We start from the raw sequence: 115,343 nt of genomic DNA, 5'->3' as shown, positions 1-115,343 counted from the left end.
TCTTCCCTGACTGTTCAAAAAATTATAGTGTACTAAAATAAAATAACCCCTTCTTAATAACGCAAGCACGCTCTATAGTACTATACTCATAGAGCGTACTTATTTTTAGACCAATTCCAACTTTATTGTAATCAATTACATCACACTCTTAGATTTCATCTCATAAATTGTTTCTGCACAATGAATTATTTCGATTAAATAATCAATTTTATTTATTAAATTAGTTGTTGATCTTGTAGAGAAAGTAGACTTCTAAGTAAAGAAATTACGTTATACGAACCTGTAATCATATACATTAATATGCACGGAAATAAATTACCTCATAGTAGATTAATATACATTTTAGCCATTTTGAGTTGCGTTCTATTTTGTTTTGGTGGCCTATCAATCATTTTAGCTATAATAGCTTTTATTCTTGCTAAAAAATCAGAGCAGATATACAAACAAAACCTAGAAGCTTATAATAATATTAAAACTATACAAAAAGGAAAATTTATTGCCATTGTAGGCATAGTTTTAAATATAATAGTAATAGGAATCACCATTTGGACTTTAGCAACCATTGGATGGGATGCTTGGTCTGAAGAGTTTCTTAGAAGATGGAATGAAGGATTACAAAATAACAGACCGTAACTCTACTATTTCTTCAGACCTTAGATGATCTAATAACATCGATTAAAATAGATAAGACTATCTGTAGTGATAAATCATCATAATGTTTTAAGAGTTGAAAATATTAAAGCAATAACAATAGCTTATCATAATAAGCCAAGAAGCCCTAAATATAAAGCATAAAAAAACGGTTTAGCGTGAACTAAACCGTTAATAAAAAGCTTTCGCCTTGTAGCGGGAACTGGACTCGAACCAGTGACCTTCGGGTTATGAGCCCGACGAGCTACCTACTGCTCTATCCCGCGATTTAATCTTAAAATGATTTTCTTAGCTTTTAACTTTCGGTTCATAATGCCGACACCATCATTTTAGGACTGCAAAGATAATACTTATTTTGATATATGAAAGAATAAATAAAAAAAATAACGCTCTAATTTTTTAAAGAGCGTTATTACATTAAAATTATATTACGGCAAAAAATTAATTTTCTTCATCTTCTTCAGCGTCTAAGGTTGCTAAAGCGCCATTTCTATTGACTTCATCTAAATCGAAATCTACGATATTTGGAAGCTTATCTTTTAATGCTGCAAAATTACCCTTAAACTGATTTTGACCTAACAATAATGTTTTTAAGTTGGTTAGTTGGGCTAATTCATTTGGAATATCTCCATAAAAAGCATTATTAGATAATACTAACTCTTCGAGATTTGCTAATCCTCCAATCGATGATGGTATATTTCCTAATAACTGATTATCAAAAACGCTTAATACCTTTAAAGATTTTAAACCCGATAAATTTGATGGCAGTGTACCTCTTAATTGATTACTACTTAAAATTAAAGTCTCTAGATGAGTTAAACGAGCTATAGACTCTGGAATCTCACCTGTAAAATCATTATTAAATAACTCTAATGATTTTAAATTAGTGAGTTGACCAATATCTGCAGGAATTCTACCACTAAATATATTTGAGAATAATTTTAGCTCTTCCAAATTAATCATACGCACTAAAGAACTTGGTAACTCACCACTCAATTTATTAAAAGATAGATTTAGAATCTTTAAATCAGATAATTTAGAAATTGACTCAGGAAGTGTACCTTGAAGGCCGTTAAAACTTAAGTTAATGGCAACAACTTTATCATTTTCGATAGTTAAACCATACCATTTTGAAACGGGTTGATCTAAATCCCATGAGTGACTCCAAGAATCACCGTTGGTTGAATTGTATAAATCTACAAGTGCGGCTTTTTGATCTTTAGAAACTTCTGCAAAAGCATAAATAGAAATTAAGCAGAATACTAATGTTATTTTAAGTGTCTTCATAGTGGTTGATTTTTTGTGGAGGGACACAATAACACCACGAATATAGGCGTAACCACTTTTAAAAGCAAATTTATTCGACGAAATACACTATTTTGCTAAAATTAATAATAAAACTGCTAAGAACACAAATAGTCATTGTTCAATACTTGTGCCTAGGAAACTAGCTATTTCTCCATTTTTTGTATGTGCTTTTATTTGAATGGGGTTACAACACGTTTCGCAATCTTCAATATAACTTTGATAGCTTTGAGACAAGTCTACTAACATCGAAATTTGTTCCCAGCAATATGGATATTGAAAGAAGTGTTCATCCATAATTGACTCTTCTAAAATTGAACATTCAATAGTTCACCACTAATCTGAAGTATTTCCAACTCGGATAATTTCGCAGCGAACTTGGCTTGATTTCGGCTTAATTCGGCATTGAGTAAATTTACTTGTGCTTGTCTAAATTCAATAGAATTGACCTGTCCGATTTTGAATTTCTCTTGTGTACGATCAAAATTATTCTGAGCTGTGACTATATTTTTTTCTTGAATGTTATAAATTTCTAATTTATTCTGATAATTATCCCACGCATTATTAAAATCCCTTTCAATATTTAGTAAAATACGTTCCTTTTCAAGCTTTTGTGTTTCTAAATTTATTTGGGCATTTTTTACTCGAGTTATCGTGGCGCCACCATCAAATAAATTCCAACTTAAACTAACACCTGCCGTTAAGCCAGTACTTGTAGAAACCGCTAAAAGTGATACCGCATTATTATCACTCTGATTCCATCCATAAGAGCCCGATAAACCAATAGTAGGTAAATAGGCCGATTTTCCGGAATTAATATCTAATTCACTAATCAAAATATTCTTCTCTGTTTGAAGTAAAGCTACATTTCTAGATTTAGCTTTTTGTAATAAACTATCTTTTTGAAACTGAAGTGCGAACTTCACCTCTGTTTCTACATCAAAATCATTAATGTAAGTTTCGCCTAATACTAATTTTAAATCGCGCTTAGCAACTTTTAAATCTTGTTTTGTATTAATAATATTAATACTATCGGTATTTATATCTACTTCTGCATTTAAGACTTCTAACTTAGTATTCTGACCATATTCAAATTGATATTCCGCTCTTATTAATCTGTCTTTGGTATTTTGTAAGGTCTCTTCAAGTGCATTTAAGTTATCTGAGAGTTGAGCTACGTTATAATACACAGAAAATAACTGAAGTATGGTGGTTTCTATAGTTTCTCTAGCTTGTAATTCTGATAATTGGTATTGCTCTTTTAAGCGTTTGTAATTATAGCGTCTGCCTAAGCCATCAAAAATTGTATAGTTTAAAGTAATACTGGCATTATAATTAGAACTTTCAGCACCATTTAATACAGCATCTGGACTACCATCAGAAAATTCAGCTTCAGTATTATCTAAGTTATAATTTGCTCCTGCACTACCCGTAAGGGTTGGTAAAAATCCTGTATTAAGAATACTAGTGTTATTCTCGGCAACTGAAACCGCATTTTTTGCGATTTTTACACCATAATTATTTTCTAAAGCTTTAGATACAGCCTGGTCTTTTGTTAAAACTTCTTGTGCTTGCAAACCAATGCAGCATACAAAAAACAAAAAGGTAAATATGTATTTAGTGTTCATTTGCTTCATTTTGTTCTTTTATGGCACGTTCTACTTCTTCTTTAGTGACCTTATTTCCTGTAACAAGCCATTTACTATTCGTTTTAATGGTATTACTAAATGATAAAAATAAAGGCAGAACCAGCAATGTTAAAATGGTGGCATAAGCGATTCCGAAAGAAATAGAGATTGCCATTGGTTTTAAAAATTGGGCCTGTCTACTTTTTTCTAATAATAAAGGTGCTAAACCTGCCACTGTAGTTAACGATGTTAAGAAAATAGCTCTAAAACGCGATTTTCCAGCTTCAGAAAGGGCCACATCAAATGGCATTCCTTCCTTTAAATTACCATTAAACTTCCCAATGAGCACCAAACCATCATTCACCATTATACCAATTAAAGCTATGATTCCTAGTAATGATAAAATATTCACTTGAAATCCTAATATCCAGTGTCCCCAAGCTACTGCAGTTAAACTAAACGGAATAAGTAATAAGAGCAATAAAGGTTGCGAATAACTTCTAAACGTAAACGCTATAGTGATATAAATTAATAATAAAATAATAGGACCGGCAACGGATAACGAACCAGTTAATTTATCTGCTTCTCGATTTTGCCCTTCAAATGATGCATTAATAGTTGGGTATTTCGATTGTAATTTAGGAATAAATACTGTTTTAATATCGTCTAAAATATCAGTATTACTTGTTCTAGGGTCTTTTAAATCTGCATACACTTGAATCTCGCGCTTACCTTCTAAGTGATTAATGGCCACATCTCCTCTTACGATGCTATAATTTGCAATATCCTTGAGCGTCACGCGTTCACCAGTTGGTGTAACGATTCGCATGGCGTCTAAATCATTAATGGAACTTCTATTTTCACGATCATAACGTACCCAAACTTTAATTTCATCTTGTCCACGTTGAAAACGCTGAGCTTGAGCACCGAAGAAACCAGAACGTACCTGAGACATAACTGTTCTTAAATCGAGACCTAATAAATACGCACTCTCTTTAAGCTCTAAACGTATCTCTTTTATACCTGCAGGATCGTTGTCTCCAATATCTTTAAGTAAAGGATTAGATTCTAAATACTTTTTAAGCTCTAGTTTAGATGCTTTTAGCTCTTCAATATTATTACTTAGTAACGATACCGAAACCGGACTTCCTCCAAAATTACCACCTGAACCATAAATAAGGCGTTCAGTTCCTATAACAGGGCCAACCAATTCTTCTAATCTATTGGTTACTAAATCCGCTTTAATTTCATCTGGTCGCTCTTCACCTGGCAAAAGGTTAATTCTTAATCTGGCACTAGAACTGCTGCTGATATCAACAATAGTATTTTCGAATAATTGTTTTCCGGTACCTTTTAGATATTTCTCAGTAAGTTCTTCATTAACGATAAATGACTTTTCTTCAATCATAGAAATGATAGAATCAGTAATTTTTACATTTGTACCTGCAGGCATTACCAATTCAATATTGGCAGCATCACTTGCTATTCTAGGAAAAATAGTAACACCTATAATACCACCTCCAAGAGAACCAAGGGTTAAAACCAACAGCGCAACAAAAATACCTAGTGATAAAATTTTAAAGCTTAATACAAAATTCAAAGCCGGAGTATAAACTTTATCTCTTAAAAACGACATAAAACGATCACCACCTCGATTGAGGTTTTTCATAAATGAGAAAAACTGTTTTATTTTAGACGGATTGTCATCCACTTTCTGAGCTCGTAATGCTTTAGAATGTGCTAAGTGAGCCGGTAAAATAACTAGAGCTTCAATTAACGATACTATTAAGGTTAATATCACAATGACCGCTACCTCACCAAAAAACTCTCCAATTCTACTATCTAAAAAGAAGAATAAAGAAAATGCTAAAACTGTAGTAAGAATTGCTGAAACCACTGGTGGAATAACCTCGAGAGTTCCATCTATTGAAGCTCTAATCGGTGACTTTCCTTTTTCATAGTGTTGGTAAATATTCTCTGCGATAACAATCGCATCATCAACTAAAATACCAATAACGATTATCATTCCAAAAAGTGATAATACATTGATGGTAACATCAAATTGAGATGCAAACATAAACATCCCCAAAAACGATATCGGCAATCCGAAAGCAACCCAAAGCGCTAATCTTGTATTTAAAAATATCGATAAAAACAGTAATACCAATAACATACCTGCAATGGCATTTTCTGCTAACAATTGCGTACGTTGGTTTAATGTAATCGATCTATCATTAACCACTTCTAGTTGTACATTGTTGTACATCTGATTGTACTCTTCAATGTATTCATTTACCTTATCTGCGGACGAAATTAAATCCTCGTTATTTGTACTGGTAACGGCAATATTAACCGATAAATTCTGATTAAAATATGTGGCATTCGGAGTTTCTGAAAAACGATCTCTAATTACAGCAACATCTTTTAATCGAATTACTTTACCATCAGAAGATGCTCTTACAATAATATTTGAAAGTTCCTTGCCATAATACTGACGATTGTTAGCTCTAATTAAATACTCTTCGGCAACGGTTTTTACATTTCCACCTGTTACTAAAATATTTGAACTACTCACGGCTGAAGCCACCTCGTCGAAGGTAAGGTTGTACGCTAATAGATCTAATTCATTAACTGCAATTTCTATTTCTTCTTCAGGAAAACCAGATAATTCAATTTGAGAAATACCTTTAATACCTCTTAAATCGGTTTCAATCTGACGAGCTAATTGTTTAAGCGTAACTAACGGAATATTTTTTCCGCTTATAGCAAATGAAATCGTTTCTCTTACAATTTCTTGTTTAGAAACTACCAATGGCTCCATACCTGTTGGAAAAGAAGGTACTCTATCTACCGCATTCTTAACTTCTAAAAGCATGAAATCGATATTCTCACCCTTTTCAATCTCTACAGTTATGGTTCCACTATTTTCTAAGGACGTGGACGTTACTCTATCTACACCTCTTAGTCCCTTTAGATTATCCTCAATTTGAAGTACAATACCTTCTTCTATTTCTTGAGGTGAAGCACCAGGATAGTTAATATTTACGGTAATAATCTTGGTTTCATTAAGCGGAAAGAATGATGACTTCAGTGAAAGCGCTCCAATAAGACCAAAAACAATAAAAGCAATAATTAGTACATTTACTGCTACATGATATCTTATAAAATATTCAATTATCTTTCTCATTACTGAACAGAATCAGAGGTGTTATCACTATTTACTGCGCTTTTTACATGCATACCTGCATAAGCACCTGGAACAGGTTTTCTTAAAATTATAGTACCATCCGGAACCGCTCTTAACACCACACTAGTATTAGAAAAATGAACGGGTTTTACAGGAATAACATCAAGTAAGCTATCTTTTATCACATAAATTTCTTCAGTATCTAAGAGAAGATTTCTATCGATTTCTATTGCATTATCAACCTTATTAGCATTTAAATTGGCTTCAAGATACATGCCTTCTTTAAGATCCTCATGTTTCACCTCAATATAAGCGGTTATCGTCTGAGTTGTAGCATCTATACTACCATTAACTCGAGACACTTTGCCTTCATAAGTTTTAGTACGATCTAAATTTGTTAAAGTCACAGCTTCACCTTCTTTTAGAATATCGGCAAACGACTTACTTACCGCTACTTCCATTTCGTAAACGGATGGATTGATAAATTCCCCTAATTTCTGACCGTTTCTAACTAAGGTGCCCTCTGTTACTAAGGCTTCGGTTAATATACCTGAAAATGGAGCAATAATTCTATACTTAGTGAGTCGTTGTTCTAAGTTCCTTACATTGTAATACGTACTAACGATACCTCTACCGGTAATAAAGTAATTTTCTTTTTCCCCTGAAATTTCTGGAAGGGTTGGCGTTGTTTTATTTAAATCGAAGTTATTTAAATACGTTTGCCACTTTTGAAATACATCTGGAAAATCTAAACGTAAATCTGGCATTATCGCAGCAATACTATTATAAAGGTCACTTTTAGCAGACTGCACACTAGCGTAGTATTCTGAGGCATCTAATCGAATTAATGTCTCTCCTTTATTGAATTTCTGGCCTGGTTTAAATAATTTTGAACCCGTTTGAAATAAACCTTGCACTTCAGAATACAACTCTACGCGTTGTAAAGCAGTTAAATTTCCATTCGCTGAAATAACGATTGGAATACTCGAGTTTTTTACTGTATCTACCAAAACCGTTTTAATAACCTTAGGTATTACAGGTTTGGGTTTGTTTTTGTTATCTATAAGATAATTTGCAAAAATAATGGCACCTATTATCAGTGCAACTCCTAAAACAGATAGAATAATTTTTCTTAACATAAGCTCGTTGTCGTCAATAAATTACAAAACTAACTTTATCGACATGTGCTGACGTTAAAAAAATCTTAATTATTCTTAGGAAAGCGCCTCTAATTCAAACTGAACAGCTTCCCAATCTTCCATGAGTTTGCTTAACATTTTTTTCTTGTCTTGGTAATCATCAAAAAACTTAGGATCTGATGCCGTTTTATCGTAATCTGTTTCTAGTCTAAGGTCATCGGATTTAATGTCCTTTTCTAACTGACTAATTTTAGATTCAATATTACTTAACTTATTATTTAAGGATTTTAATTTCTTTTGGTCTTCGTAACTCTGCTTATTGCTTTCTTTAGGTTTATCTGCAACTACCGTTCGTTTTTCAGCTTCTCTTAGATTTTCGAGATTACGTTGTTCTAAGTAAAAATCAATATCACCTAAATACTCTTTAATATTTTGATCTTTAAACTCGTAAACCGTATCTGTTAACCCTTGAAGAAAATCTCTATCGTGAGATACTAAAATTAAAGTGCCTTCAAACTTAGTTAAGGCTTCTTTTAAAACATTTTTAGATTTAATATCTAAGTGATTGGTAGGCTCATCCATAATAAGGACGTTTAAGGGTTGTAGTAACAACTTCGCTAAAGCTAAACGATTTCGTTCTCCACCCGAGAGCACTCTCACATATTTATCTGCTTCTTCTCCTCTAAACAAGAATGAGCCCAATATGTCTCTAACCTTACTTCTATTTGTTTCATTAGCAGCATCAATCATGGTATCTAAAACGGTTTTATTTCCATCTAGATACTCGGCTTGGTTCTGGGCAAAATAGCCAATCTGTACATTATGCCCTAACTTTAATGTCCCTTCATGTTCTAATTCACCAACAATTATTTTAGCCAAGGTTGACTTTCCCTGACCGTTTTGTCCCACAAAAGCAGTTTTAACATCCCTAGGCACACTTAAACTAACATTGTGTAATACCTGTAAATCACCATAGCTTTTAGACACATTTTCTAATTCTACAACAACTTTACCAGGAGTAATTGAAACCGGAAAATTTAAAGACATTACACTATTGTCGTCTTCATCAACTTCAATTCGATCTATTTTATCTAATTTTTTAATCAGAGATTGCGCCATGGTAGCTTTAGAAGCTTTGGCTCTAAATTTTTCAATTAGTTTTTCTGTTTGCTGAATTTGTTTTTCTTGGTTTTTCTGAGCTGCTAATTGTTGAATTTTCATCTCTTTACGCAACTCCAAAAATTGTGAATAAGGTTTACTATAATCGTATATTCTTCCTAATGAAATCTCAATAGTTCGATTTGTAACATTGTCTAAAAACATTTTATCATGAGAGACAATAACCACTGCTCCACTATAGCCTTTTAAGAAATTTTCTAACCAAATAATAGATTCTATATCCAAGTGGTTTGTTGGCTCATCTAAAAGTAATAAATCATTATTTTGAAGTAAGAGTTTAGCCAACTCAATTCGCATTCTCCAACCTCCAGAAAAAGTATCTGTTAATTTATTAAAGTCTTCACGTTTAAAACCTAATCCTTGTAGAATTTTCTCAGTTTCACCTTGGTAATTATAACCTCCAAGTATTTCATATTGATGTTGAATATCATTCAAATCTACCATTAGCTGATGGTAAGCTTCACTCTCATAATCTGTACGCTCTGCTAATTGCGTATTAATTTCCTCAAGTTTTACCTCACATTTTTTAATCTCCTTAAAGGCTTGGTAGGATTCTTCTAATACGGTTTTTCCTAAGTCGAAATCAATATCTTGTTTTAAGAAACCGATATTCATATCCTTATCTGCAGCCATTTGGCCAGAATCTGCTTCTTGCTCTTTAGATAAAATACGTAACATGGTTGATTTACCTGCTCCGTTTTTTCCGATTAAACCAATGCGGTCACCAAGACCAAGCTTAAAAGAAATGTCTTCAAAAAGATATTCTCCTTGAAAAGAAATAGAAAGGTTATGGATATTTAGCATAAGTTTTGTGAATATTACGATTGTATTTACGTTACAATTGTTACAGTGCTTCAGTTATATTATTTTATCTTCGCAATGTCTTAGAAAACGCAAAAGTAAAGGTTTTAGTTATGATTAGAAAAGGAATGAAACTTTATAGTATTCTTTTTGGTGTATGTCCAAAATGTCATCAAGAGTCCATGTATCAGAATAAAAATCCTTATGTACTTTCTGAAGTAATAAAAATGAAAGAAAGTTGTTCTCATTGTCAAACCAAATATCAGATTGAACCTTCTTTTTTCTATGGTTCAATGTACGTCAGTTACGCTGTTGGTATTGCCTTTGCAGTCGCTGCCTTTATTATTAGTTATAATATATTAGGGTCGTCATTAACTGTAGCATTTATTGCTATCGTAGCCACCCTAATTGGTTTTATGCCGATAATTATGCGATTATCTCGTAATATCTGGATCAATCTCTTTATGAGTTACGATAAAGAACTCGCTAAAAAATCTGGTGTAAAATCTGCAAAGCAGTAATTAACCAAAACGATGAATATCTATTTCAGGATCTAAGGAGTTGTTATATTCAATTAGCTCAAACAATTTCTCAGCTACGTAAGGTGCAATCATAACTCCTCTTGTCCCAAGCCCATTAAGTACATATAAATTGGCATGTGTAGCGTGCCTACCTACTAATGGCCGTCTATCTTTAACTGTAGGTCTTACTCCTGCAATATGATTAATCACCTCGAAATCGCATGTTATAAATGTTTTTAATTTTGAAATCAGTTCTTCCTTTGCAGCAACTGTAGGAGTATTTGATTTGTCGGTATTATTATAAGTAGAACCTACATTATATAAATCGTCACCTAAAGGAATGATAAATACGGATGATTTAATGGCATAGTCAATTTTTAAATCTGGGGCTTTAATAGTTAATATTTCACCCTTAGAACCAGTTAAAGGAATGGTGTTGAAATACGGATTATGTTTAACACCGAAGCCTTCTGCAAATACAATCTGTTTCGCCTTTATATTCCTATAAATAACGTCAACTTCATTAGTTTGAAAAGCACTATACATAAAGGTTTCCTCTAAAAGTTGCTCTTTAGATTTTAAAAAGTTTTTATAGCATGTAATAAGCTTCTCTGTATCTAAACGACCAGCATGTAAAACTTCTCCAAAGCCAAAAGGAGCATCAATCTCTTTATTATTATTTGTAATCAGTTGTAAAGCTAAATAAGGCTCTAATGATGGTTTATCTGAAGCCGTAAACCATTTATTCTGTTCTTGAATAGACGTAAAACGTCGTAGAATTCTTAATTTATAATCTATTTTAATCTTAAGTTCGTTTTCTATGTTAGTATATAACGGCATGGCTAATGTGAGTTGTTCTTTTGCTTTCCAAACTTCAGAAAAACGCTTTAAAATTACAGGATTATATAATCCGGCTGCCACAATAGAGGACTGTTGAGAACTATCATCAAAAACCAAAAACGTCTTATTATTAGCTCTTAATTTCTCACAGAAAGCGATACTTGCCAATCCACACCCAACTATAATATAATCTACTTCTTTCATAGCTACGAAAATATCAAAAAGATTGCTGTCAATAACGGAATGATAAATAAAAAACGCCCACTTTCTAAGTGGGCGTTTATATATATTATGTTCAAGTTAACTAGTAACTCCACATATCTTGTTCAAAGTTTCTGATCTTATCTTTGATACGTTCAGATTCTAAAAGCTGCATTAACGCATTTTCTGCAACATACTCTTTTACTTCTCTATCACCATACACATTTTCTTCTTTGTAGATTACACTACTAAAGCGTCTACTGTTTAATAAATGATCGAAAGATAATGGTACAGCACTATTCTTATTGTTGAAAGCTTTTGCTTCGTGCAGAATATCTCTTATCTCTGGAAAGAATATCCAAAATAAACCGATAGGCTCTTTATTAGCTTCGTCATCAGAATCGATAAAGTTAACATCTGGTGCTGCTGGTGCAATACCTAAGATACGATACTTTAATTCTCCTTGACGCTTGTCAAAATACCAAAGTCCTTTAACTAAATAAGAATTAATATCTGCAGGACCAATTTCTCTACGGATTTTATATTCTTCTGGCACTAAAGCCGTATCAGTAACACCTTCAGCATTCATCCAGTCAATACCAACATCAGTAATTCTCTCCATTACTAAAGCAGGAGCCAAATCTTCCATAGTACGTTCCTCAGTGAAATACGCATCAGCATATACTTTTGGTATCGTTCCATTAGTAATATTTTCCATAAGCACCATATACAATGATTTTCTATCATCACCTAGGTTCTCCTCAATAGGAAAATATAAAGGAAAATTAGCACGCTCATCTAAAACAATCTTTTCCCAAGTCATTTTTGAAAATAAGATATCTCTATCACCAACATATCCATACTCTAAAGGCTTATCGTTATCTAGAAGTAACTGCGCTTCAGTTTTCATACCAATTTCTTCTGGTATTTTTGCATTTAGGATATTAGCCTGTGCAAACATACTGTTTGCGGCTAAAACACCTAATCCTATACATAAAAAGCTTTTTAAATTCATCTTATCGTTTATTATAATTTGGGATTTTCTTTTAATAATGCTTGTTAATGCAACAATGAATTATTAGTTCGTTACCTCTACGGTAATTGTTGAAACTCCTTTTAATTGGTAGCTAGAATTTCCTTGAATTTTAGCTTTAATATTAAAGATTGTTATAACATCACCAGCTCTTGCTCTACCTATTGCTGCTTTAGCTTGACTGTTCATCTTTGTACCTGCAACATTAACTGTTGGTTGACCAGGAACTTTAACTTGGAATGAGGTTACATTAATTGGTAAATCAAATACGAAATCATCTAATTTAGCACCAATTGTACCAATTTCTAAGTTACGTTTAGGTAATCTTACCATACCATCCTGACCAGAAATTGTACCTGTAGGTTTTGGGATATCTTTAATTCTAAACGTCTTCTTATCATTAGCAGGCGTACCATCGTCTAATGTTGCAGTAACACTAATTGTTACTTCTCTACCTTTACCAGGATTCATGACATATTTACCTTTACCTAAAGGCTTAAGTCCTGCTCCTGTAGCTCTAACTTTATTATCTGGTACACCAGCAAAAGAAATCGTCATTGGGTTAGCAACACCACGATAAACAACGTTCATCTTATCTGCAGAAATCGTTGCAGAGTTAGGTCTTGGTACTACAACATAGTTCCCAATAATTGGAATATCTAATGGCTTACCATCTTCAATAAAAGTAAATTGACCTTCTACTTGGTGCTCACCAACATTACCTACGTTAAAGTCTAACTTTGCAGCACCTGTTGAATCGATAGCATTTGTTAAATCAATTTCTTGACCTTGTACGTTTAATTTTGTAGGTGTTACATTCGCGTATTTACCTAACACAACTCTACCTTGAAACTTTTCACCTGCAAAAAACGCAGACTTATCAGCTAATACAATAGCTTTATAGTTCTTTAACGATACCGCTTCAGTTACTAAGTTTCCTAAGAAACCGTTATACATATTAGTTTCTGTCGCCTTAATATCGTTTTGCATTGCTGTTAACTTCGTGTAAGAAGCAATAGCTGGAAATCCTTGGAAATGATAATCTAACCATTTCTTTTTTGCTCCTTCACTATCAACGATTGGCTCTAAGCTGAAACGCTTTTCAAAGCTTTCAATTACTTTAGACCATTTTACATCGTCGCCTACAATCTCTTTAATATCAGATTTATACTTTTCTATTGCTGCTACGATTTCATCACCTCTCTTAGTATAACGGTCACCTGTGAACCATAATTCATCAAGCTTATCTCCCTTATCCATTTCTTCGTAAGGTAATTCACCGTTCTCTTCTCTTTCGTATCCTCCTTTTTTTACAATATCTTCTTCCTTAACAGTTTCGATAAATTTGTAAAATGCATCAGATACTTTACTTATTTGTTGTGCTTTACTTGCTACAACTGCGAAGTCTTCTGGTTTCTCTTCAGCCTTTTTTTCTAACTGATCTAAAATACCTTCATTTGAAGCTGCTGCTAACTCATTAGCATTGTCAAATTTAGTATTCATTAACCCAAATGCAGAAAGTACTTCTTTTGACATGGTCATAGCGATCATGGCAATAAATACCAAATACATTAAGTTAATCATTTTTTGCCTTGCGGACTGTTTTCCTCCTGCCATTTCTAACTAGTTTTTTTAATTATTAATTAATATGATTATAAAAACCAATTAGTTCTTGTTCATTGCAGTTAACATACCACCATATACACCATTTAAAGATGAAAGGTTAGATGCTAAAGATTGCATTTGTTCTTTTAATTTAGTTGCATTTTCTACAGCTTCTTCATTGATAGCAGCTTGTCTGTTAGCGCTTTCAACTTGTAATTTGTAAAGACTGTTTAATGATTCCATTTGAGCAGCAGCTAAAGACATTTCTTCGCTATATTTCTTTTGAGCTGCCATAGAATCTACAGTTGGAGAGATTCCTTTTGCTGCACCTTCAAAGTTTTTGATGCTATCACCAAGGCTAGCCATAAGTGCTCCATCAATTTTTGCATCTTTTAATAAATTATCTAATTTTTTAGATAACATACCTTCTGCATCTTTAGGTTCTTCTATTGCTTTTTTCTTTTTACCTACTGATTGTCCACCAGCTAATTCAGGATATACTAAAGACCAGTCTAAATCATCACCTTGCTTCTCAAAAGCAGAGATTGTAAATACTATTGCTTCAACAATCATACCTAGGGTAAGGATAAGGGATCCATAAGGCCAGTGTTGGATTTTGAATAATGCTCCAATAATTACAATTGCAGCTCCAAGTCCGTAGACCATATTCATTGTTGATAATTTCTTTTGTGCCATGATTTTAAATTTTTGTTTTCAAATGAGCTTGGTTAATTAGGACTCATTTAGGATTAATATTAGGTTTAAGTTAAGTTTAATTAGTTGCTGCGTTTTTAGTTACTTCAGTTCCCATGTAATCTTGAACTGTTCTAAATCCGATATAGCTTCTCGCAGAATCCGCATATTCGTAATCTCTAGAACTTACTTGTAAGAAATAAGCAACATCTTTCCAAGACCCACCTCTTACCACTTTACGTGCATTATCTGGATCATTGACATTAGGGTTAATTGAAGATGCAAATTCGTAAGATGCAGGATCATAAGAACCGTTTACCCATTCTGAAACATTTCCAGCCATGTTGTAAAGGTTAAAATCGTTAGGATCATAAGCATCTGCCTCTACAGTATATAAAGCCTGATCTGCAGCATAATCACCACGTAATGGTTTAAAGTTAGCCATAAAACAACCTCTGTCATTTTTGGTATATGGTCCACCCCAAGGGTATGAAGCTCCTTGCAATCCTCCACGAGCAGCATATTCCCACTCCGCTTCAGATGGTAATCTGTATGAATTTACAGGCTGTCTTCCTCTTTTCTTTCTATCTGCATTGTGATATAAAGTTCTCCACTGACAGAACGCTTGAGCTTGTTTCCAAGAAACACCAACTACTGGATAATCTCCATAAGCATCATGCCAGAAATAATCATTATGCATTGGCTCATTATAAGAATATGCAAAATCTCTAATCCAAGCCGTAGTATCTGGATATACTTCTACTTCTTGCTGAACGACAACCTCAGAACGCTTTAAACCTCTATTTTTAGCAGCTTTTTGAATATCCATGTACGTATACTGAAACTTAAATTGCTTTACATCCCAAGTACGTTGACCGTTGTATGACTCTTCTAATGGTAGATACATACCATCCATAACTTCAGCATACAATTCATCTGGATAATCATCCGTATTGAAATACAACTCAGCGTCGCGATTAATTTTTCTCTGTTCGTTACCATAGGTATTAACCATATAGCTTTCGTAAGCATTAAGGTCTTCTGGGTTAGCATCTAAATATGCAAACTCACCTATATCTCCGTTTCCAGGTGTTTTTCCTTCTAAGTCAGCCATCTCAGCTAATTTTAATCTTAGAGTAGAATCTCTTACCCACTCCACGAATTGACGATACTCGCTATTTGTAATCTCAGTTTCATCCATGTAGAATGCGCGAACTGTAGCTGTTCTTGTTGGCGCGTCTTGAACTCCAGCTAAATCATCATCTGATTTACCCATTATAAAAGCTCCACCCGGTACTAATGTCATTCCGTAGGGCTTTTCTGGATGCCATTTCTTACCTTGTACACCAACCAATTGTCCTCGATCTCCAGAATTACAACTGGCTACCATAACTAGTACTGTGGTTAGTAAAATAAACTTCTTAATATTCATAGTAACTCTAGGTTAAATTAGTCCTTATTATTTTTGAGGTCGTAAACATATTTATATATTTCCGAATAAACAACTTTTTTTATCTTTTTTTTGCACTTTACCCTTAAAATTAGCATTTCATCGATTAAAAAAGTGTTAAAGTCCGATTAAGTGCTTTTTTTAAAAGCTATTCTTCCTGTAGGCTTTATACCAACGTTCTGGTATTTCACCTTGAGTTGCGTGCACATAATCGGAATGCATGCAAGGTAATAACGTATGCTTTTTTAATTTATTATTAACATTTGGTAAAAATGGAATTTCTATCCACCAACGCCCTGTTTTTAAGCTCTTATAAAAAATTAATTCGTCATCTTCTACCAATAAATTATACTTTTGGTAGTGGTTTTCGTTGTTAAAATCATCATCTTTTACTCTGCAATTCACTCCTTCTATAAAATACCAGATCATTTGAGCAATAAGCATCGATGACGCACTATCGTTCTTAGAACCGTGATATTCATAAATTCCAAATGATGATACTTTGTTGCTTATCCCAGCATATCGACTAATAGCGCAAATTTCTTTCCCAGAAAAACCATTAGGGGAATACTTTTGGTTATCGCTCACCTCAGAAGCTCTAACAGATTTTAAATCTACGGATACTATATGAGCATCTCGCATTAAAGGTTCTACTTTATTAATATCTCCAGAAATCTCTCCTAATCGGTAAGCTTCAAAATATAACTTTTCTATAAGGTCTATTTCTTCTTGAGAGTTAAAATAAGTTTGATAGCCTATGGTCGTATAATTAAAAAGATTGTACGGCTCTTCAACAATTACTTTGCCAACGTAACTATTGTTTTTAATAGGAAGATTAGCATCTCCTAAATCAAAATTAGTATCCACGCTAACCACATTTACCATGGGCAAAAGCGAATCGTAAGCCCGATAATTAGCATATGTTAAATCTTGACTACCTCCTAAGACGATTGGAATAATTTTTTTCTCAACTAAGACAGTAATAGCTGTACGAATGGCAAAATAGGTGTCTTCAACAGTTTCTCCCGGTTCAATATCTCCAAGGTCCGCTAAAGTAGTATGCCAGTTTCCTGGAAATAATGTATACAGAGTTTTACGAATAGAATCGAAATTAATAGGCGTCCCCATGTAATTGACATCATTTCTATTTTCTTGAACTCCAATAATGGCCATTTTAACGTTTTCCAAATCAGGAATACCGTTTTGACGAGAATGGACTTTTATTTTTTTTCCTAGCGCTTGCTGCGCTGTTAGTTCGTTATGAGCTAAAACCGCATCTGATACAGGCGTAAGGAAATTAAAATTCATATTCAATTACTTCTTTTTTGTGGTCGTTTTTTTCTTTGCTGCCGTTTTTTTAGTCGCTTTTTTCTTGGTTGCTCTTTTTTTAGGTGCATTCTTTTCGAGTATCGCTTTTGCTTCCTCTAAAGTCATTTCGCTTACATCTACCGTTTTAGCTAACTCTACTTTTTGCTTCCCCTTAATAACGTTATGTCTTCCCCATCTGGCTTTCTCAACTCTTACACCTTCATCTTCCCAATTATGGATAACCTTATCAATTTCTTTCTGAATCTTTTCTTCAATCAAAGTTACAATGTCTTCTTCAGATAAATTGTCCCAATCGTACTTTTTATTTACATTAATAAACATATTGTTCCATTTTATAAATGGCCCAAAACGTCCTTTTCCTTTTGTAACTTCCAAGTCCTTATACATATATATAGGAGCATCAGCTAATTCTTTCTCCTTAATATACACCATGGCTTCATCCATATCAACACTTAAAGGGTCTACTCCTTTTGGTAATGACACAAACTTTTTTCCGAATCTAACATATGGTCCAAAACGGCCGTTATTTACTTCAACTTCTTCTTCTTTATAATGACCTAAAGCTTTTGGTAGCTTAAATAAATCCATTGCCTCTTCAAAAGTAATAGAATTTAGCTGTTGATCTGGAGACAAGCTGGCAAATTTTGGTTTGTCCTCATCCTCCATTACACCAAGTTGAACCATTGGTCCAAACTTACCTAAACGCACGCTTACTTGGCGACCTGTTTTAGGATCTGTACCTAAAATACGCTCTCCAGATTCACGATCAGCATTTTCTTGAACATCTTCGACTTGTGGATGAAAGCCCTTATAGAAATCCTTCATCATTTCTCTCCAATTTTCCTTCCCTTCGGCAATATCATCAAATCGATCTTCAACTTTAGCTGTAAAGTTGTAATCTAAGATGCTTTCAAAATGCTTTACCAAGAATTCGGTAACAATCATACCAATATCTGTTGGTACTAATTTACCTTTATTCGATCCGGTCTTTTCTGAAAGTTGATTCTCTTTGATTTTTTGATTTTCAAAAACCAATTGTTTATAAGGTCTTTCGTCTCCTTCGTGAGTTCCTTTCTCAACGTAATTTCTATTTTGAATTGTAGAAATTGTTGGTGCGTAAGTAGACGGACGACCAATACCTAATTCTTCTAACTGCTTTACTAAAGAGGCCTCAGTGAATCTTGCTGGTGGGCGAGAAAAACGCTCGGTTGCCGTGATATATGTGTTTTGAAGCGCTTCACCAACTTTTAAATCTGGTAAAATACCTTCTTGTTCTGCATCCTCATCATCCGTACCTTCTAAATACACTTTAAGAAATCCTTCGAATGTTATGATTTCTCCATTAGCTGTAAATTGTTCGCTAATAGTTTTCTCAGAATTAATCTGAATTTTAAGGTTAGTTCTTTCTAATCTAGCATCGCTCATCTGAGAGGCAATGGCACGCTTCCAAATTAAATCGTATAATCTTGCCTGATCACGCTCTGCATTTACCGTATGATTTGAAAAATCGGTTGGTCTAATCGCTTCGTGAGCTTCTTGCGCTCCCTTAGATTTCCCTTTATAATTTTTTGGATTACTAAATTCTGATCCGTAAGCCGAAATAATTTCATTTTCCGCTCCTTTTTTAGCCTCATCAGATAAATTAACACTATCTGTTCTCATATATGTAATAAGACCAGCTTCATACAAACGCTGCGCATTGGTCATAGTTCTACTCACAGAAAAACCGAGTTTACGAGACGCTTCTTGCTGAAGTGTAGAGGTTGTAAATGGTGCTGCAGGCGATTTTTTTGCAGGTTTCTTCTGTAAATCGGCAATTTGATATGTGGCACCTACATTATTATTAAGAAATTCTAAAGCTTCTTTTTCGGAATCGAAATTCTTAGGCAGTTTGGCTTTAAAAGAATTCCCTGCATTATTTGTAAATTCAGCATCTACTCTATACGACGCTTTAGCTTCGAAAGCTTGTACATCGCGTTCGCGTTCTACAATTAAACGTACAGAAACCGACTGTACTCTACCAGCCGACAAACCACCTTTAACCTTTCTCCATAAAACTGGTGAAAGTTCGTAACCTACAATACGATCTAGCACACGTCTTGCTTGTTGTGCATCTACCAGATTGTAATCTATACTTCTCGGATTCTCTATCGCTTTATTAATAGCGCTTTTTGTAATTTCATGAAATACAATACGCTTTGTTTTGTCTTTATCTAATTTTAATGTTTCAGCCAAGTGCCAAGCAATCGCTTCTCCCTCGCGATCCTCATCACTTGCTAACCAAACAACATCTGCTTTCTTAGATAGATCTTTTAGTTTTTTAACAACATCTTTTTTGTCTTTAGACACCTGATATTTAGGCATAAAATCTCCTTCCACATCCACTCCCAATTCCTTGGAAGGAAGGTCTGCGATGTGTCCAAAACTGGATTCCACTTTAAAATCTTTACCTAAAAATTTTTCAATAGTTTTAGCCTTTGCAGGTGACTCAACAATAACGAGATTCTTTGACATTCTTAAAATTTTGCGTTTACAAATGTATATGAAAATTAAGATACAATCCTAATTTGGTCGTAAATACCGTACATTTTAACGTGATGATAGGACTTTAAAACACAGAAGAAGCCTTATAATTTATAAGGCTTCTTCAATTTATATTTTTTTTAAAATCTAAATTAATAGGTATACAAAATGGATTCTGGCAAACCTTCGATGTTTAAGACTACTTCATTGGCACCTTCAACTTGCAATGCAACTAAATCAAAAATTTCTTCTTTTTCTAAAACTGCTAAACATGCTTCATTATTATAAAATATCAATCTCAACTCCCGCTGTGGTGGCAAGGATTCGGTAATAGTTTCAGAATCTATTAGCGTTAAACCCCAAGTACTCGCATCGCAACCACTCGATGAAATTGTAACAGACAAACAATTTCCCTCCAAATTAGAGTCTAAGACTCCAAAATAACTTGACTCTGCAGATTCGTATAATACACTATCATTCACCACTTCAATGCCACATGATATTATCATAGCATCGTCATTGCCACTATCTTCGCATTGAAAATTCATTAAAACACAACCCAACACTAAGATGTATATCCGTTTTTTAAGTTTCATAATACCCAGTTTGTATAAAGATACAAAATAACCAATAAGTAGATTTAAAACGTAGACAATTGTTCTATACGTCTCATTTGTTCATCACCACCACCAAAGCCTACCACATCTTTATAAATAAAATAAGAAGGCAACTGACCAAATGCAGCAGTTACATATATACCGAAGCCACACATTAAAAAACCGACAATCATTGCTAGAAAACCCGAAACAAACATTAACCCGAATGAAATTAACCATTTTTTATTTCCAAGATCGAAGCCCAACTTAATAATTTTCGAAATAGATAAATCTGGATTAAACGCATATACAACCACTATAAAAGACAAAGGAACTACAGCGTATATGATAGGCAGAAAGCACAACATGGTTGCTACAAGTGCTATCCCTGTAAAAGCTACACCTAACTTTATGGTTTTACCTAGGTATGGTTTTTTAAAGAAATAAAAGTAATCTTCCTTACCAATCTGTTCTAAGTCTCTTAATTTACAAATCCTATAGAATGCCGCTTTTAAGCCAAGTCCGATAGCACTCATTGCCACAATCATAAACACATAAGCTACTATGAGGACAAGTACCATAGCAATACTCAATCCTGCTTGACCGTACGACTCATATTCTCCGTCCATAGTTAAAGCACTAATAAAACCGAAAAACAATAAGGGAATATAAACAATCATTACTACTGGAATCGCCAAAACCATATTGAGTAATACCATCACTAAACCTTGAACCCAAACTTTTTTGAATAAAGCAATGGATTGATTAAAAATAGTTCCGAAATCCAATGGGTTTGCATTTACTATTTTAGTGTTGATTTCTGTAGGGCTCATGTGTAGTATTTTAAATGATACGCCAAAAGAAATCTATTTTCATTAGAAATTCAAACAAATCTATATTTTGAAGTACTTTAACGTATAATTAAATATTATAACTGCCACTTTGTCATAATCCATAAAATAATATTATCTTTGCATGCTTATTGAGATTTGAAGTATTCACTACAGCTGATGGAAAAAATTATAGACGAGAACAAACAAGGAGAAACCTTAGTCATAGACAAAAAGGAAGGTAACGAACGAAAGCTATTTATTGAAAGTTATGGCTGCGCTATGAATTTTAGTGACAGCGAAATTGTAGCTTCTATACTTTCTGAACAAGGTTTTAACACTACGCAAACCTTAGAGGAAGCAGACCTTGTATTAGTTAACACCTGCTCTATTAGAGATAAAGCAGAACAAACGGTTAGAAAACGATTACAAGACTATAATGCTGTAAAACGTATTAACCCTAAAATGAAAGTTGGCGTCTTAGGCTGTATGGCCGAACGCTTAAAAACTAAATTTCTAGACGAAGAAAAAATCGTGGATTTAGTTGTAGGTCCTGATGCTTATAAAGATTTACCTAATTTACTCGCTGAAGTTGAAGAAGGTAGAGACGCTATAAACGTTATATTATCTAAAGAAGAAACTTACGGAGACATTTCACCTGTAAGACTAAATTCTAATGGTATAACAGCATTTGTTTCTATCACTCGAGGTTGCGACAATATGTGTACCTTCTGTGTTGTGCCCTTTACACGTGGTAGAGAGCGCAGTAGAGATCCACAAAGTATTATTGAAGAAATCAATGAGCTATGGGAAAAAGGATACAGAGAAATCACTCTTTTAGGACAAAACGTTGATAGCTATCTATGGTATGGAGGCGGCTTAAAAAAGGATTTTAATAATGCTTCAGAATTACAAAAAGCTACAGCCGTTAATTTTGCAAATCTTTTGGAACTATGCGCTAAGGCACAGCCTAGAATGCGTATCCGTTTTTCCACTTCTAATCCTCAGGACTTCACTTTAGATGTGATAGAAACCATGGCTAAGTACGATAACATCTGTAAACACATACATCTACCTGTACAAAGTGGAAGCGATCGTATTTTAAAAGAAATGAATCGTTTACATACACGCCAAGAATATTTTGAAATCATCGATAACATTAGAAGAATTATCCCAGAATGCTCCATAAGTGTCGATTTAATTGCTGGTTTTCCAACGGAAACAGAAGAAGATCACCAAGACACTTTATCTCTAATGGAATATGTGAAATATAATTTTGGTTATATGTTTACTTATTCTGAGCGTCCAGGAACATTAGCTGGTCGTAAAATGAAAGATGATGTCCCTGAAAAAGTTAAAAAGCGTCGTCTAAGCGAAATTATTCAATTAGAACGCAAGCACAGTGCCATGAACACTAGATCTCACCTTAACAAAACGGTAGAGATCCTAATTGAAAAAGCATCTAAAAAATCCGATTTGCAATGGTCGGGAAGAACTTCTGATAACACGGTAGCTGTGTTTCCAAAAGAACATTATAAGGTAGGAGATTTAGTAGATGTATTGATTACAGATTGTACAAGCGCAACTCTAATAGGTAAAGCTATTGGATATTCTAAAAATAATTAATATGAAATATTTTTTTTACATCATCTTTTTTATCTCTATGTTTTCCTGTAGTTCTGATGATAACCAAGAAACAGAAACACCTAACACATTAATTATTAAACACATTACTGATGTTAGAGAAAATAATGAGCGTAATTTTTATTTCGATTTAAACGGAAGATTAGTCTCCATTACAGATACTAATGCCCTTCCTGAATATAATTATATTCTATCTGAATTTGAATACTCAAACGACAATAAACTTAACAGTTCTTACCACACATATGGTACTGAAGAGGCGTTTATAAATCTCACTTACACTGATAATAATATTACTAATTATAAGTATGTCACACTCGGTTATAGCATAGATTCTAACGTTGTTATTAACAATAACACCCTCAACTATATCGATCTAATGGATTCAGACATAGAAGAAGATGATTTAAATATTCAATGGACATTTAGTTCAGATCAATTAAAGTATTTAGCGCAAAAAAAATCCACCTTAATAAATAATGCGAACTCTGTACAAAATTTAACAGATTACGAATATGATAACAACTTCAATATCGTTGGAAGTCACACCACAATAAGCTATGGTATTGAAGTTGATTATAGCAACACCTATACGTATGACGATAAAAAAAACCCGATAGCAGAATCTATGGACGGCTATAATTTAGCACTCTATTTTATGGATGACCATAACACCGTGGCCATGTCACCAAACAATGTGTTAAGTAAAACCGATAATCAAGGAAATACATTAGCCTACAATTATGTATACAACGATGATGATTACCCTATGTCTGTAACCATAACAAATGTAGCAACAGGTGAAGTAATAAATACGTTAACCTATACGTATTACTAATTTTAAAAGCATAACTAAAGAATTGTAGAAATTAAGCTATTCGTAATCGATTCAAAAAAGAAATTACTAAGTCCAACTACCCCTCTCATCGCTATGAGAATTAAAAAAAAATTAAACCATCAATGAAGAAACTAACCTTATTATTACTCACCCTTACTGTTATTACAGCTTGTGACGTTGAACCTTTAGATCCGGCTTACACACAAGGAGGAGGCAATCAAGGAGGTGGCACTGGTAGTGAAAGTGCAGACCTTACAATGTCTATTTATGAATTAGACACACAAGTAAATTTAGAGTTCTTTGGCGCACCAATAGAGACTATAACCAATTCTGATTTTAATATTGCAAACAGTAAAATTATCTCTGGATCCAATGCTTTATCAGCCAACGGTAGCCCTTTTGAAAATGAAAATTTAATTATTACCCGAAATAGCTCAGGGCAAATTATTAATGATGAATCCGTAAATACAGCTGGCGTAACAACTAACGAAACCACCATAACATACACCAACGGAGTCATTTCTAATATTACATACACCTATTACGAAGATGCTGAAGAAAACTATAGTTACAACTTTACGTATGACGGCAATACCATTACAAGAACAGAAGAAGGCTCTAGTATTTCTACAGTATTTACAGTAGATAATTCAGATCGTATTATACAAAAAGAATCTTTTGAAAATGGTTTTTCTATTCAATTTGAAAGCATTAGTTATGCTGCCAATGGAAATATTTCAAGTAGTATCAGAACGGGAGAAACAGATAGTAATACCACATATCAATTTGATGATAATCCTAATCCATTAAAAGTCATTTTTGAAGACAATTATTTACTTACATTTTTAGATGATGATTATTCGGATGAAATTGGAAGTCCAATTGCTCAATTTCTTTCCACAAACAATTGGAATGGAGCAACTTTCGATGGTAATGTTTTTAATTTTGATTTAGAATACAATTCAGCAGGAAGAATTGAAAGTCGAGTTATCGCCTACAACTTTGGACCTGAATTATCATTTGAATTTAACGAAAGGTTTTCATACGTTAATTAATCATGGAATCTATTCAAGCCATAAAACAACGTTTCGGTATCATTGGAAACGAGCCTAAACTTAATCGCTCTATAGAAAAAGCGATACAGGTTGCTCCTACTGATATTTCAGTATTAGTCACAGGGGAAAGTGGTGTAGGAAAAGAAAGTATTCCAAAAATCATACACCAATTATCACACAGAAAACACGGTAAATATATTGCTGTAAACTGTGGAGCTATTCCTGAAGGAACCATTGATAGCGAATTATTTGGACACGAAAAGGGCGCATTTACAGGAGCCACATCCACCCGATCTGGCTATTTTGAAGTCGCCGACGAAGGCACCATTTTTTTAGATGAAGTTGGAGAATTGCCATTGACCACACAAGTGCGTTTACTGCGCGTACTAGAAAATGGGGAATTTATAAAAGTAGGTTCTAGTAAGGTTCAAAAAACCAACGTTAGAATCGTAGCTGCAACGAACGTTAACATGTTTGATGCAATTAAAAAAGAAAAATTTAGAGAAGATCTATACTACAGACTAAGTACAGTAGAAATCAATTTACCTCCGCTTCGTGAGCGTAAAGACGATATTCACTTATTATTTAGAAAATTTGCTAGTGATTTTGCCTTAAAATATAAAATGCCAACGGTAAAATTAACCGACGACGCAATTAGTTTATTGGTAAAGTACCGTTGGAATGGTAACATTAGACAATTACGTAATGTCGCAGAACAAGTCTCTGTTTTAGAACAAAATAGAACTATAAACGGCCTCACACTTCAAAATTATCTACCAAGCTCTGGTAGCAATTTGCCAGCCATAGTTAATGACTCTAAATCTGAAAGTGATTTTAGCAGTGAACGCGAAATACTCTACAAAGTTTTATTTGACATGAAGAGCGATCTTAACGATCTTAAAAAACTCACCATGGAACTCATGAAAAAAGGTAGTGATGCCGATGTTCAAAAAGATAATGAACATTTAATTCAGAAAATTTATGGAGATGATAAAGATGAAAAATTTGAAGCAGCTGTAGAAGACTTAGAAATTCTATCGCTTGCAGAACATGCTGATGAAAATGCAACTACAGAAAGTGAAGATAAATATCATTTTGCCGAAGAAATAGAAGAAGAAGAGACATTATCTTTACATGATAAAGAATTAGAATTGATTAAAAAATCACTAGAACGACATGGCGGCAAACGTAAATTAGCTGCTGCAGAGTTAGGCATCAGTGAACGAACGCTTTATAGAAAAATAAAACAATTTGATCTTTAAGATAAGTTTAAGAGCTGTACAATAAGATAACCTTTTATTTTTGAGTTATATTATTGTTCAGGCTCACATTACTTGTTCAAAACAAATCGACATAAGTACATCAAAGTTATCTTTGCTTATGTGATTATTAAACGATTTAAAATACAATAAATGAAGTCATTTAAATACATTATTATAGCTGCAATTTGTTTGGTATATTATGGTTGTAAGGTTAATTATTCTTTTACAGGAATAACAGAAACACCTGAAACTTTTCAGGTTAACTTCTTTCAAAATAATGCAGATTTAGTAGAACCTGGTTTAGACCAATTATTTACAAACGCACTTCAAGATCTTATTGTAAATCAGACAAGCGCACAGCTCGTAACTTCTGGAGGTGAAGTTATTTATGAAGGTGAAATTGTAGAATACCGCATTGCTCCAATGACAGCAACTGCAGAAAACACTGCTGCACAAAACCGATTAACCATTGGAGTTAGAGTACGCTATATAAACACAAAAGACGAAGAAAAAGATTTTGAACGCACCTTTTCGTTCTTCTATGATTACGGAGCCAGCGAACAGCTTACTGGTAGTATAAAGGATACTGCGTTCGATGAAATTTTAGAACGATTAACACAAGATATTCTCAATGCTTCTCTAGCAGATTGGTAAAAACTATGCAGCTTCAAGACCTCACTTATTTATTACAGCATCCAGAAGCGGTTACAGCATCTCAAACCGAGGTACTTTCTGCAGCAATTAAAGAGTACCCTTATTTTCAACCTTTAAGAGCTTTATATCTCAAAGGTTTAAAGCAAAAAGAAAGTTATAAATATAACAATGCATTAAAGACTACAGCTGCGCATACTACCGATCGCAGCGTACTGTTTGATTATATTACCTCGAAGATTTTCAATCAAAATGAAATCTCTAAACAGATTAAACAAAATACAGAGCATCTAAAATCTATAGATGTTAATGAGGCTGATGACATTTCTGTTAACAAAAGCGTCACTATAGATGATGCACTCAAAGCACATATTAAAGCAACTGAAGGTGTTTTAGATCCTGGTTTGTTTGAAGTTAAACCGCTACCTCCACCAAGATTAGAAACTAAGTTACCAAAAATTGAAGACTCTATTATCTCTGTAGATGTCAAAAACATTACACCCGAAAAAGAATTAAAGATAGGTGAACCATTAGAATTTGATAAATCTGAAAACCACTCATTTACAGAATGGTTAAAAATTACCAGTTTTAAGCCTATTGTTAGAGAAGAAAACCAAGAAAAGGAAACTCGAGATAATGCAGAAGTTCTAGAAGAAAATAAAAAAACAACTGCAACAACAGCGCAACCAGAAGTGCCCAAAAAGACATCTCCGCTTCAAGAAAAACTATCTATTATAGATAAATTTATAAGCGAAAATCCTAAGATAAAACCTGTTTCTCACAACGCACCTAAACCTAAGTTAGTCAATAACGACAACCCTATTTCAGATAGTTTAATGACTGAAACTTTAGCGCGAATTTATTTAGAACAAAAAAACTATGACAAGGCAATTCAATCTTACAAAATTTTAAGTTTGAAATATCCAGAAAAAAGTAGTTTCTTTGCACACCAAATAAAATTGGTAAAAGAATTAAAAGATAATAATACAATATAAAATGAGTGCATTTTCAATTTTTTTAATACTAATCGTAATCGTTGCCTTCTTACTTGTAGTAGTAATTATGGTTCAAAACCCTAAAGGCGGAGGATTATCATCATCTTTTGGCGGTGGCGGAACACAACAAATGGGTGGAGTAAAGAAAACAGGAGACTTTTTAGATAAAAGCACTTGGTTTTTAGCAACCGCTTTAATCGTTTTAATCTTAGCATCTAATGTAACTATTAATTCTGGTGGAAATATAGAATCTAAAGCTTTAGATACTAACGAAACTACTGAGATGCCAACATTACCTGCTGCAACAACAGATTCTGAAACATCAGATAGCACTCCAGAATAATAACAATCAGTTATATTCATAAAGATATTTAGCCAACTTTTTAAGTTGGCTTTTTTTATTCCATCACTTTCGTCATATAGGTCTGAAACTTTGTCAGACTTTCTCTATTGGCATAATTTTCGAAATACGCTAAAGCGTAATTTATTAAATAACTAAAAAAACATATAACAAATGAGTTTAAACATTAAACCTTTAGCAGACCGTGTTCTTGTTGAACCAACAGAAGCTGAAACTAAAACAGCTTCAGGTATTATTATTCCAGATAACGCCAAAGAAAAACCTCAAAGAGGGACTGTTGTTGCCATAGGTAATGGTACAAAAGACGAACCTTTAACGGTTAAGGTCGGAGATACTGTACTTTATGGTAAATATGGTGGAACTGATCTTAAACTAGAAGGAAAAGATTATTTAATGATGCGCGAGAGTGACATCCTAGCGATAATATAATCATTTAAACTATTAATTCTGTCATTCCGCTCCTAATGCGGAATCCATTATAAACTTAAATAAATTAGATTCCTGCCTTCGCAGGAATGACAAAAACATAATAAACATGGCAAAAGATATAAAATTCGATATTGAAGCACGCGACGGTTTAAAACGTGGTGTTGACGCTTTAGCAAATGCAGTAAAAGTAACATTAGGACCTAAAGGTCGTAACGTAATTATTGGAAAATCATTTGGTGCACCTCAAGTTACTAAAGATGGGGTTTCTGTAGCTAAAGAAATTGAGCTAGAGGACGAACTTGAAAACATGGGAGCGCAAATGGTTAAAGAAGTTGCTTCTAAAACTAACGATTTAGCTGGTGATGGTACAACTACAGCAACCGTATTAGCACAAGCAATTGTAAAAGAAGGTCTTAAAAATGTTGCCGCTGGTGCAAACCCAATGGATTTAAAACGTGGTATTGACAAAGCTGTTGAAGCACTTGTAAACGATTTAGATAAGCAATCTAAAAAAGTAGGTAGTGATTCTGACAAGATTAAACAAGTCGCTGCTATTTCTGCAAACAATGATGATACTATTGGCGATTTAATTGCTAAAGCTTTCGGAAAAGTTGGTAAAGAAGGTGTTATTACTGTTGAGGAAGCTAAAGGTATGGAAACATACGTTGATGTTGTTGAAGGTATGCAATTTGACAGAGGGTATTTATCTCCATACTTCGTAACAGATGCAGATAAAATGATTGCGGATTTAGAAAATCCTTATATCTTATTATTCGACAAGAAAATTTCTAACTTACAAGAAATTCTTCCAATATTAGAACCTGTAGCACAATCTGGCCGTCCGTTATTAATTATCGCAGAAGATGTAGATGGGCAAGCTTTAGCAACGTTAGTGGTAAATAAATTACGTGGTGGATTAAAAATTGCAGCTGTAAAAGCACCAGGATTTGGTGACAGACGTAAAGCCATGTTAGAAGATATCGCTATCCTTACAGGTGGAGTTGTAATTTCTGAAGAAAGAGGTTTCTCTTTAGAAAATGCAGATTTATCTATGTTAGGTACTGCTGAAACTGTAACTATTGACAAAGACAATACAACCATTGTAAATGGTGAAGGAAAAGCTGCAGATATTAAAGCGAGAGTAAACCAAATTAAAGCACAGATAGAAACTACAACTTCTGATTACGATAAAGAAAAACTTCAAGAACGTTTAGCTAAGTTAGCTGGTGGTGTTGCTGTACTTTATGTTGGTGCTGCATCTGAAGTAGAAATGAAAGAAAAGAAAGATCGCGTTGATGATGCTTTACATGCTACACGTGCAGCTGTTGAAGAAGGTATCGTTGCTGGTGGTGGAGTTGCTTTAGTTAGAGCTAAGAAAACTTTAGAAAAAATAACTACAGACAACTTAGATGAAACTACAGGTGTACAAATTGTAAATAAAGCTATTGAAGCACCTTTACGTACCATTGTAGAAAATGCTGGAGGAGAAGGATCTGTTGTTATTAATAAAGTCTTAGAAGGTAAGAAAGATTTTGGATATGATGCTAAAACAGAAACTTATGTAGATATGCTTAAAGCAGGTATTATTGATCCTAAAAAAGTAACACGTATCGCTTTAGAAAATGCGGCATCTGTTGCTGGAATGATCTTAACTACAGAATGTGCATTAGTTGACATTAAAGAAGATGCACCTGCTATGCCACCAATGGGTGGAGGCGGAATGCCAGGCATGATGTAATAGTGAAACATCATTAATACTTATTGACATAGGTCAAATTATAAATTTAAAGCCTTTGATGAGAGTCAGAGGCTTTATTTTATATTATATTTAAAACTTACAGCAATTAAAATGAAAAAAATCACAATTCTATTTTTACTGTCACTAGCTTCACTAAATCTTTTTTCGCAGACAGACAGTACCACAACAAAAACCGGTAGAGTATGGAAACACCTTAAATATGACGCTGGCATAACCTTAAAAAGTGTTGGGCATTCATTTACCCAACCCCTTAAGTGGAAAAGCGATGATTTTATAACGGCTGGAGGTATTTTAGCAGGAACAACGTTGCTGTATTTAAGTGATGAGCAAGCAAACCCTGTTTTTATAAAACAAGGCTCTGGTGCTCCTGAAATAGTAAAAGACTTTGGTTGGTATTTTGGGAGTCCTCAAAACTTCTTTATGGTATCTACTGGGATTTATGGTTTTGGACTTCTTACAGATAATGAAAAAGTCCGTCATACAGGAATCTTGATCTTTTCATCTGCGATTACGACAGGTCTTATACAATCGATATCCAAAACTGTTGTAGGTCGCGCTAGACCTAACAGTGGCGATTACAACGAATTTGAACCCTTTAGCAATAAGCCTGGCTTCCACTCTTTTCCTTCTGGTCACAGTGTTTTATCTTTCACTATGGCACATGCCATAGCCAAACAATTTGATAATTTTTGGGTTAAAGCAGGCATTTATGCTGTTGGCTCAATTGCTCCAATCTCTAGGTTATGGGAAAATGCACATTGGCTGAGCGATGTTGGTTTAGGTATGGCAATTAGCGTTGTCGTTGTCGATGGCATTGAAAATTTTATGACTAAAAACAACTTTTATAACACTGCAAAACCTAAAACTATGAGTTGGCGCATAAGCGCTGGTGCTGGCACTATAGGTTTAACGGGCACGTTTTAAACCCTATTGAAAAAACATATTAAACAAAAAAGCCTGAATCTTAAAACTCAGGCTTTTTAAATTTTTGTGTTTGTTATTTTCCGTCTTCTTTTTCTTTTTTGTGATCGTTTTTAACCACCTCATCACGATATCTACAGCATGGATGTACAGCATTGTATTGTTCTTCCGTTGCTTTTATCTCTTTGGTGTCATGCCCCACGGAAGCCACCTTTTTAGAAATCGCTAGTAAATCTATTTTACGTTCGTCAAAAATAAGTTTTAACTCGTGTGTATCAATACTCCATATAGCAGATTTAACTCCTTTGGTTCTTATCGCTGCTTTTTCAATACGATCTTTACACATACCACAAACACCATCAACTTCAATACTTGCTTTTTTGTTCTTGTCTTGGGCAAATGATAATGTTGTTATTAACACTGTAAAAATTACTATTATTTTTCTCATCTTATTTTGTTTTTAATTGTGTTTCTGCAATAGCAAAAAACCTATTTATTTTAACTTAGTTTCTATTTCTGTAATCGTTTACTTTATTCTAAAACGTAAACCAGCATAATACATACTTCCGTATATTGGACCATACACAAAATTACTATCAAAATTTGAACCAAAAGGATTATCTGCACTAACAACAGGATCATCTTGACGCACATTTGTCACATTTTCCCCACCTAAATATACTTCAAATTTTGGAGAAAACACTTTGGTGATTTGTAGATTTAGAGTTCCAACTGTAGGCGTTTCATCTGCTAACTGAAATGCCGTTGCGCTCACATCTGTACTTGGAAAACGCTGGGCACTCAACCAATTATATGTAGCATCAAATTTCCATTGACTATTATTTTTTATTTCGGTTTCATAAGATGCATTAGCAAATAGACGATGTTTTGGCACCAATGGTTTTTCTAATTTACCAGATTCATAATCGGTCTGTATGTCATAATACTTATAAGCCATTCTTACATCAAAATGTTTAAATGCATTATAATTAAATTCAAATTGAAAACTATTAGCATAACTTTCACCTTCCAAATTATAAAAATTAACTTCATAAGGATTTTCCCAATCTACAACCACTTGATTTTGAAAATCGGTTCTATAAAAATCAAAAGTAACATCAGCTTTTCTATTAAATAAGTTGAATCCTTGTAAATAGCTTACACCATAATTCCATGCAATTTCAGGATCTAAACCGTAAATAGCTCCACCTGAATTCAAAATATTAATTTGTCTAGAACTCGCAAACATATTCTGGTTTTCAGCAAAAATATTAGCACTTCGTTTTCCTCTTCCTACTGAAAATCTTAATGCTGATTTTTCCCAAGGTGTATATCGCAAATGAAAACGAGGTGTTACAAAAAAGCCTAATTTATTGTGCTGATCGACACGCACACCAGCCGTCATGGTCAATTTATCTAAGTTGTCGAAAGCATATTCAAAAAATCCACCAATAGAGTTTTCTTTACGCTCATAATTGGTAGTGTTTACCAATTCATCATAATGATCATAAGTAAAACTCAATCCTGTTTTGATTTTATGACGTGAATCTCCAATAATCGAATTATAAATTAAATTAGAGTAAAAACTGTTATGCTCTATATCGTATAGGTTTAATCCAAAATAAGAATCTTGATTGTGATGACTAAATGCCAACTGAAGCCCTAAAGTTTGATACGGAATTTCAGGATTAACATAACCTAGCTTTGTTGTGGCTTCAAAACGTTCCGAATTAATTTCGCTTCCCCAAAAATTGGTTGTACCCTTATCCGTATCTGGATTAAAATCGACTTGGCCAGCTTGTTTTTCATCATTAAGGTATTTCAAATTAATAAAAGACACAAAGCCTTTCTCGGGATTGGTATACTGCCAACGGTTCATCAGATTAATTTGATTATAAAGTGGCATATCTAAAAACCCATCATTATTAACATCATGTTTTTCTTGATGTGTATTACCATGTACATATAAGCCAGTACTCCACTTCTCAGAAACTTGTGTGTTAAAATGTGTATTGAGTTCTAAACGCTCGCTAGAAGCACCATACAAATTAACAAACAACTTATCATCGGTCTCTGGTTTTACCAGCTCTGCATTAATTTGACCAGCAATACTTTCAAACCCATTAACCACACTACCAGTCCCTTTGGTTATTTGAATGCTTTCTACCCAAGTGCCAGGAATAAAACTTAAACCATAAGCTTGAGATGCACCGCGTATTGCTGGGATATTTTCTGTTGCAATTAAAATATAGGGAGACGTTAAGCCCAACATTTTTATTTGTCGTGTTCCTGTTACCGCATCGGCAAAATTAACGTCAATAGACGGATTGGTTTCAAAACTTTCTGCCAAATTACAACAAGCCGCCTTTAGAAGTTCGTCACTTGTTACTGTAAATGTATTTGTGGCTTTTAAATATGATTTTTGCGTGGCTTGTTTACGTGAGGTAATTTCCACAGCATCTAACTCATCACTTGTTTGAAGAACATGTTTTACAAATCTGTTTTCATTAACCGTAATGGTGTCCGTTTTAAAGCCCACATAACTCACCACTAATTGATTGTATGAAAACTTATAAGGAATAGCAAACGTACCATCCGCTGCTGTAATAACGCCAATTGAAGAATCTAACCAATAGACATTGGCACCAGGTAAAGGCATTTCTTGCCCACTACTTGTTTCTAAAATAACACCTTTTAATTGATCTTGCGCAGACAGCATTAACGACAAGAACATAAATTTTATAAATAAATATTTTTTCATTTTTTTTTGAATTTCAGATATAACTAATTACACATACATATGTGTTCTTTTATTTTACTAAAAGTTATAACTGAATCAAATGAGGTAGACTTCATCCAAAAGATGAATATCCTTAACTAAGGTTGGAGGTAAATAATCTGCATGCGGAATAACCAAGTTTGGTAAACCCTCAAAAAGATTGATATAAGAATAGCTATAAGCTATTAAAACCTGTTGATGAATAAGGTCTAAATCTTCAAATGAATTAAGTGTGGTTTCGGATAGTCCGTCAATAACATCTATCTCATCTTTACAACAACTCATTTTAATGATACTGGCACTAGAATCATCGTGCTTCACAATATCATCAGCACACTTATCCGTTTTTGTAAATATGGCAACATCCACTAACGTATCTCCACAAAAGTGCTTTTCAATCGTTAATGATAATGTAGAAAACAACACCAAAAAGGATAGAATGACAGAAAATATTTTATGTGCGTATGAAAATTTCACGATGCAAAGCTACAAAATTATTAAATTGATGTTGTAAGAATTATTAAACTATTAACGGTTTAGCTTATAGTAATAAAAAGCTGGTAATAGTAATATTAAAATTATAGGCTGAATTAAAAAACGTCTAATATTAAAAAACAAATAATAATCTTCTTGCTTAGGGTTTACAACAAAATACAAAAACGGAATAAGTAGTAACACGTATGCCAATCCATAAATAAGAGCCGAAAACTTTATAATACTCTTATCTTTAAATACAAGGTATAAAATCCCCAAAGAAATAAGCGAATTTAAGACAAACCTAAACGTTGTATTTAAAACTAATTTTGCGATTTCGCGTCTTGGGCTATCTATATATAAATAGTCATTTTCAAAAAAGGTAAGGTACGGATCGTAAAACAGAACGTGCTCATAAGCTCTTATCAATATTAACAATAATACTAATACACCTACCAAACTATAAGTAACAATCTTATTCATTAGGCCTTATGTTTTTAGAAAATCGATTGACCCAAAACATCCAAAGTAAAAATACTGTACCATAGATTAACATCGGAAAAATAACAGTATGCAACACTTCTCTTCTCCATGGATAATGATAGAGTCCGATGGATAAAATAACAATACGGATTAAATTAAAAGCATAAATAATTATACTACCAGCCAAACCATACAATACTGTTGTTTTCAACTTCCCTGCAAAAGCAACGATAAATGAAAGAAATAAAATTATTACGCTCATGGCATTACAACCTTCAATGACTCTTGCAATGTACTTACCGTTAATAATAATTTTAATAGAAGCTTCATGTGGATGTGGTGTAATACTGGCATCGTACCCTAACCCGTTTAATAAAGCATCTGTTTGCACAGCTACCAAATGGGTTATATAATCAGGATAAAACTTAGAACCATCCGAGACACTTAAATAAAAATGATACCCGAGCGTTAAGATACCATACACCGTTAAAAAAGTAACGATAAAACGAATTACAGATTTATATTTTATGAGAAGTGACTTCAAAAATCAAGAATGTTAGTTTGTTGTTAAATTTATAAAAACCCTATTTTAAAACAGTGTATTTTAAATACTTTTGCAAAAAGTTTTTTTCACCTATGGATTTACACGACTTACGACCTGAAATAAAATCAATCTTATCTCAAGAAAACTTAAGTGTTGACGAACGCTTATTAAAGGTTTGCGAAACACTAGAAGCAAATATAAGTTATTATAATTGGGTTGGTTTTTATTTTAAAAATGGAGATAAGGACGAATTAAAATTAGGACCGTATGTTGGTGAACCAACCGATCACACCATTATTCCTTTTGGAAAAGGTATTTGTGGGCAAGTTGCGGTGAGTAACGAGAACTTTGTAGTACCAGACGTTAGTGCTCAAGACAATTATATAGCCTGTAGCATTACAGTTAAAGCAGAGATTGTAATTCCTATTTTTGTAAATGGAAATAATATTGGACAAATTGATATTGACTCAAATACTCCAGATCCGTTTACTAAAGTCGACGAACAGTTTTTAGAGTTTGTTTGCGAAGCAGTTGCCACATTATTAGCATAAACATTAAGTATTACACTTTAATAATTCGATTTCCAAATTGTAGTGCATTATTGTAAATCTGGATGGCATTTTAAAGTGGCATTCCAATCTCGAATACATTATAATAAGATGTTTACATCCCAGTTCTAATGGCTTCCACAGGATCTAAACGTGAAGCTGCAAGCGCAGGAATTACACCAGAAATTAATCCAATAACGGAAGAAATAAAAAATCCGAGAAACATATTTTGTATCGAAAGAACAAACTCAAAGTCTTCAACGAGACTACTGCCTATAAGTGTACCTATCCAAACTAAAAATAAACCTACCAGTCCACCTACAACAGCCAGGATAACAGCTTCAAACAAAAATTGAAATAAGATAAACTTATTTTTGGCACCTAAAGATTTTTGAATACCTATAAGATTCGTTCGCTCTTTTACACTCACAAACATAATGTTAGCAATTCCGAAACCACCTACTAAAAGCGAAAAGCCACTAATCACCCAGCCAATAACATTTAAACTTCCAATTATAGTATCTATTACATCTTGCAATCCAGACATTACCCTAATAAAAAAAGTATCAATTTGATCTGGCTTTAAACCTCTTTTACTTCGTAGTACCTGAGTAATCTCAGCCTTCACACCTTCAATATCCGCATCTTTCTCTGGTTTTACAATTACCACATACTTAATAAACGGATTATTATCACCATATCTATTTCTAACGTAATTAGCAGGAAGAAATATAGAAACGTCATTACTATCTCCAAATATACCAGAGCCTTCTTTTTTAACCACACCAATTACAGTAAATTTCTGACCATAAAGTCGTACTTTTTTACCTATCGGCTCTAAGTCACCAAATAGCGATTTTGCAATTTCAGAACCTATAACCACTACAGGTCGACCGGAATTAGATTCTACTTCATTATAAAAACGACCTTTTTCAAATTGCATGGCCTGAATATCTATAAACTCATGCGATACCACAACTGTATTAACACTACTTACTAATTCAGATTCGTATCTAATATTTTCACGCTTTACAAACAATTGCAATGCCACATGCTCTACATCTTGAACGGTAGTTTGTATACTTTTAAACTCATTATACGACACTTCTTCAAACGTTTCTCTTTGCCAACGTGGTACTTCTGTTGGTCCAAAAGACATACTAGAAATATACATTGTATTACTGTCTAAAGAGCTCAATTGTCCTTGTATCGTTTTATCTAAAGAATCTACGGCTGCCAAAACCGCTATAATAGAGAATATCCCTACAGTTACACCTAAAAGAGACAAGAATGTCCTGAGTTTATTGTTCCGAAGTGCATTTAAGGCAAATGAAAAACTCTCTTTTAGTAAACGTAAATAGACCAGCATGCAAGGATTATTTTATATCATTTTAAAGATAGGACGTTTTCAACAATTTATTGTTACAAAAAACTTAAAGAAACTGCATTTTACATCGAGATATTCTTTGTGAATATACGTATTTTTGCCGCATCTAAAACACAACACAACATTATGAGCAACAAATCCATTTCGTCAGCACTAATTTCGGTATTTAGTAAGGACGGATTAGCACCAATTGTACAAAAATTAAACGACCTCAACGTTACAATTTATTCTACGGGAGGCACTGAAAAATTCATTAAAGATTTAGGTATCGATGTGGTACCAGTAGAAGATGTTACATCTTACCCATCTATCTTAGGTGGACGAGTAAAAACATTACACCCTAAAGTTTTTGGAGGCATTTTAAATCGCCAAGATCATGAAGGTGATGTTGCTGAATTAAAAGAATTCGAAATTCCACAAATCGATCTTGTAATTGTAGATTTATATCCTTTTGAAAAAACTGTTGCTTCTGGAGCGAGCAATCAAGATATTATTGAAAAGATTGATATTGGAGGTATTTCTTTAATTAGAGCTGCAGCTAAAAATTACGCAGATGTCACTTGTGTATCTTCTGTGGATGACTACGCTGAATTTTTAGAGTTATTAGCGACTAAAAACGGTGAGACTTCAGAAGAAGACAGAAAACAATTTGCAGCTAAAGCATTTAACGTGTCATCACATTACGATGCTGCAATTTTTAATTATTTTAATAAAAATCAAGACATCCCAACCTTAAAAATTTCTGAACAAAAAGGCAAGGTCTTGCGTTATGGTGAAAACCCACATCAAAAAGGCTTTTTCTTTGGAGATTTTGATGCTATTTTCAAAAAACTACATGGAAAAGAACTTAGTTACAACAACCTATTAGATGTTGATGCAGCTGTAAATTTAATGCTAGAATTTAAAAATGACGCTCCAACATTTGCGGTATTAAAACATAATAACGCTTGTGGATTAGCACAACGCGACACCTTACACCAAGCCTACTTAGACGCTCTTGCTGGCGATCCGGTTTCAGCTTTTGGAGGGGTTTTAATTAGTAATTCTGAAATTGATGTTGCCACGGCAGAAGAAATCCATAAACTCTTCTGCGAAGTTGTTATTGCTCCATCTTTTTCTCCTGAGGCTTTAGACATTTTAAAAGGTAAGAAAAACAGAATTCTATTAATTTTGAACGATATTGAAATGCCTGAAACCAACATTAGAACGTGTTTAAATGGTGTATTAGTTCAAGATAGAAATAACGTTACAGATACGCTTGAAGATTTAAAAGCAGTAACTAAAACAACGGCAACTTCTAATGAATTAGACGACCTAATTTTTGCGTCTAAAATATGTAAGCACACTAAATCTAATACTATTGTCTTAGTAAAAGACAAACAATTGTGTGCTAGTGGCACCGGACAAACGAGCCGTGTGGACGCGTTAAACCAAGCTATACACAAAGCAAAATCATTTAAATTTGATTTAAAAGGTTCTGTGATGGCTAGTGATGCATTCTTTCCATTTCCAGACTGCGTAGAAATTGCAGATAAGGCAGGTATTACGGCTGTAATTCAACCTGGCGGCTCTATAAAAGATCAGTTAAGTATTGACTATTGTAATGACAATAATATAGCCATGGTAATGACTGGCACACGTCATTTTAAACATTAAATATTACACGTATTCAGAGCCCAAAATAAAGATGTTAACCATCTCATTTTTGGGTTCTTTGTTTTTATTAAACTCCTAATCATATTTATTTTATAAATTAAGCCAAAGAAAAAACGAAAAAAGTTTAGCAATAAACATCTTTAAACATATAAATAACGTATATTTTACTACTTTTACAGATAGTCTTAAAAATAAGATACAAATAACCCAAATAATTAAGAATAGCACATGGGATTTTTTGATTTCCTAACGGAAGAAATAGCCATAGATTTAGGAACCGCAAATACACTGATAATTCACAATGACAAAGTTGTTGTAGACAATCCATCGATAGTCGCAAGAGACCGCATCAGCGGAAAAATCATAGCTGTTGGTAAAGAAGCCAACATGATGCAAGGAAAAACACACGAAAACATTAAGACTATTCGTCCCTTAAAAGACGGAGTGATTGCTGATTTTGATGCTTCAGAGCAAATGATTAGTATGTTTATTAAAAATATTCCGGCATTAAAGAAAAAGTTTTTTAATCCTGCGTTACGTATGGTAGTTTGTATTCCTTCCGGAATTACTGAAGTCGAAATGCGAGCAGTAAAAGAATCTTGTGAACGTGTAAATGGTAAAGAAGTTTACTTAATACACGAGCCTATGGCTGCTGCTATTGGTATTGGTGTAGATATAATGCAACCCAAAGGAAACATGATTGTTGATATCGGAGGCGGTACCACAGAAATTGCTGTTATTGCTCTTGGAGGTATTGTATGCGATAAATCTGTAAAAGTTGCTGGTGATGTATTTACTAACGACATTATTTATTACATGAGAACGCAGCATAACTTATATGTTGGAGATAGAACGGCTGAAAAAATTAAAATTCAGATTGGTGCAGCTACCGAGGATTTAGAATTACCTCCTGAGGATATGAGTGTTCAAGGACGTGATTTACTAACAGGTAAACCTAAGCAAGTACAGATTTCATTCCGTGAAATCGCTAAAGCTTTAGATAAATCTATTTTACGTATCGAAGACTCTGTTATGGAAACATTGTCTCAAACTCCACCAGAGTTAGCCGCTGATATTTATAACACAGGTATATATTTAGCGGGTGGTGGCTCTATGTTAAGAGGTTTAGACAAACGTTTATCTCAAAAAACAGATTTACCCGTTTACATAGCTGAAGATCCATTAAGAGCAGTTGTTAGAGGGACAGGAATTGTACTTAAAAATTTACCTAAATACAAAAGCGTATTGATTAAATAAGCCGTAAATAATGCAACAAATATTCAATTTTGTTATACGAAACAAAACCTTTCTGTTGTTTTTATTGCTATTTAGTATTGCTTTAGCATTAACCATTCAGTCGCATTCTTATCACCGAAGTAAATTTATAAATTCAGCTAATTTTTTAACTGGTGGAGTTTATGGCACCATGAATTCGGTAGATCAATATTTCGACTTAAAAACTACCAATGCTATTTTAAGTGAAGAAAACAGACAGTTAAGAGAGCAACTTTTTAATCTACAAGGCACTAAAGACTCATCATATATCGATAGCTCTTATTCAAAAGGTCATTATAAAATTACAATAGCAAATCTGTACAAAAACAGCTATTCATCGACACATAATATTCTTACCATAAATAAAGGAAAAAACGACAGTATTAAGCAAGATTTTGGAGTAATGACGTCTAATGGTATTGTTGGTATTATTGATAATACCTCAAAAAATTACGCCACAGTGTTATCAATTTTAAATGTAAAAAGTCAAATTAACGCTAAGATAAAATCTACCAACCATATTGGTTCTTTAACTTGGGATGGAAAATCTCCTGTGTATGTTCAGTTAGAGGACGTGTCTCAATTTGCACCTATTAAAGTCGGAGATACTATTGAAACAGGTGGAGAATCTTCTATTTTCCCAAAAGGCATTGGTATAGGAACTATAACGAGTTTTGAAACTGACATCAGTGGAGACACATATAAAATACAAGTAAAGTTGTTTAACGACATGACGAACATTGGAACGGTATATATTTTAGAAAATCTAGATCGTGCAGAAATTCAATCTTTAGAAAACAAAACTAATGAATAGTGTTGCTGGTATAAATATTGCCCGATTTATTTTGCTGTTGCTCCTTCAAGTTGTCATTTGCAATCATATTGATTTTTTAGGGTATATCAATCCCTACATCTATATCATTTTTATATTTCTGTTTCCAATCCGCGAAGACCGTCTCGTTCTCTTATTTGTCAGTTTTTTACTGGGTTTAATGGTCGATATGTTTTCAGACTCTGGAGGAGTGCATGCCGCAGCTGCCGTTTGTTTAGCCTATGCTAGACCAATACTTCTTAAAAGCGCATTTGGCATGTTATATGAACACCAAAGTATAAAGTTTAGTTCTACAGACATTGGTAGCCTTATTACCTATATTTCATTAGGAACCATAATTCATCATACTATATTATTTTCACTAGAAACATTTAACATTTCAAACATACTTTCAATATTAAAAAAGACGTTATTCTCTAGTATTTTCACTATAATATTAAGTGTTTTAATTATAATTCTATTTAGCCGAAACCGAAAATGAGAAAGTTGCTATTATTAACATCGGTAATTCTTGTTGGTCTCGTTTTTATTGCCCGTTTATTTTATCTTCAAGTTTATGACAATACGGTTTATAACATTTTTGAAGACAATGCCATACGAAAAGAATATAACTACCCAAAACGTGGCTATGTGTATGACCGAAACGGAAAGTTACTTGTAGCCAACCAACCATCTTATGACGTTATGGTTATTCCTAGAGAGGTTAAACCATTAGACTCATTAGAAATTAAAGAATTTTGTAGCCTTTTAAAAATAACACGAGAAGATTACGATAAAAAATTAGATCGAGCAACACGATACTCGCCAAGACTTCCCTCTCCTTTTGTACCACAACTCTCTAAAAAAGATTATGCTGTGCTTCAGGAAAAGATGAGAAAATATGACGGTTTTTATATCCAAAAACGTTCTTTGAGATCTTACCAAACCAATATTGGTGCCAACGTATTAGGTGATCTCGGTGAAGTCAATCGCAAAACCATTCAAAATGATCCTTATTATTCTCTTGGCGATCTTATAGGAAAACAAGGTATAGAAAAGACTTACGAAAAAACCTTACGAGGTGTAAAAGGAATAAAGTTTATTCAAAAAGACCGATTTAATAAAAATATAGGCCCTTTTAAGGAAGGGAAGCTAGACACCTTACCACAAGCCGGAAAAGATGTTACCATTACCATTGACTCTGAGCTACAAGCTTACGGAGAGTTATTAATGACCAATAAACATGGAGGTATAATTGCTATAGAACCTAGTTCGGGTGAAATTTTAGCCATGGTTACAGGTCCATCGTACAATCCTAACCTATTAGTGGGAAGAGATCGTTCTAAAAATTTCACCAAATTATATAACGATAGCATTGCAAAACCTTTATTCGATAGAGGCCTACAAGCCATGTATCCTCCTGGTTCGCCTTTTAAGACCTTAAATGCATTAATTGCATTACAAGAAGGAGTTGTAACCCCTGAAGAACGTTTTAGCTGTGCCTTAGGTTACAGATATGGGAACCGCAAAATGGGATGCCATCATCATATTAGTCCAGTAAATATGAATATTGGCATATACGAATCTTGTAATTCCTATTTTGCCAATGTATATAGAAGAATAATGGATAAATATGACTCTCCAGCTGAAGGTATGGACAACTGGAGTAAGCATATAAAAAGTTTTGGTTTAGGAAATTATCTCAACAATGATTTAGCAGTAGGACAACCAGGTAAAGTGCCTTCAGCTGAAACCTATAACAGAGGTTATGGTAAAAACCGATGGTACACCACCTTTACCTTATCTAATTCTATTGGTCAAGGAGAAGTGCTAGCAACACCTATTCAGCTAGCTAATATGGCAGCAGCAATTGGAAATAGAGGCTACTATTATACACCTCATATCATTAAAAATATTGAAGGAGATACTATTCCTGAAGCGTTTAGAACTCCTAAATATACAACCATAGACAAACGTCATTTTGAACCAGTTGTACAAGGTATGTATGACGTATACAATAAAGGAACAGCCAGATCACTACAAGTAAAAGGTATTGAAATCAGTGGTAAAACTGGGACAGCAGAAAACTTTGCGATTATTGATAGTGTAAAAACGCAGCTTACAGATCATTCAATTTTTGTGGCCTTTGCACCTAAGGACAACCCTAAAATAGCCATCGCTGTATTTGTAGAAAACGGCTATTTTGGAAGTCGATTTGCGGGTAAAATGGCAAGTCTTATGATAGAATACTACATTAAAGGTGAGATTACAAGAAAGGACTTAGAAAACTTTGTATTGCGTTATTCTCTCGAACACGAATATGAAAAACCATATTTAGATGAACCATTTGGCATTAATAGACAAACAAAATTAGATCCTATAGAAGAAGAGGAATTTCAAAATCTCTTAAAACTTAAAGCCGAAATCCCAAAGTCTTAAAAGCATGATAAGAGAAAATCATAGAGGTTTTAAATTCGATTGGGTTACTATAGTTCTATTTCTATTATTGGTAGGTTTTGGCTATCTTAATATTTTATCAGCATCGCATGTTGGTGAGGTAACCAACTATTTTGACACTTCAGAACTTTACGGTAAGCAACTTGTGTTTTTAGGCTTAACTTTTGTTCTTATTATTTTCATTCTTTCGTTTGAAGCTAAGTTCTATGAACGCTTTGCCAGCATTATATACTTAGTGGCCATTTTATCACTAATTGGCTTATTTATCTTCGGAAAGGACGTTAATGGTGCTCGCTCTTGGTATGGCATTGGTAGTATGACAATTCAACCCAGTGAGTTTGCCAAATTTGCTACAGCTTTAGCGGTTGCAAAATACATAAGCGATCTTCAAACCAATATGACAACTTTAAAAGATCAAGTTAGAGTTGCAGCAATTATTTTTATTCCAGCGTTATTAATTTTACTACAAAACGATGCCGGAAGTACTATTGTTTACCTAGCCTTTTTCTTTGTTTTTTATCGCGAAGGTTTACAACAAGTGTATTTAGTTATTGCTTTGTCATTAATAATCTTAGCTGTACTAGGGCTAAAATTTGGCGTTTTAATCACAGTACTTGTGGTGGTCACGGTTCTAACATTTGTGTATTTTTTTAGAAAGAAAAAAAGAGGTTCAATATTACAATATGTTGCTGCACTCATTGTAGCAATAGCGTTTTCTTATGGTATAAAATTATTTTATGAGCACGGCTTAAAAACACACCAGCAAAACAGAATTAGCCTTTGGTTACGATTAGAAAAAGATCCGGCAAAACTGGAGCGCATGAAAAAAGAAGAAGCCTACAACCTTATTCAATCTGAACAAGCTATTAGTTCTGGCCGTATTACTGGGAAAGGTTTTTTACAAGGCACAAGAACTACAGGAAAATTTGTACCCGAACAAGAAACCGATTATATTTTTAGTACCGTAGGAGAAGAATGGGGCTTTATAGGGACAAGCTTTGTAGTCATCATATTTGTAGTACTCATTGTAAGAATTTTGTACTTAGCTGAAAGTCAAAAATCACAATTTAGTAGAGTTTATGGATATGGAGTAGCTTCAATTCTATTTGTCCATTTTACCATTAATATTGGTATGGTAATGGGTTTAATTCCAACGGTTGGCATACCACTACCTTTTTTTAGTTATGGTGGCTCCGGACTTTGGGGTTTTACTATTTTACTGTTTATTTTTGTAAAATTAGATAGCAACAAGATTAATGAATGGTAGAAAAAGACATTTCTACCCCTTTGCTTTTAGATTAAAGAAGATCCTCGATTAGTTTTATTCTACTTAATGAAGATGTTAATTCATCTTAAAATAAACCTACAAGGCTTTAGAAACCTTGCAGGTTATATTTATTACTTCAAACTTGCCAAACTAGCGTTTATAGTTTCAATCTTAGCTAAAGCATCAGCTTCTTTCTTTTTCTCTGCTGCCACCACTTGTTCTGGTGCACCTGCTACAAAACGCTCATTAGATAATTTCTTCTGCACTGATTTTAAGAATCCTTCGGTATAATTTAATTCTTCAGTTAACTTTTTAATTTCAGCCTCAACATCAATACTTCCTTCCATAGGAATAAAGTACTCATTAGACTTTACTCTATATGTTAACGCACCTTCTACTGCTTCGGTAACATATTCAAAACTTTCAAGGTTTCCTAGTTTTGAAATCACTTCATCAAATGTAGAATTTACATTTTCATTATTCACTACAGAAAATCCAATTGCGTCTTTGAAAGCAATATTTTTTTGTTTTCTAATATTTCTTATTCCAGAAATTACTTCGGATGCAAATTCAAACTCAGAAATCAAATCTTGATTAATTGGTTTTGACTCCGGCCACTTAGCAATAATCAAGGCTTCTTCTGGTGAACGCTCCTTAATATAATGCCATATATCTTCAGTTAAAAATGGCATAAAAGGATGTACAATTTTTAAATTATCTTCAAAAATAGACATAACTTTCTCATAGGTCGTTTTGTCAATGGGCTGTTGATAAGCTGGTTTTACCATCTCTAACATCCAACCGCAGAAATCATCATAAATCAACTTATAAATTGCCATTAAAGCATCACTTAATCTATATTTGCTAAAATGATCTTCGATCTCTACAAGTACAGATTGAAATTTAGCCTCGTACCACTCTAAGGCGATTTTGCTAGAATTTGGCTGCTCTATATCTGCTACTTCCCATAAATTAGTTAATTGAAAGGCATTCCATATTTTGTTACCAAACCCTTTTCCTTGTTGGCAAAGTGCTTCATCAAACATTAAATCATTTCCTGCAGCGGAACTTAACAATAACCCTACTCTAACACCATCTGCAGTGTATTCCTCAATTAATTTTAAAGCATCTGGAGAATTACCTAGCGACTTAGACATTTTTCGTCTTTGTTTATCTCTTACCAAACCAGTAAGGTAAACATTCTCAAATGGCTTTTCATCTTTGTATTCGTAACCAGCAATTATCATACGTGCTACCCAAAAGAATAAAATATCTGGTCCAGTGACTAAATCGTTTGTAGGATAATAATATTTTATCTCTTCGTTTTCAGGATTACGAATACCATCAAACACACTCATTGGCCATAACCAAGAACTAAACCAAGTGTCTAAAGCATCGGTTTCCTGTCTTAAATCTTCTGCTGATAATGCAAAATTATTCGTTTTTTCTTGGGCAAGTTTTACAGCAACTTCTCTGGTCTCTGCAACCACAAAATCTTCTTTTCCGTCTCCATAATAAAATGCAGGGATTTGCTGTCCCCAAAGTAATTGACGAGAAATATTCCAATCGCGAATATTCTCCATCCAGTGACGATATGTATTTTCAAATTTCTTTGGAAATAATTTTACATCTCCAGTTTTTAAAACGGCATCAATAGCTGGTTGCGCCAGTTCCTCCATTTTTAAAAACCACTGATCACTTAATCTTGGTTCTATAACAGCTTTAGTACGTTCAGACGTTCCAACTTTATTAATATGAGTTTCAGTTTTTACTAAAACTCCTAATTCTTCAAGTTCTTTAGTAATGGCTTTTCTAACTACAAAACGATCCTGACCTTCATAATGCATTCCGAAACTATTTAAACTTGCGTCTGCATTAAAAATATCAACTACTTCCAGTTGATGCTTATCACCTAAAATTTTATCATTTTCATCGTGTGCAGGTGTAACTTTTAAACATCCTGTACCAAATTCCACATCCACATATTCATCTTCAATAATAGGTATTACGCGTCCACAAATAGGTACAATCGCTTTTTTTCCTTTGAGATGTAAAAAACGTTCATCCTTAGGGTTAATACATATTGCAGTATCTCCAAAAATGGTTTCTGGTCTTGTGGTGGCGATGGTTAATTTTTCATCACTCCCCTCTACTTTGTATTCTAAATAATAGAGCGCCCCTTGTTTTTCAACGTGAATAACCTCTTCATCAGATAAAGTTGTTTGGGCTTCTGGATCCCAATTCACCATACGATAACCTCTGTAAATAAGTCCTTTATTATAAAGATCTACAAACACTTTAATTACAGCTTCTGACATATCGTCATCCATAGTAAATTTAGTACGATCCCAATCGCAAGAACAGCCTAACTTTTTAAGTTGTTCTAAAATAACACCTCCATACTCTTCAGTCCATTCCCATGCATGAGCTAAAAATTCGTCGCGAGACAAATCGTTTTTATCGATCCCTTGCTCTTTTAGTTTAGCCACGACTTTAGCTTCAGTGGCAATTGAGGCATGATCGGTACCAGGCACCCAACATGCGTTTTTACCCAATAAACGTGCTCTACGAATTAATACATCTTGAATAGTATTATTCAACATGTGTCCCATATGCAAAATTCCTGTAACGTTAGGCGGAGGAATAACGATAGTATAGGGTTCTCTCTCGTCTGGTTTAGAATGAAAGTAATTGTGCTTCATCCAGTAGTCGTACCACTTATTTTCTACTGTTGAGGGGTTATATTTAGATGGAATTTGCATGTTTTGGTATTGTTTTTGTAATAGAACTGTCAAAAGTACTTATAATTCCTTTTTTGAAAAATTATTAGCGTAAGAATATAAGTTTAAAAGTCAAATTTTCTGTTAAATGAAGTGTTATACGTCTAATAAATTTTGCTAGGAATGAAAAAGTAACTAAGTTTGACTAATCAAAATTATAGTGATGAAAAATTTAATAACAGTATTATTTGTAGGATTAATAAGTCTAGGTTCATTTGCTCAAGAAAAAGTAGCAAAAATTGAATTTAAGACCGATGTAATAGATTACGGTACCATTGAAAAAGGTGCTAATGGAGTAAGAGTCTTTGAATTTACCAATACAGGAGATGCTCCTTTAGTAATTTCTAATGTAAAATCTACTTGTGGTTGTACCGTTCCTAAAAAACCAAAAGGACCAATTATGCCTGGTGAATCTGGTGAAATAGAAGTAAAATACGATACTAAAAGAGTCAACCCAATTAGAAAAACAATTACTGTATTTTCTAATGCTGACACACCAACAGTAGCATTAAAAATAAAAGGTTTAGTAATTGATCCAAATAAGACTAGTGTCTTAGAAAAGAAAAGTAAAAGTATGCTAGAACAATAGTAAAACTTAACCTTTTAAAAATTTTAAAATGAGCGCTCAAATTGAGGGCTCATTTTTTTATGTATTTTTTCCGATTAACATTAAGATTTTTCAGAACTTAGCACTTTAAAACCATTATTAAATGCCATTAATATCAAACAAAGGCAACCAGATGCCAGAATCGCCAATTAGAAAATTGGTACCCTATGCTGAAGCAGCACAAAAAAAAGGTAAAAACATCTTCTATCTTAATATAGGTCAACCAGATATAAAAACTCCTCAAGTAGCCTTAGATGCCATAAAAAATAGCACCATTGAAACCTTAGCTTATAGTCGATCTGAAGGAGCAGAGAGTTATAGAATAAAAATTGCTGAGTACTACGAGCGTAACTCAATAGCAGTGTCTCATAATGACATTATTGTAACAACAGGAGGCAGTGAAGCTCTTCTATTTGCCTTTGGTAGTATTATGGACCAAGGTGATGAAATTATTATTCCAGAGCCGTTTTATGCCAATTATAATGGATTTTCAACAGCTTCTGGCGTCAATGTTGTACCAGTAATTTCTAAAATTGAAGATAATTTCGCTCTTCCTCCGATTGAAGAATTTGAAAAATTAATTACTCCAAAGACCAAGGCTATTTTAATTTGTAATCCTGGTAACCCAACTGGATATTTATATTCGAAAGAAGAAATAAAACAACTTGCAGACATCGTAAAAAAACACGATTTATTTTTAATCGCAGACGAGGTCTATAGAGAGTTTGTGTACGATGATGTATCGCACTATTCTATCTTACAAGAACCTGGTTTAGAACAACACGCTATTGTAATAGATTCTGTATCTAAACGCTACAGTATGTGTGGAGCTCGTATTGGGTATTTAGTTTCTAAAAATAAAGACTTTATAAAGACGGCCTTAAAATTTGCTCAAGCCAGATTAAGTCCACCGACCCTTGCACAAATTGCAAGCGAAGCAGCCTTAGATACACCGCAAAGTTATTTTGATGATGTTAAAGAAGAGTACGTAAAACGTAGAAATACTTTGATTGAAGCATTAGAAAAAATCGATGGCGTTAAAGTTGCAAACCCAAATGGTGCTTTTTATTGTATTGCAGAATTACCAGTAAAAAACTCAGATCATTTTGCAAAATGGTTGTTAGAATCTTTTGATTATAATAACAACACGGTAATGGTAGCACCTGCAGCAGGTTTCTATTCTACACCAGGAGTAGGTTTAAACCAAATCCGTATTGCCTATGTTTTAAATGAAGATAGCTTACGAACTGCAGTTAAAATTTTAGAAGAAGGATTAAAGGTATATAAAGACTAATGACAATAATTAACAACGCTTCCTTAAAACCTTTTAACACCTTTGGTATCGATGCTAAAGCGCAATCTTTTTGTGATGTGAGTACTATTGTTGCTCTAGAAACCATTTTAAAAGCGCATCACGGCACTCCTTTATTTGTTCTTGGTGGAGGAAGCAATATGTTGTTAACTAAAGATATTAAGGCTTTGGTGCTTCATATTAACTTAAAAGGCATTGAGATTGTTAGTGAAACTGCAGACACGGTAGTTATCAAAGCCATGGCTGGTGAAAACTGGCACAACTTTGTACTTTGGTGCTTAGCGCAAAATTACGGAGGCATTGAAAATTTATCTTTAATACCCGGAAATATTGGTACGGCTCCAATACAGAATATTGGTGCTTATGGAGTTGAGCTAAAAGATGTATTTGTAAGTTGTGAAGCCATAAAAATAGACAATCTATCCGTAAAGACATTTACAAAATCTGATTGTAACTTTGGCTATAGAGAGTCTATTTTTAAACAAGCTTTAAAAGGACAATACATAATTACTAGCGTTAATCTTCAATTAACAAAAACCAATCATAACCTACACACGGATTATGGTGTTATTAGACACGAATTAGAATGTGCGGGCATTGTAAACCCAACCATTCAAGATATATCAAAAGCTGTAATTGCCATTAGGCAAAGTAAATTACCAGATCCTAAAGAAATTGGTAATAGTGGTAGTTTTTTTAAGAATCCAATAATAACAGCTGAAGCATTTATGGAATTACAAAATCAGTTTCCTGATGTGCCTTCCTATAAAGTATCTGATAACGCTATAAAAATACCTGCAGGATGGCTCATAGAAAAAGCCGGATTTAAAGGTAAACGTTTTAAAGATTACGGAGTACACCAAAAACAAGCCTTAGTCTTAGTTAATTATGGCAACGCTAATGGTAAAGATATTTTTGAATTGGCGCAATTAATCCAAAAAACGGTAAGACGACTCTTTAATATCAGTATTGAAACGGAAGTGAATATTATATAAAACAAAAGTCACAATTTAGAATTGTGACTTTTGAATCTAGAATAATTTCAATTTGAAAACGCTATTAATCAACCTCTTATGAAGACAAAATCATTCTAAAACTTTATATTTATCACCTTTAAGGTGTATTTAAGTATATTTACGTTCAGAAATTAAATTTAGACGTTTTAACTATCTAAACAATAAGATTTTAACACTTTGAGTATATCACCTACAGAACAAAAGATCATAGATTATCTTCAGCAAGGAGATAAACGAGCTTTGAATTTGCTTTATGAAAATTATTCTAACAGCCTTTACGGTGTTATTTTAAAAATCACGGTAAATGAAGAAGTTGCTCAAGATGCCTTACAAGAAACCTTTATTAAAGTATGGAAAAACGCATCAAAATATGATGCCTCTAAGGCTAAACTCTTTACTTGGTTATTTCGTATCGCCCGAAATACCGCTATAGATAAACTACGAAGTTTTAATAATCGTTATCATAAAGAAGTCCAAATTGAAACATCTAACGTATATATCTTACCAACAACAAATTTTAATCAAGATGTCATGGACATTAAAAAGCATGTTGGTAAACTAGAAGAAAAATATCAAATTGTGTTAGACGCCTTATTTTTTCAGGGCATGACGCAACAAGAGGCAAGCGACGAATTAGATATTCCGCTTGGCACAATTAAGTCTAGATTAAAAATAGGATTACGAGAACTGAAAAAGGTTTACAATCCATAAATTATTTGATCATGGAAAAAAATTTACAGAACTTTTTAAATTCCGACTTGCTTAACAAGTATTTGGTTGGAGACCTTTCTTTAGAAGCATCTAAAGACGTAGAACACTTTATTTCTACTTATCCTGAAGTAGCACAAGCGTACAAAAAGCTTCAAGATAATTTAGAAATTGTAGCAAAGGCAGGTGCCGTTGAAGCGCCGCAATATATTTTAGGTAATGTTTTAAAATCTTTAGAACAGACTAATGATACCAAAGTCATTCCATTAGCACCACGAAAAAGAACTCCTTGGTACAGTATTGCAGCAAGTGCAGCAGCAATATTATTTGCAGCAACTTCAATAATGCTTTACCAAAAGAATATGGCCTTAAATAATGAAAACAATATTGTTGTTGAAGAAATTTTTGACTTGCGAAGCGATATAGAAAATAACAACTCTAAATTAGAAGAACTATCTAGGGAATTGTTAAAGCTCAACAATCCTGATTCTAAAAAATATGTATTTAATGGTAATGGACGTGCTAAGAATTTAAAAACTGTAGCCTACATAAATCCTGTTGAAAAAACATCTATGATAGATGTGATTACACTTCCTCAATTACCAAAAGAACAACAATACCAAATTTGGGCCGAGTTGCAAGACAGAATGGTTAACTTAGGTATTTTAGATGAATCTGATCGTAAGTTGAAACAAATCCCATACATGGAAGATGCTTTAGCTTTGAGTATTAAAATTGGTACTAAAGGAGATAATGCCAACGAAAATGATACTGAAGTTGCAGAAATTTCTTTAAAAGAAAATTAAAAAATAAAATCAAAGCCAAAAAAAGAGGTGCTATTTACATTGCACCTCTTTTTTTTGGATATACAGTTTTGAATATTATTCTTTTTCGAAAAAGGACTTATGAATAATTCCACCAATAACCGCACCTACTATCGGAGCCACCCAAAACATCCAAACTTGAGATAAATAAGCACCATCAGCAAAAATAGCTTGACTTAAAGATCTTGCCGGATTTACAGAAGTATTGGTCACCGGAATACTAATTAAGTGAATAAGAGTTAAAGCCAAACCAATTGCAATAGGTGCAAATCCTTTAGGAACTCTATAATTAGTACTGCCTAAAATCACTATTAAGAAAAAAGCAGTTAAAATTACTTCAATTACTAGAGCAGACAGCATACTGAAACCACCTGGCGATAACTCTCCATAACCATTAGCTGCGAAACCATCTACTCCACTAAATTCGGCTTTACCAGATACAATAAGGTACAATGCACTTGCTGCAGCTATAGCTCCTATCACTTGAGCCAAAATATATCCTAATAAATCTTTTGCCTCAAATTTTCCTCCTACCCAAAGACCAATAGATACAGCCGGATTAAAATGACCACCAGAAATATGTCCAACAGCATAAGCCATAGTTAATACTGTAAGTCCAAATGCTAGCGCTACTCCCATAAACCCAATTCCTAATTCGGGAAATGCAGCCGCAAAAATCGCACTACCACAACCTCCAAACACAAGCCAAAACGTTCCTAAGAACTCCGCGAATAATTTTTTCATAATTGTTTAATTAATTAGTTAGTAAAAAATCTATATTTAGTAATAAGACACAGCATCAACAAGTTAAGTCACACAAAAATGAATAAGAAAATAAATGTAAAAGCATTATCTTTGCATTTCAGTAAGCCTTTAAGAGAAACACTTTAAAATTTAATGCTAAACCAATATCATTAAGTTTAAGAAGGTGCTATAAGGCAATTAATACAAAAAGAAAGATAAACCGATGAAATTATTATTACTTACATTAGGATTATTAGCTATCGGAGTGGCAGGTATCGCTATAAAAATATGGGCAAAAAAAGATGGCAAATTTGCAGGCACTTGTGCCAGCCAAAACCCTATGCTTAATAAAGAAGGAGAAGCTTGCGGCTTTTGTGGAAAAACCCCAGACCAATACAAAGACTGTAGCGAACCTCAACATTCTTAAATATTAATGACCATTCCCTCAATGCTATGTTATGCATTTGTTGCAGTAGTTAGTATTCAAATCGCTTATTACCTTAGTTTTCTATTCTTTTTTAGTTTAAAACGTGCAGAAACACGACTAAAAAAGCACATCCCAATATCTCTAATTATCTGTGCTAAAAATGAATCAGAAAATCTAAAAAAAAACATTCCTCTAATACTAAATCAAAACTATTCAAATTTTGAAATTGTCTTAGTGAATGATAGTTCGTATGACGACACCTTAGAAGTCATGAAACGTTTTGACGCGCAATACGACAACATAAAACTAGTTGATGTTAAAACAAATGAAGCTTTTTGGGGAAATAAAAAATATGCACTTACCTTAGGCATAAAAGCTTCTAAACATGATTTTTTAGTATTCACTGATGCCGATTGCACACCAAACTCTGAACAATGGCTTGCGCAAATAAGCAGTCATTTTTCTAACGATAAATCCATTGTTCTAGGTTATGGAGCCTATGCTAAAAAGAAATTTTCAGTATTAAACAAACTTATCAGGTTTGAAACTGTAATGACCGCTTTACAGTATTTTTCGTATGCAAAAATGGGTGAACCTTATATGGGTGTAGGTCGTAATATGGCTTACAGAAAAGCTTTGTTTTTTAATAACCGTGGATTTAACAACCACATGTCTATTAAATCTGGAGATGACGATTTATTTATAAATGAAGTAGCTAACGCCTCTAACACCTCTGTTTGTTTCACTAAAGAAAGTTTCACTATTTCTGAACCGAAAACACGTTTTAAAGATTGGATTCACCAAAAAAGAAGGCACATTAGCACTGCTAGTCTCTATAAATTAAAACATAAATTTTTATTGAGTCTATTTTATCTTTCAACATTATTGTTTTGGGTACTTGGAAGCTATTTATTACTCATCGGATTTGCTTGGCCATGGATTGTATCTTTAATTGGATTGCGCTTTATCATTCAATGGTTATCATTTGGTTTTACAGCTAAAAAATTTGAAGAAACAGACCTCATTATTTTAATGCCAGTTTTAGAATTATTTCTCATTACTACACAATTAAGTATCTTTATAGCTAATTTGATATCTAAGCCAAAACATTGGAAGTAAAAGAAGCCATAGACAAAGCCAAAAATAATAACCAAATAGCATTTAAATTTTTATTGGATACGTTCTGGAATGACGTATATGCTTTTCAGCTTAAACGCACAAAAAATGAAAATGATGCTGAAGACATTACCATACAAACTTTCTCTAAAGCTTTTGATAAGATTAGCACTTATAATGAAGCCTATAAATTTAAAACGTGGTTGATTACTATCTCGAAAAATATTCATATCGATTTAGTCCGGAAACAGAAAAAAACAATTAATAATACTTCTAAAGACAACGAAGATCAATATTTTGATATTGTAGATAACTCACCTTCACCTGAAGACAAAATTATTACGGAACAAAACCTTGCTCATCTCTTACGCGATATAAAAAAACTAAAATTGCACTATCAAGAAGTTATTAATTTGAGGTATTTTCAAGAATTAAGCTATAAGGAAATTTCAGAAGAGCTAAAAGAACCAATCAACAATGTAAAGGTTAAACTTCTGCGCGCCAAAAAACTATTAGCAGAAATTATTGTTAAACGCTAGAACTATACCAAACCTTGCCAGCTTACTATTTCACCTCACAGCAATCCATTTTTATCACTAAAAACAACATTTCCAAATAGATATTTCTCACTAAGTGCCACTTGCTGCAGTCAACTATTTTAATTATTTAGTTTGTATCTTTGTCCTTAGAAATTGAAAATTGCATGGAAACAAAAGTTGCTTCAAATATTTTACCAGAACGTAAACCAAAATGGTTAAGAGTAAAATTACCTACAGGCAAAAAATATACTGAACTAAGAACCTTAGTAGACAAGTATAAACTAAATACCATTTGTACCTCTGGTAGCTGCCCTAATATGGGTGAATGTTGGGGAGAAGGTACAGCTACTTTTATGATTTTAGGGAATGTCTGCACGCGTTCTTGTGGCTTTTGTGGAGTTAAAACAGGACGACCAGAAACTGTAGATTGGGATGAACCCGAAAAGGTAGCACGATCAATAAAACTAATGCAGATTAAGCATGCCGTTTTAACCAGTGTAGATCGTGATGACCTTAAAGACATGGGAAGTATTATGTGGGCTGAAACGGTAAAAGCTGTAAGACGCATGAATCCTGAAACCACACTTGAAACACTAATTCCTGATTTTCAAGGTATAGAAAAACATATTGATAGAATTATTGATGTCGCTCCTGAAGTCGTTTCTCATAACATCGAAACTGTAAGACGTTTAACGCGCGATGTGCGTATACAAGCGCAATACGATAGAAGTATGGGTGTTTTAAAATACTTAAAAGCCCAAGGCCAGCGAAGAACTAAATCTGGTATTATGTTAGGTTTAGGTGAAGAACGCGAAGAAGTGATACAAACCCTTCACGATTTAAGAGCTAATGATGTAGATGTTGTAACCATTGGTCAATATTTACAGCCAAGTAAAAAACACTTACCGGTAAAACAATTTATAAACCCAGACCAATTTGACGAATATAAAGCCATTGGATTAGATTTAGGTTTTAGACATGTTGAAAGTAGTGCCTTAGTAAGATCGTCGTACAAAGCACAAAAACATATTAATTAATGATCACAATAGCCATTAACGGTTTTGGCAGAATTGGCCGTCGTGTATTTAGACTTGCTTTAGCACATCCGCAAATCCGTGTGGTGGCAATTAACGACTTAGCAGATGCAAAAACATTAAGTCACTTATTAAAATATGATAGTATTCATGGTGTTTTAACAGACACGGTTTCACACGATGATAATCATATAATTGTTAATGATGTGGCTATACCTTTATATAGAGAAACGCATCCTAAACATATTAATTGGCAAAAAGTACAGCCCGACTTTACTGTAGAGTCTACAGGAAAATTTAAGACTAAAACCGACCTTCAGCACCATATTTTAAATGGCGCGAAGCGCGTTATTCTATCCGTTCCAGCTTTGGAAGACGATATAAAAACCATTGTTTTAGGAGTCAACGATCACAGCATCGATGGCACGGAAGCAATCCTTTCTAATGCATCCTGTACTACCAATAATGCGGCACCAATGATTGCTTTAATAAAAGCGCATTTAGGTATTAAACAGGCTTATATTACAACGATTCATTCTTACACAACGGACCAAAGTTTGCACGATCAGCCTCATAAAGATTTAAGGAGAGCTAGAGCAGCCGGACAATCCATTGTGCCAACAACAACTGGCGCGGCCAAAGCATTGACAAAAATTTTCCCTGATTTATCAGATGTCATTGGTGGTTGCGGTATTAGGGTACCTGTGGCTAATGGGTCTTTAACTGATATTACTATCAATGTTGAACAACCTACAACTATAGAAAAGGTCAATACCATATTTGAAAATGCTTCAAAAAATGCATTAAAAGGAATTCTTGAATATACAGAAGATCCTATAGTATCTATTGATATTGTCGGTAATCCACACTCCTGTATTTTTGACGCACAAATGACCTCTGTGATAGGGAACATGGTAAAAATAGTAGGCTGGTATGATAATGAGACTGGATATAGTTCAAGAATTTTAGATTTAATTTGCAATTTATCGGACAAATAACCACTTTTGTCGAATAAATAATTATATTTGTTTAAATTAAAATGAGCTGAATGTCCCAGATCAAATACTACATATTTGTTATTTTAGCATGTTTTTGTGGTCTTATTTTCGCACAACAAGAAAGCGTAGAAGATGAGGATATGCTTACTTTAAGGCTTGCGGAACACTTAAACCAAGCCAAGTTAGATAATGATCGTGGTAACTATTATAACGCCAAAGACAATCTAGATAAAGCGCTTTTAATCGCTGAAAAGATTGACGACAAAACGAGTCAAGGTACGATTCATACAAAAATTGCCAAAGTACAATTTTTAGTTGGTGAGGAAGACCAAGCTACCGTTTCGCTCAGTAAAGCCATTCAACTACAACGTGAAAATGATGATTACAGCAACCTTGCAATCACCTACAACATAAAAGGTGTAATTTTTAGTACGCAACGCAAATACGACAAAGCTTTAGTCTATTACGAATCTGCTAAAAATCTCTTTGAACAAGAAGATTTAGAAGAATATATTTCTGATGTAACCCTTAATGAAGCCAAAGCCTATATCGCTCAAGAAAAATACGAAGAAGCGAAAACGAAACTCGAAAAAACAACGATTATAGCTAAAAAATACGATCAGAAGCGTCGTTTAAGTAGCGCCTTAATTCAGAGTGGCAAAGTTTATAGTGCTTTAAATAATCCGAAGATGGCTTTGGCCCAAACAGAAGAAGGCTTAGCAATTGCACAAGCTGAAAAGATTATAGAAAACATTGATGAAGCTTATGTTATTCTTAGTGATATACACGAGCAAAATGGCAATTATAAAAGTGCTCATAATTACATTAAAAGACATATTCACTTATCAGATTCAATATTAAATGTTACCCGAGAAAACATCGCCTCAGGTGTATCTAACGCATCCATTAATAATTATAAAGACGCTGAAAACGCACAATTAAAAGCACAAATAGATGAAGTTAGTGCAGAACATGCTTTTACTAGAATCACAACAATCTTAAGTATCGCTTTAATTACAATCTTATCGTTACTAACCTTGTCATTGTACAAAAACAATAACATAAGACTGAACACCAACACAATGCTTCATAAAAAAAATGATGAACTTATTGTGGCTAAAGAAAAAGCTGAATTAGCCTCTAAAACCAAAGCTAATTTCTTATCTACAGTTACGCACGAGCTGCGTACACCATTATATGCCGTAACCGGATTAACGAATATGTTGTTAGACGAAGATCCAAAAGAACATCAAATACCGCATTTAAAATCATTAAAATTTTCAGGCGACTATCTATTAACGTTTATTAACGATATTCTTCAAATTAATAAAATAGAAGCCAATAAAGTTGAAATAGATCCTGAGCGATTTAACCTTAAAACCAAATTAGAAAATGTAATCTCGGCATTAAGCAATTCTGCAAAAGACCAAGAGACTCAAATTCATTTTGAATATGAAAAAGGGTTACCAGAAACATTTGTTGGTGACCAATTAAAGATTTCCCAAATCCTAATTAACCTACTTGGTAATGCTATTAAATTCACAAAAGGTGGAGACATCTGGGTGAGAACACGCAAAGTTGACCTCAAAGACAATGTGTACACACTTCGCTTCGAAATTGAAGATAATGGCATTGGTATTACAAAAGAAAAACAAGACCACATGTTTGAGAGTTTCTCTCAAGGCTCTGTACAAATCAACAGAAAATACGGAGGTACTGGTTTAGGATTATCTATTGTAAAAGGACTAATTCAAATTCTTAAAGGAACTATTCATTTAAAGAGTGAGCTTGGTAAAGGCACCACATTCTTTTTCGAAATCCCATTAGAGTTTGATGATGTTGTTGAAAAAACCGAAGTAGTTGAAGTTAAAAAAGAAAATAAAATGGAAGGATTGGATTTAAGTAACGTTAAAATTCTGATTGTAGAAGATAATAAAATCAACCAAATGATTACGAAAAAGATTCTTAACAAAATGAATCTTTATTGTGATGTGGTTGATAATGGTGAAGCTGCAGTTGAGCAAGTAAAAGAAACCACATATGATGTTGTTTTAATGGATATCCATATGCCTGGTATTAGCGGTTTAGAAGCCACTAAAATCATTAGAACTTTCGATAAGGAATTAACCATTTTTGCCCTCACAGCAGTAACATTAGAAGATAAAATGCACGAGTTTGGTGAAGCCGGTTTTGATGATATTATTTCTAAGCCATTTAAACAAGATGATTTTGAAGACAAACTACATGCGGCACTATCTGGAGAAAAAATAGTATCTAGCTTTTTTAATTAACAAATCCCTTAACCATAGCATTAAATTCTTCCTCCTTATCTAACTTAACTTCAATAGGTATATAAAACAACTTTCCTTCTAAACTATTATAATCCTTCAGTCTTACATAATCCTTTTCAGTTGTAAGAATTAATGATTTTGAAGCTAAAGTCTCAATATCAGAAGCCCTAAAATTATAGTGATCACCATACTCTAAATGATCAAATTTTAACCCCTTACTCGCTAAGAAATCCACCAATGGTTTTGCATTGGCTATACCTGTAACCAAAGTAAACTTAGGTAATGTTATTAAATCTAATGATTTAGATACTGACTCCACTTTCGTTGCATAATCGACATAACTAAAGAAGAGCTGTTGATTACTATCTATGCGTAATTTAGTAGCAATACTTAGTTTTTCACTTTCCGACATATCTTTGCGACACTTGGTAACAACAATTACATTAGCTCTATTGGCACCAGAACGCGGCTCTCGCAGATTCCCTGTTGGCAAAACAATATCTTTATAATAAAGATTATTATAGGCGGTTAATAGGATATTAAAACCTGCCCTCACCTTTCTATGTTGATAAGCATCATCTAGCAGTATCACTTTGGGTTGCCGTAACAATGCCTTAAGTTTTTCAATACCATGTTGCCGATCTGCATCAACTGCCACAGTAAGGTTTTTAAATTTTCTATAAAACTGAAATGGTTCATCACCAATGGTATCGGCATTTGCAGTGTTGTCTGCCAAGATAAATCCTTTCGTTTTTCTTTTGTAACCACGACTTAATGTGGCGAGCGATTTTTCATCTTGCAACAATCGAATTAAATATTCTATCATTGGTGTTTTTCCTGTTCCACCTGTACTGAGATTTCCCACACAAATCACAGGAAAATCATAAGACTTGGACTGCTTTATACCTACATTATATAACCAATTACGTAACCAAGTAATTACAAAATAAATTGGTACGATAGGAAACAATATGATGCGGATAAATTTCACGATGACTAAATTATATTATTTTTGAAACAAATATACACTTATGATTATACAAGACGTAATTAATCACTTGCACAACTTAGCTCCTTTAGCTTATGCCGAAGATTTTGACAACGTAGGACTTTTAGTTGGCGATAAAAATGAAACCGTGTCTGGTATTCTTGTAACATTAGATACCCTTGAAGCGGTTGTAGATGAAGCTATAGAAAATAACTGTAACCTCATTGTAAGTTTCCATCCTATTATATTTTCTGGGTTAAAAAAATTAACCGGTAAAACATATGTAGAACGCGTGGTAATAAAAGCGATTCAACATAATATTGCTATATTTTCTATTCATACCGCTTTAGACAATGCTTTACAAGGTGTTAATTCAATTATATGCGACCAATTAGGATTGACAAATAAAAAAATTCTCATACCTCAATCTGGAACGATTAAAAAGTTACAAACCTACGTTCCAAAAGCAAATGCAGAAGCGTTAAGGAAATCATTGTTTAATGCTGGCGCAGGAGATATTGGCAACTACGAATCGTGCAGCTTTAATGTTGAAGGAGAAGGGACTTATTTAGGCAACGAAAATTCTAATCCTGTTTTAGGTGAAAAAGGAAAATTACATATAGAAAAGGAAATTGCAATTTCTGTAACATTCAAAAAACATTTAGAATCAAACGTATTAAAAACGCTTTTTGATGCGCATCCCTATGAAGAGATTGCTTACGAAATTTCAACATTAGATAATACCAACCAACATATTGGAATTGGTATGATTGGAGAGCTCAATGAGGCGATGACCACCGAAGATTGTTTAAAATTCATTAAAGATAGAATGAATACGGAATGTATACGACATTCAAAGCCATTAAATACCTCTATTAAACGCATCGCTGTATTAGGCGGCTCTGGTAGCTTTGCAATTTCTGCTGCTAAGGCCGCAAAGGCTGATATATTGGTTACTTCAGATCTGAAATATCACGATTTTTTTAGTGCAGAAAACAGCATAGTGTTGGCAGATATTGGACATTATGAGAGCGAACAGTTCACAAAATCGTTTTTAGTAGACTATCTATCAAAAAAAATCACTAATTTTGCAATCATTTTATCAAAGACAAATACAAATCCGATAAAGTATTTATAATTATGGCAAAAAAAGCTGAAGTTTCTGTTGAAGAGCGTTTGAGAGCACTATATGATTTACAACTAATTGACTCTAGAGTAGACGAAATAAGAAATGTCAGAGGAGAACTTCCTTTAGAAGTTAGAGATTTAGAAGACGAAGTTGAAGGGCTTAACTTAAGAATGGAAAAGCTAAATGATAGCCTAACTATTATTGATGAAGAGATTAAAGGGAAGAAAAACCTCATCGAAGAAGCTAAAACTTTAATTAAAAAATACAGTGAGCAACAAAAGAATGTTAGAAATAACAGAGAATACAACTCATTGACTAAAGAAATAGAATTTCAAGAATTAGAAATTCAATTAGCTGAAAAGCACATTAAAGAATTCAAAGTTCAGATTGAGCAGAAAAAAGAAGTTATTTCTGAAACTAAAGAGCGTTTAAAAGACCGTACTGCACACTTAAAGCACAAAAAAGGTGAGCTTAATGAGATTTTAAAAGAAACTGAAAAAGAAGAAGAAGCTTTAAAAGAAAAGTCTTTAGATTTTCAAAAGAAAATTGACGAGCGTTTAGTAAAAGCTTACCAAAGAATTAGAAACAACGTTAAAAATGGTTTAGCTGTTGTAGCGATTGAACGCGGTGCTTCTGGTGGTTCTTTCTTTACTATTCCTCCACAAATTCAAGTAGAAATTGCTTCTCGTAAAAAAGTAATTACAGATGAACATAGTGGTCGTATTCTTGTTGATGCTGGTTTAGCCGAAGAAGAAAAAGTAAAAATGAATAAATTATTTGCTAAGCTTAGCAAGTAAACATTTTAAATATTATATAATTAAGCCTTTGCATTTGCAAGGGCTTTTTTTATTAATATTAATAAAATTTTATAAAAATTACAATTAAGGTTTTATAACTTTCTACGACTACAACTAAAAGAAAAATTAAAGCATGAAAAAGTTATTTAGTATTTTAACGATCTCACTAGTATTTAGTTGTCATAATCAGGCACAAGTTAACCCTAAGCAACAAGCGATTATAGATGCAGAACCCGTAGTTGTTCCCTTTAAAGACGGCAAGGCCAAAGCGTATTTTGCAAGCGGTTGTTTTTGGTGTGTTGAGGCCGTATATGAAAGTGTAAAAGGGGTCGAAGAGGTTATCTCTGGATATTCTGGTGGATTTACAGAAAAACCTACCTATGAAGCAAGCAATACTGGTAAAACAGGTCATGCTGAAGCTGTAGAGGTTATTTACAATCCTAAAATCATTAGCTTTTCGGAATTAGTAGATGTGTACTTTGGTTCTCAAAACCCCACACAAGTTAATGGTCAAGGTCCTGATCATGGCTCACAGTATCGTTCCATTATTTTTTATCAAAACGATGAGCAAAAAAAGATTATTGAGGATAAAAAAGCGGCATTAGCCCAAGCATTAAATGCAACGATTGCAGCAGAAGTTTATCCATTTCAGAAATTTTGGATTGCTGAAGACTACCATCAAAACTACGAACGTTTGCACCCAAATCAAAGTTATATTAGAAATGTGTCTATACCTCGATTAAACAAATTTAAGGCTAAGTTTCCTGGGTTGCTAAAAAAAAATGAAGAGCACTAGGAAATTAATTTTCTCACCTCAAACCTATCAGGTTTTAAAAAACTTGATAGGTCTCAATTTATATTTTAGTAGCCTTAATTTCAAAAATCATAGGATATAATTGATTTTCCATTTTATACATTCCAGATTCCGTTTTAATTAAATTTGAAAACACATCGTACGGACTTTCATCATATTCATTGAGATATTCAATTTGTAATCCGGCTTCAATAAGTGAATTAACGACTTCGCCTAAACCGTGATTCCAACCATATTCTTTACTCACCATTTCTGAATCTTGATTGGCATAAGTCCCTTTATATTCTTCATATATCACTTCATCTTGACTATAGTGATACTTCATTTTGGATTCACCATCTACATAATCAAACATCCAAGCAATAGGATGAAACTCTACGATGTAAAATGTACCACCTACTTTCAATCTTTCAGAAATCATTTTTGCCCAAGGTTTTAAATCAGGCAACCAACCAATAGTTCCGTAACTTGTAAACACAATATCAAATGTATCCGAAATATGTTTAGATGTGTCTAAAACATTACAACAGACAAACTCAGCATCTAACTGTAATTCTTCATTTAACTGTTTTGCTAAGTTTACACCTTCATCACTTAAATCTACACCAACACACTTCGCTCCCATCCTACTCCAACTCAGCGTGTCTTGTCCAAAATGACATTGTAAATGCAATAAGGACTTTCCTTCAACCTTACCAAGAGCCTTTAATTCATATGGCATTAAGGAAGATTTCCCGTTTTTAAAAGCTTCTAAATTATACATGTCACTTTGGGCATGTATAGCTACCTTTTTGTTCCATGTCGCTTTATTAACGTCAAAATAATTAGTGTTGTCTTTCATGGTTGGTTAATTTTGTCTGTAATTTAAAACAACTTTTTAATATGAAGACATTATATATAAGTTTGATTTGTCTATTACTGATGGTTTCTTGTAAATCGGATACATCTAAAACACCAATTTCTGAAACGGTAAAAGAATTATCAATTACAGAAAAAATAGCCAATGCTCATGGTTTTAAAAACTGGAAAAATGTATCTGAAGTAAAATTTACATTTCAAGTTGATAGAGATACCATTAAAGGTAAAGGAAGGTCTTGGACTTGGTTTCCTAAAGAAGATAAAATAAAAATGAAAACTGATGAAACAACTGTTGAATACATCAGAAACCAAATGGATAGCACACACGTTAAAGCGGACCAAGCATTCATTAACGACAAATATTGGTTATTAGTGCCATTTCAATTGGCATGGGACAACTCTGCAACAATTTCAGAACCTGTAATCATTAATGCACCAATTAGCAAAACACAGTTAAATATGTTAACCATAGCGTACCCTAACGAAGGTGGCTATACACCAGGTGATGCTTATGATATTTATTACGACAATGATTTTATAATTAAAGAGTGGGTTTTTAGAAAAGGAAATTCTAAAGAACCGTCTTTAACCACAACTTTTGAAAATCACAAAGATTACAACGGTATTAAGATTGCCACAGACCATAAAAAAGCAGATGGCAACTGGAATCTCAATTTTACAGATGTGCGTATTACTTTGGATAAGTAGTATTATGGCACTACTTTTGCAATCTATAATGTAAGATTCGTGTTCTTAGGTGTCACTTAAAAACGCATAGCTTACATTTTCCGCCTTATGGCGTCTATATATACAAAGCACTTCAACAATTTTGTTAAAGTGCTTTTTTTGTATCACGTATTTAATTGAACAGTTGTTCTTTTTATGAATCTAACGCGATGTAAAAATGAAAGTTTGTACCTTTTTCTAGTTCACTTTCTAATACCAACTCACCTCCTAACATCTCAATATATGCTTTAGATATGGACAAACCAATGCCAGATCCATGTAGTGCTTTTTTATTACCAACATCAACTTGATAAAATGGATTAAAAATAGTGTCAATTTTATCTGCAGGAATTCCAACTCCTGTATCTTTTATTGAAAACTTTAATTGAGAAGCCGCCTTATCGATACTACAACTCAACAAAATAGCATCTCCTTTTGAAGTATACATTACTGCGTTTTCTATTAAATGTTTTAATATGGCAGTCAACTTATCACTGTCTGTATATATTTGAACGTCTTGCTCTGATATAAAATTATTGATGGTAAACTCTACATGCTTTAATTCTGCTTCTGGTAAAAACAAGTTGTAAACTGCATCTATAATATTAAGAACATTAAAGTTCGATTTTCTAACAGTCATAAGACCTGTTTCGATCTTCGATATATCTAAGATATCTGTAATTACTTCTAGTAATTCATTACCACTTCCTTCTATTACTTTAACGTATTCCTGGTATTCTTCATCCTCTTGATGGTACGATTTTAGAAGTTCTGCACACCCTAAAATCCCATACATCGGTGTTCTTATCTCATGACTCATATTCGTTAAGAATGCAGATTTTAACTGATCGGATTGCTCAGCGCGCTCTTTTGCTATAATCACCTTCTTATGCTTCTCAATAAGCTCTTCTTGTAATTCATTTTCTTTTAAAAGTGCATTGTGTATACGACCTATTAAAAACGACACAGAAAGTACAGTAAGCAAACTAAAAACGATATTATTCACAAATACAATAAACAAAACCTCTATAGGTGATTCTAAAAAAAAGTTGAATTCTATCCACTTAGTATAATAAATAACTAAGATTATAAAGTAAAACACTGCCGTAACTAAAACCGAAAGAACCCCAGCTCTTTTACTACCAAAAAGGGTTATTAACACACTTAGCATAAACAGAAGAATGGTCCCATTTCCACTAAGACCAAGTTCAATAATTAAAGCGAAAGACAACAGAAACAAATTGACAGAAAATATAATTTTCTTTGTCATTAAACCCATCTGCTTATTAAAAAACAGAAATAACATCACCAATACAGCTACAGTGTCTAAAACAACCACAAACCATTTATCAAGAACTATTGCAGTGCCAACACTAGGAATGTAAGAGAATAAACTTAAGGCAAGGGTTAATATTAAAATAGAAATAAATAACTTATCTCTAAAATAAGATAAATCTTCTCTTTCATTTTGATTTGAAAAACCGATATACTCAACATACCATTGACGATAGGCCGACCAAAGTTTTTTTAGAATATTCAAAATAATTATTGATAATTAATTAACCGAGTAGAATATACGCAAAACTATTTAATTCTTTTTAATTTTCTGCCGCTTTCTACATAAAAGGGTTAACGGAAATTCCATATAATTATGCTATTTTTGTTACAAACCGAAAAACATTTTTACTTTGTCCAACTATAAACTAAGTCTTGATTATGCTCAAAAACAAGACCAATTAGATCCATTATCAAGCTATAGAAATCAGTTTCACATCCCAAAGGGTAAAGACGGGAACGACCTTATTTACCTCTGTGGCAACTCTTTGGGTTTACAGCCGAAATCAACAAAAGCTTATATTAATCAAGAACTAGAAGATTGGGCAAATCTAGGTGTTGAAGGGCATACAGATGCTAAAAATCCTTGGCTACCATATCATGAATTTCTAACAGAAGCCACAGCCAAACTCGTTGGTGCAAAACCCATTGAAGTGGTCACTATGAATTCCTTAACGGCAAATCTGCATTTTATGATGGTGTCGTTTTATCAACCTACTAAGGAACGCTATAAAATCTTAATTGAAAGTGATGCTTTCCCTTCAGATAAATATGCTGTTGAATCACAATTGCGTCATCATGGCTATGATGATAAAGAAGGTTTAATTTTATGGAAACCGAGAGAAGGCGAAGAATTATTGCGTTATGAAGATTTAGAAGACATTCTTGAAGCTCATGGTAATGAAATAGCACTAATTATGATTGGTGGAGTCAATTACTACACAGGTCAGTTTTTCGATTTTAAACGTATTACAGACCTTGGTCACAGTTACGGTTGTAAAGTCGGATTTGATTGCGCACATGGTGCCGGAAACGTAGATTTAGATTTACATAATTCAGGAGCCGATTTTGCCATTTGGTGTACCTATAAATACTTAAATTCAGGGCCAGGAAGTTTATCGGGTTGTTTTGTGCATGAAAGACATGCGCACGATAAAGACCTCAACCGATTTACAGGTTGGTGGAGCCACAATAAGGATACGCGATTTAATATGCGACATGAGTTTGATGTTTTACCAGGAGCCGAAGGTTGGCAACTGAGTAATCCACCAATTTTATCAATGGCAGCAATAAAAGCCTCTTTAGATATGTTTCATGAAGTCGGATTTGATAAAATTCTAAAAAAATCGAAAAAGTTAACGGGTTATTTTGAATTTTTATTGAAAACTTTAGGCGAAGATACCATCAGAATTATCACACCTGAAAACCCAGATGAGCGTGGTTGTCAACTATCTATTCAAGTTTTAAATGCAGACAAATCATTACATGATAAATTAACGGAAGCTGGCGTTATTAGCGATTGGCGAGAACCAGACGTTATTAGATGTGCACCTGTACCTTTATATAATTCATTTGAAGATGTGTATTTGATGGTTGAAAAAATGAAAGAAATTTTGAATTAAACTAAAGGTCAACTCGAGCGCAGTCGAGAGTTTTTAATTAGGTCTCGACTGCGCTCGACCAGACAAAAGCATATGAGTAATAAACAACAAAACATTCTAATCATAGGCGCAGGACTCTGCGGAAGCCTTTTAGCTCTAAGACTAGGGCAAAGAGGCTACGACGTAACCGTTTACGAAATGCGACCTGATTTAAGAACCACAGACATTTCGGCTGGTCGTTCTATTAACTTAGCATTTTCGGACCGTGGAAACAAAGCAATCAAACTCGTTGGCCTAGAAGACAAGGTCAAAGAACTTTGCATACCAATGAATGGTAGAATGATTCACGATAAAGAAGGAAAGACTTTCATGTCTAATTATAGCGGAAGAGATTACGAATACATCAACTCAATTTCTAGAGGCGACTTAAACGCTTTACTTCTCAATGAAGCGGAAAAACATGATAATGTCACCATTCATTTCAATAAAAAATGTAAATCCGTAGATTTTGAAAAAACCACGGCTTTATTTCAAGATTATAACTCAAAAAACGAATTTATAGAAGATGCCGATTGCATCATTGCCACAGATGGCGCAGGTTCGGCCTTGAGAAAAAGTTATTATTTAAGCAAGAAATTTTTATTCAGTTTCTCACAAGAGTATCTAAGCCATGGTTATAAAGAATTAACCTTTTTACCAACAGAAACTGGCGATTATAAAACCTATAAAAATGCCTTACATATTTGGCCAAGAAGTAGTTTTATGCTTATTGCGCTACCCAACTTAGATGGTAGTTTTACCGTAACGCTATTTTTAAGTTATGATGAAGGCGAATACAATTTTAATAATTTAACAACACCTGAAGTCGTAACGGAATTCTTCAAAAAAGAATTTCCAGATGCTTTAGCAATTATGCCGAATTTGGTTGATGATTTTTTTGAAAATCCAACAGCTGCTTTAGGTACGGTAAAATGCTCGCCATGGCATTACAAAGGAAATACACTATTAATGGGAGATTCCGCACATGCCATTGTACCGTTTTATGGTCAAGGTATGAATGCTTCGTTTGAAGATGTGGTTGAATTCGATAAAGTTTTAGACCAAAATTTAGAAAATTGGGAAGCAATATTTAAAACTTACGAGAAAAACCGAAAGAAAGATACAGATGCCATTGCCGATTTAGCTATTGACAATTTCCATGAAATGAAAGGTCATGTGGCAAATCCTATATTTCAAGAAAAACGAAAAATTGAAATGGCACTAGAAAAAGAATTTCAAAATGCGTATTCCTCAAAATATAGTTTAGTAACCTTTAATGAAAACATAGGTTACCGACTAGCCATGTTAAAAGGAAGAGCACAAGATAAGGCGATTTTAAACCTATTAACAGATAAGATTATTTCATCAGATGATGATTTAAAAGACATTTTAGACAAAGTAAACGCAGAAACTGAGGCGATTTTAGAGGATGATAGGATTGCTGGTTTGTAAGCCTACCCTAACCCCTCCAAAGGAAGGGAACCAAATGCGCTTAAAAAATAATATAATATAAAAACTCTTTTTCGCCCGAGTAAGAGTTCCTTCCCATTGGGAAGGCTAGGATGGGCTTTTAATTGACATGAGTGAAGTAACACCAAGAGGAGCATATCCACACATAAAACAAGTAGGCGATTTCATATTCGTCTCAGGAACAAGTTCGCGTCGACCAGACAACACTATCGCAGGTGTAGATATCATTGACGAGATGGGAACCAAACGTTTAAACGCATACACCCAAACCCAAGAAGTCCTAAAAAACATAGAAAAAAACTTAGCAAAAGTTGGAGCAAGCTTAAAAGATGTCGTTGATGTCACATCATTTTTAGTGAACATGAATGACTTTGCTGATTACAACAAAGCCTACGCTGAATTCTTTGAAAAAGAAACAGGACCAACTAGAACAACTGTTGCGGTTCATCAGTTACCGCATCCTGATTTAGTGGTTGAGATAAAGGTTATGGCTTATAAACCAAAATAAAATATTCTGTCATTCCGACAGAGCGCAGCGACGAGAAATCGCATCATGAGATTTCCCAATCGTTCCTCTTTTGGAAATGACAAAACAAGATAAATAATCGTGAATTCATGATAACTATCAAAAACTACATAAAAGGAAAATTCCAAAATCCAATTCAAGGCAACTGGATAGACAACTACAATCCAGCTAATGGGGAAATCTACGGACAAATTCCAAACTCATCAAAAGAAGATGTAGAAAGCGCATACAAAAGTGCAAAATCAGCATTCTCTAGTTGGAGTCAAACCACATTAGAAGAACGTAGCAGAATATTAATTAAAATTTCAGAATTATTAGAAGCCAACTTAGACCGTTTTGCAGAAGCCGAAAGTAAAGACAATGGCAAGCCTATTTCATTAGCAAAAGCCATTGATATTCCTAGAGCAGCAAGTAATTTTCGATTCTTCGGAAATGCGGTAACACAATTCGCGAGTGAAAGTCATGAATCTGTAGGTCAAAATGCTATTAATTACACCTTGCGTCAACCCATTGGTGTTGTAGGTTGTATTTCACCATGGAATCTTCCTCTCTATTTATTTACCTGGAAAATAGCACCAGCACTAGCCGCAGGAAATTGCGTCGTTGCCAAACCAAGTGAAGTCACGCCAATGACAGCTTATTTACTTGGCGAAATTTGTAACGAAGCAGGTTTGCCAGAAGGTGTTTTAAACATTGTTCATGGTTTAGGAACAACTACAGGACAAGCTATTATTGAACATCCAGACATTAAAGCCATAAGCTTTACAGGAGGCACAGCAACAGGAGCACATATTGCCAGAGTTGCAGCACCAATGTTCAAAAAATTATCATTAGAATTAGGCGGGAAAAACCCAAATATCATTTTTGCCGATTGTGATTATGAGGACATGTTGAATACCACTGTACGTTCCTCTTTTGCTAATCAAGGACAGATTTGCTTATGTGGCAGTCGCATTTTTGTGGAAGCGTCTATCTATGATAAATTCAAAAAAGACTTTGTTGAAAAAGTAAAAGCCTTAAAAGTTGGACATCCATCGGAAGCAGATACCAATATTGGAGCATTAGTCTCTAAATCGCATTTGGAGAAAGTAAAAGCATACATCAACATTGCGAAAGAAGAAAAAGGAACTGTTTTATGTGGCGGCAATGAAGTCACAATTAAAGGTTTTGAAAACGGTTATTATTTAGAGCCGACGGTTATTGAAGTGCCAAATGACGACTGCAGAGTAAACCAAGAAGAAATTTTTGGACCAGTCGTAACCATCATGCCATTCAAATCAGAAGACGACGTTTTAGAAATGGCAAACAAAGTAAAATACGGTTTATCAGCCACATTATGGACTAACAGTTTAAAACGCACTATGCGAATGAGTAACGAACTACAAGCAGGAATTGTTTGGGTAAACACTTGGATGATGCGCGATTTAAGAACGCCTTTTGGAGGAGTAAAAGCATCTGGCGTAGGACGCGAAGGTGGATTTGAAGCTTTGCGTTTTTTTACGGAAGCTAAGAATGTTTGTATAAAATATTAAAAGAGCAAGGTCTCGACTGCGCTCGACCAGACATAAAAAAAATAAAATTAAAACTAAAATGTCGCCTCGAGCGCAGTCGAGAGGTTGCTTATGAAAACCTATTATATTTACATATTACAATGCTCAGATAACCTCACTTATACAGGAGTAACAAATGACATTTCAAGACGTTTTGAAGAACATCAAAAAGGATTAAATAAAAATTGTTTCACGTATAAAAGAAGACCTTTGAAATTAATTTTTCATCAAGAATTTAATGATATTGAACAAGCAATATACTTTGAAAAGAAAATAAAAAAATGGAGTGCTAAGAAAAAACATGCTTTAATAAAAGGAGATTATGATTTGTTATAAATTCTATCTGAATGCAGAAATGCAACACATTCAAATTATAATCCTGAAAACTAAGTAGGTCTTAACTACGCTCGACCAGACAAAATATTATGAATTTAGAATTAAACAACAAATACGCACTAGTCTGCGGCAGCACAGCAGGCATAGGAAAAGCAACAGCAATGGCTTTAGCAGCAGAAGGTGTACAAATAACCCTTGTCGCTAGAAACGAAGACAAACTGAAAACGGTGCTTTCAGAATTACCACAACAAAGACCACATGATTATATTGTAGCTGATTTTTCAAATCCTGAGGATTTAAAATCTAAAGTTTCAGATTATATTTCAAACCATCATGGGTTTCATATTTTGGTAAATAATACAGGAGGCCCAAAAGGAGGTCCTGTTTTTTCTGCTGAAGTAGATGAATTTGAATCGGCATTCACCCAACATTTAAAATGTAATCATGTCTTAGTTCAAACTACCGTTCCTTTTATGAAAGAGGAAGGTTTTGGTCGCGTCATTAATGTGATTTCAACATCTGTAAAACAACCTTTAGATGGTCTTGGTGTTAGTAATACCATTAGAGGAGCCGTTGCCAATTGGAGTAAAACATTGGCTAACGAATTGGGGCAATTTGGTATTACCGTAAACAATGTTTTACCTGGAGCTACTGGTACAGAACGTTTAACTCAAATTATAAAAAACAAATCGGCTAAATCTGGAAATACTGAAGAAGAAGCTGCAAATGCCATGAAAAACGCAGTACCAGCAAAACGCTTTGCGCAACCAGAAGAGCTTGCCGATGCCATTACATTTTTAGCGAGTGAACGTGCTGCTTATATTAACGGAATTAACCTTCCTGTTGATGGCGGACGAACAAAATCTTTGTAACTTTATGACTTGTCATTTTTGTGAACATAGGAATCCAAAATAAAGATTGATAATAACATAGATTCCTGCCTGCGCAGGAATGACAAAAAACAACATAACCATGAGCAAACTATTTCCACCCATAAATTTTAAAGAATGGATTGAAGAAAATCGTCATTTACTTAAACCTCCTGTTGGTAACAAAGTGGTTTGGAAAGATGGCGACTTTATTGTAATGGTTGTCGGTGGACCTAACGACCGTACAGATTATCATTATAACGAAACACCAGAATTTTTCTATCAAGTAGAAGGCGACATTGTTTTAAAAGTCATTGATGATGGTGTACCAAAAGACATTCATATTAAGGAAGGTGACATCTTTTTATTACCACCAAAAGTGCCGCATTCGCCACAACGTGGACCAAATACTGTTGGTTTAGTTATAGAGTATCCAAGAGATGAAGGCGTAAAAGATAAGTTACAATGGTATTCTGAGAAAGATGCTAGTTTGCTATACGAAGAGGAATTTACTTTGGACAATATCGAAACCGATATGCCTGCCATTTTTGATAGATATAACAAGACTATTAAAAAAGACTAAACTAGAAAAAAAATATTCCATAATTAAATCTCTCGCAATCCAACCCAAATATGAGTAAACGCAAACTAAGAATAAACGGTCACTCACACCTTCTTCCCTACCCTGAAGAAATTCCTCAGTTCATGAAAGACAAAGGTATTTTTTGGGTCGATAAAGACCGAAAATTTATGCTTCAGAAAGATTGGAATCGTCCTATTACAGATTCTAGTTTTTTCTTAGAAGAAAAGCTAGAATGGATGGAGCGCAATAAGCTAGACCATGCCGTTGTTTTAAATTTATCTCAACTTTACGGCAATGGTTTAAGGGTTGAAGAAATGAAACAAGCCTTACGATTTCAGAATGATTTTAATGCTAAAGTGCAACATAATCATCCTAGTAAATTCACCTGTGGTTTTGTAGTGCATCCTGGATTTGTAAGAAGTGCTTGTTGGGAAATTGAACGTTGTGTTGAAGTTCTAGGTATGCAACTTTTATGTTTACCTACGCATTATATGGATTCTATTGGCACTTGGCGTTGCATTTTTGATGAAGAAAATGAACCTATTTTTGAAATGGCCAACAAATATAATTTGGCTGTTGAAATTCATCCTTACGATGGCGAGAAGTTTATAAAATTAGAAAACACATCGTGGCGGTTTCATTTAATTTGGATGTTAGCACAATGTGGCGATGCGTACCACTTTTTAACCTTAAATGGTTACCAAGATAAATATCCTAACATGCGTACTTGTTTTGCGCATGGCGGACAATTGGCACAAATTAATTTAGGACGACGGATTCAAGGCTTTGATGGACGACCAGATTTATTTGAAGGTAAAAGTCATCCTAGAAAAGCTGTAGGACATAAAAATATATTCTTTGACACTTTAGTGCATGACACAGGTGGTTTAGAATTATTAATTAGAAATCAAGGTTCTAAACAAGTAATTATGGGACTAGACGACCCTTACCCTTTAGGGGAAATGGAAAGCGAAAAGCAATCCTCTTATCCAGGTAAAATTATAGATTTAGCCATAGAACGCGAGATAATTACTAAAACCGAAGGAGATGCTATATGGGAAGACAACGTTATTCAATGGTTATGTGGAGATGATGATGCAGCTAAAAAGAAATTAATGGATAGAATTTTGTCTTAATAGTTCTCTGCATCTTAAGGTTTTAATTTAAATTATAATTTATGTTTTTCTTGCCCGATAATTTAGACAAATATGTAGTTGACCATTCTGAACAAGAACCTCAATTACTGCAACAACTCACTAGAGAAACCTATCAAAAAGTACTACAACCGATAATGCTTAGTGGCCCTTATCAAGGCCGTGTTTTAAGTATGATATCGAAATTAATTCGTCCCAAAACGGTTTTAGAATTAGGGACTTTTACCGGATATGCGACATTATGTTTGGCAGAAGGACTTCAAGAAAACGGTAGGCTTCATACAATTGATATTAATGAAGAACTCGTCGATTTTCAGCGAAAGTATTTTAACAAGTCGGAATATGGACAGCAAATCATTCAGCATACAGGAAGCGCTTTAGATATCATTCCTGAGTTAAATGAGACCTTCGATTTAGTTTTTATTGATGCCGATAAGCCTAATTATTCCAATTATTTTCATTTAATAATTGATAAGTTAAAACCAGGAGGTGTAATTCTTTCTGATAACGTGTTATGGTATGGAAAAGTGGTAGAGCCTTTTGACGCAAAGGACAAATCGACAAAAGCAGTTTTAGATTATAACACACTTCTTAAAAACGACGAACGTATTGAAACTGTTCTTCTCCCTATAAGAGATGGTTTAACCATTAGCCGAAAAAAATAAGCCTAGCTATGAGTGACATTGACATAAGAACCGTAGATGTAGTTAAATACATCACTCCTTTAAGAGAAGGCGGATCGTTACCTGCTATTATTGAAGCTAGCGATGGTTTTCTATACGTTCTAAAATTTAGAGGAGCAGGCCAAGGAACCAAAGCTCTCATTGCAGAATTTATTGGAGGTGAATTAGCAAGAGCAATAGGTTTAAAAGTTCCTGAATTAGTGTTTCTGAATTTAGACGATTCGTTTAGTAAAACTGAACCTGATGAAGAAATACAAGATTTATTAAAATTTAGTGTAGGTTTAAATTTAGGTCTGCATTACCTAAGTGGTTCTATAACTTTTGATCCTTTGGTATCAGTTGCAGATGCTTTAACCTCATCTAAAATTGTGCTTTTAGACAGTATTATCAGTAATATTGACCGTACCGTAAAAAACACCAATTTATTAAATTGGAATAATGAATTATGGGTTATAGATAATGGAGCGAGTTTCTATTTTCATCATAATTGGAGCACGTGGGAAAATCACCTAAAAGGAACATTTTCTTTGGTTAAAGATCATGTTTTATTAGAACGTGCTGCACTTTTACAAGAAGCTTCAAAAGACATTATAAAAGTATTGAACCAAGAAACGATTGAAGATATTATTTCTAAAATACCAGATGATTGGTTGAAAAATGAATCTGATTCATTCAGTCCTGACGATATGAGAACTGCCTATAAAGCGTATTTAAACTCTAGACTATCAAAAATTGAAACCTTAGTAAAAGAAGCTGAAGATGCAAGATAAAGTGACGTTTGAATACGCAATTATTAGATTGGTGCCTAAAGTGGAACGCGAAGAATTTTTTAATATTGGTGTGATCTTATTTTCGAAACGGAAAAAATTTCTGGGAGTAAAGTATAACGTTAACCCGAAAAAGCTTCAGGCGTTCTCATGTGAACTCGGATTGGAAGCTATTCATAATTATTTAAAATCCTGGGAATTGATTTCTAAAGGCGACCCTTCCGGAGGTGCGATTGCCCAATTTGAATTATCCGATAGGTTTAGGTGGTTAGCAGCATCTCGTAGTACTATAATTCAAAGTTCTAAGACACATTGTGGTATTACTGATAATCCAGAACATGAATTACAAACGATTTTTGAAAAACATGTGTTAGATTAAATTATTTCAATCAAAAAAAAGAAAAGCCTCACAACATTTTGCGAAGCTTCCTATTACATTTATTATTACGTTCTATCTATTGTACAGCTTCTAAAGCATCAATATTTCCATAACCAAAATACTATTTTTACTAGGATAAAATTCAGAAGATTGCTTCAGTCTATTTAAAACCTGTGTTCTGCTCCAACTTGGATATTTAGACCAAATTAAAGCTAATTTTTAAGAAATACGTAATTATTTATTGCGTTTTAATGATCCTGTGAAGTCTTCGAGATCATCTTTAATTTTATTGATTTCTTCTTGAACATTTTTTGTAACATCAGAATCTATGATGTTATTTTCTTTTGCGCTTTTAGAAACTTCTTGTTTAATATCATTACTTGCATCTCTTAACTGACGCATACCTTTACCAAGTCCTCTTGCTATTTCAGGAAGTTTATCTGCACCGAAGACTAATACCACTATTAGCAGTATCACCATTATCTCGGCAGCTCCAATAAATAATATTGTTAGTTGATGTATCACGATGCAAATATAGAATGAGTTTGTGAATTAAACGACTTGAATTTAAATAAAAAAAGCCAACTTAGAAAAGTTGGCTTAAATTTATCAATTGATAGGTGGTACTAATCTCTAGCTCTCGCTTTAAACTTATCAAATTCACTTTCCTTTACCTCTTTAGGCCATGCGTTGTTGGTGGTATCTACATCTGCTGTTTCTAAATCTGGATCAATTTGTATTGATACAATTTCTTTATCACTAGCTACAGCTTTTGTCACCTCCTTATCGTTTAATCTCCATACTTGAGCTGGATAAGTTTCTCTAGATGCTGTGCCATCAGCATAAGTATATTCTACGATTAGCGGCATCACTAACCCACCTGGTTTCTCAAAAGTAATTTGATAGAAAAACTGAGGCGCTTTTTTCATAGATTTTTGTTCTTCTGGTGTAAAATTATCCATAATATATTCTTTTACAGTCGGTAATTCATCAATAGATGTATTGGCTTTCATGGCATCATCAAAACCTTCAGCGCCTTCTTCTATGAAATAAACTAAGCTGTTAGGATCTCTATTATACCTTTCAGCTAATCGTTTTCCGTTATCATTAGGCGTCGTAGTTACAGCAAATTTCTTTACATCTTTGATTCCGATATCCGTATAATCTGTGGTGTAGAACCAACCCCTCCAAAACCAGTCTAAATCTACAGCTGAAGCATCTTCCATAGTGCGGAAAAAATCTTCGGGAGTTGGATGTTTAAACTTCCAGCGGTTTGCATATTCTTTAAATGCATAATCAAACAAGTCGCGTCCCATTACTGTTTCTCTTAGAATATTTAATGCTGTTGCAGGCTTACCATAGGCATTGTTTCCAAACTGATAGGTATTTAATCCCTTAGTCATAATTGGTGCAATATAATTTTGATCACCTCCCATATATCTCACTATATTCTTAGCAGGTCCTCTTCTAGATGGAAATTTTTTGTGCTGTGGAGACAACGCATCTGGATACCATTCGCCAAAGTCTTGCTCTGCTACGTATTGTGTAAACGTATTTAAGCCTTCGTCCATCCATGTCCATTGACGTTCATCACTATTTACAATCATTGGAAACCAATTGTGACCAACTTCATGAATAATGACGCCAATCATTCCGTATTTTGTTCTATCAGAATAATTTCCTTCTTTATCTGGACGACCAAAGTTAAAGCAGATCATTGGGTACTCCATTCCCATTGGTGTATTTACAGAAATTGCTTTGTGATATGGGTAATCAAAGGTCATTCGAGAATACGTTTTTAGTGTACTTGCTACAGCTTTTGTGGACCACTGTTCCCATAATGGGTTTCCTTCTTTTGGGTATAGAGATACTGCCATTACATCTTTATCCCCAAGTTTCACAGCCATCATATCCCATAAAAATTTACGTGAAGTTGCAAAACCAAAATCACGTACCATTTTAGCCGAAAGCTTCCATGTTTTCTTATCTTTACTTTTAGATTTTTCAGCATTTCTAGCCTCTTCATCTGTAACAATCATTACAGGTTCATCATAAGATTTCTGCGCTTTTTTATAGCGCTTCATCATCTCTTTTGTAAATACTTCCTCTCGGTTGGTTAATACACCTGTTCCATCTAGAATATGATCTGCAGGCACTGTGATATTCACATCAAAATTTCCGAATGGCAAAGCGAATTCATCGCGTCCCCAAAACTGAGAGTTCTGCCAGCCTTCTACGTCATTATATACAGCCATACGCGGATAAAATTGCGCAATAGTATATAAGTTGTTGTCGTCTTCCTCAAAATACTCATAACCAGAACGTCCACCATCTGTAACGTGATTATTGATATTGTACCACCATTTAATTTGGAATGAAAACTTATCACCTGTTTTCATTGCTCGTGGTAATTCTACTCGCATCATAGTGCGATTTATAGTATACGGTAAGTCTTTTCCATTTACATCCTTAACATGAACAATGTTAAAACCACCATCAAAAGATTCTTTTAAATAGGATTTCACTACTCTAGAAGATAAAGAAGCTGGCGCAATACCAGATCTACCAATAAGTGGTGTTTTAGAATCTTTAGCACGCATATTCTGATCTAATTGCACCCACAAATAACCTAATTCATCGGGTGAATTATTAGTATAAGTAATAGTTTCATCTCCATATAATTTGGCATTAACATCATCGATTTCAATGTCCATTTTATAATCTGCCTGTTGTTGGTAATAACCAGGTCCAGGAGCTCCTGAGCCCGTTCTAAACACATTAGGTGTAGAAAACTCATCGTAAAGCTGTTTAAATTTATTTTGGTTAGTGTGACCTTGCTGACGTTCGGTCTTTACCTCATCTTGGGCATATGTACTAAACGAGGTAAAAAGAATAGCACACAAGACAAATTTAAAAATTTTCATAGGTTATTTTGAAATTAAACATGGCACCTAAATTATGAATTTAAGATGGTTTTAACAGTTATTTAATTAAAATTTAACAGACACACATCATTATCAGGCACAAGTAAAAAGCTTTTATTTTTCTCATAGACTTTTAGGCGAACAATGTTTTGTTGACCTGAGAACACATCGAATAATATTTGATTGGTAATCTCTAAAGACTCTAATTTAGAAACATTTTCTACTTCTAAATAACAATATGCAATATCATCTTTATACTCTTTTCCTATAAACGTGAAGTTTACGGTTTTGCCATTAACAAGAATCTTTAATTTATCCTTTAAGTATTTGGTCATATAAGTATCCACCATTTCGGACTCATCATCGATGGCTAGCGTTATAGATTCATCAAAACGCTTTCGTATTAAAGTTTCGAAATCATCTATAAATATTTGGCTAATAATCTGAAGAGACTGTTCTTTTTTAGCATATTCCACAACAGTGACGCTTACATAGTATTCGTGATTATTAGTATTAGAGATTAAAAATGGAAGGCTTAAAAGGACAAATAATATAGCTTTGAATTTCATGTTTTTATTTAAGGGTAGATCTATGGATTGTAAAATGCAGTCCAAAGTTAGTCTTTAGTTGCGGATTTCCGATTCTCTTGATATGCTTTTAGCTTTGTTTGTAAAAATTCTAATAGTGCCAAATCGTTATTTTGATTACAAAGGTTCAAAAATTCTTTGTCTTCTTGACAAAACATATAATATTCGGTTCGTAAATTTTCTTTTAAAGAATCATTTTTGAATAAATAGTTTTCGTAGTTATTTTTCATGCGTTCTATACATGCATTGCGATCGTCAAGTTCTACTATGGCTTTTAGCTTTTTTGTTCGTCCACTAATAGTGTTAAGTACTTTATAAAAATTAACGCTAAACCCTAAACCTACACTACCCCAAGACCCACCATCTGCATCGTATAGTTTTCGTTCATTTTGAGTAAGTTGTTTACCTTTATAACCTGGTATGCCGAGATCATAAAAATTTATTTCGGGTTCGGCTTTAAGATTTTCGAGATCGGACTCTAAACTTCCAGTAAAAATTTTACCCACAATAACCTCATTTAAAGCACTTACATTTTCTACAAGTGAGACATTAAACGCTCCTACTGCTACTATTAGTTTGGTAATAACCACCTCTTGTGTTTGATATTTAACTCCAGAAATTATCAATGTATCTTGTGCTTGTGCAGGTATCACAAAACTTCCATCTTCATTAGATACGGTGTATTTTGCAGCTGTTCTATTTTGAATATGTAGTCCTTCGACCTCATCCTCTGCAATAAGTTGACCATTTAGATCACGACGTTGCGCACTAACATAACACACCGATAAACAAGCGAGTACAACATATAATAAACTACTCCTTTTCACGGGTTGCTTTTAAAAATGTCTTACTTAACTCTGAAATACGCTCTAACAGTTGCATTTCATTATTTTCTTCAAACAAACGATCTTCTACTCCTGCTTTCTCAACATAGTCAATAAATGCGTCCACCTTATCTAAAGGAATATCAAAATTTTTATGAATATAATTAACGCTATAAATATCTAATGCTTGCTTAAAAGGTGTTTTCTCTTTTAATTGGGCTTTTTTATTTTTAGTTTTTTCACCATCGACATCAACCACTTGCTTGAAGAGAAAACCAGCAACGTTTACTAAATCAACCATATTTCCGACATATGGATTATATTCCGTAAACGCCAAATTATCTGCTTTGGTTTTATAGTCTGCAGAAAACTCAAAATCTTCAATATTATCTAAACCGAAATAGACATCGTCAAGGCTTACATTATAGGTTCTTACATTTTCTAAATCAGCTCTTAAATTACCTGTAAGGTCAAAAGGCAGAATAACCACTTCATCTAATTTATTAACTTCCTCAACAAGAATAACCGTTAATTGTTTTGAAATTAAAACCTTATCTGTAATAGTTACTGAAAAATCCTGAAATTGAAGAGCACCAAATTCTATGACATCATTTAAGGCAACTTGGATTTCAAAATTACCGTCAGCATCTGTGTACGTCCCCTTATTGGTAGAGGAATTAAAGACAGCAACTCCTTCTTTATCGTCCGTAGCAACTACAATTCTACCATTGATTGTAACCCTTTCTACAGCTTGAGAAAATGCCGTAAGTGTTGTCATTGCAAATAATAAGAGTAGTATTTTTTTCATGTGTGTTGATTTAATATATTGAATTATCACATGCTGTTCTCTATAAAATTATTCGCTAGACGCAAAAACGATAGTAACATGCTCGATTTTAACTTTTCATTCTTGTAATAAATTTCGGTTATATTCTTCAATTCTCATAACAATAGGTTCGTAAATGTTTGTTAAATGAGAAAAATAGCACTTTTAAAAAAGATTAACTTACTTTGTAACCGATACTACTAAATCTTTAAAATTTGAAATCAATTATAATTGCAAGTACTTCTACGGTTCACGGAAGTGGCTATTTAGACTATTTACTAGACGAATTAAAAATACATTTTAAATCGGCAGATGAAATTCTATTCATTCCCTATGCCAGACCAGGCGGAATTTCTCACAATGTTTACACCCAAACAGCAGCTAAAGCTTTTTCTAAAATAGGCAAAACGGTAAAAGGTATACACGAATTTGATAACGCTATTGCAGCCATAGAAAATGCTCAAGGTATTTTTGTGGGTGGCGGAAACACGTTTGTTTTAGTTTCACAATTGTATAAATACAAGGTGTTATCACCAATAAAGGATGCGATACAAAATGGCACGCCATATTTAGGTACTAGTGCAGGAAGTAACATTTGTGGCTTAACGATGAATACTACCAACGACATGCCAATTGTATATCCTCCAAGTTTTAAAACCTTGGGTCTTGTTCCATTTAATATTAATCCGCATTATTTAGATCCTATTGAAGGTAGCACACACATGGGAGAAACTAGAGAAACACGCCTTAAAGAATTTCATGCCTACAATACTCAGCCAGTAATTGGATTAAGAGAAGGTAGTTGGATTGCCGTTAAAGGAAGTGAGCTAACGTTAAAAGGTCACTTAGACGCTAGAATTTTTGAATATAACAAATCTCCTTATGAAGTAGCTCCGCAAACGGATTTAGATTTTTTAAAATAACCTATAGCTTTTTTAAAAAATGGTATCCTAAAATCTGAAAACCTTCGTTATAATAAAATTTATGCGACGGATAATTTTGTACATAAGTATTAAGCTCTACAGAATCGCATCCACACTCTTTAGCATACTTATAAATCCAAGCCATAAATCTTTTACCTAACCCATTTCCCCTATGTTCTGGTACAATGTAAACATGGTCTAATTCTACGGATTTGCCAATATAATGTCTGGTAGAAAACCATAATCCGGTTATTCCTACAAGCTCATTATCTATAAAGATGCCTGCACATTTATAATTTTGATGTTGCATGTCTTTAAAACGTGACCTTAATAACGCTTTACTGACTTTAGCGTCATTTAGCTCATAGACTAAAGGAATAATTTGGTCGAGATTATCGTTGGGAATTAATTTAAAATAATAATTCATGGGTGATAATTTAAAAGCTAAAAATACGTCATTTACACAAACAAAAAAGCGTCCTAAGGACGCTTTTTTCAACTAACTAACTCAAATAATTGTCTACTCCCAGACATTTTTATTTTTAAATCGCTTCAGAAACATTTCTGCGTCTTTGGCTTTCGATTTTTGTGCATGTTTTATTGCGGTATATCCATTATCACATGATCTATGAATTTTAGAGCCTGCTGTAATTAAGACCTTAATTATTTCTACACGATTGTATTTTGCAGCATAATGAATTGGCATCATACCATTTGATTTTGCGTTTACATCTGCACCTGCTTTAATAAGTTTATTCACTTCGTCTAAGTTTCCTGTGGCAACGGCTTTACATAAAGGACTAACCTCTAAAGTTTTAACAATTGCATTATTTAACTCAGAAGCTAAAAGAGCATTAGATGCATTTACATTTGACATTGAAAAGCCTAATGCTAAGGCTAATACGATTACTGTTTTTTTCATGATGAAAGATTTTAAATTTAATTGATTGTTTTTTGATTATACCAAATAGACGACAGTTTCCTGAAAGTGTTACACCTAAAATCATTTTATAACATTTCTTTAACGCTTTGAAAATAAATATGTTAATATCATCACAAAACATAAACAGATCTTTACCAACTATTTAGTAAAACTTAAAATAGCGTTAACATTCTAAATTTTTTTAACATACAGATTTGTTGTAGCGTTGTATGTATTATCTTTGATACTCAAAATTTTTTCACATGAATAAAAAGGTTATTTTAATGATTTTAGATGGTTGGGGAAAATCACCTGACCCTAAAGTTTCGGCTATAGACAACGCGCAAACTCCATTTATAGATTCTCTGTATACCAAATATCCAAATGCTAGTTTAAGGACGGACGGATTACATGTTGGTTTGCCAGAAGGCCAAATGGGAAATAGTGAAGTTGGTCATATGAATTTAGGTGCTGGCCGTATCGTATACCAAGATTTAGTAAAAATTAACCTTGCTGTAGAAAATAATACACTGCGCGAAGAACCTGTTTTAAAAACAGCTTTCGAATACGCAAAAGCTAATAACAAAAACGTTCACTTATTAGGGTTGGTTAGTGATGGTGGTGTCCATTCTCATATTAATCACCTATATGGTTTACTCAATGCGACTCACGACTATGGTTTAGAAAACGTATTTGTGCATGCTTTCACCGATGGTAGGGATGTCGATCCTAAATCTGGTTTTAGTTTTATTACCAATTTAGAAAAACAGCTCACTAAAACATCTGGAAAACTTGCCTCAGTTACTGGTCGTTATTATGCTATGGATAGAGATAAACGTTGGGAACGTGTAAAAATCGTTTACGATGCCTTAGTCAATGGTGAAGGTGAAAAAACTAATGATGTTTTAAAATCGATTCAAGATAGTTACGCTAAAGACATAACAGACGAGTTTATAAAACCTATCATAGTTTCAGATCAGAATGATCAACCTGTCGCTACAATTAAAGAAGATGATGTTGTTATATTTTTTAATTTCAGAACAGATCGAGGCAGACAATTAACAGAGGCCTTAACACAACGTGATTTTCATGAGTACAACATGCACAAAATGAAACTTCACTATGTAACCATAACCAATTACGACAACAGTTTTAAAGGTATTAATGTTGTATTTAATAAAGAAAATCTTAGCGAAACTTTAGGTGAAGTCTTAGAGAAACACCACAAAAAACAAATTAGAATTGCGGAAACTGAGAAGTATCCTCATGTTACCTTTTTCTTTTCTGGTGGACAAGAACAACCGTTTGAAGGAGAAACAAGAATTTTAAGAAACTCACCAAAAGTTGCCACTTACGATTTAAAACCAGAAATGAGTGTTTACGAATTAACAGACGCCCTCGTTCCTGAATTGAAAAAAGGAGACGTTGATTTTGTATGTTTAAATTTTGCAAACGGAGATATGGTTGGTCACACAGGTGTTATGCAAGCTGCTATAGAAGCCTGTGAGCATGTGGATAAATGTGTTAAAGAAGTCGTTACTGCGGCATTAGACAATGACTACACTACTATTTTAATTGCAGACCACGGTAACTGTGAAACGATGATAAATCCTGATGGCTCTCCAAATACAGCTCATACAACGAATCCGGTTCCTGTAATTTTAATTGATAAGGATTTAAAAGCAATAAACGATGGCATTTTAGGAGATATCGCACCAACCATTTTAAAACTAATCGGTATCCCACAGCCAAAGGCCATGACGAGAGATAGCCTTGTTTAGTTTTCTTATTGTTGTAACTTTGCCCTAGATTTAACAAATAACATGAATTTTCAAAATAGATTAATAATAGCTGTAGATTTTGATGGAACCATTGTAGAGGATGCTTATCCTAAAATTGGAAAAACACGCATCTTTGCATTTGAAACTTTAAAACGTCTTCAAGAAGATGGCCATAGGCTAATTCTTTGGACCTATAGATGTGGAGCTAAGTTGCAAGAGGCTGTCGATTTTTGTAAAGATAATGGTATTGAGTTTTATGCTGTAAATGCTAGTTTTCCAGAAGAAAAATACGATTATAGTCGAAGTCGAAAAATACATGCAGATCTATTTATAGACGATAGAAACATAGGAGGTATTTTAGGTTGGGGAGAAGTGTATCAAATTATCACTAACGAAGAACCTAAAATACCTACTGAAAATAAAAAATGGTGGCAATTTTAAGCCACCATTTATTTTATAAAATTATAGTAGGCTTTTTCAATTGCTTCACGATGATTCGGATGCGCTATATTCACTAAAGCTTTTACCCTATTTTTAATGGTTTGGCCATATAGATTAGCTACTCCGTACTCTGTAACTACATAATGAACGTGAGCTCTTGTCGTTACCACACCTGCTCCATTTTTCAATACAGGTACAATTCTACTAATACCCTTTTTAGTAACTGACGGTAATGCAATAATAGCCTTACCACCAGCACTTAACGAAGCGCCTCTGATAAAATCCATCTGACCACCTACTCCAGAGTACATATCAGAACCTATAGAATCCGCACAAACTTGTCCGGTTACATCAACCTCAATCGCAGAATTAATAGCTACCATTTTTGGGTTTTGTTTTATATAGGCTGGATTGTTTGTATAATTCGAAGCTCGCATTTCTACAAACGGATTATCATTTACATAATCATATAAACGTTTAGACCCCATTAAAAATGTAGATAAGGCACGTCCACGATTTATCTTTTTATAATTACCGTTAATCACATTATTAAGTATTAAATCTATAACACCATCTGAAAACATCTCAGTATGTAATCCTAAATCTTTATGATTCGTTAATTGGGTTAAAACTGCATTTGGAATAGAACCAATTCCCATTTGTAATGTGCTACAATCCTCTATTAAACCTGCAACATATTCTCCTATTTTTTGTTCTATGGCATTAGGTTTTGCCATAACATGTAAAGGAAGTTCTTCATCAACCTCAACAAAGTAATCGATTTCTGAAATATGAATAATTCCGGCACCATGGGTTCTGGGCATTTGCGGATTTACTTGTGCTATAACGGTTTTTGCATTATCTATAGCAGCCAATGCGGCTTCAACAGATACTCCAAGAGAACAATACCCATGCCGATCGGGAACAGAAACATGAATTAGCACCACATCTAATTCAAGTACACGTTGTTTAAAAAGTCGTGGTAATTCACTTAAAAAAACAGGAGTATAAGATCCATTACCTGCCTTTATAGTATGTCTAATATTTTTACCTAGAAAAAAAGAGTTAACATGAAAACTGTCTTTTAATTCCGGATTAGCATAAGGCGCCACACCTTCAGTATGTAACTGGCAAACTTCCACATTTCGAAGCTCTTCATGTCTTGCTGCTAATGCTTTAACAAGGATTTGAGGTGCAGCTGCAGCTGCCTGTATATAAACACGATCGTTAGATTTTACCACCTTTAAAGCCTCTTCTGCGGAAACAATTTTATACATAATACACCCGTTTTAGATCGCAAATTTAGAGTAAACAAAAATTTTATAAACTGTTATTTATCATGTTTTGCTGTTATCTTCATCTTTCTCTTTACGTTCACAATTTGCATGTAACATCGCGATATTTTAGAGTAAGATTACAGTTGAAATAACAAGCGCTGTAAATATTATCTATTTTCTTTAGTCGTAATTTTAATCAAAAAATGCTATTACCTATCTTTGCCGCTGAATATATTGAAACATGATTATAGTAAAAACCACAGAGGAAATTGAATTAATGCGTCAAAGCGCACTCGTTGTATCTAAAACTTTAGGTATGTTAGCGAAAGAAGTGAAAGAAGGCGTAACAACTAACCACTTAGATACTATTGCTGAAGAGTTTATTAGAGACCATGGTGCATTACCTGGTTTTAAAGGGCTTTACGATTGTCCTTCAACGTTACTTTGTAGTGTTAATGAAGCTGTCGTTCATGGTTTACCAACAGACACTCCATTGAAAGATGGTGATATAGTGTCTATAGATTGTGGTTCATTTATGAATGGCTTTTATGGCGATCACGCATACACATTTGAAGTTGGTAACGTCGCTGAAGAGACTAGAAAACTTATTCAGGTGACTAAAGAATCATTATACAAAGGTATTGAGCAACTTAAAATTGGTAACCGCGTTGGTGATGTTGGTTATGCTATACAACAATACACGGAAGCTAAAGGTTATGGTGTGGTAAGAGAATTGGTAGGTCATGGTTTAGGTAGAAAAATGCACGAAGATCCTGAAATGCCTAATTACGGACGTAGAGGTCGTGGAAAAAAGTTTATTGAAGGCATGGTTGTCGCCATTGAGCCTATGATAAATATGGGAACCCATAAAGTAAAACAACTTAAAGATGGCTGGACCATTGTTACGCAAGACGGTAAACCTAGTGTGCATTTTGAACACGATGTTGCTATCGTTGATGGCAAACCAGAAATACTTTCCACATTTGCATATGTGCACGAAGCCTTAGGTGTTGTGTCTGACGAAGAAGATGCTTTTAGACAAAACGCTTTAGTACTTTAAGATTTATAGCTATGACCATTGCACACATAGAGAACGAATTAACTGCTTTAAGAGCGGAGCTTAATGCTCATAAATTATATAGTGCTTTATCGTCGATTGATGATATTAAAACATTTATGGAACAACACGTATTTGCCGTTTGGGATTTTATGTCTTTACTAAAAGCACTTCAAACTCAATTAACAAATATATCGGTGCCTTGGACGCCTGTTCAAAATCCTTCTACAGCTCGCTTTATAAATGAAATTGTACTAGGAGAAGAAAGTGATGTTAATGAGTTAGGCGAGCCTAAAAGTCATTATGAAATGTATTTGGATGCCATGCACCAAGTTGGAGCAAGCACATTATCTATTGAACAATTTGTAGATTATATTAGACATGGTGACTCGGTTTCTATTGCTGCAGCAAAAGTAACATTGAATGCTGAAACCCTCAAATTTGTAGACTTTACTTTTAAAGTTATTGCAACCAACGAACCGCATAAAATTGCATCAGCATTTACATTTGGACGAGAAGATGTCATTCCTGATATGTTTTTTCAAATAATCAATCAGTCTAAAACGAGTGATAATACGTATAGCAAACTAACGTACTATTTAAAGCGTCATATTGAACTCGATGGTGATGAACACGGTCCGCTTTCTTTAAAAATGATTGAGGAATTGTGTGGTAGCGATGAACAAAAGTGGCAGGAAACTTTAAATATTGCTAAAGATGCATTAATGCATAGAATTGCGCTTTGGGATGGCATTTATAATTTAATTACAAGTGAAGTAAATGTTTAATCGTTATTTTAATCCATGTAATAGCGATGTTTATTTATTATGATTAGATAATTGTTTCGCAGAGTTACACAGAGTTTCCACAGAGATTCGCGGAGGGATTTAGGTTTTAATAAAATATATGGTTTACGATAAAATCAATGAGAATATTATTGGAGCAGCTATTGAGGTGCACAAAACACTTGGTCCTGGTTTATTAGAATCCGCGTATCAAGAATGCTTATTTCATGAATTAAAAGCCTTAGGATATTCTGTTCAAAAAGAAGTTTCAAGACCTATTATTTATAAAGATATCTCTTTAAATCACGGTTACAGAATTGATATATTAGTAGAAAACAAAATAGTTATTGAACTCAAAACTGTTGAGAAATTTACAGATGTTCATACTGCTCAAATATTGACTTACATGAAATTAGGAGATTACCCAATAGGACTATTACTCAACTTTAACACAAAGCTTTTAAAAAACGGAATAAAACGATTCATAAACACTATCGAGTAAGCACTCCGCTAAACTCTGTGTGTCTTTGTGTATCTCTGAGTAACACTATGAAAAAACTTTTTAAATTCATTCTAAACACCATACCAAGACCTTTCCTGATAAGATTGAGTTACGTGGCACGGCCTGTTTTAGCTTTCTTTTTAAAAGGACATACGTTTATAGACCCAATTGACGGTAAAAGTTTTAAAACGTTTTTACCTTATGGCTACGGGACGCAAAGAAATAATGTATTATCGCCTTCCACATTAAGCTTAGAACGTCACCGTTTGTTGTGGTTATACTTAAAAGATGAAACGGATTTCTTTACTGCAGAAAAAAGCGTTCTACATTTTGCGCCGGAACAATGTTTTTTAAAACGTTTTAGAAGCCTTAAGAACTTAACGTATACAACGACCGATTTATTATCACCTATTGCGGATGTGAAAGCAGATATTTGTGATTTGCCTTTTGAAGATAATAGTTATGATGTTATTCTATGTAATCATGTATTAGAACACATCCCAGATGATACTAAAGCCATGCTAGAATTATTTCGTGTGATGAAACCTGGTGGTTATGGTATTTTTCAGATTCCACAAGATTTAAATCGTGAGATGACTTTTGAAGATGATTCGATTACAGATAAAGCTGAACGTGCCAAGATTTTTGGCCAATATGACCATGTTCGTGTGTATGGTAGAGATTATTTCGATAAGCTTCGTTCTATAGGTTTTAAAGTTGAAGAGGTAGATTATACGGCTCAACTTTCAGAAAAAGATATTGAAAAATACTGTTTGGCTAAGGGTGAAATTATTCCTGTAGTTTATAAATAAAACCATTACTAAAATGACGCAACACCTTATAATTGCAACAGGCGCTATATTCGGAATGCTAGCCGTGATCTTTGGAGCTTTCGGTGCTCATGCCTTAAAGAAAATTTTAACTACAGAGCAATTGCATAGTTTTGAAGTTGGTGTAAGATATCAACTGTATCACGCCATTGTATTATTAGCTTTAGGTTTTAATGCCAAAGATATCACCTCAGCAACCTATTGGTGTTTCACAATCGGCATTATTTTATTCTCTTTTAGTATTTACGGTTTGATTTTATCGGATGCTAAAGGTAAAAAACTTCGGTTTTTAGGACCAATTACTCCAATTGGTGGCTTACTATTGGTTATAGGTTGGCTCTTGGTATTGGTAAATGCGTTATAGCCTCTAAATATCTTCAAAAAAAAGTTGAACTAAAATTAATTAGTCCAACTTTCTTCAATTGATTAATAGCACGTTTATTTCTTCACAAAGCGTTTAGTTAAAACGTTTCCGTTTTCGTCTTCGATTTTAATTAAGAATATTCCGTTTGATAATCCTGAAACATCAATAATTTCTTTTTGAGTTCTTAAAACTTCAGCTCCTAAAACAGAATAAATTAATACTTCTTTTAAGTTTTGAGTCATTTCAATATTTAAAATTGAAGTGGTTGGATTAGGGTATAACTTGATGTCGTTTTCACTAACTATTAAATCATTAATTCCTAAAGACGGATCGAACTCATAAGCACCACGATCTACTGTTGTATTAAAAATACGTTGATTAAATAATAAATCTGTAGTAATATCTGCTGGGATTAAACTATTATCACCAGTATCAATAGACGTAGAACCAGCGGTTAATTTAAAATCTACATCCAAATTAGGATCAGTAGTATCAGTTGCTGTAGTACCTGTTATTAACGATAGTCCATCTTCATCTGTGTTATTCTTTACAATTCTACTAGCATTTGTATTGCCAAATCTCGTAGAATTTGTAGCAGTTCTACCAATAGCTTTTGCTAGTGTAGCTGTGTTATCTGTGTTAGCCCAAAATATATTATTAGCAACGGTAATAGTTCCCCACTCTCCATTATTTCTTGATATTTCTACTACAGGATAATCTCCACCACCACTACCGGCACTAATATTATTAACAAATGTATTATTTACTACATCTGCATTAAGCGTAACGCTAGTAAAATAAGCCCTCAAACGCAAGGCAGCTGCACCAACACCATTTCTGTTTTTTACGGCATCATTATCTGTGATATTAGATCTAAACAAAGTATTTGTTACCGTAATATTCATTGTTCCTACAGAACCAGAACGATGATAGTCGATACCTGAAGCTGCATTAGCTAAATTATTTTCTATAACACAAGCATCTACAATCATATTAGACTCTGAGGTTGTAGTTGTTAGCGATAAACCAGCTCCTGAAAATGCTACATTATTTTTAATGACACTGTTTTTTATAGTAAAATTAGCAACAGTAACTGCTTTAAAAAGTCCACCACCAAAACGATCATCACCAGATGTCGCATCTGCATTACCATCTTTTATGGTGACACCATCTACCGTTAAATTATTTGTCATAATTTCTACAACGTGCGTACTATTATCATCTCTTGTAGGGTCGTTAAAATCTACCGCTGCACTATCATCTCCTAACAAGTCTCCGCTTAATATCGTTTCATTTGCAGTATGGATTAAGCTCATATCTCTTTCTGATAAAGTAGCTTCTGTACCAGCAAAACCACCATAAAGATTGGTGTTTACTACAAAGCTTTCATTTCTATCAGAAGCGTGTGGCTTATAAGTTCCTTTAGCTACCCAAACTTGGTCACTTAAATCTGTAATCGCTAAAGCACTATGTAAATCTGTAAAAGCATCTGCCCAAGAAGTACCATCATTAGAACCTGTTGCACTTGCATCTACATAAAATATATCCGCTTCAGGTATATGTGCATAAATATCTTGAACCTCTGTAGCCGTTAATGTTCTATTAAAGATTTCTATATCATCAATGTTTCCATAATAATCATTTGATGAAACTCTAAATGTGGCATTATTATTTAAAAAAGGCTGATTAATACTTGAATCTATCCCATTAGAAAGTGTTGTATGCAAAGTCCCATCAATATAAATACTATTATCAAAAGCTATACCTGTAGCATCTCGTTTTGTGGTAAAAACGATATGATGCCATCCACCATTAAAAACAGATGAAAAGTTGGATTGAGAAGACTGATGCGATGTGTTTCCGTTTATAAAGTTTGCTACTAGTGTATTACTTGTTGTCGTTGTCATAGAAATTCCATCTCCTGAGCCGTTTGATTCGCGAATATCAAAAATTTCTTGAGCCGTTCCTGTAGGTGCAGAACCTGCAATCCAAAAACTAATACTAATTTCATCATTATAACCTGTAAGCGTATACCCATTTCTAGTAACTGCATTTGCTCTAATAGCATTATCTGCTCCACCAAAGCGATCTGGTCTTAGCGTCGGTGCTGTTCCAGATAAATCGCCATTTCCAGGATCTGCTACATTAATTAAACTTCCACCATTAAACGTATATTTTGCTACTGCGTCTGTTGGTACCTGTGCAATGGATAAACTACTTATAAAAAGTAGCATAAAAAGTAATCTTGTTGTCATAATAAATTTGGTTTTAATTGTTGTTAATGAACCAAATATCTATTATGATGCTTTAAAAAAAAGCAGTTAATTTCTGAAATGTACGTTTCAACTTCTAAAAAACGCTAACCTATATTCTGCACAATGGTTAAAAACTCATCTTTCTTATCTTTTGATATAGAGACGCTTTCATTATTGTCCATAATAATATAACCACCATCTTTTTTGCAGTATTCTTGAATATACTTTAGATTAATGAGGTAAGAACGGTGTGGTCTATAGAACGTAGGAATAGACTCTAGTAAGGTTTCAAAATGTTTAAGCGGCTTACTTATTAATAATTCAGAAGCATTATAAACACTTACTTTAGTGTACATGCCATCGGCTTTTAAAAGAATAATATCTTCAAAATTGATAAACTTTATACCATCTGCAACAGGAAGCCCTATTTTTTTGAAATTAGAAGATTTTAGACTTTTCTGAAGTTCTTCTAACTTTAAATTAATATGAGATTTCCCAATATTAGCTATCGCTTTTTCAATAGCGTCAACTAATTTATCTGCTCGCAATGGTTTTAATAAATAATCTACAGCTGAAAGTTCAAAGGCTTTAATGGCATACTCGCTATATGCGGTTGTGAATATGATTTCAAAATTTGAAGTTGCACTATCAATAAAATCGAATATTTCTAAACCCGAATGCTCTGGCATTTCAATATCTAAAAACACAATTTTTGGTTGCTCTTTTTTAATAATGTCTACACCACTTATTAAATCTTCAGCCGTAAAAATAGATGTTATTTTAGAGCAGTTTTCTCTTATTAAAATTTCTAGTAACTTTCTAGCCTTTGGCTCATCATCTATAATTACTACGTTCATAATTCTAGGTTTAGGTTGTAAAAGGAATATTAATTTCTACTTGTGTTCCTGATGGTTGGTCACCTTCAAACAAATCTATTATAGTGACTCCGACTTGCTTTTGTTTACCATAATTTAATAATGCCAATCGGTCTTGAGTGGCTTTTGTTGCAAAGGATTTATGCTTTTTGTTTTTTCGGGCTTTAAACGCTTCTGCCTTATCTCTACCAACACCATTATCTACAATGACGCATTTGACTGTTTTTGTTTTGTCTTTAATAAAAAAATCAATCTTCAAAACACGGTCTGTTTTACGATGTAACAAACCATGCTTTAGTGCATTTTCTACGTAAGGCTGAATGAGCATTGTTGGAATATAAACTTCTCCAGTAGTTAAACTCCCAGAACTATGAATAGCATACTCTAATTTATCTTCGAAACGTAATTTCTCTAATTCTAAATACATGTTAAGGCAATCAATTTCTTCTTGAAGCGTAATACGTCCTTTGGTGCTGTGGTTTAGGTATGTTCTAATTAGATCTGCAAATTTACCCAAGTATATACTTGCTAATATTTTTTGATTCAACACAATATATTCTTGAATGGAATTAAGCGCATTAAATATGAAATGCGGATTCATTTGAGACCGTAAATTTTCTAATTTCAAATTAATCAACTCATTGTCTAAGGACAGTTGCTTTATTTCTAATTGCCGTTGTTGTTCCTTTTGTTTTATTTTTCTTCGGTAGTATAAAACCGTCGATCCTAATACTAAAAATGACAAGCCTGAAAAAAACCACCATGTTTTCCAAAATGGTCTTTCAATAGAAAATTTAAGTTCTTTTATTGTGGTATCGCTACTTTCAAAATCAAGTACAGGTTTTACTTGAAAGGTGTAGTTTCCGGCAGGTAAACTATTATATTTAACGGAATTAATTCCGGTTTCTGCTGACACCCAATCGGTATTTAATCCTAGTAAGCGATAGCTATATGTTCCCTTCTGATTAAATTGGAACCCATTAACATTAAATTCAATGTTAATTGTATTTTGATCGTAATCAAGTTCATAATTAGGTCTTACTTCTGTGGCTTCTTCATTAATTTCTATCTGACTAAAATAAACGTTATGCTCTATTGGTGTTTTAAATACTTTCTCTTTGTCAATTCTAAACAACCCTAAATTAGAAGAAAAAACAACCGTATTATCTAAAATTTCTATACCAGAAATATCATACGACACGATACCATCTCTCTTGGTTAAGGTTTTTATTTTTTTGGTTTCTACATCTAACAATTGAATCCCTTTATCTGTAGCTATCCATAATGTATCGCCATCTGCCTTGATGTTTTCAATACGGTTAGAGACTAAACCATTTTCGGTTGTAAAATGAGACACCACTTTATCATGCGCTATACCATAAATCCCATCTTTAAATGTGGCGACCCAAACCATTCCATTTTTAGTTTTGGTAAGTGAAATTGCAAAAATAGACTGGTCATTATTCCTGATATGTTTAGGCTTCCAATCACAGTCGTAAATTACTAAATCGTCTATAAAACCAATATAAGTGCTTTTGTATTCTGAATCATAAAATGAGGTAAATGTCCTTTTATTTGAAGAAATATCCTGACCTTTTTTATTGAAATTATTACTATCTAATAAGCGCACATCGGCATAGTTTGCAAACAATAGGTTTTCATTATTTATAATAGACAAACTCTTTGCTCCATGAAAATTATTAAAAACATTAACTTGTTTTGTTTTGTTATCTAATAAAAAGCCATCATCATCTTTACTTATAAAAGTTAACTGTTCTTTTGAATGGTGTTTTATGGCTGAAACTCGCGCTGTTGATGGCAAATCTATAATATCTTCTGTATGATTTATGACATCATAAAAACCAACATCTCCATTATTAGTGCCAAAAAACAAAGTGTTATTATCTATCTTTTCTAAATTACTTATATTTCTATTTCCTTCCGATATATTTAATTGCTCTATATGAATATTAGGTATTACAAACACACCATTATTAAGTGTTGTAAACCAGAAGTTATCATCTTTATCTTTTATTATTTTGGTAACATGATACCGCTGTAAAAACTGCTTTTCTAATTTGAATACCTCATTTTCATACGAATACACTAAAACACCATTTTGTGTAGCAACCCATAACTGTCCATTATTTTCAAAATACGAGAGATGTCGCTGATTGGCAAGCAGTTCAAAATCATGGATTTCAGCATATTGAGTCTTATCTAAATCGAGCTTAAAAAAACGATTTTTTTCGTTGTGTTCCCTTATAAAGAATAACATAGATCCTAACTTAAAGAGCTTTGATTTTTGATTGACATTATATTCGCCGTTCTTTTTAGGTTTTGGTAATTCGAACTCAAAAAGGTTTTCTTTTTTATAACCATTGCTTAGTTTACATAGGTTAACGAACGACCCAAAAAAAATGTCATTATTATACTCAAAAGGTGCTCCAAAAGCAAGGGTAGTCTCATATGGTGTGGTGACTTTCTTACTTAATAAATCGACATAATAAATCCTGTATTTGGTAAAAACAATAAGGTGCTCTGTTGTGACTACAAAATCTGAAAGCTCTCCATTAAGTTCTTTTCCGAGATCTATAAACGTCATAAGCTGATCATCCTCTACATAAAAGAATTGTCCGGAAATATTGCTACACCAAATACGCCCTAATTGGTCTTCTACAGGCTCAAAAACAGATAAGCCTCTTTTTTCTTGGTTGCTGTAGTTTTTAAAGACTTTTCCATCATATCTAAAAAGCCCTTTATCTGCAGCTAACCAAATAAATCCTTTACGATCTTCAATAATATTATAGAATTCTTTGTCGGGCAAGCCATCTTTTTCAGTGAGGTGTACAGATACAGGCTCTTGTGCTTGCGAATAACACAAGCACAATTGAAATAATATAAAAAAGAGAATTTTCTTCAGCATCATAATATTGTAGCTAAAACTACAACAAATTACAAACTGAAAGCCTATTAGCTTTTAAAAGTGGGTTTTTAACTGCTGAATGTCGTTTTTTCTAGTCAGGAAAGTTATTTAACGTCAAAGTTTCAAACTCGTTGTCATCATTCTCAAAAATAATAAACGCTTTTAATTCTGAATGTTTGTATAAAAACTCAGTTACTTTTTCAATGCCCATAGCTTGAAAAGCTGTAGCATATGCATCTGCCGTCATACAATCTTCTGCCAATACAGATACACTAAGGATATTTGTTTTTGAAGGATAGCCTGTTTTGGTATCAATAATGTGTGCATAGCGATTTCCGTTTTCATCGACTTTAAATTTGCGGTAAGTTCCAGAAGTAGCCATCGCTTCACCTTGTAACGGAATGACTTTAGAGTAGGACTGTTCGCCTTCAAAATTAGGATCATCGATGCCCACTTTCCATGGTGATTTTTTATCTAGATTAAGCCCACGAACACGAATTTCACCTCCGATTTCAACTAAATAATCTTTAATATTTCTGCTTTCTAAAAATTCGCCAATAACATCTACACCATACCCTTTTGCAATGGCATTAAAGTCTAAAAACGATTTTGAGCTTTTAACCACCTTATCCGCTCTCAATCCCATACGGTTATACCCAACAGAGCGCATTAAACTATCTATGGTTGTGCTATCAATATTCACTATCTTACCTTCTGGCCCAAAGTCCCATGCATTCACAACCGATCCTATGGTAGGGTCAAATGCTCCTTCTGTAGCTCTATAAATTTCTTTTGCCTTCTGAAAAACGCGTTTAAAATGTTCATCTACCACGATAGCTTCACCTTTGTTTAATCTAGATATTTTAGAATCTGGAATGTAAGTAGACATCGATTGATTGATAGCATTAAAAATACTATCAAATTGAGGTTTATAATTCACATCGTTTGACGTGAAGTATTGAATATTGTAGCCTGTACCGAAAACAGGACCACTAATTTTAATGTTCTTAGGCTCTAGAGTACACGAAAAAAGTAGCACAGTAAGACACAAGTAAAGTATATTTCTCATATAAAAGAAGTTCAAAAAATGTAGTTAGCTAAATAGATGTATCAATTCAAATTCATTTCTATAACTTGAATGCCGTTGTATTCTATGAGATACTCTTCGTTAAGATAAATGGGTAAATCTTCACCGTTTGGATTACCTAGACCAACTCCTGCATATAAAACCTTTGCATCTTTTTCAAAAGCGTGTTTTTTAAAGGTTTCCATCCAAACCACATCATAATTATTAGGATTATCTGGCAAAATTACAGCACGGACGACCACAAAATAATACTGACTATTTTTATCAATACACACAAATTGTGGATGGCGTTTTAACTTGCTATTAATTGCTATGAATTCAAAACCACGAGCTTCTAGGTCCTTGCCTACATGGTTCATGGCGAGATTATGAATTTCTTGCGGTGTTAATGGTTTGCTCATGATACAAAAATACAAACTTGCTATTTAAAACGCACATATTTTGAGCTCACAAATGTATAATTTGACACCTGAATCATCACGTCGTCTTCCAACTTGTACCACGGAGAAATCGAAGGCGCTTGTAGATTTTTAACCAAATGTACACTTTGGGCTGGAGTATTACCTTGAAACAATAAAAATAACTTTTCACCATTCTCATTTATAACTTCATCTGCAATCATAACGATATGGCCCGGTGAACCTCCTTTAATAAGCATATCGCCAATTTTTAAATCTTTCGCTTTAACGGTTTCTAACTCATTGTACAACGATAATGTCCCAGAGTACATATAAATTAAATTCAAATATTTATAGAAGTTGTCTTTTGAAGTATTGGCCCTTGCCGTTTTATAAAACGTGACTTTATTCCCGTTAATTTTTGGTCTATACCCTTCAGCATATTTGGTCCAAGAACAATAATGCCCAGACGTAAAATTGAAACCTATTTCGTTTTTTCTATTGTTGTCCCACAGGTATTCACTTCGTATTCTTATTAGTGCATCTGCACATTGTTGTAATCCATTTTTAGGTACAGGGACTTCTAAAACTCCAATATGACCTCCTTGCCAGAAATAGTTGGTGTCATCGTAATTAATGATTTTACTTCCATAGGCTTTTAATTTGTAATTCCTGAGATACGCTTCAAAACTTCCTTTGGCATAATTGACACGTTTATAACCTTCAGGAATATTAACCCTAGATGCAATCGTTAAACTATCTTTATTAATAAGACTTGGTGTTTCAATACTTGATTTAACGATACTAACCACTTTTTTTACTGGTCTAAACTGAAACGCTAAAACGGCAAGTGATGTTAAGATTAAAAGGACGAGTATAATTTTCTTCATACTCCAACTAACGCAGAATTTATTAGTTTTCGTATACACAATACTGAATTTCAATTTCTTACTCAAAGAAAAACCTATAACCAAATTACAAATTATCTTGTATTAATTCTCTTAATATTTGAGTTATATTATTTCTTGTTTTATTTAAATAAATTTTTGATCATCTGTCAAATCTTAAGTTTGTGGAAGCCATTTTATTGAATTCGTTGATATAATTCTTTTTGACTTAATATAAGTATATTGCTTTGAAATAGAATGTATGAAAATCGAAACATCATTAACCATTATTTTAGTTTTTGCCACGGTAATTATGAGTTGTAAAAATCAATCACCATTACCAGACCCATTACAAGCCGGTTGGAAAGGCCATGCAGTTTGCGAGGTTTTAGAAGAGAATAAAGAACTAAGAGTGCTTAAATGCACTTTTGAACCTGGCGTTGGACACGAGAAACATTACCACAATCCACATGTTGGATATACCTTAGCTGGTGGTAAATTTAGAATTACAGATCACTCAGGAACACGAGAAGTAAACGTTCCGACAGGGTATACGTTTAGTAAAGATTCTATCACTTCGCACGAAGTTTTAAATATAGGTGAGACCACGTCTATATACTTAATTATGGAGTACAAATAGCTATAATAAGCTGATGTAACTATGGGTATAATGTTGAGAAATCATGGTTTTAACACATAAAACCTACAGAATTAAATTTATATTTGTCACTTAACCCCTATATACTATCTATTTTGTCTATCCCTAATACGCAGAACAAAAGTAGAATTGATTTATTAGAATTCATCCAGGAACGTGTCACTATCGGTACCTGGGAGTATGATCCTACATCCTCTACATTAAACTGGAGCAGTCAAACAAAAAAAATTCACGAAGTTCCCTTAGATTACAAACCTGATGTGGAAGCTGGCCTGTCCTTTTACAAAGAAGGCCATTGCCGAGATACTATATCTCAATTATTTTCTAATTGTATAGAACTTAAAGAAGACTTTGATGTAGAAGTACAAATAACGACATATACAGGAAAAGATATATGGGTAAGAGCAATTGGAATTCCCATTGTTAAAGATGACCAATGTATTTTGGTACAAGGGCTATTTCAAGACATTGATAAAAAAACGAAGAATGCTAAACAGCTTGCCTATAAAGAAGAGCAACTCAGAAAAACTTTTGAAACAGCATTAGTCGGCATGGCCATAGTAGACCTGGATGGCAATTGGATTGATGTCAACCAAAGTCTTTGCGACACTTTTGGATATACCAAAGCCGAAATAAAAAAATTAAGTTTTGTAGACCTCACACATCCTGAGGATTTAAGGAAAGATAATAAAGCCATGATTGGTATGTTGAGTGGTAAAATCGATCACTTTGAAACAGAAAAGCGCTACATTAGCAAGCAGCACGAAATCATTTGGGCCCAATTATCTATGTCAATTGTTAGAGACAATAATGGGCAGCCTGTGCATTTTGTGGCGCAAATAAATGATGTTACTGACGTAAAAAAAACCAGTAAAAAAGTTTCACAATTATTAACTACCACAGAAGACCAAAATAAGCGTTTGCTAAATTTTGCACATATCGTCTCTCACAATCTTAGATCTCATTATGGTAATCTCGATATGTTACTCGATATTGTAAAAATGGATTTGCCAGAAACCACAGACAATGAAATTTTTCCTTTATTGAATCAAGCTGTAACCCATTTGGGAGAAACAGTAGAAAACTTAAATGAAGTTGCTGCTATTAATATTCAAAAAGACTTAAAGACAGAACCTTTAAACTTATTAGAAAATTTTAATAAAGCCTATTCAAGTATTTCTGCACTTCTATTAGATTCTCAAACTACGATTTCTATTAATATTGCTCCAGAGATAATAATTAAAGCCGTACCTGCTTATTTAGATAGTATATTACTAAATTTTTTAACCAATGCAATAAAGTATAAAAAGCCAACAGAACCGGCTAAAATTGAAGTAAACGCTAGCCTTAAAGATAACTTTGCAATCTTAGAAATAAGAGATTATGGTCAGGGTATTGACTTAGAAAAATATGGTGCAAAATTATTTGGCATGTACAAAACATTTCATAAACATGCCGACTCTCGTGGGTTAGGACTCTTTATTACTAAAAATCAAGTAGAAGCTATCGGTGGAAAAATTGAAGTTGAAAGTAAAGTTAACGAAGGAACAACCTTTTATATACATTTAAAAACATATGAACAAAATTGACGTTGCATGTATCATCGATGATGATCCGATATTTATTTTCGGTGCAAAAAGAATGATGGAATTATCTGATTTTTGTAATTCATTCATGATCTTTAAAAATGGGCAAGAAGCCATTAACAATTTAAAACCTATAATGAATACTGGTGAACAAGTACCAGATATGATTTTATTAGATATCAATATGCCCATTATGGATGGGTGGGAATTTCTAGATGAATTTGTTAAGATAGAATCACATAAATTAGTTACTATCTACATCGTAAGCTCATCTATTGATCCTGTTGACTTAGACAGAGCAAAACGGTATAAGTCTGTTTCTAATTACATTATTAAGCCTATTTCTATTGACACTTTAAAGGATATTTTGAGTACAAGAGAAGAAAAAGATTCAGCACTATAGCATTTAAAATTAAAGTTTAAACAAAAAAACCAACTCAATTGAGTTGGTTTTTTTTATATAGATTCTTTAGATTACCCTCCAAAGTCATCAAATCTAATATGCTCATCTGGGATACCAAAATCTTCACCCATTTTCTGAACAGCCTGATTCATCAATGGAGGTCCACAGAAATATAATTCTATGTCTTCTGGAGACTCGTGATGACTTAAATAGTTATCAATAACACAATTGTGAATAAAGCCTACAAATCCATCTCCTGGTGCATCTATGTTTTCTTTTACTTTCCAATTATCTTCTTCCATAGGTTCAGATAATGCTAAGTAAAATTTAAAGTTAGGAAAATCTCTTTCTAACTCACGGAAGTGTTCTAAATAGAATAATTCGCGCTTAGAACGTCCACCATACCAATAAGTAACTTTACGACCTGTTTTTAAAGTTTTAAATAAGTGATATAAGTGAGAACGCATTGGTGCCATACCTGCTCCACCACCAACGTAAAGCATTTCGCTATCTGATTCATTGATAAAGAATTCACCATAAGGTCCAGAAATCACCACTTTATCACCTGGTTTTTGATTAAAAATATAAGACGATGCTACACCTGGATTAACATCCATCCAACCGTTTTTAGCACGATCCCATGGCGGAGTTGCAATACGAACGTTAAGCATAATCTCACGTCCTTCTGCAGGATAAGAAGCCATAGAATAAGCTCGTTCTACAGTTTCGTCATTTTTCATTACTAATGGCCATAAATTAAATTTATCCCATTCTGCTTGAAATTTGTCTGGTGTTTCGTGTTCCTCTGGATGTGCTGTAATATCCATATCAGAGAATTTAACCTCACAACTAGGAATTTCAATCTGAATGTAACCACCAGCTTTATAACCCATGTCTTCAGGAATTTCAACAACAAACTCCTTAATAAATGAGGCCACGTTATAGTTACGTACAACGGTCGCTTCCCATTTCTTAATTCCAAATACTTCTTCTGGAATTGTAATTTCCATATCTTGTTTCACTTTCACTTGGCAAGATAATCGTGCACCATGTGCTAATTCTTTTCTAGAAAAGTGAGGTGTTTCTGTTGGTAAAGCTTCACCACCACCAGATAATACATGACACTCGCATTGAATACAAGTACCACCACCACCGCATGCAGATGGTAAAAATATCTTTTGAGATCCAAGTGTACTTAATAATGTATCACCTGATCCTACTTCAATTTCACGTTCACCATTAATAGTGATTTTTACAGGTCCTGAAGGGGACAATTTTTGTTTCACTACAAGTAAAAGCGATACCAATAATAAAGTAACTACTAAAAAGGCTATAACGGTAGTAATAACCGTTCCTAAAGTGCTTGCTGCTAATACCATATTCATTATTAATTTTTATCCGTATCGTTAGTTGTTTCTATAACAAGACTAGAAGTCTCATTTTTTACATCTGTTGAAGTCGTTGTTAACATTCCAACAGTATCTTTACTTGTTTCTTCTGTTGCTTCTTCTTCACCTCCAGTTAACATACCACCAAAGCTCATAAAACCAATAGCCATTAGGCCTGTAATAATAAATGTAATCCCTAACCCTCTTAATGGTGCAGGTACATTGCTATATCTAATTTTCTCTCTAATTGCAGCAATAGCAACAATAGCTAAAAACCAACCAATTCCAGAACCAATTCCATAGTTCAGCGCTAATCCTAAGGTTTCAATTTCACGCGATTGCATAAATAAAGAACCACCTAAAATTGCACAATTAACCGCGATTAACGGTAAAAAGATACCTAAAGAATTATATAATGAAGGTGAAAACTTTTCTACAATGATTTCAACTAACTGTACCATGGTTGCAATCGTTGCAATAAACATGATAAAAGATAAAAAACCTAAATCGTAATCCGCATATTCTGGTCCTAACCATGTTAAAGCTCCTTCTTGTAAAAGATACTGATCTAATAACCAGTTTAAAGGCACTGTAATTGCTAATACAAAAATTACCGCAGCTCCTAAACCAACTGCTGTTGATACTTTTTTAGACACTGCTAAGTAAGAACACATACCTAAGAAGTATGCAAAAACCATGTTGTCTACAAAGATCGATTTGAAAAATAATTCTATATGTTCCATATATTATGTTTTTAGTTGTTAGTCTTTAGTTGTTGGATATTGCTATCGACAAACAACTTGTACTTACAAACTAATTTAGTCTTCTATTAATTCTTTATTTCTACTACGTTGTACCCAAATGATCAAACCAACTACTATTAATGCCATAGGAGGTAAAACCATAAATCCGTTGTTCTCATATCCAATGGCATATAATCCTGTTTTTTCTACAGAGTCACCTAATACTTTAAATCCAAATAAAGTTCCTGAACCTAAAAGTTCTCTAAAAAAACCAACAATTATAAGTATTAAACCGTAACCAGCAGCATTTCCTATACCATCTAAAAATGATTTCCAAGGACCATTTCCCAACGCAAACGCTTCAAAACGTCCCATGATAATACAATTGGTAATAATTAAACCGATAAATACGGACAGTTCTTTACTTAAACTATACGCAAATGCTTTTAGCACTTGGTCTACAATAATTACTAAAGTTGCTACAACTATTAATTGAACAATAATTCTAATTTTAGAAGGGATAATGTTTCTCATTAAAGAGATAACGACATTACCTACACTAAGTACAAAAACCACAGAGATGGCCATTACTATAGAAGGCTTTAACTGTGCTGTAATTGCTAAAGCAGAACAGATTCCTAATACCTGAATGGTTATAGGGTTGTTATCCGCTAAAGGATCTAATATTAGTTTACTATCTTTTTTTGATAAAAGTCCCATACATTTTTATTTTAATGTCTTGAAATAAGGCACGTACATTTTTAAATCTTTCATAATCATTGCAGTAACACCATCACCAGTAATAGTGGCACCGGCAATTGCATCTACAGCATTGTCATTTTTTCTCTCGTTTTTAGGATCTGCATTTCCCTTAGCAACATTGATGCCTTTAAAAACACCTGCTCCATTTAATAAATGCTCGCCTTCAAAATCGTCCATAAAATAACGTTGCTTAATCTCTGCTCCCAATCCAGGAGTTTCACCTGCATGGTCAAAGAAAACACCTTCTATCGTCATAGACTTATCGACAGCAACAAATCCCCAGATCGCATCCCATAATCCTTTTCCTCTAATAGGAATAACATAAATCGTTTCGCCATCTTTTTCGCCTTCAAACAATGGTAGTTTTCTTGTATAATCAGGATCTTTAGCCTTAGCTTCTTCTTTTTTGATATCAATTAAATACGCCTCAGGATATTCTGTAACGTCTGCACCTTGAATAACATATTGTTTAGTGATAGCGTTTTTAAACTCTTCTTCTACTTTATCTGTAGAAATAAATGCAACATCACTTGTACCTTCATTAGCATTAATACCCATCGCGTACAATATGTTCTGCTGCTTTTCAAAACGTTTATTTGCATCTACTAAAGGTTTCAATCCTGAAGCAAGTCCTGCAAGTATAGAACCCACTACTAACACCATAACAATGGCAAAAATAACGGTATAACTATTTTTTTCTGTATCGATTGCCATAATTTAAGCTGTTTTTAATTTTGCTCTTTTTAATCTTCTTTTCACATTGCCCTGAACTACATAATGATCTATTGTTGGGGCAAATACATTCATTAACAATATTGCTAACATCACACCTTCTGGATAGGCTGGATTAAATACACGAATCATAATGGAAATAAATCCTATTAAGAAACCATAAATCCATTTTCCTTTATTGGTTTGCGATGCCGTAACAGGATCTGTTGCCATGTATACAATACCAAATGCCATACCACCAATTAGTAAATGGTGCCAGAACTCAGTATTCATTAATCCGTAAAACTTACTCGTATCAGTAATCCATCCGGCAGCTACAACCAAGTTAAATATATAACCCATAACTAAAGCTCCTAATACCGCACTTAACATGATTCTCCAGCTTCCGATCTTTGTAAAAATCAGAAATAATCCACCTAATAAAATTAGAAGTGTAGAGGTTTCTCCGATAGACCCAGGAATAAACCCAAAGAACATATCCATAACAGAATAATCAACTCCATGAGATTGTGCTAAACTACCTAATATTGTTTCTCCCGAAATAGCATCGGCAGTTGAACCATTAGCAATTTCTCTAGTTCTTTCTACAGCACCTTCAACCCAAACTTTATCACCACTCATCCAAGTAGGATATGCAAAGAATAAGAATGCTCTTATGGTTAAGGCAGGATTTAAAATATTCATCCCTGTACCTCCAAAGACCTCTTTACCGATAACCACACCAAAAATTACCGCAACAACTAACATCCATAAAGGAATATCAATTGGCACAATTAATGGCACTAACATCCCTGTTACCAAGTAACCTTCTTCTACTTCGTGTCCTTTAATGACAGCAAAAAGGAATTCTACACCAAGACCTACACCATAAGAAACGATTAGGATTGGTAAGATTTTCCAAAAACCAAGAGAGAAATTCTGTAAAGACCAGAATTCACTGCTAAAAAAACCACTTGATACAGCTTCTATTTCTCCTGCTGCTAAATAATGCTGATAACCTGCATTAAACATACCGAAGATTAAACACGGAATTAAGGCCATAATAACCGTGTTCATTGTACGTTTTAAATCATCCGCTGCCTTAATATGTGTACCACCATGTGCAGTATCATTAGGCGTATAAAGAAAAGTATGTATGGCGTTGAAGGCTGGTGCCATCTTAGTCCCCTTATATTTTTCTCTTAAATTATGTAAGTTTTGTTTTAAACCCATTATCTATTTTTTAACCGATTTCTTCTAACATTAAATCCAAGCCTGCTCTAATAATTTGCTGATGTGGCTGCTTAGACACACAAACAAATTCTGTTAAAGCAAAATCTTCAGGTGCTACTTCGTACATACCTAAAGCCTCCATTTCATCTAAATCTTTATACAAACATGCTTTTAAGATTTGCATCGGATAAATATCTAATGGAAAAACTTGCTCATAATTACCTGTAAGCACAAAGTTTCTGTGCTCACCATTCATATTAGTGCTTAGATCGTATTTTTTATTTGGTGTTAACCAAGAAAAAGTTAAAGCTCTTGTATTAGAGACTTTATCAAAAACTGGTTTATTCCATCCAAACAATTCATAATCGTTACCTTCAGGAATGACCGAAATCACATTACTATAATAATCTAAGTAACCATCTGGCTGGACACGTTTTCCTGATAAGACATTACCTGAAATAAAACGATCATTACTATCTCGTTCCACACCGTTATCATAGATCATAGTTGAGATTTCAGAACCTAACTTAGTTCTAAAATATCTCGGTTTTTTAACCGAAGATCCTGCTAAGGCAACAATACGTTCTGGGTTAAATTTACCTGTTAAAAGTAACTCCCCAATTATGACTAAATCTTGTGCATTTACGGCCCATACAGTTTCACCTTTATTAACAGGATTAACCTTATTAATTAAAGTACCCACATTCCCAGAAGGATGAGGCCCAGAAACCTTATAAGTAGTTGCGTTTTCTAAATTTGCTAAAGGAGAATTTGAGTTCGCTCCAACAGAAATATGAACTCCACCTGTAGTAAACTTAGACAAAGCTGTAACTGCGGCTTGTAACTCAGCTTCTTTACCAGTTAAAGTAAAATCTAAATCAGCGGCTAATGGCGCACTCGCATAACCAGAAATAAAGATTGCTTTTGGAGTACTATCGGCTTTTGCAATTACATCGTAAGGACGTTGTTTTATAAAACTCCAACAGCCCGAAGCTAACAGATGTGCTTTTGTTTTTTCAGCATCTGCACTTAAATCAAACTTTCCATGATCTACGTAAGTTTGTTCTTTGTCCGCAGTAATTTTAATAGCATCGATACGACGTCTAGGACCACGTTGCACTTCAGTAACCTCACCAGATACTGGTGAAACAAACTTCATGGCTTCATTGTCCTTATTAAAAAACAAGGTTTCACCTGCTTTAACACGTGTCCCTTGTTTTGCTACAAGTTTTGGAATAATACTGTGGAAATCCTCAGGTTTAATTGTATAGAAATTACTAACAATAGCATTTTCAACAGTTTGCTCGGCTTCACCAATCAACTTTATATCTAAACCCTTTTTAATTTTGATGTCTTTTGACATATCTTTTAAAGATTAGTTATCTAAAAATCGGGGCAAATTTACGAATTAATGATTAATTAAAGCCCAAAATACAGCAACTTTTTTATTTGTAATCATTATAAATAAGAAGACTGTTTTAGGGCATGGATTTTGATTATATTTATACGCTAAGATTTCAAAAAAAAAATGAAAAAAACGTTTTTAAACAATTTACTGTGTATTGTATTTCCTACACTTCTTTTTTCTCAGGTAGCTGTAGAACTTAATCCTCCAGATTTTATAAAAACCATTACATTTAAAAGTAATACCACAGAAGGTCAACTACCCGTGTTAAAGTTAGGAGAGTCTTTAATGCTAGAGTTCGATGCTTTAACGGCAAATGAGGAAGACTTTTATTACGTCATTGAACATTTTAATTTTGACTGGACACCTTCGAATTTGGTGAAATCTGAATATTTAAGTGGCTTAGACAATCAACGTATTTTAGATTACGAAAACTCCTTTAATACCTATCAAATATATTCACATTATAATTTGGAAATTCCGAACACTCAAACTCGTGGATTACTAAAGAGTGGAAATTATATGATTTCCATTTATGACGACTACGATGAGCTCATGTTTAGTAGAAAATTTATGGTGTATGAAGACGTCGCCAGCGTAGGCGTAAGCGTAAAACGCTCTAGAGACGTTAAATTCATAGCAGAAAAACAGTCTGTAGACTTGGTTATTACAACAAGTGGGATGAATTTTAATAATCCTTTAGAAACCATTAAGACTGTTATTATTCAAAATAACAACCTCAATACGGCCATTACCGACTTAAAACCACAATACACGTTAGGCAATGAACTGATCTATCGCTACGACACTGAATCTGCATTTTGGGGAGGTAATGAATATCTGTTCTTTGAAAATAAAGATGTAAGAGCCGCGAATGTTGGAGTTCAATATATAGAATTAGAAGATTTATATCACAATTATTTATACACCAATATTAGTCGAAAAAACAGACCTTATACATACAATCCTGATATTAACGGAAATTTTTTGGTGACGGTTTTAGATAGAGACAATCCAGATATTGAAGCGGATTATGTAATGGTTCACTTTTCATTACAGCATGAGGAGTTAAAGACAAAAGACATTCATGTTTACGGTAATTTTAATTACTACACTATAGAACCCTTAACTCAAATGATCTATAATCCAGAAAGTAATCGTTACGAACTTACTATGCTAATGAAGCAAGGGTTTTACAATTACAAACATGTGGCTGTAGACAGAAATACTGGTGTTATTGACGAAGGCGCAATTAGCGGCAATTTTTGGGAAACCGAAAACAACTATAAAGTTTTAGTATATTATAGGGACTTAGGGCATCGGTACGATAGGCTAATCGGTTTTGGAGAGGCTAATTCCGTAAACATCACCAACTAATGTAATTACTATAAAATCAATATAATAGAAAAAATTTATGTTTTCCGAATTTAAAACAACACCGTATTGGTGAACTGTTAAAAATTAGAACCACTCATCCGAATTATAATGCTTCATTCAAAAATTATGTTATTTTAGCATAGATTAATCTATCACTTATGGTACAACAAGTTACAAGCGGCATAAAGATCACTGTAGAAACCAACTTTGAAGGTACATTTTATAAAAATTATAAAGTGCACTTCGCTTTTGGTTATAAAGTAACTATTGAAAACCAAAGTAAGGATTCTGTTCAATTAAATTCTAGACATTGGCGCATTCTAGATGCTTTAAATAACGAAGAAATTATTGAAGGCGAAGGTGTCATTGGAAAAAAACCAGTACTAAAACCAGGCGAATCGCACACTTATAACTCTGGCTGCTTATTAACATCTCCATTTGGTGCCATGAGTGGACATTATAATATGGTTAATTTATCTAAAACAAATAAATTCAAAGTTTACATTCCTTCATTTAAACTAAGCGCTCCTTTTGCTCTTAATTAATCGTTTGGATTTTAGAAGTTTCAATGATATATCTAAACTTTTAAAATCAATTCCTTTCTTCATTCAATTAAGATGATTTACGCCTTACACCTAAGTCACTTTATTACAATCTCAGCACAGTTACAATACCACTTATAAATAAGTAGTAGTTTAATTTTAAGATTTCAAAGACTTTAATAAGATTATTTTATGTACAATTAGCAATATTATAGTTTCTAATCTTCACACAACTATAACGTTTGAAAGAAGCATTCTCTTATAAAAATTGTACCTTTGCACTTGTAAAATTCAAACTTAAAAAACAAATATATTATGGGAAAAGGATTCTTTAATGTACCTATAGCAGTTAATGAGCCTGTTATGTCTTACGCACCTGGTTCAGCAGAACGCAAAGCTGTTTCTGAAGCTTATAAATCGATGTATAATGCAACGGTTGAAGTTCCTATGTACATAAATGGAAAAGACGTTAAAACGGGCAACACCAGTCCAATGTCTCCTCCACATGATCATAAACATATTGTAGGTGAATATCACCTTGCAGACAAAACTCATGTTGAAGAAGCCATTTCTACAGCTCTTGAAGCTCGTAAATCGTGGTCTCAATTACCATGGGAACAACGTGCTGGAATTTTCTTGAAAGCTGCAGAATTAATTGCAGGCCCATACAGAGCTAAGATTAATGCTGCGACAATGATAGCACAATCTAAAAACATTTATCAAGCTGAAATTGACGCGGCTTGCGAACTAATAGATTTCTTGCGCTTTAACGTGCAGTTTATGTCTGAAATTTACATGGAGCAACCTGAAAGCACAAGTGCAGCATGGAACAGAGTAGAATATAGACCTCTCGAAGGTTTTACCTATGCTGTAACTCCTTTCAATTTTACAGCGATAGCCGGTAATTTACCAGCTTGTATGGCATTAATGGGAAATGTGGTTGTTTGGAAACCAAGTGATAGCCAAATATATTCTGCAAAAGTGATTATGGATATCTTTAAAGAAGCCGGTGTTCCAGATGGTGTTATTAATGTGGTGTTCGGAGATCCTGTGATGATAACAAATACAGTATTAGCCAGTCCTGATTTTTCTGGACTACACTTTACGGGTTCTACCCATGTATTTAAAGAATTATGGAAACAAATTGGAAACAACATTCATAACTACAAGACCTACCCTAGAATAGTTGGTGAAACAGGTGGAAAAGATTTTATCGTTGCACATAAAACAGCCAATGCTAAACAAGTAGCTACAGCGATTACGCGTGGTGCTTTTGAGTTTCAGGGACAAAAATGTAGTGCTGCCTCTAGAGCATATATCCCAAAAGGTCTTTGGGCAGATGTAAAGCATTATTTATTAGAAGATATAGCCTCTTTTAAAATGGGATCTCCAGAAGATATGAGTAACTTTATAACTGCCGTTATCCATGAAGGTTCATTTGATAAATTAGCAAAATATATTGATGAAGCTAAAGCCCATAGTGATGCCGAGATTATAGCTGGCGGTAATTATGACAAATCGAAGGGTTACTTTATTGAACCTACTGTTATTGTTACTACAGACCCAAAATACACCACAATGTCTACCGAATTGTTTGGTCCTGTAATTACTATATATCTATATGAAGATGACGCTTATTCTGAAACGTTAAAACTGGTTGACGAAACAAGTGAGTATGCCTTAACTGGTGCAATTCTCTCTACTGATAGATACGCTATTGAAGAAGCTACAAAAGCACTACAAAATGCAGCCGGAAACTTCTATATAAATGATAAACCAACAGGTGCTGTGGTAGGTCAGCAACCATTTGGAGGAGCTAGAGCATCTGGTACAAATGACAAAGCCGGAAGTCCTCAAAATTTATTACGTTGGGTATCTCCTAGATTAATTAAAGAGACGTTTGTAACTCCTACAGATTACAGATATCCATTTTTAGGATAACAACTTTAATATACTGAAATGCAAATCCTTAGAAGTACAATACTTTTAAGGATTTTTTTTGCATTTCATAGAAATGACATCCAAAATAAGCGGTAGTGATAGTAAACGTTGTATCTTTTGAAGATAATAATTAAAATCGGGTACTTATGAAAAAACATTACTTTACGCTATTATGGTGCTTACCTTTTTTAGGCTTTGCTCAAAATTCAATAACCTCAGCAATTACTCCAGATTTATCTGCCTATGGAGAAACCACAAATTATCCTGGTGAAGGCGAATATGAAGTATTTTTAAGTCCGGATAACATTTTAGATAAACCCATTTTCGTAGTAGATGGTTTTGATCCAGGAGATGCCCGAGATATCACGGGTTTATATAACTCGTTAGATTTTGTAGAAACTTCAGGAAATCAAAATTTAGCCGATTTGGTAAGAGCTCAAGGTTTTGACGTGGTTATTTTAAATTTCCCTACATACACGAGAACTGCGGATAATTCTATTATCGATGGTGGAGCCGATTTTATGGAACGTAATGCTATGATATTAGTAGAACTTATAGAAACTATAAACACCCAGAAAGCTTCAAATAGTCCCGAACAAAATGTGATAATCGGACCTAGTATGGGTGGAATTATTGCCCGATATGCCTTAAATTACATGGAAGCAAATTCTATGGACGCCGACACCAGACTTTATATTTCTTTTGATTCACCTCATCATGGTGCTAATGTTCCTATTGGTTTGCAGCATCAACTAAACTTTTTAGCTTACAATAACACTAATGCTGTCGCAGAGGTTCAACCCTTAATTAACGGACTTTTAAAGTCTTCAGCAGCACGCCAGTTACTTACAGATCATTTAGAGGCGCATTTGTCTGGTGAAGATTTAGTATCATTCGATCCTACGCTAAAATTACCTGTAGCTCATCCATTTAGAGCAATTTTTCAATCTCACATAGATGCTTTAACACCATCTGGATTTCCAGAACAAACAAGAAATATTTCTATAATTAATGGCAGTGGTAGTAATATACCGTATTTTGCCATTGGAGATTCTGGACCAACAGTTACTAATAATTATCCTGTAATGAGTACCACATTAAATGTACCTGTCGCCATTTTTACAGCATCCATTTTAATTGATGTTAATTTTACACCAGAAGCAAGTGCCACAAATACGGTTAGCAGTATTTCGATACAACTATTTGGTAATGAAATTGAAGGATCTATTGCTGAAAGCGAATCTTTTAGTTACTCAGATGGCGTGGATGCTGCTCCTGGTGGTTTATTTGACTTAGCCGTACTCACAGGTGAATTGGGCACTGGTGAAGGTGTCTCCACCGATTTTGTAGACGCTCTCTCCATTGATAAATTTAATTTTATTCCCTCAGTAAGTGCTTTGGCCGTTGAATTTGAAAATGATGAAATTAACTGGAATCACAGTGTCGATATAGGAGGGCCTGAAGCAACGACACAGACTCCATTTGCCAATACTTTTATTCCAGACCATAGTGAGCCACACGTATTACTCACTGAAGCTAACGTAGCCTTTGCATTAGATGAAATTTTAAATCCTTCTTTACATATTTCTAATTTAGAATTAAACACAATTCAAATAGAAAAAAACCCCATCATAAACAAATTAATACTACGCTCTAATACCAACAACAAAGCTCTTATCGACATTACAGATTTAACTGGTAAAACTGTTTACAACACAGCAGTAACATTACATAACAGAACTATTATACCTATAGATTTAGCTTCCGGATTTTACCTTTTAAATGTTGTAACAGAAAATAGTACGCGTTTCACAACTAAATTGGTAGTGCAATAATCACTTTAAATAAAAAAAATCCTGTAAGTTTCGTTACAGGATTTTAATTATTATTAATCTACTAAATATTACTCTTAAAGCTCTTCAATAGTTTGAGTGTCTCCAAAGCTCGCTGACCTAGCATTATATACTGAATTATTACCATTAATAATAAATGCAGCAACTCTTATATTAGCTTCGCCCATAAAATTTAAACCTTTAATCGGTACTTTATTTAAATTTTAAAGGTAAATAAATGACTTTTTTTGTTTCAAAGAATGCTTCTTCAAAATAATCAGAAAGTAAGAACGCTTTAACCGTTTTGTATTGTTTTAGTTCTTCAGTTAAATCTCCTCCTTTTAAATATAAAATTCCATTTTTCAAATCATTTTTTTGAGTTTTTGCAACTTTTCCTTTAATCCAAGTCGTAAATTCTGGCATTGTGGTTACTGCTCTACTGACAATAAAATCGTAAGTTTCGTCTATGGCCTCTACTCTACTATGCGTTGTTCTTATATTAGTGAGTTGTAAGTCTTCTGCGACGGCGTTAATCACTTTCAACTTTTTATTAATGCTATCTACCAAATGAAATTGACACTCTGGAAATAATATAGCCAAAGGCACACCAGGAAATCCACCACCAGTCCCAACATCTAAAATTGAGGATCCTGGAGCAAAATTAATCACCTTAGCTATACCTAATGAATGCAAAACGTGTCTTAGATACAACTCATCAATATCCTTACGCGAAATAACGTTGATTTTACTATTCCAATCGTTATACAACCTTTCTAAGGCCTCAAATTGTTGAATTTGAGTATTAGTTAAATTCGGAAAGTATTTTAGGATGAGTTTCATTGTTTGAATTTTTGACAAAAGTACTTAATTTTAATCTTCATAATTTAACGTTAATCGATTAAGGTTGCTTTTTATTTATTAACTATCTTTGCATTGTTATAATGATTTACAATCCCAAACGTTATAATTAAAATAAAACTAATTAAATGACACAACAAACCGTAAAATTCTCTCGTACGGATTCAGCAAAGTTCTTTAGAACACTTAACAAACGCGTTAACACTTATTTTAAAGACAATAACATAAAAAAGACAGGAAACTGGAAGCTTTATACCAAAGCTATCATCATGTTTTCCTTATTACTTGGTCCTCTAATACTTTTATTAACCATAGATAATATTCCTGCATGGCTTCAAATTATAGCTATGATTGTAATTGGAGTAGGAATAGCTGGTGTAGGTATGAATGTAATGCACGACGCAAATCACGGTTCATTTTCGAGCAAAGCATGGGTTAATAAACTGATGGGTAGTAGTATTCACATTTTAGCTGGTAATGATTATAACTGGAAAGTACAACACAATGTGCTTCACCATACGTATACAAATATTCAAGGCCACGATGAGGATATTGATGCTGGAAGAATCATTCGTTTTTCTAAACATGCTAAATGGTTAAAGATACATAAGTACCAAAGATATTATGCTTTCTTATTATACGGACTATTAACAGTAAATTGGGCGGTAACTACAGATTTTAAACAAACTTACCAATATCTTAAAAGAAAATTATCATACGGTGACTTTCCTAATCCGGCAACACAATGGACTAAATTAATTATTGGTAAAATTATCTACTACACCATTTGGGTGGTATTACCATTAGCACTTGGTTATACGTGGTGGCAGGTTTTAATCGGTTTCTTTATTATGCATTATACGGCAGGTATTATTTTGAGCGTGGTATTTCAGCTAGCTCATGTTATGCCAAATACCGAAATGCCTTTACCAGACAAAGATGGTACAATGAAAAATACGTGGGCAATTCACCAATTATTTACCACTTCAAACTTTTCGCCGAAGAGTTGGATTGTTGAGTTTTACACAGGTGGCTTAAACAGACAAGTAGAACATCATTTGTTTTCTAATATTAGCCATGTTCATTATAAAAATATTGCAAAAATAGTTAGGGAAACAGCTCATGAATTTAGTTTACCATATAACGAATACAATACCATTTGGAAAGCTATTTATGAGCATTACCAGCAACTAAAAGAATTAGGTAGAAAGCCGAGTATGGCCTAGTATAATTTCCAGTTTAAAAACCACCAAATACAATGAATCAACTATCGGATAGAATTAACAATCTAGCCACCTCAGCGACACTTGCTATGGCAGCAAAAGC

110 protein-coding genes and 1 tRNA gene (2 of these 111 only partly in view) are annotated in these 115,343 nt (G+C 33.7%); 63 read left to right on the top strand and 48 right to left on the bottom strand.

The window, feature by feature from the left end:
* Nucleotides 1-36 carry the final stretch of a T9SS type A sorting domain-containing protein gene (locus tag C8N41_RS06720; RefSeq protein ID WP_115838656.1) on the top strand. Its footprint begins 957 nt before the window's first position, so the window shows 36 of its 993 coding nt (coding positions 958-993); the start codon falls outside the window, past its left edge; it ends in the stop codon at nt 34-36.
* Between the two features lie 264 nt (nt 37-300).
* A complete protein-coding gene (locus C8N41_RS06715) occupies nt 301-633 on the top strand; it encodes a CCC motif membrane protein (protein WP_115838655.1) in 333 nt (110 codons plus the stop codon).
* A gap of 211 nt (nt 634-844) precedes the next feature.
* Here the strand turns inward: C8N41_RS06715 and C8N41_RS06710 are convergent.
* The 7 genes from C8N41_RS06710 to C8N41_RS06680 all read right to left on the bottom strand — a co-directional run bounded on the left by C8N41_RS06710 (nt 845) and on the right by C8N41_RS06680 (nt 9,893).
* Nucleotides 845-917 (bottom strand) — tRNA-Met (locus C8N41_RS06710).
* A gap of 175 nt (nt 918-1,092) precedes the next feature.
* On the bottom strand, nt 1,093-1,938 hold the full coding sequence (locus C8N41_RS06705) for a leucine-rich repeat domain-containing protein (protein ID WP_092444531.1): 846 nt from the start codon (nt 1,936-1,938) through the stop codon (nt 1,093-1,095).
* 132 nt (nt 1,939-2,070) lie between these two features.
* A complete protein-coding gene (locus C8N41_RS06700; RefSeq protein WP_115838654.1) occupies nt 2,071-2,253 on the bottom strand; it encodes a CPXCG motif-containing cysteine-rich protein in 183 nt (60 codons plus the stop codon).
* 11 nt (nt 2,254-2,264) lie between these two features.
* Nucleotides 2,265-3,584, bottom strand: coding sequence for a TolC family protein (locus C8N41_RS06695; RefSeq protein ID WP_092447718.1), 1,320 nt, complete (start codon nt 3,582-3,584; stop codon nt 2,265-2,267).
* Nucleotides 3,574-6,771 (bottom strand): efflux RND transporter permease subunit, encoded by a 3,198-nt coding sequence (locus C8N41_RS06690; protein WP_115838653.1) that lies wholly within the window; start codon nt 6,769-6,771, stop codon nt 3,574-3,576. The genes C8N41_RS06695 and C8N41_RS06690 overlap by 11 nt, the downstream gene beginning before the upstream one ends.
* Nucleotides 6,771-7,910, bottom strand: coding sequence for an efflux RND transporter periplasmic adaptor subunit (locus C8N41_RS06685; protein ID WP_115838652.1), 1,140 nt, complete (start codon nt 7,908-7,910; stop codon nt 6,771-6,773). Before C8N41_RS06685 ends, C8N41_RS06690 begins: the two co-directional genes overlap by 1 nt.
* A 75-nt stretch (nt 7,911-7,985) precedes the next feature.
* Nucleotides 7,986-9,893 (bottom strand): ABC-F family ATP-binding cassette domain-containing protein, encoded by a 1,908-nt coding sequence (locus tag C8N41_RS06680; RefSeq protein WP_115838651.1) that lies wholly within the window; start codon nt 9,891-9,893, stop codon nt 7,986-7,988.
* A 110-nt stretch (nt 9,894-10,003) separates the two neighbouring features.
* Here C8N41_RS06680 and C8N41_RS06675 point away from each other — a divergent pair, with 110 nt between their 5' ends.
* The gene (locus C8N41_RS06675; protein ID WP_115838811.1) at nt 10,004-10,411 is read left to right on the top strand and encodes a DUF983 domain-containing protein; all 408 of its coding nucleotides are present in this window, start codon (nt 10,004-10,006) and stop codon (nt 10,409-10,411) included.
* Here the strand turns inward: C8N41_RS06675 and C8N41_RS06670 are convergent, their stop codons facing one another.
* From C8N41_RS06670 to C8N41_RS06630, 9 genes are all read right to left on the bottom strand, one after another.
* Entirely contained in the window at nt 10,412-11,455 is a 1,044-nt protein-coding gene (locus tag C8N41_RS06670) for an NAD(P)/FAD-dependent oxidoreductase (RefSeq protein ID WP_115838650.1), read from the bottom strand. It abuts the gene before it with no gap.
* Nucleotides 11,456-11,555: 100 nt separating this feature from the next.
* Entirely contained in the window at nt 11,556-12,467 is a 912-nt protein-coding gene (gene porN, locus C8N41_RS06665; protein ID WP_092444543.1) for a type IX secretion system ring subunit PorN/GldN, read from the bottom strand.
* A 63-nt stretch (nt 12,468-12,530) separates the two neighbouring features.
* Entirely contained in the window at nt 12,531-14,102 is a 1,572-nt protein-coding gene (gene porM / locus C8N41_RS06660) for a type IX secretion system motor protein PorM/GldM (protein WP_092444545.1), read from the bottom strand.
* 48 nt (nt 14,103-14,150) lie between these two features.
* Nucleotides 14,151-14,786, bottom strand: a complete 636-nt coding sequence (porL, locus tag C8N41_RS06655; RefSeq protein WP_092444547.1) for a type IX secretion system motor protein PorL/GldL — start codon at nt 14,784-14,786, stop codon at nt 14,151-14,153.
* Nucleotides 14,787-14,862: 76 nt separating this feature from the next.
* Nucleotides 14,863-16,209, bottom strand: a complete 1,347-nt coding sequence (gene porK / locus C8N41_RS06650; protein WP_449488931.1) for a type IX secretion system lipoprotein PorK/GldK — start codon at nt 16,207-16,209, stop codon at nt 14,863-14,865.
* Between the two features lie 165 nt (nt 16,210-16,374).
* Nucleotides 16,375-17,541, bottom strand: coding sequence for a formimidoylglutamase (locus C8N41_RS06645; protein WP_115838649.1), 1,167 nt, complete (start codon nt 17,539-17,541; stop codon nt 16,375-16,377).
* Between the two features lie 6 nt (nt 17,542-17,547).
* Nucleotides 17,548-20,076, bottom strand: a complete 2,529-nt coding sequence (topA, locus tag C8N41_RS06640; protein WP_115838648.1) for a type I DNA topoisomerase — start codon at nt 20,074-20,076, stop codon at nt 17,548-17,550.
* Nucleotides 20,077-20,237: 161 nt separating this feature from the next.
* A complete protein-coding gene (locus C8N41_RS06635; RefSeq protein ID WP_115838647.1) occupies nt 20,238-20,681 on the bottom strand; it encodes a hypothetical protein in 444 nt (147 codons plus the stop codon).
* Between the two features lie 44 nt (nt 20,682-20,725).
* On the bottom strand, nt 20,726-21,514 hold the full coding sequence (locus C8N41_RS06630; RefSeq protein ID WP_115838646.1) for a hypothetical protein: 789 nt from the start codon (nt 21,512-21,514) through the stop codon (nt 20,726-20,728).
* Nucleotides 21,515-21,691: 177 nt separating this feature from the next.
* Between C8N41_RS06630 and miaB the strand changes: the two genes are divergently transcribed.
* The 10 genes from miaB (at nt 21,692) to C8N41_RS06580 (ending at nt 31,429) form a co-directional block, all read left to right on the top strand.
* The gene (gene miaB / locus C8N41_RS06625; protein WP_115838645.1) at nt 21,692-23,137 is read left to right on the top strand and encodes a tRNA (N6-isopentenyl adenosine(37)-C2)-methylthiotransferase MiaB; all 1,446 of its coding nucleotides are present in this window, start codon (nt 21,692-21,694) and stop codon (nt 23,135-23,137) included.
* A 1-nt stretch (nt 23,138) separates the two neighbouring features.
* Nucleotides 23,139-23,993, top strand: a complete 855-nt coding sequence (locus tag C8N41_RS06620; RefSeq protein WP_147298939.1) for a hypothetical protein — start codon at nt 23,139-23,141, stop codon at nt 23,991-23,993.
* Between the two features lie 122 nt (nt 23,994-24,115).
* The gene (locus tag C8N41_RS06615; RefSeq protein ID WP_092444561.1) at nt 24,116-25,048 is read left to right on the top strand and encodes a hypothetical protein; all 933 of its coding nucleotides are present in this window, start codon (nt 24,116-24,118) and stop codon (nt 25,046-25,048) included.
* A 2-nt stretch (nt 25,049-25,050) separates the two neighbouring features.
* Complete coding sequence (locus tag C8N41_RS06610) at nt 25,051-26,310, top strand: sigma-54-dependent transcriptional regulator (protein ID WP_092444563.1); 1,260 nt, start codon at nt 25,051-25,053, stop codon at nt 26,308-26,310.
* Between the two features lie 150 nt (nt 26,311-26,460).
* Complete coding sequence (locus C8N41_RS06605) at nt 26,461-26,964, top strand: LptE family protein (protein ID WP_092444565.1); 504 nt, start codon at nt 26,461-26,463, stop codon at nt 26,962-26,964.
* 5 nt (nt 26,965-26,969) lie between these two features.
* On the top strand, nt 26,970-27,956 hold the full coding sequence (locus C8N41_RS06600) for a hypothetical protein (protein WP_115838810.1): 987 nt from the start codon (nt 26,970-26,972) through the stop codon (nt 27,954-27,956).
* 1 nt (nt 27,957) lies between these two features.
* The gene (gene secG / locus C8N41_RS06595; RefSeq protein ID WP_092444567.1) at nt 27,958-28,299 is read left to right on the top strand and encodes a preprotein translocase subunit SecG; all 342 of its coding nucleotides are present in this window, start codon (nt 27,958-27,960) and stop codon (nt 28,297-28,299) included.
* 171 nt (nt 28,300-28,470) lie between these two features.
* Nucleotides 28,471-28,746 carry a co-chaperone GroES gene (locus tag C8N41_RS06590; RefSeq protein WP_092444569.1) on the top strand — a complete coding sequence of 92 codons (276 nt, stop codon included), beginning with the start codon at nt 28,471-28,473 and terminating at the stop codon, nt 28,744-28,746.
* A 106-nt stretch (nt 28,747-28,852) separates the two neighbouring features.
* The gene (gene groL / locus C8N41_RS06585; RefSeq protein ID WP_092444571.1) at nt 28,853-30,484 is read left to right on the top strand and encodes a chaperonin GroEL; all 1,632 of its coding nucleotides are present in this window, start codon (nt 28,853-28,855) and stop codon (nt 30,482-30,484) included.
* 111 nt (nt 30,485-30,595) lie between these two features.
* Complete coding sequence (locus tag C8N41_RS06580) at nt 30,596-31,429, top strand: phosphatase PAP2 family protein (protein ID WP_092444574.1); 834 nt, start codon at nt 30,596-30,598, stop codon at nt 31,427-31,429.
* Between the two features lie 73 nt (nt 31,430-31,502).
* Here C8N41_RS06580 and C8N41_RS06575 read toward each other — a convergent pair whose 3' ends face one another.
* From C8N41_RS06575 to xrtF, 5 genes are all read right to left on the bottom strand, one after another.
* Nucleotides 31,503-31,874, bottom strand: a complete 372-nt coding sequence (locus C8N41_RS06575; RefSeq protein ID WP_115838644.1) for a heavy-metal-associated domain-containing protein — start codon at nt 31,872-31,874, stop codon at nt 31,503-31,505.
* A gap of 78 nt (nt 31,875-31,952) precedes the next feature.
* Nucleotides 31,953-34,187, bottom strand: a complete 2,235-nt coding sequence (locus C8N41_RS06570; protein WP_115838643.1) for a TonB-dependent receptor — start codon at nt 34,185-34,187, stop codon at nt 31,953-31,955.
* A gap of 75 nt (nt 34,188-34,262) precedes the next feature.
* Nucleotides 34,263-34,682 carry an HYC_CC_PP family protein gene (locus tag C8N41_RS06565; RefSeq protein WP_115838642.1) on the bottom strand — a complete coding sequence of 140 codons (420 nt, stop codon included), beginning with the start codon at nt 34,680-34,682 and terminating at the stop codon, nt 34,263-34,265.
* Between the two features lie 51 nt (nt 34,683-34,733).
* The gene (locus tag C8N41_RS06560; protein WP_092444582.1) at nt 34,734-35,162 is read right to left on the bottom strand and encodes an exosortase F system-associated membrane protein; all 429 of its coding nucleotides are present in this window, start codon (nt 35,160-35,162) and stop codon (nt 34,734-34,736) included.
* Nucleotides 35,155-35,706, bottom strand: a complete 552-nt coding sequence (gene xrtF / locus C8N41_RS06555) for an exosortase family protein XrtF (RefSeq protein ID WP_115838641.1) — start codon at nt 35,704-35,706, stop codon at nt 35,155-35,157. Before xrtF ends, C8N41_RS06560 begins: the two co-directional genes overlap by 8 nt.
* A 92-nt stretch (nt 35,707-35,798) precedes the next feature.
* On the opposite strand from xrtF, the gene C8N41_RS06550 reads away from it, so the two are divergent.
* Nucleotides 35,799-36,257, top strand: coding sequence for a GAF domain-containing protein (locus C8N41_RS06550; protein WP_115838640.1), 459 nt, complete (start codon nt 35,799-35,801; stop codon nt 36,255-36,257).
* 112 nt (nt 36,258-36,369) lie between these two features.
* Here C8N41_RS06550 and C8N41_RS06545 read toward each other — a convergent pair whose 3' ends face one another.
* The gene (locus tag C8N41_RS06545; RefSeq protein WP_115838639.1) at nt 36,370-37,623 is read right to left on the bottom strand and encodes an ABC transporter permease; all 1,254 of its coding nucleotides are present in this window, start codon (nt 37,621-37,623) and stop codon (nt 36,370-36,372) included.
* Nucleotides 37,624-37,767: 144 nt separating this feature from the next.
* Here C8N41_RS06545 and purH point away from each other — a divergent pair, with 144 nt between their 5' ends.
* The 6 genes from purH to rodA all read left to right on the top strand — a co-directional run bounded on the left by purH (nt 37,768) and on the right by rodA (nt 45,107).
* Nucleotides 37,768-39,297, top strand: a complete 1,530-nt coding sequence (purH, locus tag C8N41_RS06540; RefSeq protein WP_115838638.1) for a bifunctional phosphoribosylaminoimidazolecarboxamide formyltransferase/IMP cyclohydrolase — start codon at nt 37,768-37,770, stop codon at nt 39,295-39,297.
* A 228-nt stretch (nt 39,298-39,525) separates the two neighbouring features.
* Nucleotides 39,526-40,554: a rod shape-determining protein gene (locus C8N41_RS06535; RefSeq protein WP_092444594.1), complete on the top strand. Its 1,029-nt coding sequence runs from the start codon at nt 39,526-39,528 to the stop codon at nt 40,552-40,554.
* 10 nt (nt 40,555-40,564) lie between these two features.
* The gene (mreC, locus tag C8N41_RS06530; RefSeq protein ID WP_092444596.1) at nt 40,565-41,386 is read left to right on the top strand and encodes a rod shape-determining protein MreC; all 822 of its coding nucleotides are present in this window, start codon (nt 40,565-40,567) and stop codon (nt 41,384-41,386) included.
* Nucleotides 41,379-41,885, top strand: a complete 507-nt coding sequence (gene mreD, locus C8N41_RS06525; protein WP_092444598.1) for a rod shape-determining protein MreD — start codon at nt 41,379-41,381, stop codon at nt 41,883-41,885. Before mreC ends, mreD begins: the two co-directional genes overlap by 8 nt.
* The gene (gene mrdA, locus C8N41_RS06520) at nt 41,882-43,822 is read left to right on the top strand and encodes a penicillin-binding protein 2 (protein WP_115838637.1); all 1,941 of its coding nucleotides are present in this window, start codon (nt 41,882-41,884) and stop codon (nt 43,820-43,822) included. Before mreD ends, mrdA begins: the two co-directional genes overlap by 4 nt.
* 4 nt (nt 43,823-43,826) lie before the next feature.
* Complete coding sequence (rodA, locus tag C8N41_RS06515) at nt 43,827-45,107, top strand: rod shape-determining protein RodA (protein WP_115838636.1); 1,281 nt, start codon at nt 43,827-43,829, stop codon at nt 45,105-45,107.
* Nucleotides 45,108-45,238: 131 nt separating this feature from the next.
* On the opposite strand, the gene C8N41_RS06510 is transcribed toward rodA, so the two are convergent.
* Complete coding sequence (locus C8N41_RS06510; RefSeq protein WP_092444604.1) at nt 45,239-47,869, bottom strand: valine--tRNA ligase; 2,631 nt, start codon at nt 47,867-47,869, stop codon at nt 45,239-45,241.
* Nucleotides 47,870-48,050: 181 nt separating this feature from the next.
* Between C8N41_RS06510 and C8N41_RS06505 the strand changes: the two genes are divergently transcribed.
* The 5 genes from C8N41_RS06505 to C8N41_RS06485 all read left to right on the top strand — a co-directional run bounded on the left by C8N41_RS06505 (nt 48,051) and on the right by C8N41_RS06485 (nt 52,336).
* Complete coding sequence (locus tag C8N41_RS06505) at nt 48,051-48,476, top strand: DUF1573 domain-containing protein (RefSeq protein WP_092444606.1); 426 nt, start codon at nt 48,051-48,053, stop codon at nt 48,474-48,476.
* Nucleotides 48,477-48,597: 121 nt separating this feature from the next.
* Nucleotides 48,598-49,788, top strand: a complete 1,191-nt coding sequence (locus C8N41_RS06500) for a pyridoxal phosphate-dependent aminotransferase (protein ID WP_115838635.1) — start codon at nt 48,598-48,600, stop codon at nt 49,786-49,788.
* Nucleotides 49,788-50,801, top strand: coding sequence for a UDP-N-acetylmuramate dehydrogenase (gene murB, locus C8N41_RS06495; RefSeq protein WP_115838634.1), 1,014 nt, complete (start codon nt 49,788-49,790; stop codon nt 50,799-50,801). The genes C8N41_RS06500 and murB overlap by 1 nt, the downstream gene beginning before the upstream one ends.
* Before the next feature lie 198 nt (nt 50,802-50,999).
* Entirely contained in the window at nt 51,000-51,533 is a 534-nt protein-coding gene (locus tag C8N41_RS06490; protein ID WP_092444612.1) for an RNA polymerase sigma factor, read from the top strand.
* A gap of 11 nt (nt 51,534-51,544) precedes the next feature.
* Nucleotides 51,545-52,336, top strand: a complete 792-nt coding sequence (locus C8N41_RS06485; RefSeq protein WP_115838633.1) for an anti-sigma factor — start codon at nt 51,545-51,547, stop codon at nt 52,334-52,336.
* Between the two features lie 75 nt (nt 52,337-52,411).
* Here C8N41_RS06485 and aqpZ read toward each other — a convergent pair whose 3' ends face one another.
* Nucleotides 52,412-53,098 carry an aquaporin Z gene (gene aqpZ / locus C8N41_RS06480; RefSeq protein WP_115838632.1) on the bottom strand — a complete coding sequence of 229 codons (687 nt, stop codon included), beginning with the start codon at nt 53,096-53,098 and terminating at the stop codon, nt 52,412-52,414.
* Between the two features lie 223 nt (nt 53,099-53,321).
* Here aqpZ and C8N41_RS06475 point away from each other — a divergent pair, with 223 nt between their 5' ends.
* The 6 genes from C8N41_RS06475 to C8N41_RS06450 all read left to right on the top strand — a co-directional run bounded on the left by C8N41_RS06475 (nt 53,322) and on the right by C8N41_RS06450 (nt 59,503).
* Nucleotides 53,322-53,525, top strand: coding sequence for a membrane or secreted protein (locus C8N41_RS06475; RefSeq protein ID WP_092444618.1), 204 nt, complete (start codon nt 53,322-53,324; stop codon nt 53,523-53,525).
* 6 nt (nt 53,526-53,531) lie between these two features.
* Entirely contained in the window at nt 53,532-54,644 is a 1,113-nt protein-coding gene (locus C8N41_RS06470) for a glycosyltransferase (RefSeq protein ID WP_115838631.1), read from the top strand.
* Nucleotides 54,635-55,180 (top strand): RNA polymerase sigma factor, encoded by a 546-nt coding sequence (locus C8N41_RS06465; RefSeq protein WP_092444622.1) that lies wholly within the window; start codon nt 54,635-54,637, stop codon nt 55,178-55,180. The genes C8N41_RS06470 and C8N41_RS06465 overlap by 10 nt, the downstream gene beginning before the upstream one ends.
* Before the next feature lie 164 nt (nt 55,181-55,344).
* Complete coding sequence (gene lipA, locus C8N41_RS06460; protein ID WP_115838630.1) at nt 55,345-56,217, top strand: lipoyl synthase; 873 nt, start codon at nt 55,345-55,347, stop codon at nt 56,215-56,217.
* Entirely contained in the window at nt 56,217-57,212 is a 996-nt protein-coding gene (gap, locus tag C8N41_RS06455; protein ID WP_115838629.1) for a type I glyceraldehyde-3-phosphate dehydrogenase, read from the top strand. Before lipA ends, gap begins: the two co-directional genes overlap by 1 nt.
* A 50-nt stretch (nt 57,213-57,262) precedes the next feature.
* Nucleotides 57,263-59,503, top strand: coding sequence for an ATP-binding protein (locus tag C8N41_RS06450; protein WP_115838628.1), 2,241 nt, complete (start codon nt 57,263-57,265; stop codon nt 59,501-59,503).
* On the opposite strand, the gene lpxK is transcribed toward C8N41_RS06450, so the two are convergent.
* On the bottom strand, nt 59,496-60,494 hold the full coding sequence (gene lpxK, locus C8N41_RS06445) for a tetraacyldisaccharide 4'-kinase (protein ID WP_092444630.1): 999 nt from the start codon (nt 60,492-60,494) through the stop codon (nt 59,496-59,498). The genes C8N41_RS06450 and lpxK overlap by 8 nt on opposite strands.
* A 40-nt stretch (nt 60,495-60,534) precedes the next feature.
* On the opposite strand from lpxK, the gene C8N41_RS06440 reads away from it, so the two are divergent.
* From C8N41_RS06440 to msrA, 3 genes are all read left to right on the top strand, one after another.
* Nucleotides 60,535-61,629 (top strand): Nif3-like dinuclear metal center hexameric protein, encoded by a 1,095-nt coding sequence (locus C8N41_RS06440; RefSeq protein ID WP_115838627.1) that lies wholly within the window; start codon nt 60,535-60,537, stop codon nt 61,627-61,629.
* Nucleotides 61,630-61,631: 2 nt separating this feature from the next.
* Nucleotides 61,632-62,417 carry a zinc ribbon domain-containing protein gene (locus tag C8N41_RS06435; RefSeq protein WP_115838626.1) on the top strand — a complete coding sequence of 262 codons (786 nt, stop codon included), beginning with the start codon at nt 61,632-61,634 and terminating at the stop codon, nt 62,415-62,417.
* A 133-nt stretch (nt 62,418-62,550) separates the two neighbouring features.
* The gene (gene msrA / locus C8N41_RS06430) at nt 62,551-63,213 is read left to right on the top strand and encodes a peptide-methionine (S)-S-oxide reductase MsrA (protein WP_115838625.1); all 663 of its coding nucleotides are present in this window, start codon (nt 62,551-62,553) and stop codon (nt 63,211-63,213) included.
* Nucleotides 63,214-63,271: 58 nt separating this feature from the next.
* On the opposite strand, the gene C8N41_RS06425 is transcribed toward msrA, so the two are convergent.
* On the bottom strand, nt 63,272-64,072 hold the full coding sequence (locus tag C8N41_RS06425) for a class I SAM-dependent methyltransferase (RefSeq protein WP_092444638.1): 801 nt from the start codon (nt 64,070-64,072) through the stop codon (nt 63,272-63,274).
* Nucleotides 64,073-64,113: 41 nt separating this feature from the next.
* Here C8N41_RS06425 and C8N41_RS06420 point away from each other — a divergent pair, with 41 nt between their 5' ends.
* Nucleotides 64,114-64,797: a hypothetical protein gene (locus C8N41_RS06420; RefSeq protein ID WP_115838624.1), complete on the top strand. Its 684-nt coding sequence runs from the start codon at nt 64,114-64,116 to the stop codon at nt 64,795-64,797.
* A gap of 172 nt (nt 64,798-64,969) precedes the next feature.
* Here the strand turns inward: C8N41_RS06420 and C8N41_RS06415 are convergent, their stop codons facing one another.
* A complete protein-coding gene (locus C8N41_RS06415; protein WP_115838623.1) occupies nt 64,970-66,355 on the bottom strand; it encodes a sensor histidine kinase in 1,386 nt (461 codons plus the stop codon).
* 148 nt (nt 66,356-66,503) lie between these two features.
* On the opposite strand from C8N41_RS06415, the gene kynU reads away from it, so the two are divergent.
* The 11 genes from kynU (at nt 66,504) to C8N41_RS06360 (ending at nt 76,107) form a co-directional block, all read left to right on the top strand.
* A complete protein-coding gene (gene kynU / locus C8N41_RS06410; RefSeq protein WP_115838622.1) occupies nt 66,504-67,772 on the top strand; it encodes a kynureninase in 1,269 nt (422 codons plus the stop codon).
* A 72-nt stretch (nt 67,773-67,844) separates the two neighbouring features.
* Nucleotides 67,845-69,242 (top strand): FAD-dependent oxidoreductase, encoded by a 1,398-nt coding sequence (locus tag C8N41_RS06405; RefSeq protein ID WP_115838621.1) that lies wholly within the window; start codon nt 67,845-67,847, stop codon nt 69,240-69,242.
* A 127-nt stretch (nt 69,243-69,369) separates the two neighbouring features.
* Nucleotides 69,370-69,768: a RidA family protein gene (locus C8N41_RS06400; RefSeq protein WP_092444648.1), complete on the top strand. Its 399-nt coding sequence runs from the start codon at nt 69,370-69,372 to the stop codon at nt 69,766-69,768.
* Between the two features lie 107 nt (nt 69,769-69,875).
* Entirely contained in the window at nt 69,876-71,318 is a 1,443-nt protein-coding gene (locus C8N41_RS06395) for an aldehyde dehydrogenase (RefSeq protein ID WP_115838620.1), read from the top strand.
* A gap of 90 nt (nt 71,319-71,408) precedes the next feature.
* Complete coding sequence (locus C8N41_RS06390; RefSeq protein ID WP_115838619.1) at nt 71,409-71,672, top strand: GIY-YIG nuclease family protein; 264 nt, start codon at nt 71,409-71,411, stop codon at nt 71,670-71,672.
* Nucleotides 71,673-71,761: 89 nt separating this feature from the next.
* Nucleotides 71,762-72,544, top strand: coding sequence for an SDR family oxidoreductase (locus tag C8N41_RS06385; RefSeq protein ID WP_115838618.1), 783 nt, complete (start codon nt 71,762-71,764; stop codon nt 72,542-72,544).
* Nucleotides 72,545-72,644: 100 nt separating this feature from the next.
* Entirely contained in the window at nt 72,645-73,124 is a 480-nt protein-coding gene (locus C8N41_RS06380; RefSeq protein WP_092447721.1) for a 3-hydroxyanthranilate 3,4-dioxygenase, read from the top strand.
* 50 nt (nt 73,125-73,174) lie between these two features.
* On the top strand, nt 73,175-74,260 hold the full coding sequence (locus C8N41_RS06375; RefSeq protein WP_115838617.1) for an amidohydrolase family protein: 1,086 nt from the start codon (nt 73,175-73,177) through the stop codon (nt 74,258-74,260).
* 41 nt (nt 74,261-74,301) lie between these two features.
* Nucleotides 74,302-74,943, top strand: coding sequence for an O-methyltransferase (locus C8N41_RS06370; protein WP_092444656.1), 642 nt, complete (start codon nt 74,302-74,304; stop codon nt 74,941-74,943).
* A gap of 8 nt (nt 74,944-74,951) precedes the next feature.
* A complete protein-coding gene (locus C8N41_RS06365; protein WP_115838616.1) occupies nt 74,952-75,731 on the top strand; it encodes a HipA family kinase in 780 nt (259 codons plus the stop codon).
* Entirely contained in the window at nt 75,721-76,107 is a 387-nt protein-coding gene (locus C8N41_RS06360; RefSeq protein WP_115838615.1) for a DUF3037 domain-containing protein, read from the top strand. The genes C8N41_RS06365 and C8N41_RS06360 overlap by 11 nt, the downstream gene beginning before the upstream one ends.
* Nucleotides 76,108-76,341: 234 nt before the next feature.
* On the opposite strand, the gene C8N41_RS06355 is transcribed toward C8N41_RS06360, so the two are convergent.
* The 5 genes from C8N41_RS06355 to C8N41_RS06335 all read right to left on the bottom strand — a co-directional run bounded on the left by C8N41_RS06355 (nt 76,342) and on the right by C8N41_RS06335 (nt 81,250).
* A complete protein-coding gene (locus tag C8N41_RS06355) occupies nt 76,342-76,632 on the bottom strand; it encodes a Sec-independent protein translocase subunit TatA/TatB (protein ID WP_092444663.1) in 291 nt (96 codons plus the stop codon).
* Between the two features lie 101 nt (nt 76,633-76,733).
* Nucleotides 76,734-79,031 (bottom strand): M1 family metallopeptidase, encoded by a 2,298-nt coding sequence (locus tag C8N41_RS06350; RefSeq protein WP_115838614.1) that lies wholly within the window; start codon nt 79,029-79,031, stop codon nt 76,734-76,736.
* Between the two features lie 62 nt (nt 79,032-79,093).
* The gene (locus tag C8N41_RS06345) at nt 79,094-79,600 is read right to left on the bottom strand and encodes a DUF6702 family protein (protein ID WP_115838613.1); all 507 of its coding nucleotides are present in this window, start codon (nt 79,598-79,600) and stop codon (nt 79,094-79,096) included.
* A 47-nt stretch (nt 79,601-79,647) separates the two neighbouring features.
* On the bottom strand, nt 79,648-80,445 hold the full coding sequence (locus C8N41_RS06340; RefSeq protein WP_147298938.1) for a peptidase associated/transthyretin-like domain-containing protein: 798 nt from the start codon (nt 80,443-80,445) through the stop codon (nt 79,648-79,650).
* A complete protein-coding gene (locus C8N41_RS06335; protein ID WP_147298937.1) occupies nt 80,432-81,250 on the bottom strand; it encodes a carboxypeptidase-like regulatory domain-containing protein in 819 nt (272 codons plus the stop codon). The genes C8N41_RS06340 and C8N41_RS06335 overlap by 14 nt, the downstream gene beginning before the upstream one ends.
* Before the next feature lie 233 nt (nt 81,251-81,483).
* On the opposite strand from C8N41_RS06335, the gene pepE reads away from it, so the two are divergent.
* A complete protein-coding gene (gene pepE, locus C8N41_RS06330; protein ID WP_092444673.1) occupies nt 81,484-82,191 on the top strand; it encodes a dipeptidase PepE in 708 nt (235 codons plus the stop codon).
* Between the two features lies 1 nt (nt 82,192).
* On the opposite strand, the gene C8N41_RS06325 is transcribed toward pepE, so the two are convergent.
* Together C8N41_RS06325 and C8N41_RS06320 are read right to left on the bottom strand one after the other, a co-directional pair.
* A complete protein-coding gene (locus C8N41_RS06325) occupies nt 82,193-82,618 on the bottom strand; it encodes a GNAT family N-acetyltransferase (protein WP_115838809.1) in 426 nt (141 codons plus the stop codon).
* A gap of 93 nt (nt 82,619-82,711) precedes the next feature.
* Nucleotides 82,712-83,113 carry an ankyrin repeat domain-containing protein gene (locus tag C8N41_RS06320; protein WP_115838610.1) on the bottom strand — a complete coding sequence of 134 codons (402 nt, stop codon included), beginning with the start codon at nt 83,111-83,113 and terminating at the stop codon, nt 82,712-82,714.
* A 263-nt stretch (nt 83,114-83,376) separates the two neighbouring features.
* Between C8N41_RS06320 and gpmI the strand changes: the two genes are divergently transcribed.
* Nucleotides 83,377-84,894, top strand: coding sequence for a 2,3-bisphosphoglycerate-independent phosphoglycerate mutase (gene gpmI, locus C8N41_RS06315; RefSeq protein ID WP_115838609.1), 1,518 nt, complete (start codon nt 83,377-83,379; stop codon nt 84,892-84,894).
* A gap of 42 nt (nt 84,895-84,936) precedes the next feature.
* Nucleotides 84,937-85,335 (top strand): BT0820 family HAD-type phosphatase, encoded by a 399-nt coding sequence (locus tag C8N41_RS06310; protein WP_092444679.1) that lies wholly within the window; start codon nt 84,937-84,939, stop codon nt 85,333-85,335.
* Nucleotides 85,336-85,343: 8 nt separating this feature from the next.
* Here the strand turns inward: C8N41_RS06310 and C8N41_RS06305 are convergent, their stop codons facing one another.
* Nucleotides 85,344-86,612, bottom strand: a complete 1,269-nt coding sequence (locus C8N41_RS06305) for an acetyl-CoA hydrolase/transferase family protein (protein ID WP_092444680.1) — start codon at nt 86,610-86,612, stop codon at nt 85,344-85,346.
* A gap of 241 nt (nt 86,613-86,853) precedes the next feature.
* Between C8N41_RS06305 and map the strand changes: the two genes are divergently transcribed.
* The 5 genes from map (at nt 86,854) to C8N41_RS06280 (ending at nt 90,150) form a co-directional block, all read left to right on the top strand.
* Nucleotides 86,854-87,672, top strand: a complete 819-nt coding sequence (gene map / locus C8N41_RS06300; protein ID WP_115838608.1) for a type I methionyl aminopeptidase — start codon at nt 86,854-86,856, stop codon at nt 87,670-87,672.
* An 11-nt stretch (nt 87,673-87,683) separates the two neighbouring features.
* Entirely contained in the window at nt 87,684-88,457 is a 774-nt protein-coding gene (locus C8N41_RS06295) for a DUF3050 domain-containing protein (RefSeq protein WP_115838607.1), read from the top strand.
* Nucleotides 88,458-88,575: 118 nt separating this feature from the next.
* Nucleotides 88,576-88,956 (top strand): GxxExxY protein, encoded by a 381-nt coding sequence (locus C8N41_RS06290; protein ID WP_115838606.1) that lies wholly within the window; start codon nt 88,576-88,578, stop codon nt 88,954-88,956.
* Between the two features lie 47 nt (nt 88,957-89,003).
* Nucleotides 89,004-89,768, top strand: coding sequence for a class I SAM-dependent methyltransferase (locus tag C8N41_RS06285; RefSeq protein WP_115838605.1), 765 nt, complete (start codon nt 89,004-89,006; stop codon nt 89,766-89,768).
* Nucleotides 89,769-89,781: 13 nt separating this feature from the next.
* On the top strand, nt 89,782-90,150 hold the full coding sequence (locus tag C8N41_RS06280) for a DUF423 domain-containing protein (RefSeq protein ID WP_115838604.1): 369 nt from the start codon (nt 89,782-89,784) through the stop codon (nt 90,148-90,150).
* A gap of 74 nt (nt 90,151-90,224) precedes the next feature.
* On the opposite strand, the gene C8N41_RS06275 is transcribed toward C8N41_RS06280, so the two are convergent.
* The 6 genes from C8N41_RS06275 to C8N41_RS06250 all read right to left on the bottom strand — a co-directional run bounded on the left by C8N41_RS06275 (nt 90,225) and on the right by C8N41_RS06250 (nt 98,581).
* A complete protein-coding gene (locus C8N41_RS06275) occupies nt 90,225-92,405 on the bottom strand; it encodes a LamG-like jellyroll fold domain-containing protein (protein WP_115838603.1) in 2,181 nt (726 codons plus the stop codon).
* Nucleotides 92,406-92,509: 104 nt separating this feature from the next.
* Nucleotides 92,510-93,262 carry a LytR/AlgR family response regulator transcription factor gene (locus tag C8N41_RS06270; protein ID WP_115838602.1) on the bottom strand — a complete coding sequence of 251 codons (753 nt, stop codon included), beginning with the start codon at nt 93,260-93,262 and terminating at the stop codon, nt 92,510-92,512.
* A gap of 10 nt (nt 93,263-93,272) precedes the next feature.
* Entirely contained in the window at nt 93,273-96,209 is a 2,937-nt protein-coding gene (locus tag C8N41_RS06265; protein WP_115838601.1) for a sensor histidine kinase, read from the bottom strand.
* 88 nt (nt 96,210-96,297) lie between these two features.
* The gene (locus C8N41_RS06260; RefSeq protein ID WP_115838600.1) at nt 96,298-97,275 is read right to left on the bottom strand and encodes an FAD:protein FMN transferase; all 978 of its coding nucleotides are present in this window, start codon (nt 97,273-97,275) and stop codon (nt 96,298-96,300) included.
* A gap of 41 nt (nt 97,276-97,316) precedes the next feature.
* Nucleotides 97,317-97,694 carry a Na(+)-translocating NADH-quinone reductase subunit F gene (locus C8N41_RS06255; protein WP_092444699.1) on the bottom strand — a complete coding sequence of 126 codons (378 nt, stop codon included), beginning with the start codon at nt 97,692-97,694 and terminating at the stop codon, nt 97,317-97,319.
* A gap of 20 nt (nt 97,695-97,714) precedes the next feature.
* Nucleotides 97,715-98,581 carry a DUF4846 domain-containing protein gene (locus C8N41_RS06250; RefSeq protein ID WP_092444702.1) on the bottom strand — a complete coding sequence of 289 codons (867 nt, stop codon included), beginning with the start codon at nt 98,579-98,581 and terminating at the stop codon, nt 97,715-97,717.
* Between the two features lie 259 nt (nt 98,582-98,840).
* Between C8N41_RS06250 and C8N41_RS06245 the strand changes: the two genes are divergently transcribed.
* From C8N41_RS06245 to C8N41_RS06235, 3 genes are all read left to right on the top strand, one after another.
* Nucleotides 98,841-99,218: a cupin domain-containing protein gene (locus C8N41_RS06245; protein WP_115838599.1), complete on the top strand. Its 378-nt coding sequence runs from the start codon at nt 98,841-98,843 to the stop codon at nt 99,216-99,218.
* A gap of 83 nt (nt 99,219-99,301) precedes the next feature.
* Nucleotides 99,302-100,825, top strand: coding sequence for a PAS domain-containing sensor histidine kinase (locus C8N41_RS06240; RefSeq protein ID WP_115838598.1), 1,524 nt, complete (start codon nt 99,302-99,304; stop codon nt 100,823-100,825).
* A complete protein-coding gene (locus C8N41_RS06235) occupies nt 100,812-101,225 on the top strand; it encodes a response regulator (protein WP_092444708.1) in 414 nt (137 codons plus the stop codon). The genes C8N41_RS06240 and C8N41_RS06235 overlap by 14 nt, the downstream gene beginning before the upstream one ends.
* A 71-nt stretch (nt 101,226-101,296) precedes the next feature.
* On the opposite strand, the gene nqrF is transcribed toward C8N41_RS06235, so the two are convergent.
* From nqrF to C8N41_RS06205, 6 genes are all read right to left on the bottom strand, one after another.
* On the bottom strand, nt 101,297-102,604 hold the full coding sequence (gene nqrF / locus C8N41_RS06230) for an NADH:ubiquinone reductase (Na(+)-transporting) subunit F (RefSeq protein ID WP_092447723.1): 1,308 nt from the start codon (nt 102,602-102,604) through the stop codon (nt 101,297-101,299).
* 8 nt (nt 102,605-102,612) lie between these two features.
* Entirely contained in the window at nt 102,613-103,356 is a 744-nt protein-coding gene (gene nqrE, locus C8N41_RS06225; protein WP_092444710.1) for an NADH:ubiquinone reductase (Na(+)-transporting) subunit E, read from the bottom strand.
* A 75-nt stretch (nt 103,357-103,431) separates the two neighbouring features.
* Nucleotides 103,432-104,076 (bottom strand): NADH:ubiquinone reductase (Na(+)-transporting) subunit D, encoded by a 645-nt coding sequence (locus tag C8N41_RS06220; RefSeq protein ID WP_092444712.1) that lies wholly within the window; start codon nt 104,074-104,076, stop codon nt 103,432-103,434.
* A 6-nt stretch (nt 104,077-104,082) separates the two neighbouring features.
* Nucleotides 104,083-104,832, bottom strand: coding sequence for a Na(+)-translocating NADH-quinone reductase subunit C (locus C8N41_RS06215; RefSeq protein WP_115838597.1), 750 nt, complete (start codon nt 104,830-104,832; stop codon nt 104,083-104,085).
* Between the two features lie 3 nt (nt 104,833-104,835).
* Nucleotides 104,836-106,062, bottom strand: coding sequence for an NADH:ubiquinone reductase (Na(+)-transporting) subunit B (locus C8N41_RS06210; RefSeq protein ID WP_092444715.1), 1,227 nt, complete (start codon nt 106,060-106,062; stop codon nt 104,836-104,838).
* Between the two features lie 10 nt (nt 106,063-106,072).
* Entirely contained in the window at nt 106,073-107,425 is a 1,353-nt protein-coding gene (locus tag C8N41_RS06205) for a Na(+)-translocating NADH-quinone reductase subunit A (RefSeq protein ID WP_115838596.1), read from the bottom strand.
* Nucleotides 107,426-107,590: 165 nt separating this feature from the next.
* Between C8N41_RS06205 and C8N41_RS06200 the strand changes: the two genes are divergently transcribed.
* The 4 genes from C8N41_RS06200 to C8N41_RS06185 all read left to right on the top strand — a co-directional run bounded on the left by C8N41_RS06200 (nt 107,591) and on the right by C8N41_RS06185 (nt 113,162).
* A complete protein-coding gene (locus tag C8N41_RS06200; protein ID WP_115838595.1) occupies nt 107,591-108,844 on the top strand; it encodes a type IX secretion system plug protein in 1,254 nt (417 codons plus the stop codon).
* Between the two features lie 158 nt (nt 108,845-109,002).
* Entirely contained in the window at nt 109,003-109,389 is a 387-nt protein-coding gene (apaG, locus tag C8N41_RS06195) for a Co2+/Mg2+ efflux protein ApaG (protein WP_092444721.1), read from the top strand.
* 312 nt (nt 109,390-109,701) lie between these two features.
* A complete protein-coding gene (pruA, locus tag C8N41_RS06190) occupies nt 109,702-111,327 on the top strand; it encodes an L-glutamate gamma-semialdehyde dehydrogenase (RefSeq protein ID WP_115838594.1) in 1,626 nt (541 codons plus the stop codon).
* Between the two features lie 146 nt (nt 111,328-111,473).
* The gene (locus C8N41_RS06185; RefSeq protein WP_115838593.1) at nt 111,474-113,162 is read left to right on the top strand and encodes a T9SS type A sorting domain-containing protein; all 1,689 of its coding nucleotides are present in this window, start codon (nt 111,474-111,476) and stop codon (nt 113,160-113,162) included.
* 210 nt (nt 113,163-113,372) lie between these two features.
* Here the strand turns inward: C8N41_RS06185 and rsmG are convergent, their stop codons facing one another.
* Nucleotides 113,373-113,999, bottom strand: coding sequence for a 16S rRNA (guanine(527)-N(7))-methyltransferase RsmG (gene rsmG / locus C8N41_RS06180; RefSeq protein WP_115838592.1), 627 nt, complete (start codon nt 113,997-113,999; stop codon nt 113,373-113,375).
* A gap of 146 nt (nt 114,000-114,145) precedes the next feature.
* Here rsmG and C8N41_RS06175 point away from each other — a divergent pair, with 146 nt between their 5' ends.
* Nucleotides 114,146-115,243 (top strand): fatty acid desaturase family protein, encoded by a 1,098-nt coding sequence (locus C8N41_RS06175; RefSeq protein WP_115838591.1) that lies wholly within the window; start codon nt 114,146-114,148, stop codon nt 115,241-115,243.
* A gap of 32 nt (nt 115,244-115,275) precedes the next feature.
* A protein-coding gene (locus C8N41_RS06170) for a pyridoxal phosphate-dependent aminotransferase (RefSeq protein WP_115838590.1) crosses the window boundary here: on the top strand, nt 115,276-115,343 show its 5' end (the start). The gene runs 1,117 nt beyond the window's last position; the window shows 68 of its 1,185 coding nt (coding positions 1-68); its start codon is at nt 115,276-115,278; the stop codon falls past the right edge of the window.

The sequence above is a fragment of the Winogradskyella sediminis genome (genome assembly GCF_003387355.1).
Lineage (GTDB): Bacteria > Bacteroidota > Bacteroidia > Flavobacteriales > Flavobacteriaceae > Winogradskyella > Winogradskyella sediminis.
The sequence above is the reverse complement of the archived record's forward strand: the minus strand, read 5'-3'. Positions and strand labels throughout refer to the sequence as shown.

Coding starts and splice junctions, on each gene's coding strand:
- C8N41_RS06260 (WP_115838600.1), bottom strand. CDS start 97,275: ATGAGAAATATACTTTACTTGTGTCTTACTGTGCTACTTTTTTCGTGT.
- C8N41_RS06205 (WP_115838596.1), bottom strand. CDS start 107,425: ATGTCAAAAGACATCAAAATTAAAAAGGGTTTAGATATAAAGTTGATT.
- C8N41_RS06395 (WP_115838620.1), top strand. CDS start 69,876: ATGATAACTATCAAAAACTACATAAAAGGAAAATTCCAAAATCCAATT.
- C8N41_RS06605 (WP_092444565.1), top strand. CDS start 26,461: ATGAAGTCATTTAAATACATTATTATAGCTGCAATTTGTTTGGTATAT.
- C8N41_RS06185 (WP_115838593.1), top strand. CDS start 111,474: ATGAAAAAACATTACTTTACGCTATTATGGTGCTTACCTTTTTTAGGC.
- C8N41_RS06575 (WP_115838644.1), bottom strand. CDS start 31,874: ATGAGAAAAATAATAGTAATTTTTACAGTGTTAATAACAACATTATCA.
- C8N41_RS06220 (WP_092444712.1), bottom strand. CDS start 104,076: ATGGGACTTTTATCAAAAAAAGATAGTAAACTAATATTAGATCCTTTA.
- C8N41_RS06280 (WP_115838604.1), top strand. CDS start 89,782: ATGACGCAACACCTTATAATTGCAACAGGCGCTATATTCGGAATGCTA.
- C8N41_RS06350 (WP_115838614.1), bottom strand. CDS start 79,031: ATGAAAATTTTTAAATTTGTCTTGTGTGCTATTCTTTTTACCTCGTTT.
- mrdA (WP_115838637.1), top strand. CDS start 41,882: ATGAGAAAGTTGCTATTATTAACATCGGTAATTCTTGTTGGTCTCGTT.
- C8N41_RS06285 (WP_115838605.1), top strand. CDS start 89,004: ATGAAAAAACTTTTTAAATTCATTCTAAACACCATACCAAGACCTTTC.
- C8N41_RS06550 (WP_115838640.1), top strand. CDS start 35,799: ATGGATTTACACGACTTACGACCTGAAATAAAATCAATCTTATCTCAA.
- C8N41_RS06715 (WP_115838655.1), top strand. CDS start 301: ATGCACGGAAATAAATTACCTCATAGTAGATTAATATACATTTTAGCC.
- C8N41_RS06425 (WP_092444638.1), bottom strand. CDS start 64,072: ATGAAAGACAACACTAATTATTTTGACGTTAATAAAGCGACATGGAAC.
- C8N41_RS06675 (WP_115838811.1), top strand. CDS start 10,004: ATGATTAGAAAAGGAATGAAACTTTATAGTATTCTTTTTGGTGTATGT.
- gap (WP_115838629.1), top strand. CDS start 56,217: ATGATCACAATAGCCATTAACGGTTTTGGCAGAATTGGCCGTCGTGTA.
- C8N41_RS06255 (WP_092444699.1), bottom strand. CDS start 97,694: ATGAGCAAACCATTAACACCGCAAGAAATTCATAATCTCGCCATGAAC.
- C8N41_RS06695 (WP_092447718.1), bottom strand. CDS start 3,584: ATGAACACTAAATACATATTTACCTTTTTGTTTTTTGTATGCTGCATT.
- C8N41_RS06365 (WP_115838616.1), top strand. CDS start 74,952: ATGAGTGACATTGACATAAGAACCGTAGATGTAGTTAAATACATCACT.
- C8N41_RS06335 (WP_147298937.1), bottom strand. CDS start 81,250: ATGAAAAAAATACTACTCTTATTATTTGCAATGACAACACTTACGGCA.
- C8N41_RS06670 (WP_115838650.1), bottom strand. CDS start 11,455: ATGAAAGAAGTAGATTATATTATAGTTGGGTGTGGATTGGCAAGTATC.
- C8N41_RS06645 (WP_115838649.1), bottom strand. CDS start 17,541: ATGAATTTTAATTTCCTTACGCCTGTATCAGATGCGGTTTTAGCTCAT.
- C8N41_RS06385 (WP_115838618.1), top strand. CDS start 71,762: ATGAATTTAGAATTAAACAACAAATACGCACTAGTCTGCGGCAGCACA.
- aqpZ (WP_115838632.1), bottom strand. CDS start 53,098: ATGAAAAAATTATTCGCGGAGTTCTTAGGAACGTTTTGGCTTGTGTTT.
- miaB (WP_115838645.1), top strand. CDS start 21,692: ATGGAAAAAATTATAGACGAGAACAAACAAGGAGAAACCTTAGTCATA.
- C8N41_RS06705 (WP_092444531.1), bottom strand. CDS start 1,938: ATGAAGACACTTAAAATAACATTAGTATTCTGCTTAATTTCTATTTAT.
- msrA (WP_115838625.1), top strand. CDS start 62,551: ATGAAAAAGTTATTTAGTATTTTAACGATCTCACTAGTATTTAGTTGT.
- C8N41_RS06325 (WP_115838809.1), bottom strand. CDS start 82,618: ATGAATTATTATTTTAAATTAATTCCCAACGATAATCTCGACCAAATT.
- lipA (WP_115838630.1), top strand. CDS start 55,345: ATGGAAACAAAAGTTGCTTCAAATATTTTACCAGAACGTAAACCAAAA.
- pruA (WP_115838594.1), top strand. CDS start 109,702: ATGGGAAAAGGATTCTTTAATGTACCTATAGCAGTTAATGAGCCTGTT.
- map (WP_115838608.1), top strand. CDS start 86,854: ATGATTATAGTAAAAACCACAGAGGAAATTGAATTAATGCGTCAAAGC.
- C8N41_RS06215 (WP_115838597.1), bottom strand. CDS start 104,832: ATGGCAATCGATACAGAAAAAAATAGTTATACCGTTATTTTTGCCATT.
- C8N41_RS06615 (WP_092444561.1), top strand. CDS start 24,116: ATGAAGAAACTAACCTTATTATTACTCACCCTTACTGTTATTACAGCT.
- nqrE (WP_092444710.1), bottom strand. CDS start 103,356: ATGGAACATATAGAATTATTTTTCAAATCGATCTTTGTAGACAACATG.
- C8N41_RS06310 (WP_092444679.1), top strand. CDS start 84,937: ATGAATTTTCAAAATAGATTAATAATAGCTGTAGATTTTGATGGAACC.
- mreC (WP_092444596.1), top strand. CDS start 40,565: ATGCAACAAATATTCAATTTTGTTATACGAAACAAAACCTTTCTGTTG.
- C8N41_RS06375 (WP_115838617.1), top strand. CDS start 73,175: ATGAGTAAACGCAAACTAAGAATAAACGGTCACTCACACCTTCTTCCC.
- C8N41_RS06545 (WP_115838639.1), bottom strand. CDS start 37,623: ATGCTGGTCTATTTACGTTTACTAAAAGAGAGTTTTTCATTTGCCTTA.
- C8N41_RS06510 (WP_092444604.1), bottom strand. CDS start 47,869: ATGCAAATTCCATCTAAATATAACCCCTCAACAGTAGAAAATAAGTGG.
- C8N41_RS06380 (WP_092447721.1), top strand. CDS start 72,645: ATGAGCAAACTATTTCCACCCATAAATTTTAAAGAATGGATTGAAGAA.
- C8N41_RS06270 (WP_115838602.1), bottom strand. CDS start 93,262: ATGAACGTAGTAATTATAGATGATGAGCCAAAGGCTAGAAAGTTACTA.
- C8N41_RS06610 (WP_092444563.1), top strand. CDS start 25,051: ATGGAATCTATTCAAGCCATAAAACAACGTTTCGGTATCATTGGAAAC.
- C8N41_RS06635 (WP_115838647.1), bottom strand. CDS start 20,681: ATGAAACTTAAAAAACGGATATACATCTTAGTGTTGGGTTGTGTTTTA.
- C8N41_RS06235 (WP_092444708.1), top strand. CDS start 100,812: ATGAACAAAATTGACGTTGCATGTATCATCGATGATGATCCGATATTT.
- C8N41_RS06475 (WP_092444618.1), top strand. CDS start 53,322: ATGAAATTATTATTACTTACATTAGGATTATTAGCTATCGGAGTGGCA.
- C8N41_RS06200 (WP_115838595.1), top strand. CDS start 107,591: ATGAAAAAAACGTTTTTAAACAATTTACTGTGTATTGTATTTCCTACA.
- C8N41_RS06290 (WP_115838606.1), top strand. CDS start 88,576: ATGGTTTACGATAAAATCAATGAGAATATTATTGGAGCAGCTATTGAG.
- C8N41_RS06700 (WP_115838654.1), bottom strand. CDS start 2,253: ATGGATGAACACTTCTTTCAATATCCATATTGCTGGGAACAAATTTCG.
- apaG (WP_092444721.1), top strand. CDS start 109,003: ATGGTACAACAAGTTACAAGCGGCATAAAGATCACTGTAGAAACCAAC.
- C8N41_RS06630 (WP_115838646.1), bottom strand. CDS start 21,514: ATGAGCCCTACAGAAATCAACACTAAAATAGTAAATGCAAACCCATTG.
- C8N41_RS06580 (WP_092444574.1), top strand. CDS start 30,596: ATGAAAAAAATCACAATTCTATTTTTACTGTCACTAGCTTCACTAAAT.
- C8N41_RS06535 (WP_092444594.1), top strand. CDS start 39,526: ATGGGATTTTTTGATTTCCTAACGGAAGAAATAGCCATAGATTTAGGA.
- C8N41_RS06620 (WP_147298939.1), top strand. CDS start 23,139: ATGAAATATTTTTTTTACATCATCTTTTTTATCTCTATGTTTTCCTGT.
- purH (WP_115838638.1), top strand. CDS start 37,768: ATGAGCAACAAATCCATTTCGTCAGCACTAATTTCGGTATTTAGTAAG.
- porL (WP_092444547.1), bottom strand. CDS start 14,786: ATGGCACAAAAGAAATTATCAACAATGAATATGGTCTACGGACTTGGA.
- C8N41_RS06390 (WP_115838619.1), top strand. CDS start 71,409: ATGAAAACCTATTATATTTACATATTACAATGCTCAGATAACCTCACT.
- C8N41_RS06570 (WP_115838643.1), bottom strand. CDS start 34,187: ATGAAAAAATATTTATTTATAAAATTTATGTTCTTGTCGTTAATGCTG.
- C8N41_RS06345 (WP_115838613.1), bottom strand. CDS start 79,600: ATGAAATTCAAAGCTATATTATTTGTCCTTTTAAGCCTTCCATTTTTA.
- C8N41_RS06470 (WP_115838631.1), top strand. CDS start 53,532: ATGACCATTCCCTCAATGCTATGTTATGCATTTGTTGCAGTAGTTAGT.
- C8N41_RS06175 (WP_115838591.1), top strand. CDS start 114,146: ATGACACAACAAACCGTAAAATTCTCTCGTACGGATTCAGCAAAGTTC.
- C8N41_RS06245 (WP_115838599.1), top strand. CDS start 98,841: ATGAAAATCGAAACATCATTAACCATTATTTTAGTTTTTGCCACGGTA.
- C8N41_RS06500 (WP_115838635.1), top strand. CDS start 48,598: ATGCCATTAATATCAAACAAAGGCAACCAGATGCCAGAATCGCCAATT.
- C8N41_RS06685 (WP_115838652.1), bottom strand. CDS start 7,910: ATGTTAAGAAAAATTATTCTATCTGTTTTAGGAGTTGCACTGATAATA.
- C8N41_RS06400 (WP_092444648.1), top strand. CDS start 69,370: ATGAGTGAAGTAACACCAAGAGGAGCATATCCACACATAAAACAAGTA.
- C8N41_RS06275 (WP_115838603.1), bottom strand. CDS start 92,405: ATGACAACAAGATTACTTTTTATGCTACTTTTTATAAGTAGTTTATCC.
- topA (WP_115838648.1), bottom strand. CDS start 20,076: ATGTCAAAGAATCTCGTTATTGTTGAGTCACCTGCAAAGGCTAAAACT.
- C8N41_RS06560 (WP_092444582.1), bottom strand. CDS start 35,162: ATGAATAAGATTGTTACTTATAGTTTGGTAGGTGTATTAGTATTATTG.
- C8N41_RS06320 (WP_115838610.1), bottom strand. CDS start 83,113: ATGAAAAAAACAGTAATCGTATTAGCCTTAGCATTAGGCTTTTCAATG.
- C8N41_RS06250 (WP_092444702.1), bottom strand. CDS start 98,581: ATGAAGAAAATTATACTCGTCCTTTTAATCTTAACATCACTTGCCGTT.
- C8N41_RS06435 (WP_115838626.1), top strand. CDS start 61,632: ATGGCAAAAAAAGCTGAAGTTTCTGTTGAAGAGCGTTTGAGAGCACTA.
- C8N41_RS06440 (WP_115838627.1), top strand. CDS start 60,535: ATGATTATACAAGACGTAATTAATCACTTGCACAACTTAGCTCCTTTA.
- porM (WP_092444545.1), bottom strand. CDS start 14,102: ATGGCAGGAGGAAAACAGTCCGCAAGGCAAAAAATGATTAACTTAATG.
- C8N41_RS06305 (WP_092444680.1), bottom strand. CDS start 86,612: ATGTATAAAATTGTTTCCGCAGAAGAGGCTTTAAAGGTGGTAAAATCT.
- murB (WP_115838634.1), top strand. CDS start 49,788: ATGACAATAATTAACAACGCTTCCTTAAAACCTTTTAACACCTTTGGT.
- gpmI (WP_115838609.1), top strand. CDS start 83,377: ATGAATAAAAAGGTTATTTTAATGATTTTAGATGGTTGGGGAAAATCA.
- C8N41_RS06590 (WP_092444569.1), top strand. CDS start 28,471: ATGAGTTTAAACATTAAACCTTTAGCAGACCGTGTTCTTGTTGAACCA.
- C8N41_RS06505 (WP_092444606.1), top strand. CDS start 48,051: ATGAAAAATTTAATAACAGTATTATTTGTAGGATTAATAAGTCTAGGT.
- mreD (WP_092444598.1), top strand. CDS start 41,379: ATGAATAGTGTTGCTGGTATAAATATTGCCCGATTTATTTTGCTGTTG.
- porN (WP_092444543.1), bottom strand. CDS start 12,467: ATGAATTTAAAAAGCTTTTTATGTATAGGATTAGGTGTTTTAGCCGCA.
- C8N41_RS06265 (WP_115838601.1), bottom strand. CDS start 96,209: ATGATGCTGAAGAAAATTCTCTTTTTTATATTATTTCAATTGTGCTTG.
- C8N41_RS06485 (WP_115838633.1), top strand. CDS start 51,545: ATGGAAAAAAATTTACAGAACTTTTTAAATTCCGACTTGCTTAACAAG.
- C8N41_RS06450 (WP_115838628.1), top strand. CDS start 57,263: ATGTCCCAGATCAAATACTACATATTTGTTATTTTAGCATGTTTTTGT.
- C8N41_RS06690 (WP_115838653.1), bottom strand. CDS start 6,771: ATGAGAAAGATAATTGAATATTTTATAAGATATCATGTAGCAGTAAAT.
- C8N41_RS06370 (WP_092444656.1), top strand. CDS start 74,302: ATGTTTTTCTTGCCCGATAATTTAGACAAATATGTAGTTGACCATTCT.
- C8N41_RS06210 (WP_092444715.1), bottom strand. CDS start 106,062: ATGGGTTTAAAACAAAACTTACATAATTTAAGAGAAAAATATAAGGGG.
- C8N41_RS06360 (WP_115838615.1), top strand. CDS start 75,721: ATGCAAGATAAAGTGACGTTTGAATACGCAATTATTAGATTGGTGCCT.
- rsmG (WP_115838592.1), bottom strand. CDS start 113,999: ATGAAACTCATCCTAAAATACTTTCCGAATTTAACTAATACTCAAATT.
- C8N41_RS06680 (WP_115838651.1), bottom strand. CDS start 9,893: ATGCTAAATATCCATAACCTTTCTATTTCTTTTCAAGGAGAATATCTT.
- rodA (WP_115838636.1), top strand. CDS start 43,827: ATGATAAGAGAAAATCATAGAGGTTTTAAATTCGATTGGGTTACTATA.
- secG (WP_092444567.1), top strand. CDS start 27,958: ATGAGTGCATTTTCAATTTTTTTAATACTAATCGTAATCGTTGCCTTC.
- C8N41_RS06420 (WP_115838624.1), top strand. CDS start 64,114: ATGAAGACATTATATATAAGTTTGATTTGTCTATTACTGATGGTTTCT.
- groL (WP_092444571.1), top strand. CDS start 28,853: ATGGCAAAAGATATAAAATTCGATATTGAAGCACGCGACGGTTTAAAA.
- C8N41_RS06405 (WP_115838621.1), top strand. CDS start 67,845: ATGAGTAATAAACAACAAAACATTCTAATCATAGGCGCAGGACTCTGC.
- C8N41_RS06295 (WP_115838607.1), top strand. CDS start 87,684: ATGACCATTGCACACATAGAGAACGAATTAACTGCTTTAAGAGCGGAG.
- nqrF (WP_092447723.1), bottom strand. CDS start 102,604: ATGGTATTAGCAGCAAGCACTTTAGGAACGGTTATTACTACCGTTATA.
- C8N41_RS06600 (WP_115838810.1), top strand. CDS start 26,970: ATGCAGCTTCAAGACCTCACTTATTTATTACAGCATCCAGAAGCGGTT.